The following is a 106,084-nucleotide window of genomic DNA, read 5'->3' on the forward strand; positions in this document are numbered from 1 at the left end:
CCGATCGCCGACAAGCTTCTGGTCTGTGCCCTGCTGCTGATGCTTGTCGCAGACGGCACGATCTATGGCTGGTCGCTCTGGGCGGCCATCGTCATCCTCTGCCGCGAGATCCTGGTATCGGGCTTGCGCGAGTTCCTGGCCGAGCTGCAGGTCAGCGTTCCCGTCAGCAAGGTGGCGAAATGGAAGACTACGGCGCAACTCCTGGCGCTCGGCTTCCTCGTTGCCGGCCCCGCCGGCGACAAGGTTCTGCCGTATAATACGCAGATCGGCATCGTCATGCTGTGGCTGGCGGCAATCCTGACCATCTATACCGGGTGGGATTATCTTAACTCCGGAATCCGCCATCTGGTGGATGAGGATGAGCGCGCATCATGATCGACAGTCTGGCCGAGACCCGAACCCTGAAGCTCGTCTATTTCGCCTGGGTCCGCGAACGCATCGGCGTTGCGGAAGAAACCGTGGAGGTGCCCCACGAGGCACGGACCGTGGCTGACTTGGTGGATTGGCTGAGAGGGCGCGACGAAGGCTACGAGATGGCCTTCGAGAATGCCGCGATCGTGCGCGCCGCCATCGACCATGTCCATGTCAAGCCGGAAGCCTCCCTCACAGGCGCCCGAGAGATCGCCTTCTTCCCGCCGATGACGGGCGGCTGAGGCAAGCCGGGCCCACGCCATGACTCCGGTCGTCCGCATCCAGCGCGAGGATTTCGACCTCAACGCCGAGGTCGCGGCGCTGACCCGCGACCGGACCGATATCGGCGCCGTCGTCACCTTCGCCGGGCTTTGTCGCGATGAAGGTGGCAAACTGGCAGCGCTCGAGCTCGAGCATTATCCCGGCATGGCCGAGGCCGAGATCGGGCGCGTGGCAGCGGAGGCAGTCGAGCGCTGGCCGCTCAATGGTCTGGTCGCCATCCATCGTTACGGGCTGATCAGGCCGGGCGGGCAGATCGTGTTGGTGGTCGCCGCATCACGCCATCGCCGCGCCGCCTTCGAGGCAGCCGAATTTCTGATGGACTATCTCAAGACCCGGGCTCCCTTCTGGAAGCGCGAGCACCTGAGCGACGGCACCATCGGCGGATGGGTCGAAGCCAAGGCCGACGATGATACCGCCGCAGCACGCTGGAACTGAATGAATGTCTGGCCGACCGAAGCCCCCGCTGATCTCCGCAGTCGGCATAGCCACTCTGCTCGGCCTGGGCCACGCGCAAGCCGCCGAAACCGGCACCAGGACCTTCCTTGACTGGATCGGCGCATGCGACAATCTCAAGGCTGCACGGCCCTGTCGCTGCCAGCGGAAGCAGCGAGCGATATCGGCTTCCTGAAGCTCGAGCGCTCGGCCGGACCGGCCGGCGCAGCCTCGCTCTCCCTCCGTCTCAGAGGCGAGCAACTCAAGGCGCCGCTCACCGTACAATTGCTTCTGGATGGCGCCCCCTTTCCTGCCGCAGGCAAGAGCCTGGCCGCCCGTCGCGATGGTGAGGACAGCGCAACCCTTCTGCTGTCCGACGCCGATACCGAGGCCCTCGTCGCCGCAGCGCGAAAGGCGACCCGGCTGACGGCCAAGCTTGCCGGCAAGAGCTATGACATCTCGCTCGCGGGTTCGGTCGCCGCCATGCTCTGGATCGACGAACAACAGGGCAGGCTTGGCGGTACGAGTGCACTGATCCGCAAGGGCCCGGCCACGACCGTGCCTGCGGCGCCGGCCCTGCCTGTAATCGCCGCGCGGGCGACTGCCGGGTTTCCTGCGCCCGACGCGAAGGCGACGAAGGCCATGGTGGTTGCGCTGCGCAAGTACCTCAAGCAGCGCGACCCCGACCTTTGCGACGACGGCGGCGACGCGGACTCGGATTCCGACAGCGTCTGGTCGCTTGACGCCTCTACGAAGCTGGTTGGCCTGCTCTGCTCGCGCGGCGCCTACAATGTCACGACCGGCTTCTGGAGCGTGACCGGCACTGATGTCGCGAAGGCCAGGAAGGTCGCTTTCCCTCAGCCCGGCGCCAACAGCGACAATCTCCTGATCAATGCCAGCTTCGACCCAGCGACCGGACAGGTCGGCTTCTTCGGCAAGGCCCGCGGCATCGGGGATTGCGGCAGTGCCGGCAAATATGCCTGGACCGGCTCGGGCTTCGTTCTGACCGCCTTGAGCGAGATGCCGGAATGCCGCGGCGTGGACCCGGAGGACTGGCCGACGCTTTATCGGAGCGACGTGAAGCTCGCCAAATAGCAAAAGGCCCGGTCTCTCGACCGGGCCTTTGTTCGATCGCTCAAGCTGCCTTGGAGGCTGGCCTCACCGCAGCGGAATAATCTTCCATGATCACCTTGCCCATATTGCCGGTGATGAACTTGTAGGGCCCGATTTCGGAGACCAGCGTCACCTCGGCGGCCGAGCCGGTGATGAAGCATTCCGAGAAGCCCTCGAGTTCCTCCGGGCGGATGCGCCGCTCGACCACCTCGAAACCGCGCGCCCGGCACAGATCGATCACGGACTGGCGGGTAATGCCATTCAGGAACCTGTCGGCGGTCGGGGTGTGAACCACGCCATCCCTTATGAAGAAGATATTGGCGCCGGTGCATTCGGCGACATTGCCTTCCCAGTCGAGCATCATCGCGTCGGCATAGCCGGCCCGCTCCGCCTTGTGCTTGGAGAGCGAGCAGATCATGTAGAGTCCCGCAGCCTTGGCATGGACCGGCGCGCAGGCCGGGTCGGGACGGCGGTAATCGGCGACGTCGAGGCGCACGCCCTTCAGCTTCTGGGCCATGTCGAACATGCTCGGCCACTCCCAGACCGCGATCGCGGTATGGATGCGGTTGTTCATGCCGGACACGGCCATCATCTCCGAGCCGCGCCAGGCGACCGGGCGGAGATAGGCATCCTTGAGGCCGTTCTCCTTGAGGCAGAGATATTTGGCCGCGTCGATCTCGGCGACCGAATAGGGGATCGTGAAATCCATGATCTCGGCCGACTTGTGGAAGCGCTGCGAATGCTCGGTGCACTTGTAGATGACGCCGTCATAGGAGCGTTCGCCCTCGAAGACGCAGGAGCCGTAATGCAACCCGTGGGTCAGTACGTGCACCTTGGCGTCCTTCCACGGCACGAGCTTGCCGTCGAACCAGATCACGCCGTCGCGCTGGTCGAAAGGAATGACAGACATGGGGCAACTCCTCTGCGAGTCTTCATGCGCCGAACTGGGCCACAAGGCCGTAGGGCGCGCAAGCACTGAACAATTACTGCGCTGCAGCAACCGAAAGCGACATAATCAGTCGCCCCGGATGCTTGACCGGTAATCTTCCGTCTGAGATATGTCAACATAGCTGACGTAAAATATGGAGCGCCTCGTGACTGACACGCAAGTCCGATCGACCGATGCGCCCCGGCCTGCGCCCGCCGAGGACGTACCCTACGACCTGATCGAGCTCTTCTTCTTCGCCTATCGCGATTTCGTCAGCGACCCCGATCGCATCCTGGCGGATTACGACTTCGGCCGGGCCCACCACCGCGTGCTGCATTTCGTGCAGAGGCGCCCGGGCCTGACGATCGCCGAACTGCTCGACATCCTGCAGATTACTAAGCAGAGCCTCAATCGCGTACTGAAGGAGCTTGTCGAGACCGGCTTCGTCGAGTCCCGCATGGGCACGCAGGACAAGCGCCAGCGCAACCTCTATCCGACGGAGACCGGCAAGGAGCTGGCCGTGAGGCTGGCGCGTCTCCAGGGCAAACGGATCAATGCGGCGCTCAGCGCCGTCGGCCCCGAGGCAGGCGAGCAGGTGGCGCGCTATCTCGCGGGGTTGATCGATCCCGCCGAACGCAAGAAGGTACTGGGCTTTCTCGCTGCGCCGGTGTGAGCTGCGCGGCGAAGAGCATCCAAGCCGGACATGGCACCGTCGCCAAACCGGGGGATCCTGGTCTCCCGGCGGCGGGGATCGCGCTCCGGCTACGAAGAGGACCAAGCCCGATGACCGCAGCCAAGGCCCTGAAGCCGGTCCCCGACGAGGCCCCGCATATCCTCGTGGTCGATGACGACCGCCGCCTGCGCGACCTGCTGGCGCGCTTTCTCGGCGATCACGGCTACCGTGTCACCACTGCCGCCAATGCGGCCGAGGCCGATTCGCGCCTTGCCCATCTCGTCTTCGACGCCATCGTGCTCGACATCATGATGCCCGGCGAGAACGGCTTCGACTTTGCCCGTCGTTTCCGCGGCGGTTCCAATGCCCCGATCCTGATGCTGACCGCGCGCGCCGACAGCGCCGACCGCATCAACGGGCTGGAAATCGGCGTCGATGACTATCTCACCAAGCCTTTCGAGCCGCGCGAGCTCATCCTGAGGCTTGGCAACATCCTCAAGCGAACCATCGTCGTGGATGCTCCGCAATCGGGCAGCCACCCTGATTTCGTCCGCTTCGGCCCCTTCATCTATGGTCTCGCCCGCGGCGAATTGCGCCATGGCGAGGAAACGATCCGGCTCACCGAGCGCGAGCGCGAGATCCTGACGGCCCTGGCCGAGCGCGCGGGTGAGCATGTTCCGCGCGAACAGCTCGCGGCGCAGGGCTCGGCGGCCAATGACCGCACCATCGACGTCCAGATCAACCGGCTGCGCCGCAAGATCGAGCGCGACCCGGCAGACCCGCTCTATCTCCAGACCGTTCGGGGTGTCGGCTACCGGCTGGTCACGGATCGGGGCTGAATCGATGCAAATCGGCGCGCGTGGCATGCGCTTGGCTCAGGCCGTCGGCCTCGGCCTTCGGCGGGTCGGGGCCGCGGTGGAACATGTGCGGGTCGGGCTCGCACGCATGCTCAGGCCCGTGCTCAAGCTCGGCGGTCGGCCGCTGCGGATGATCGGCCGCTACATGCCGAAGGGCCTGTATCCGCGCGCCCTCGTCATCGTCATTGCGCCGGTCGTGCTGCTGCAGTCGGTCATCGCCTATGTCTTCATGGAGCGGCACTGGCAGACGGTGACGCAACGCCTGTCCTCGGCCGTCTCGGCCGACATCGCGGCGCTGATCGACGTCTATGAGAGCTATCCGCAGGATGCGCAGGCAAGCGTGCTCAGTCGCATCGCACTGGAGCGCCTCGGCCTGGATGTCGACATCATCCCGGACGCCGATCTGCCGCCACCGGGCCCCCGCCCGTTCTTCTCGCTGCTCGACAGTGCGCTCTCGACGGAACTGAGCCAGCAGGTCGCACGCCCCTTCTGGCTCGATACGGTCGGCCGCTCCAGCCTGATCGAGATCAGGGTGAAGCTCGGGCCGAATGTGATGCGGGTACTGACGCGGCGCAGTCAGGCCTATGCCTCGAACAGCCATATCTTCCTGATCTGGATGATCGGCACATCGTTGATCCTGCTGACCATCGCCGTGCTGTTCCTGCGTAACCAGATCAGGCCGATCCTGCGCCTGGCCGACGCTGCGGAGGCATTTGGCAAGGGACGCGACTCCGATTTCCGGCCGCGCGGCGCGCGCGAGGTCCGGCGTGCCGGCAACGCCTTCATAGAAATGAAGCGCCGCGTGGAACGCTCGGTCGGCGAGCGCACGACCATGCTCAACGGCGTCAGCCACGACCTGCGCACGATCCTGACTCGCTTCAAGCTTTCACTCGCACTGCTCGAACGCTCATCGGAGATCGACGCGCTGGAGAAGGATGTCGACGAGATGAGCCGTATGCTCGAGGACTATCTCGCCTTCGCTCGCGGCGACGTCGGCGAGGCTGCGGTCGAGACCGATATCCGCGCCCTTCTGGAAGATCTGAAGGTCAATGCCGAACGGCAAGGCCATCAGACCGAGCTCGAAGTCGTCGGCGACCCGCTGGTCGTGATTCGGCCGGACGCGATCCGCCGCCTGCTGACGAATCTCGTCTCCAACGCAGCACGCTTCGGCGATCGCATCGCCATTCGTGCTACCCACGACGCCCGCTATCTGATCGTGATGATCGACGATGACGGCCCAGGCATCCCCGCCGGCTTGCGGGAGGATGTTTTTCGTCCGTTCTTCCGGCTGGATGAGGCCCGCAATGTCGACAGCGGCGGCACAGGCCTCGGTCTTGCCATTGCCCGAGACATCGCCCGGGCCCATGGCGGCGACATCATCCTGGCGGACTCACCGCTGGGCGGCCTGCGCGCCACCGTCCGACTTCCGGTCTGATCTGCGCGACATCACGCCCCGTGGACTCGCGGGGGAGCGCTGTCGTCTCGGCCATCGCGGGCTTCGCTGGACCTCACGACACGCCTTCGGGCCGGATCACGCCGAGGCGCTGGAAATACGCGGCCGCCTGATCAAGGAAGGCCCTTACCTTCGCTGCCAGAAGCTGCCCGCTCGGGACAACGAGATGCACAGGCAGCGGGGCCGGCTCGAACTCACGCAGCAGTCGCACCAATGTTCCCGCGGCAATGTCATCTGCCACCTGATAGGAAAGCGGCCGTGCCAGCCCGCGACCGGCGCGGGCCGCAATCAGGCCCGATTCAATCTCGTTGACGATGAACCGGGGCGCGACGGCAACGCTCGACCCGCGCGCCGATCCACCAAAACGCCAGAGCATGCCCTGCCCTGCTGCCACGCTGGCAATGGTGTCATGCTGCAGCAGGTCCGAGGGGCGCGACGGCATGCCACGGCTTGCGAGATAGGATGGAGCCGCGACCAGGAGGCGTCTGACCTCGCCGACTTTGCGTATGACCAGCCGCGAATCCGGCAATGGACCGATCCGGATTGCGACGTCGAGCCCTTCATCGATCATGTCGAGATTGCGGTCGGCCAGAACGAGTTCGACCTGTACCTCGGGATGCAGGTCCAGGAACTCCGTCACCAAGGGCGTGACATGGCGCCGGCCGAAGGCCAGCGGGGCAGTGACCCGCAGCAGGCCACGAACCGGGGCCGCGGCGACACCCGACATCGACGCCTCGTAGTCGGCCAGCATCCGTCTCGCGGAGGTCGCGAGCGCACGCCCGGCATCCGTCGGAGTGAGTTGGCGCGTGGTACGGGCAATCAAGCGTGCGCCGACGCGTTCCTCGAGCCCGGCAAGAGCCCGCGTCACCGCCGGGCGCGAACGGCGCAGCTGCCGGCCCGCACCCGCGAGGCTGCCGGTATCAAGGATGGCGACGAAGATCGCCAATTCGTCGAGGCGGTCCAATCAATGTTCCTATCCATGGAATTCTGACTTTCAAAGATAGTGCGTTTCGCTCAAGAACTGAAACAAACAGACTGCGACCTCACCTCTGGAGGTCACCCTATGTCACCAACCGGCATCACCCTTCACAGCACGCCGCTCTCTGGCCACGGCCATCGCGTCGAGCTGCTGCTGCTGGCTCTCGGACTCGATTATCGCTTCGCTTCCGCTCCGGCTGATGTGCGCAGGAGCGAAGCCTTTCTCGCGCTCAATCCGCTCGGCCAGATCCCGGTGCTCCAGGATGGGGCGCTGGTACTGGCCGACAGCAACGCGATCATGGTCTATCTGGTGAAGCGCTACGCTCCGGACAGCGCCTGGCTGCCAAGCGAGCCACTCGCCGCGGCCCAGGTCCAGCGCTGGCTCTCGATCGCAGCCGGAGAGGTCATGCACGGTCCCTCGACCGCGCGGTTGATCACCCAGTTTGGACTGAAGGACGATGCCGCCCGCGCCGAACGGATCTCCTCGCGGCTGCTCACCTTCATGGAAAGTCACCTGGCGGAGCGCGCCTTCCTCGCGGCGGAACAGCCAACGCTGGCCGACCTTGCCTGCTATTCATATGTGGCGCACGCTCCGGAAGGCGGCATCTCGCTCGAGCCCTACCCGGCAGTGAGAGCCTGGACCGCGCGGATCGAGGCTCTGCCCTTCTTCAAGCCGATTCCGCCCTCCCCGCTTCCCGCCAAGGGATGATGCGCCATGGACGAATCCCCCTTCCATCGAGGTGAGCTCGATGCACAGGCCCGCGCGGGCCTGTTCTCGCGGGGAGCCGGCATCCGCCCCCTCATGCCGGACCAGCACAGGACCTTCTTCCCGCTCCTGCCCTATCTTTTCGTCGGCGGGCTCGATCGCGATGGCTGGCCGATCGCAACCGTGCTGTGCGGAGAAGCCGGCTTCGTGCAAAGCCCCGCGCCAACCCGCTTGCGCATCGCCGCGCTGCCCTCGGCAGCCGATCCGGCGGCCGCAGCGCTGGAAACGGACCGTCCCGTCGGCCTGCTTGGCCTCGACTTCACGACGAGGCGACGTAACCGCGCCAACGGCATCATTGCCGCCCGCGATGCCGACAGTCTCTCGGTCGAGGTCTCACAGAGCTTCGGGAACTGTGCGAAATACATCCAGACCCGCGTCCCGACAGCGATTGCCCGCTCGCCGGAGGTGGCGGAGCCACTGACCCGTTTGGACGCGGCTGCCCGGACCGTGATCGGAGCCGTGGATACCCTGTTCATCGCCAGTTCGTCCGGGCCCCAGGGCGGATCGGCCGCGGGTGTCGACATCTCGCATCGCGGCGGCCGGCCGGGCTTTGTCCGGATCGACGGCGACGTCCTGACGATCCCGGATTTCACCGGCAACAGCTACTTCAACACACTCGGCAATCTGCTGCTGGAGCCGCGCGCCGCGCTGCTCATTCCCGACTTCGCGATGGGCGACATCATTCAGCTTCAGGGCGAAACGGAGATCGTCTGGAGCGGCCCGGAGCTCGGAACCTTAAGCGGCTCGCAGCGGCTCTGGCGCTTTCGCATCGCACGCGCCTGGCGGCGCAAGCGCGCACTGCCCTTCAACTGGTCGGCAGCCGAACCGGCGCCGACCACACTGGAAACCGGGACGTGGCAGCGAGACCGTTCCGCTGCCTGAGCCCTCGTCAGAAGAGCCGGCCACCATTAGGGACAGCGAGGCCGGGCCCGATCAGCACCACCTCGCCGTTACCATCAGGCATGCCGAGCGTCAGGACCTCTGACATGAATTTTCCGATCTGGCGCGGCGGGAAATTGACCACCGCGAGGACCTGCCGGCCCGGAAGATCCTCGCAGCGATAGTGCGTGGTGATCTGCGCCGACGATTTCTTGAGACCAATCTCGCCGCCAAAATCGATCACCAGTTTGAAGGCCGGCTTGCGTGCCTCGGGATAAGGCAGTGCCTCGACGATGGTGCCGACACGAATGTCGACCTTGAGGAAATCGTCGAAGCTGATCGTCTCCGGCGGTTCGGACGTCGTACTCAAAATTCCTCCCAGGCGCGATCATGCGCGCTCGGCTCGAGTTTGCGGGCAGGCGCCGCTCCGTGGTGAGGGGCAGGCTTGCGGCTCGGGGCCGCTGCGCGAGGAGCGGGCGGGACGACGCTCGCCATCTTGCGTGCCATATCCTGCAAGCCGGCAACGTCTCCGCCAAGCCTGAAGCGCGCGACCTGAGCCGCGAGGCGATCAGCCTCCTGCGACAGTGCATGCGCCGCGGCCGTCGACTCTTCCGCCATGGCGGCATTCTGCTGCGTCGCCTGGTCCATCTCGTTGACGGCGCTGTTGACCTCCTGGAGTCCAGCAGCCTGCTCCTGGGCTGCCGACGCAATCTCGGCAACCAGCGCGGTGACGCGGGTGATCTCGCCGGCCATCCGCTGCAGCGCATTGCCGGTCTGGCCGACCAGCGCAACCCCCTTGTCCACCTCGACTGTCGAAGCAGTGATCAATCCCTTGATCTCCTTGGCCGCTTCGGCAGAACGCTGCGCCAGCGCCCGGACCTCGGACGCGACGACCGCGAAACCCTTGCCGGCATCGCCCGCGCGCGCCGCCTCGACGCTGGCATTCAGTGCCAGCAGATTGGTCTGGAAGGCAATCTCGTCGATGACACCCACGATCTGCGAGATCTCGTCCGCAGACTTCTCGATGCCGCCCATGGCCGACACTGCGTCGCGCACGATCTGGGTCGACTGCTCGGCCTCGGTCTTGACCTGAGTGGTCGCCTGGCTTGCGAGGCGCGCACTTTCGGCGGTCTGCCGTACGGTGGCGGTGAGTTCGTCGAGCGCGGTTGCCGTCTCCTCCACCGATGAGGCCTGCTGCTCGGTCCGGCTGGCGAGGTCATCGGCCGCCTGGCTGATCTCGCCCGAGCCTGCCTTCATGCTTTCGGTGTTGGTCGCAATCTGGCGCATCGTCTCCTGCAGCCGGGCGATCGCGCCATTGAAGTCGTCCTTGAGCTTGACGTAGTCGGCGGCAAAGACATCCGCGATCCGGTAGGTCAGGTCCCCCTCGGCGAGATGTTCAAGACCCGCCCCGAGCGCACGGACAACCGTTTCCTGCTGGGCGGAACTCTGGGCCCGCTCGGTTTCGTTGCGGCGACGATCCAGGTCGGCGGCATCGCGATGCGCGCTCGCCTGCGCCTCAACGCGCTGCTTGTCGGCCTCGATCTCCTCCTTCGCCAGAGCCGCATCGCGGAAGACGACGAGAGCACGCGCCATGCTGCCGATCTCGTCGCCACGCTCCTGATGCGCGATGGGGTTTTGCAGATTGCCGGTCGCAAGTTCGTTCATCGTATCCGCGAGCGAGGTCAGCATGCTCGACGAGCGGCGGCTCAGGAACACGACCAGACCAAGCATGAGCAGGCCAAGCGGAACCAGGACCTTGGCCACATCGAGCATCATGCCACGGAAGGCCGCGTCGACATCGTCGACATGCAGCCCGGAACCGACGACCCAGTTCCATTTCGGCACGGAGACGACATAGGAAATCTTGAGAGAAGGCTCCTTGTCGCTCGTCCTCAGCCAGAAATAGTCGAGAAATCCGGTGCCCTTTGCCTTGGCGAGTTCGACCATCTCCTTGACGAAGAACTTTCCGGCCGCATCCTTCAACGGCATCATGTCCGTCGTCTCGATCTTCTTATTGGCATGCAGAACGCTGATGCCGTCGAAATTGACGACGAAATAGTAGTTTCCGTTGTCGAAGCGCGCTGCGGAAATGGCATCGAGCGCCATCTTCTTCGCCTCGGGTTCCTTCAACTCACCCTTATCAGCCCGCGCCAGAAAGCTGTTGACCGTCGATGCAGCCGCCTCGACGGCGTTCTTCATCTCGGCGCGCTTGAGGGCGATCATCTCGCTGCGGGCCTGGACGAGCGTGAAGCTCACCCCACCGATGGCGAGGACGGCCGCGAGAATGGCGATGAGACCGAACGAACGGCCGATGGACAAGGCAGCAAGCTTCTTCAGAAACGGCATCGAGTGAGCCTCGCGAGGTGTGATTCTTCACACTCCCCGGGCAACAACTAAGGCCTTGTTAATTCTGCCCCGTTCTCGCCTCATTTTGCTGGCGCGCGGCGATGCTACATGGCGGGAGCGAAATCCTCGTTATCCTCGCCCCGGCGGCCATCCTCGCCACGCTCCCGGCGGCGAACCCGCGGACGGGCTCCGCAGAAGGCACGGGCGAGTCCGCGCAACGGAGCCGTGAGCCGATGGATATCCTCGGCCCGCGACATCACCCAGCTCGCAGTCTTCAGTTCGCGATCGAGACGGGCCATCGTCCGGGAGAGTTCGGGCTCGTCATCGTCGAGCCAGACATCGGCGACACGTGCCATCAGCAGCACCGCGCCCTGCACGCGCACCCCTCCCAGCGCGTCCTCCGTCGGGATCCCCGCCGAGGCGAGCATGTAGCGCCAGGAATTGACCGCACCGCGATTGAGAGCCGCGAGTGCCAGGGGATCGCGCCGCAGCGCCGGCATCACGCGCCGCAGGCCGGCCTTGTAAGGGGCAAGAGCATCGAGGCGGCGCATGACCAGGTCGAACGTCCGCTCGCGGTAGGATTCGTCTGCGAGGTCATCGGACTGGCCGGCGAGCACCGCATCGTCGACGATACGGGTCAGCCCGCCGAGAATGGCGAGCTTGGACGGAAACAGGTTGCGCAATGTCGCAAGCGCGACGCCGGCCTCGCCAGCGATATCGCCAAGCTCGATCTCGTCCCACGGCCGCGCGGCCGCAAGATTGAAAAGCGCGTCCACCACCGCCTTCCGCGAGTCGGCGGGCGGCGCGCCTGCAGCAGGCTTTTCAGCTTTGGGGGAAGCGGGTTTGCGGGCCATCGGACCTCTCCATTCGCAAAGCGATGACGGAAAGGTAGGTCTGGATCACGGCCGAGGAAAGGCCGTTCAGCCGGAAAGCTCTTCGGCGCGACGTTTGGCGGCAGCGACGGCGCGGCGCATCAGCGGCGCAAGTCCGTTATCGGCCATCAGCACTTCGAGTGCTGCCGCCGTCGTTCCGGCAGGCGAGGTCACGTTCTGGCGCAAGGTCGCCGGCGACAGCGGCGATTGATAGAGCATCTCCCCTGCTCCTTCGATGGTGCCCCGCGCCAGGCGCTCGGCCGTCTCGGCCGGAAGTCCCGCTGCGACGCCAGCTGCCGCCAGGCACTCGACGAGATGGAAGACATAGGCGGGACCGGAGCCCGAAACGGCTGTGACCGCGTCGATCAGATCTTCGGTCGCGAGCCATTCGACCTTTCCGATGCTCCCGAGCAGCGCATCCGCCATCGCCCGTTGATCAGCACTGACGCCCCTGCCGGCGGCAGCCGCAGTGACGCCGCGCTGTACGGAAGCCGGCAGGTTCGGCATCGCGCGAATGATCGCCGTGGCATTGGGCAGACGCGCCGAGAGATCGCCGAGTGTCTTGCCGGCCAGAATGGAAATCAGCAGGGTCTGCGGCTGGATGAACGCCTGGACCGAGGGCGCTGCCGTATCGAGCATCTGCGGCTTGGTCGCGAGCACGAGAACCTCGGTCGGCGGCACCGAGCGCGGCTCAGGATTGAGCGCGATGCCCTTCTCGGCCGCCAGCGTCGCGATCTCGTCCGAGGGTTTGGGGTCGATCAGCGTGATTCCGGTCGGATCCATGCCGATGCGCAGCCAGCCCTCGAGCATGGCGCCACCCATCTTGCCCGCACCAATGAGGACAAGGGTTTGCGGCAAGGAACGGGACATGGAGGCCTCACGAGGAACGATATGTGACGTCTTGCGCAGCCCGGAACCGGGCATCGCACGACCAGAAGCGGCAACGGATGTCCGGGTCAAGCCCGGGCATGACGAAAGCAGGGTCTCAGGCTTCCCCGACTGTTTCGAGCATCGCCCCCTCGAGCCCCTCGCGCGCGCTCTTGCCGGCCCAGACCACGAAGTGGAAGGCCTGGAAATAGCGCTCGCAGGCGTCGATCGCCGATTTGATCAGGGCGGCGGCCTGCTCGTCGGTCGGCTCAGCACCGCCCGAAAGCAGGAGCGCGTGGCGGTACATCACCACGTTCTCCGAGCTCCAGAGGTCGAAATGGCCGAGCCAGAGCTGCTCGTTGACGAGGCTGACAAGTTGCAACACCTCGCCGCGCCGCCGCTCCGGCACCTTGAGATCGAAGGCACAGGCGATGTGGAGCGCCTCCACTTCGGAGAGCCAGGTGATCGCGACATGATAGTCCGACCAGCCTCCGGTGACGGAGACGGAGAGCTCGTCATCGCTGTCGCGGTCGAACGTCCAGTTATTGAGTGCGGCGAGGCGCTCGATCAGGTCGAGAGGATTGGCAGGCCGTTCGGCTTCTGCGTCCAGGTCAAGGTCCATCATGCCCAGGGTCCAACTGCCAGCTCCCCGCGCGAATGCGGGTCCAGCTCGTTCGAGAACGGGAACACGGCGACGGGGAAGCGCGGGACGCAACAAGACTGCGGAAGCCGCTACATGGCCTCCTGACCGCCAAACGCACCCCAAGCGGATACGACCGGCGAATCACCTCTCCTTCGACGATAGCGCAGGCGCGACGACGCTCCCAACACCTGATGCAGGCTCGGCGGATTCGGGGGTTGGGCTCAATCCCTACCGGCTGCTGTCCACAGCCGGAAAACGGGCCGGCTCAGCCCTTGTCGCGTCCAGCCTCGAGTGCAGCCAGCCGTGCGGCGAGTTTGTCATTCTCTTCACGGGCCAGAACCGCCATCTCGCGCACGGCTTCGAACTCCTCGCGTGTCACGACGTCCATCTCGCGCAGGAGGCGGTCGATCTGCGTGCGGGCGACCGTCTCGACCTCACGGCGCACACCCTGGGCGGCTCCCGCGGCGTCGGTGACCAGACGAGCGAGATCGTCGAGTATGCGGTTCGAGGTCGTGGCCATCATCAATCTCCAGGGCCGGATGCCGGCGCTCCATAGCACGCCTGATATGGGCGACGAAGGCCTCGCCCGCAATCGCAGCGGCACATCGTCCACGTCCTTTGAGCCCGAGCGAGCCCGGCCTAAACATGAGGACCACGTCAGCACAGGGGATTCGCGAGCCATGGCCCTGCACTTCTCACCCGCCGAATTCGCACGCCGGCGCGATGCCCTGCTCTTAGCCATGCAAGCCGATCGGCTCGATGCGCTCTTCCTGTTCCAGCAGGAATCGATGTTCTGGCTGACCGGCTATGACACCTTCGGCTTCTGCTTCTTCCAGTGCCTGGTGGTGAAGGCTGATGGCAGCATGGCGTTGCTGACCCGCTCTGCCGATCTGCGCCAGGCCGAGCACACCTCAAATCTGGCCGATATCCGCATCTGGAAGGATGGCCGCGACGCGAATCCTGCGCGTGACCTGCTCATGCTGGCACAGGATCTCGGCCTGGCCGGCAAGCGCATCGGCGTGGAGTTTGAATCCTACGGCCTTGTCGCGGCAAACGGCCGCAAGCTGGAAGCGGCCTTCGCGGATATCAGCGTTCTCGTCGAGAGCTCTACGATCGTGACACGGCTGCGCGCCGTGAAATCGGCGGCAGAGATTGCCCGTGTCCGGCGCGCGGCCACTCTCTCGGACGCCGCCGACAGGGCGGCGCTCGACCTGATCCGGGCCGGCGCCGACGAGGGCGAGATCCTGGCCGCACAGCACGATGCGATCTTCGCGGGTGGCGGCGACTATCCGGCCAACGAGTTCATCATCGGCTCCGGCCGCGACGCCCTGCTTTGCCGCTACAAGTCGGGCCGCCGGACGCTCGACGCGCAGGACCAGATCACGCTCGAATTCGCGGGCGTCGACAGGCACTACCATGCTGCGATCATGCGAACCGTCGTGGTCGGAGAGCCCCGCCCGCTGCATCTCAGCTATCATGAAGCCGCCAAGGCGGCGCTCCTCGCCTGCGAGGCTGAACTGAAGCCGGGGCGGACCGCAGGCGATGTCTTCTCCGCCCATGCCCGGGTCTTCGACGAACACGGTCTTTCCAGCCACCGACTCAATGCCTGCGGGTACTCGCTTGGCGCAAAGTTCACGCCGAGCTGGATGGACTGGCCGATGTTCTACGAGAGCAACGACTGGCCGATCGTTCCGGGCATGGTGATGTTCGCCCATATGATTCTGATGGATTCGGCGAGCGAGACCGCGATGTGCCTCGGCCGCACCTATCTCGTCGGCGATAAAGGCGCAGAAAACCTGAACTTGCCCGATCTGGACCTCGCGATCCGTTGACCCTACAAGAGTCACGCAGGGAATCCTCAGCAAACCCGTACGCAAAAAGCGGGAGGCGTCATGTTTAGTCGTTTAAGTGGCCTCGTTCTGGGGCCAGCTCTCGCGCTTGCGCTCGCAGGCTGCCAGGAAACCACCAGCACGGCCGCGCGTCCGCGCGTCGATGCGCCCGGCGTCCCGGTCTCGGTCCAGAGCATCTCCGGTGCGCCCGACCAGGTCACCACGAATTTTGCGAGCCTGCTCGGCGAGGCGGCGGCGGAACGCAAGATGGAGATCGTCGCCGGCAACGCACCCGCGCGCTTCCGGGTTCGCGGCTATTTGACCGCCCAGCCGACAGAGGACGGCCAGACTGCGCTGGCCTTCGTCTGGGACGTCTATGACGAGAGCAAGAAGCGCGCCCAGCGCGTGCAGGGCGAGAGCCTCGGCAGGCGCGGCGGCGGCGGCGATCCCTGGTCGAGCATCGACCAGACCATCGTCGCCAAGGCAGCATCGGATTCGATGGACGCGATCGCGAGTTTCCTCGTGACCGCTCCGGTGCCGGACAAACCTGCCGCGGACGGCGCCAAGGATAAGGACAAGGCGAAAACCAAGACGGCTGCTGCGACCAGCGGCAAGCGCTCCTGAGCGAGGCATCCCGCTGAACGCAGTGGGGTGAGGCGTGATTCGCGCACTGTTTTTGCAGTGCAGCGGTCGACTCATTGTCATGGCGCTGTTATGAGCGCTGCGAATTCAGCCGGTCTCACGACTCCCGCCCCCGCCAGTCCTCACGGTGCGCCACGGCATGCCCTCTTCGTTCAAAGTCGTCGCCGGAAACTCCAACCGGCCGCTCGCCGAAGCGATTTGTGCCTCCCTCGAAATCCCCCTTGCCAAGGCCCAGGTCCGGCGTTTCGCCGACATGGAGGTCTTCGTCGAGATCCAGGAAAATGTTCGCGGGCAGGACGTCTTCGTCATCCAATCGACCTCCTTCCCCACCAATGACCACCTGATGGAGCTGTTGATCATCACGGATGCCCTGCGCCGTTCCTCGGCACGGCGCATCACCGCGGTGATCCCCTATTTCGGTTATGCCCGGCAGGATCGCCGTGCCTCGGGCCGTACGCCGATCTCGGCCAAGCTCGTCGCCAATCTCATCACCCATGCCGGCGTCGACCGCGTTCTGACGCTCGATCTCCATGCCGGACAGATCCAGGGCTTCTTCGACATCCCGACCGACAACCTGTTCGGCGCGCCATTGATGGCCCGCGATATCAAGGAACGGCTCGACTACAAGAACGCCATGGTCGTTTCACCGGACGTCGGTGGCGTGGTCCGTGCCCGTGCACTGGCCAAGCGCATCGACGCTCCGCTCGCCATCGTCGACAAGCGCCGCGACCGGCCGGGCGAATCCGAGGTGATGAACATCATCGGCTCGGTCGAGGGCCGCTCCTGCATCCTGCTTGACGATATCGTCGATTCCGGCGGAACGCTCTGCAACGCCGCCGAAGCGCTGCTCGCGGAAGGCGCCAGGGAAGTCTACGCCTACATCACCCATGGCGTGCTGTCGGGCGGCGCAGTCGCACGCATCGCCAATTCCAAGCTCAAGGAGTTGGTGATCACCGATTCGATCATGCCGACCGAGGCAGTGAAGGTGGCGCGCAACATCCGCGTCATTTCCATTGCCAACCTGATGGGCGAGGCGATCGAGCGCACCGCGAGCGAATCGAGCGTCTCCAGCCTGTTCGACTGAACGGGATGGTATGATGACGGCTGCCACGACCGGCGAAGGCCGCGCACTCGTCCTGTTCTCGGGCGGGCAGGATTCGACCGTCACGCTCGCCTGGGCCCTTGCACGCTTCGGCTCGGTCGAAACCGTCGGCTTCGATTACGGCCAGCGCCACCGCGTCGAGCTGGAATGCCGGCTCGCGATTCGCGATAAGCTGCCCACCCTGTCCTCGGCCTATGCGGAGCGGCTCGGGCCGGACCACATCATCGACCTCGCTGCGCTCGGCACGATTTCCGAGACCGCGCTGACGCGAGAGAGCGAGATCGCCTTCGCCGATACCGGGTTGCCGACGACCTTCGTGCCGGGACGGAACCTGATTTTCCTGACCTTCGCCGCGGCGCTGGCCTATCGCCGGAACTGCAGGCACATCGTGCTTGGCGTCTGCGAGACCGATTATTCCGGCTATCCCGATTGCCGCGATGACACGATCAAGGCGATGCAGGTCGCCCTCAATCTCGGGCTCGACCGGCGATTGGTGCTGCACACGCCGCTGATGTGGCGCGACAAGGCGCAGACCTTCGCGCTGGCCCGCGAGCTTGGCGGCGAGACGTTGCTCGATCTGGTGGTCGAGGACAGCCATAGCTGCTATCTCGGCAACCGGACGACACGCCATTCCTGGGGCTATGGCTGCGGAACCTGCCCCGCCTGCGAGCTGCGGGCGAAGGGCTATGCTGGCTTTCTCTGTTCACCGGACGACACTGGACCATCCTATGACTCCTGATCAGCAGCGCTGGACCGAAGGGCTGGTCGCCCTCGTCCTTTTCACGCTCACCATCCCCGCCGCGAACTGGATGCTCGGCAATGTCGGCACGGTCTGCGTGCCGAACGGTCCTTGCCTCGTGCCGGTCGCGCCGGGCATCAAGGCGCCGAGCGGCGTGCTGATGATCGGCCTCGCGCTCGTGCTGCGCGACATCGTCCAGCGCCGCCTCGGTGCCAAGGTCGGACTGGGCGCGATCTTCGTCGGCGCCGCGATCTCAGGCTTTCTTGCTCCGCCGGCGATCGTCGTCGCCTCGGTCGCGGCCTTCCTTCTCTCGGAGCTCGCGGACTTCGCCGTCTACACGCCGCTGCAGCGGCGCCGCTTCGTCACGGCCGTGATCGCATCGAGCCTTGTCGGCCTCGTCATCGACAGCATCGTCTTCCTCTGGCTCGCCTTCGGCAGCCTCGACTTCCTGTCGGGCCAGATCATCGGCAAGGCCTGGATGGTACTGCTGGCGCTGCCGCTGATGCACCTGCTGCGCCGGCGTGACGAGCGGCTGGGACTGGTCGCCGCCTGAGCGGAAGCGCCCGTCCCCGGGTTGAGCTTTCCCGCTTTTTCGCCTATGAGCCTCCTCGCGCTCGACTGACACCCTTGGAGGCACGGGCGCGAGACCAAGACGGCCGCCATCGGGCGGCCGTGTCTTTATCAAGAAAACGAGGACCATCATCATGACCGCCGTGAAGCAAATCGAGGCTTCGGCGCGCACCCAGGTCGGCAAGGGGGCCGCCCGGGCAGTTCGTCGTCAAGGCCAGACTCCTGCCGTGATCTATGGTGCGGGCGAAGCCCCGCAGGCGATCGCGCTCAACGCCAACCAGACCCGCCTGATGATCTATGGCGGCCACTTCCTGACCACGATCTTCGAGATCAATGTCGGCGGCAAGAAGACGCGCGTCATTCCGCGCGACTACCAGCTCGACCCGGTCAAGGACTTCCCGATTCACGTCGACTTCCTGCGCGTCGCAGCCGGCCAGACCATCAAGGTCATGGTTCCGGTTCACGTCGTCGATCAGGAGGCCTGCCCGGGCCTGAAGTCCGGCGGCACCCTGCAGATCGTCGAGCACAACGTCGAAATCGACGTCGCGCCTGAGAACATCCCCGAGTCCCTCGACGTCTCCGTCGCTGGCCTGGGCGTTGGCACGTCCATCCATGTCAACGACATCAAGCTGCCGGCAGGCGTCAGCCTGACCACCCGCGAGAACCTGACGCTGGTCACGATCGTGGCGCCGTCGGTGATCGAGGATGCTGCTGCCGAGGGCGCAGCCGAAGGCACCGAGGCCGCCAAGGCCTGAGGATGCCGCGCTTCGGCGCTGCCTTCGCGAGACCACTTGGACGGCCGGGTTTCCCGGCCGTCTTGCTTTAGAGGGAGGCGCAGGACCGCCAGCCCCTCCCGACTGCCGGAGTGACCTGCCATGCTGATCTTTGCCGGTCTCGGCAATCCCGGCGCGCGCTATGCCCGCAACCGGCACAATATCGGCTTCATGGCGGTCGAGACGATTGCCCGCACATACCGGGCCTCCCCCTGGCGCTCACGCTTCCAGGGCGAGGCTTGCGAGGCGACGATCGGTAACGAGAAGGTCATCCTGCTCAAGCCGCAGACCTATATGAACGAATCCGGCCGCGCGGTCGGCGAGGCGGCTCGCTTCTTCAAGATCGCCCCCGCCGACGTGATCGCTTTCCATGACGAACTCGATCTCGCTCCGGCCAAGCTGCGCGTGAAGCTCGGAGGCGGCAATGCCGGCCATAACGGGCTGCGCTCGATGACGGCCGCGATCGGCAACGACTACCGCCGCGTCCGCATGGGCATCGGCCATCCCGGCGACAAGGCCCTCGTCCATGCCTATGTGCTGAACGATTTCGGCAAGGCTGAGCAGCCCTGGGTCGAGGATCTCTGCACGGCCTGCGCCGATTACGCCACTCTGCTCGCCGCGGGCGATGATGCTGGCTTCCAGAACAAGGTGCATCTCTTCATGGACGCGCGCGGCCATGCCGCGGTGAAGCGCCTCGGCGAGAAGGCCGAGGACTAAAAGGCTCGTTCATCGGACCCGATCTCGTATCGGGTCCGATGAACGAGCCTTTCCGTGTTTGCATCGGCTTTCTCGAAAACCGCAATCCACTTTTCGGGCGATGGATCAGAGCGGCAACTGGGCGCCCTGTTTCGCGATCGTGACTCGGCTGGCAAGAAGACCGCCGCCGGGCTGGCGCGTCGCCGTGAACGCGACCTGTGCCCCCGGCGACAGCTCGGACGCTTCGGCGGGTGCGGCCATGATGATATTGGCCTCGGGCGTGATCGTTACCTTTTGCTCCCCACCGGGATAGGTCAGGACGAGATTGGCGCCATCGACGCGCGAAACCGTCTCGGCCACGGTCGCATTGGTCATGGTGCTGTCTGGCAAGACTCCCCAGGCCCTGTGCCCTTCGCCCGTCCCGCGCATCGCCTCGGGAAAGATCAGGACCTGGACGGCGAGAAGCGTGCCGTCAGCCTGCGGCCGCGCACCGACGCCGACGAAGCTGCCCTTCTTGATGTCGTTTGGGCTGGCTTTGACCACCCCGCCAACCGAGTAGCCGGGGGCCAGGGCGACCGCGACGTCCTCGCCGCTCGGCGTCTTCACTGTCAGCGCCGAGCCTTCGAGCTTCTCGATCGTGCCACGCACCCGTGTCGCCGGCGCCTGAGCCTGTACGATACTGCTGGTCAGGACGAGAGCTGCGGCGAAGAGACTGGCAGAGAGCGCGCGCATGGAAGAGCTCCGTCGAATGGACCGGCGCAGACAGATCGCCGTCTCGCGAAGTCCTGCGCTCCTGCGCAGCGCCTCGCCATGCACGTTCGCGTGAGCCGTCCCTGGCCCCTGCCATCTTGTCTTTTGCCGCCCGGACCCCAATAAGGCCCTGGACATTCCAATCATCATCTCGCGACCGCCCCTTTGCGGCGGCGACGCAACGGACCAGCCATCATGGGTTTCAAATGCGGTATCGTCGGCCTGCCGAATGTCGGCAAGTCGACCCTGTTCAACGCACTGACGCAGACGGCTGCGGCACAGGCGGCGAACTATCCCTTCTGCACGATCGAGCCGAATGTCGGCGACGTCGCGGTACCCGATGACCGGCTGGAGAAGCTGGCCGCCATTGCCGGTTCGAAGGAGATCATTCCGACGCGCCTGACCTTCGTCGATATCGCCGGGCTCGTGCGCGGTGCCTCCAAGGGCGAAGGCCTCGGCAACCAGTTCCTCGCCAATATCCGCGAATGCGACGCCATCGCCCATGTGGTGCGCTGCTTCGAGGATGGTGACATCACCCATGTCGAGGGCAAGATCTCTCCGATCGACGATATCGAGACCATCGAGACCGAGTTGATGCTCGCCGATCTCGAGAGCCTCGAGAAGCGCGTGCAGCCGCTGGAGAAGAAGGCGAAGTCGGGCGACAAGGAGGCCAAGGAACTGGCCGACCTGATGAACCGCTGCCTCGTCCTGCTTCGCGACGGCAAGCCGGCACGCCTCGTCCAGGTCGCAGCCGAGGAACGCAAGGCCTTCGAGATGCTCGGCCTGCTTTCGTCCAAGCCGGTGCTCTATGTCTGCAATGTCGAGGAAGCCAGCGCCGACAAGGGCAATGGCTTCTCCGAGAAAGTGAAGGCCCGCGCTGCCGAGGAGGGCGCAGTCGCCGTCGTCGTCTCGGCCAAGATCGAGAGCGAGATCGCCGTCCTGCCGGCCGAAGAGCAGAAGGACTATCTCGACGCGGTCGGCCTCGCCGAGCCGGGTCTCAACCGCGTCATCCGCGCCGGCTATGCGCTCCTGAACCTCGTCACCTATTTCACCGTGGGCCCGAAGGAAGCCCGCGCCTGGACGATCGAGAACGGCACCAAGGGCCCCGCCGCCGCCGGCGTGATCCATACCGATTTCGAGAAGGGCTATATCCGGGCCGAAACCATCGCCTATGACGACTACATCGCCCACAAGGGCGAGAGCGGTGCGCGCGAAGCCGGCAAGTTCCGGCTCGAAGGCAAGGAATATGTCGTCGCCGATGGCGACGTGCTGCATTTCCGCTTCGCCAACTGAGCCGGACCGCGAGCGACCTATGCGCTATTTCGAGGACTTCGTCGTCGGAGAGGTGAAGCAGAGCGGCCGGGTCGCCGTTTCGCAGGACGACATCATCGCCTATGCTTCGCGCTACGATGCGCAGGATTTCCACACCGATCCGGCGGCCGCGAGGCAGAGCTTCGTCGGCCAGCTCATCGCGTCCGGCTGGCATAGCTGCTCGCTACTGATGCGGCTGCTCGCCGAGGACTTCGTCCTGGAGGCCGCCTCGATGGGGGCCCCCGGCATCGAAGAGGTCAAATGGCTCCGGCCCGTGCTGCCGGGGGATGTCCTCAGCGCACGGCGCAGCGTGATTGAAACCAAGGAATCGCGCTCACGCCCCGAGATGGGCCTGGTGCAGTTCCGGTTCGAGCTCCTGAACCTGCGCGACGAGCCGGTCCTCGAGCAGACCAACTGGATCATGTTCGGTCGCAAGGGCTCGGGCTTTGCTCAACCCAGGGGCGACTGGCTGGCCCACCCGCCCCGCTATGTGCAGCCGGCAGCGCTGAGCCTGCTCGAAATTCCCGCTGGCGAGACGCAGCCGGCGCCCTTCTTCGAGGAGATCGAGATCGGCGAGAGCCATGAACTCGGCAGCTTCGTCTTCACACCTGAGGAAATCGTCGCCTTCGCCCGTGCCTTCGATCCGCAGCCCTTCCACATGGACGATGTTGCGGCGCGCAGCAGTTCCTTCGGGCGCCTGGCCGCCTCGGGCTGGCATACGGCCTCGGTCTGGATGGCAACGATGGTCGCTCACCGCAAACGCCAGCTCGCGGCCACGCCCGGACAGGCGCCACGCCTCGGCCCCTCCCCCGGCTTCAAGAATCTGCGCTGGTCCAGACCGGTCTTTGTCGGCGACAGGATCACCTATAGCTCGACCGTCATTCAAACCCGCGCCAGCGCCAGCCGCCCGCAATGGGGCCTGTTCTTCCATCGCAATGCCGGTGTGAACCAGCATGGAGAGGAGGTCTTCAGCTTCGAGGGCTGCGTCTTCATCGAGCGCAGGCCGGCCTAATCCGCGGCGCGATCTGAAGCGTCCCAGGCGATGTGGCCGGGGCCAAGCCCGACCATGCCGGGCCGCGCCCCCAGAACGCCTCTGGTCCTCAGCCGACCTTGCCGTAGCCAGCGAACTTCGCGGAAACGCGCGACATCTCGGCCTCGTCAAGAATGACCGGCTCCAAGCCGGAGGCGAGCAGGTCGAGATATTGCCCGGCGAGATTCTCGACCTCGGCGACGATCGTGTGCGCGCCCGCGAGTGTCTGTCCAAGCGCGATGACGCCGTGATTGGCAAGCAGCACCGCCTTGCGCCCCTCAAGCGCCTTCACCGCGTTCTCGGCAAGCTCGGGTGTGCCGAAGGTCGCGTATTCCGCGCAACGCACATCGGCCCCACCGCATAGCGCAATCATGTAATGGAAGGCCGGAATCCCGCGCCTTGCCGACGACAGCGCGGTGGCACGCGGCGAATGCGTGTGCACGATCGCCTGGGCGTCCGGGCGCGCCTTGTAGATCTCGACATGGAACGGCCATTCGGACGAAGGCTTGCGTGAGCCATTCAGGATGGTGCCGTCCTGCGAGAGATGGATCAGATCCTCCGGCCTTGTCTGCGCATACGGCAGGCCGGACGGGGTGATCAGCAATCCGCCTTCGAAGCGGGCCGAGACATTGCCGGATTTCGATGGGCAGAACCCGGCCTTGTCGATCGCCTGGGCGACCGCGACGATCTCTGCGCGAAGCGCCATTTCACTCATGTCGCAGCTCCGCGCGCCAGATCAGGAAAGAGACCAGCAAGCCCCTCGGAGCTCGCAGGGGCCACACCACGTTCGGTGATGAGGCCGGTGACAAGGCGCGCCGGGGTGACGTCGAAGGCGGGATTGGCGGCGGGGCTGCCAGGCGCCACCACTCGAAACTGGCCGACCTCGCCATCCTCGCCCAGGCCTGCGAGATGGGTGACCTCGCGTGCCGAACGCTCCTCGATCGGGATCTCGCCGAGCCCGTCCGACAGCCGCCAGTCGATCGTCGGGGACGGCAAAGCGACATAGAAAGGCACGCCGTTGTCATGCGCTGCCAGCGCCTTGAGATAGGTGCCGATCTTGTTGGCGACATCTCCGGTCGCGGTCGTCCGGTCGGTACCGACGATGACCATGTCGACCTGCCCGCGCTGCATCAGATGCCCGCCGGCATTGTCGCTGACCACGGTATGCGGCACGCCATGGGCGCCGAGTTCATAGGCCGTCAGCGCCGCGCCCTGGTTGCGCGGCCGCGTCTCGTCGACCCAGACATGGATGGGCAGGCCGGCATCATGCGCCAGATAGATCGGCGCCAGCGCCGTGCCCCAGTCAACCGTGGCAAGCCAGCCGGCATTGCAATGGGTCAGGATATTGAGGCGCTCGCCCGGAGCCTTGCCCGCCGCAAGGCCGCGGATCACGCCAAGTCCGTGCTCACCGATCGCGCGGCAGAGCGCGACATCCTCGTCGCAGATCGCAGCAGCCTCGTCATAGGCCGCTGCCATGCGCGAAGCTGGATCCAGGCCTGCCAGCCTGGCGCTCACCCGCTCCAGTGCCCAGTGCAGGTTCACCGCTGTCGGGCGGGTCGCACCAAGCAGCGCGACAGCCACCTCCAGCGCCTGGTCGGACGGGTCCGCGCGCATGGCCAGGGCGACGCCATAGGCGGCTGTAGCGCCGATCAGCGGTGCTCCGCGCACCACCATGCTGCGGATCGCCTCGGCGGCCTGCTCGGCACTCCCAAGCGCGACGGTCTCGAAACGGAAGGGCAGCTTGGTCTGGTCGATCACGCTGACGCGCCAGCCATCCTGCGCGAGCCAGATCGTCCGGTAGGCCTTGCCGCCGATCTTCATGGGCTTAGTGTCCGCTGAAGGAGACGAGCGTGCGCACGGGAACGCCGAGGCGGCGGACCCGATCCGCCCCCCCGAGATCCGGCAGATCGACGATGAAGCACGCCGCCACGACCTCCGCGCCAAGCGAGGATAGCAGGTTGACCGCCCCTTCCGCAGTGCCCCCGGTCGCGATCAGATCGTCGACGAGCAGGACGCGCTCGCCCCGTGAGACCGCGTCCTTGTGGACCTCGATCTCGCCCGTGCCGTATTCCAGGGAATAGCTGATGCTGACCGTCTCGTGCGGCAGCTTGCCCTTCTTGCGCACCGGGATGAAGCCGGCCGAGAGCTGATGGGCCACCGCCCCGCCGAGGATGAAGCCGCGCGCCTCGATGCCGGCGATCTTGGCGATCTTCAGCCCGGCGAAAGGCTGGACGAGCTCGTCGACCGCACGTCGGAAGGCCCGGGCATCGCCGAGCAGGGTGGTGATGTCCCGGAAGATGATGCCCGGCTTGGGGTGATCCGGAATCGAGCGGATCGCGTTCTTCAGGTCGAGGAGGGTATCACGGTCCATGCGGAAACAGCTCGCTGTGGCGACGCGCTCTCTTAGCGCCGCGGCCGCGCGAAGGGAACCGCCAGCCCCAGCCCGGCGCCCCCTCCAATGTCAGGCAGCAGTCAGAGGACCCGGCCCGCAACCGCGTCGAGCCTAGCCACCAGGCTCGGATCTCGAAATTCGCGCGCCGTTATGATGGCGCCGTCCAGCGCGTGATGGGAGCCAGCCGGACAGGGCTCGCGCTCGGCAGGGAAATCCGCGGCCAGGCGCGCAACCAGCCGGCGCGCCTTCTCGGCATTGTCCTTCAGCACTGCCACGACTGAGGTGACATCCACCGAGGACTGCTCCGGGTGCCAACAGTCGAAATCCGTCACCATCGCGACGGTCGCGTAGGTGATCTCGGCCTCACGGGCGAGCTTGGCCTCGGGCATCGCGGTCATGCCGATCAGGTCGTAGCCGAGCGCCTTATAGGTCAGCGACTCCGCATAGGTCGAGAATTGCGGGCCTTCCATGGTGACCAGAGTACCGCCGCGCACGAAGGGCAGCTCCTCGGCCGTAGCGGCATCGGCGAGCCTTGCCTGCAGCAGCGGACCGACCGGGCGCGCCATCGGGACATGCGCGACGCAGCCCTTGCCGAAGAAGGAGCTGGCGCGACGCACGGTGCGGTCGATGAACTGGTCGACCAGCACGAACAGGCCGGGATAGAGCTCGGATTTGTAGGACCCGCAGGCTGAGAGCGAGACGAGATCGGTGACCCCCGCGCGCTTCATCACGTCGATATTGGCGCGGTAATTGATCTCGGAGGGCGGCAGGACGTGACCACGACCATGGCGCGGCAGGAAGACGATCTTGGTTTGGCCGATCCGGCCGATGCGCAGGATATCCGAGGGTTCGCCCCAGGGGCTCGTGACACGCTCTTCGCGCAGATCGGTCAGGCCCGGCAGGTCGTAGATGCCCGACCCACCGATGATTCCGAGCACAGCTTCGCTCATGATCGCTTCCTTTCAGTTTGGCCGGACAGGAGCAGGCTTCTGTGACGGCCGTACAAAGGCGCTGCACAGCCGCAGCCGCGCAAGGCCAAACGAAAAAGGCCCCGTTTCCGGGGCCTTTTCCCATTCTCAGAGGTGGTCAGTGCGCGGTTGAGCCATCCGGCATGCGCGACCAGACCTTCTTCTTGGTGTAATAGAGCAGACCGCCGAAGAAGATGAGGAACAGCATGACCTGCATGCCGATGCGCTTGCGCGCCTCGAGATGCGGCTCAGCCATCCAGACCATGAAGGCCGCGACGTCCTTGCCATACTGCGCCACGGTCTCCGGAACCGGCGACTTGCCGTCCGGCCCCTTCGGATACTCGACCTGCCCGTCCTGGAGCGGCTGCGGCATCGCGATGAGGTGGCCCGGCATATAGGTGTTGTAGTTTTGGCCCGGCAGCAGCGGCGGGAAGCCCTGCGGCGGTTCCTTGTACCCGGCCAGCAGCGCCGCGATATAGTCCGGCCCCTGCTCCTGATACTGGGAAAAGATGTCGATGATGAACTGCGGGAAACCGCGCTCATAGGTGCGGGCCTTGGCCAGGACCGACAGATCCGGCGGGTAGGCTCCGCCATTGGCGGCCCGCGCCGCCTGCTCGTTCGGGAACGGCGACGGGAAACGGTCCGCCGGACGGCCGGGACGATCGAACATCTCGCCCTGGTCGTTCGGGCCGTCCTTGATCTGATAGGTCGCCGCCAGCGCGGTGACCTGCCCGGGCGTGAACTCCGGGCCACCAGGCTGCGACAGCGTCCGCATCGGGATCAGGCTCATCGCGTGGCAGCTGGCGCAGACCTCCTTGACGACCTTGAAGCCGCGCTGGAGCTGGGCACGGTCGAACTTGCCGACCGGACCCGAGAATGACCACTTCTGCTGCGGCGGGATCACACGGTCGCCGGCGGCCTGGGCCGTCAGCGCGTTGGCAGTGAGGGCAAGGCCGAAGCTGAGCCCCGCCAGGGCAAGGCGAAACGGGGTGGTGCTCATCTTTCGTCAGCCCTTGGCGTTCGGTTCGGAGGCGGTGGCAGCCGCAAGGCTCGCGCCCGAGCCACCCTTGATATTGGCCAGCACGGAGTCCGCGATCGAGTTCGGCAGCTTCGCCGGCTTCTCGAAGATGCCGACCAGCACAAGCGAGATGAAGTAGCCGAAATACAGCGCGGTGAAGATCCGCGAGTAGGTCACGTAGGGCTCCTCGGCAGGCATGGCGCCGAGATAGCCGAGCACGATGCAGACCACGAGGAACGCCCAGAACAGGACCCGGGCGACCGGCCGGTAGCTCATCGACTTCACCTTGGAGGTGTCGAGCCAGGGCAGGAAGGCCAGCACCGCGATCGCCGCGAACATCGCCAGAACGCCGCCGAGCTTGTCGGGAATGGCGCGCAGGATCGCGTAGAACGGCAGGAAGTACCACTCAGGCACGATATGTGTCGGCGTCACCGCCGGGTTGGCCGGAATGTAGTTGTCGGCATGGCCCATGAAGTTCGGCTGATAGAACACGAAATAGGCGAACACGAAGATGAAGCAGACCATCCCGAAGATGTCTTTGATGGTCGCATAGGGCGTGAACGGCACGGTGTCCTTCTGGACGTTCTTCACCTCGACGCCGGTCGGGTTGTTCTGTCCGACGACGTGCAGCGCCCAGATGTGAAGGATCACGACGCCGAAGATCATGAACGGCAGCAGATAGTGCAGCGAGAAGAAGCGGTTCAGCGTCGGGTTGTCGACGGAATAGCCGCCCCACAGGAAGGTCACGATCGTCTCGCCAACCACCGGCAGCGCCGAGAACAGGTTGGTGATGACGGTGGCGCCCCAGAAGGACATCTGCCCCCAGGGCAGCACGTAGCCCATGAAGGCGGTGGCCATCATTAGCAGGAAGATGACGACGCCGAGGATCCAGAGCACCTCGCGCGGAGCCTTGTACGACCCGTAATAGAGGCCGCGGAAGATGTGGACATAGACGGCGACGAAGAACATCGAGGCGCCGTTGGAGTGCAGGTAACGCAGCAGCCAGCCGAAATTCACGTCGCGCATGATGTGCTCGACGGAGTTGAAGGCCATGGTCGCATGCGGCGTGTAGTGCATCGCCAGGATGACGCCCGTCACGATCTGCGCGACGAGCATGAACACCAGGATGCCGCCGAAGGTCCAAAGGTAGTTCAGGTTGCGCGGAACCGGGTAGGACACGGCCGAATCGTGCATGAGGCGAACGATCGGCAGACGGGCATCGAGCCAGCGTTCAAAGCCGGTCTTCGGAACGTAGGTGCTATGACCACTCATGACGAATGCCTCAAGGCTTTCTCGGTATCATTGGAAATCATGGAGAAGCGCATAGCTCAGCCGATTCGGATCTTCGTATCTGCGTTGAACGCATAGGGCGGGATCGGCAGGTTGAGCGGCGCAGGCCCCTTGCGGATGCGGCCCGACGAATCGTAGTGCGAACCGTGGCATGGGCAGAACCAGCCGTCGTAGTCGCCCTTCGGATCGCCGGGGGAATTGCCGAGCGGCACGCAGCCAAGATGGGTGCAATTGCCGTAAACGATGAGGAACTGCTCGTGGCCTTCCTTGACGCGGGCCTGGTCGGTCTGAGGATCGGGCAGCGTCGCGACATTGACCGCACGCGCCTCGTCGATCTCCTTCTTGGTGCGGTGACGCACGAAGATCAGCTTGCCGCGCCAGAACAGCTTGATGGCCTGGCCTTCCGCGATCGGGCCGAGATCGACATCCATCGGCGCACCAGCAGCAATGGTCTGCGCGTCCGGAGCCAACTGGCTCACGAGCGGAACAACAACAGCACCGAGACCGACGGCACCGGCAGCGCCGGTCGCCAGCATCAGAAAGTCGCGGCGGGTGGTTTGGGTCGTCTCGGTCGCGTGAGCCACGATCGATTCCTCTGCTCTTCGCCCAGCCTGGAACGGCTGTAAATTATCGTCTGACGCCCCTCATAGGTGCGCCCCTTCGCAGCCGCAATGCGGCGGCACGTCGCCGCCGCGCTCTTTGGCATGCACTTTGGACGAAGTCTACTGTTCCGGGCGGCGGCAATGTGCATCGCGGCCTGCCCTCAGCGGGACTCAGGCCGTGACCGTCTCCGGGTCGGCAACGGCCAGGAAACCACCCGACTGGCGCGCCCAGAGCCGGGCATAGAGGCCACCACGCGCGACGAGTTCGGCATGGCTGCCCTGATCGACGATGCGCCCCTTGTCGAGAACGATCAGCCGATCCAGCGCCGCAATGGTCGAGAGCCGGTGCGCGATCGCGATCACGGTCTTGCCCTGCATGAGCGCCGTGAGCTGCTCCTGGATCGTCGCCTCGACCTCTGAATCAAGTGCCGAGGTGGCCTCGTCCAGGATCAGAATCGGCGCGTCCTTGAGCAGCACGCGGGCGATGGCGATGCGCTGGCGCTGGCCGCCCGAGAGCTTGACGCCGCGCTCGCCGACACGCGATTCGAACCCCTTGCGCCCATCCTGGTCGCTGAGGGTCGCGACGAACTCATGCGCCGATGCCCTCCTGGCCGCCTCGATGATCTCGTCCTCGGTCGCATCGATCCGGCCATACCCGATATTATCGCCGATCGAGCGGTGCAGCAGCGAGTTATCCTGCGTCACCATGCCGATCTGTGCGCGCAGCGAGTCCTGCGTCACGCGGGCGATATCCTGCCCATCGATCAGGATGCGACCGGCCTCCAGCGGATAGAGTCGCAAGAGCAGGTTGACGAGCGTCGACTTCCCGGCGCCCGATGGGCCGACGAGGCCGATCTTCTCGCCCGGTCGGATATCGAGGTTGAGCCCCTCGAACAGACCGCCGGTGCGGCCATAATTGAAGCGCACCTGCTCGAAGCGGATCGCCCCCTCGCCGACCGACAAGGGCCTGGCATCCGGCACGTCGGTCAGGTCATGCGGCTTGGCGATCGTCTCCATGCTCTCCTGCACGGAGCCGATATTCTCGAACACGCCGCGCACCAGATGGATCAGCCAGCTCGACATCTGCACCAGCCGCAGCACGAGGCCGATCGCGGCCGCGACCGCTCCGGGCGACATGATGCCCTGGCTCCAGAGATGCAGCGAAATCCACGCCGTCGTCACGACCAGCAGGCTGTTCATGGTCTGCAGGATGACGCTGACACCGGTGATCAGCCGCGACAAATGCAGGAAGGAGGCGTTCCAGCGCGACAGCGAGTCGCGGACCGACGAGCGCTCGGCATCGGCGCGGGCGAAGAGCTTGACCGTCAGGATATTGGTATAGGAATCGACGATGCGCCCGGTCGTCGAGGAACGCCCCAGCGAGTTCGCCTCGGAGCGCTTCTTCGCGCGCGGCACGAAATAGATCAGCAGCACGACATAGGCTGCAAACCAGACGATGACCGGAAGTGCCAGCCAGAGGCTGGTCGAGCCGAAGAAGCCGATCGCCACCGATGCGAAGATCAGCGCGTACCAGAGATCGTCGATGACCTCGATCGTCGCGCCACGGATCGATTGCCCCGCCTGGATCACGCGCGCCGAAAGCCGTCCCGCGAAATCGTTCTGGAAATAGGAGAGCGCATGGCCAAGCGTATAGACATGGTTGCGCCAGCGGATCTGATTGGTGATCTGCGGCACCACGACCTGGTCCACGATCGCATGATTGGCGAAATAGATCAGCGGGCGGACCACGACGAGCAGGAAGGCCGCGCCGAGCAGCACCGTGCTGTGATCGCGCCAGATCGTCTCGGGCGACTGGGTCGCCAACAGATCCACGAACCAGCCGACCATCAGGTACATCGCCGCTTCGATACCGCTGAAACCGAGGCCGGTGAGCATGATCAGGGCCATCCAGCCCTTCACGCCCTTGATGTGGTGCCACATGAATGGCCACACGCCCTTGGGCGGCGTCTGGCCCTCGTCAAAGGGCGCGAAGACGTCGATGCGGCTTTCGAGAAAACGGAACAGGGAGGCGAACATGGCGTACCGCCCTCCATGGACCGGCATGACGACGAAATCTTGGCGACATATGGGGCAGCAGTCAGGTCGCGGCCAGAGGCTTGACGCATGTCATGACGTCACCGCATGACAGCAGCGCATGTTGCGCCTCGCCCTCTACCAGCCGGATATCCCGCAGAATTCGGGCACGATGATTCGCATGGCCGTCTGCCTCGGCATCGCGGTCGACATCATCGAACCCGCGGCCTTCGACGTCTCGGACCGCCATTTCCGGCGTTCCGGCATGGACTATCTCGAGCGCGCCGCGATCACCCGGCATGATTCGTTCAAGGCCTTCGATGCATGGCGGCTTGCGGGCGGCCACCGGCTGATCCTGGCGGAGACGGATGGGGCCACCGCCCATACCGATTTTGCCTTCGCTCCCGGCGACATCGTGCTCGTCGGACGCGAATCGGCGGGCGTCCCCGCCGAGCTCTACTCAACCGTCGACGGCAGCGTCCATGTGCCGATGCGCTCGGGTTTGCGTTCGCTCAATGTCGCAATTGCCGCAGCCGTGGTTATGGGAGAGGCCTTGCGGCAGCTGGACGCTTATCCGAGATAGGCGCGAAATTCCTCGTCACCGCGGATGAAGACCCTCGCGGCGAGCGGAACGGAAACGGATCGATGACCACCCGAGCGACTGACCCTGCCTCCACGACATCTCCCCTCGCCCTCGCGGAGGCCATGAAGCCGCGCGCGACAGCCTGGTTCGAGGCCCTGCGCGACCAGATTTGCTCGGCCTTCGAGGCGCTGGAGGATGAAGTCACCGGCCCCTTCCCAGCCGAGGCAAGGACTCCGGGCCGCTTCGAGCGGACGCCCTGGCAACGTCGCAACCACGATGGCGCCGAAGGCGGTGGCGGCGTCATGTCGATGATGCAGGGCCGCGTCTTCGAGAAGGTCGGCGTCCACGTCTCGACCGTCTACGGCACCTTTCAGCCCGAATTTGCAGGTCAGATTCCGGGCGCGGCCGAGGATCCGCGCTTCCATGCCACGGGCATCTCGCTGATCGCCCATCCCTGGAATCCGCATGCTCCGACAGTGCATATGAACACGCGCTTCGTGGTGACGACGAAACCGTGGTTCGGTGGCGGAGCCGATCTGACCCCCGTGCTGGACAATCGGCGCACGCAGGAGGACGCCGACGCCATCGCCTTCCACGCCGCGATGCGCGCGCCCTGCGAAAGCTTCGCCCCAGTCGCCGACTATCCCCGCTTCAAGCAATGGTGCGACGAGTATTTCTTCCTGAAGCACCGCGGTGAGCCACGCGGCATCGGCGGCATCTTCTACGACTATGTCTGGTCCGGCGAGCCTGAGGCCGATCTCGCCTTCACCCAGGCGGTCGGCAAGGCCTTCCTCGACATCTATCCGCGGATCATGCGCGCCAATATCGGCACGCCCTGGACCGAGGCCGAGCGTTACGAACAGCAGGTCAGGCGCGGTCGCTATGTCGAGTTCAACCTGCTCCATGACCGGGGCACGATCTTCGGCCTCAAGACCGGCGGCAATGTCGCCTCGATCCTCTCCTCGCTGCCGCCAACCGTACGCTGGCCCTGAGCGCTCTCAGCGCTCGCGTTGCGCGATTGCGCTTTCGACAAAGGCAAACTGCTGGGTCCGCTCGCCGGGACATCCCGCTTCGATCCAGTCGCGCCTTGCCTGATCGAGCACGCGCCCGACATCCGGACCGGCGGCGACACCGCGTTTGAGCACATCGCGACCACTGAGGAGGAAGGGCGGCGTTTGCCCGAGTTCGGCAATTGCAGCCTGCACCTTGGAGCGCCCCGGAGAACTCTCGTTGGCCGTGAGCAGAACGAGGCTGCCGGCGACCGCATCCGCGCCGACGCGATGCGCCAGGTGCCGCAGCAGGGCGATCGAACAATCCGTCGCACGCCCCGAGAGCCCCTCAAGGGCGAGCGCGATACGCTCGATCCTGTCGAATTGTTCGTTCGACAGCCGCAACCCGTCCCGCAGGCGCAGCGCATCCTCGCGCACGCCAACCGCCAGCGCTGCGAGCCGGAAAGCCGGATAGACTGTTCCCGCGGGCTCGCCTGCCGCAATCGCCGCGAAGCGCGAAAGCCGGGGCACGCCGCCGATCACCGGTACAAGAAGCCCCGCTCCCATCATCGCCGACAATGCGTCGGCCGCGCGCGGCGCAACGAGCAGCTTCAGCAACTCGGCGCGCACCCGCTCACGCGAAAGCCCGTCGAGCCCGGCCCGGCCGGCCGCGCAGGCCGCCAGTCCCGTCGCGTCCAGTGCTCCTTCGCCATAGCGCGCGTGAAACCGGAAGAAGCGCAGGATGCGCAGATAGTCCTCGCGGATGCGCAGGTTCGCATCGCCGATGAAGCGGATACGACGCGCCGCAAGGTCGACAAGTCCGTCGCAATAGTCGTGAACGGTGCCGTCGCGCCCGAGCCCAAGCGCGTTGACCGTAAAATCCCGCCTGATCGCGTCCTCTGCGAAATCGCGCCCAAAGACCACCTTCGCGCGGCGACCATCGGTCTCGACATCGCGACGCAGCGTCGTGGTCTCGAAGGGAACGCCATGGGCGACGATGGTCACCGTGCCATGCTCGATTCCCGTGGGAACCGATTTGAAACCCGCCGCCGCTGCGCGCCGGATCGTCTCCTCCGGTAATGCCGTCGTCGCCAGATCGACATCGCCGACCGGCTCTCCGAGCAGCAGGTCGCGGACAGCCCCGCCAATGACGCGCGTTTCCTCGCCCCCGCCATTGAACGCAGCCAGCACCTCCGTCACCCCCGGCCGCTGAAGAAAGCGCTCGACCCGAACTCGCTGCGCTTCGTTCATCTGAACTGGCCAGGGACGAGCTGCCCGTTCTCCATATGAGGCGGCACATAAGCGCCCTGGCTGCGCGGAGCGATCCAACCGGTATAGGCGACGAAGCCGATCGAGATCACGAGCCCCACGACCGACAGCCAGAACACGTGCCCGTCCCAGTGTTCGACGTCGAAGGGGTTCCGCCGCCTGACGATCAGATAGCTTGCGAAGATACAAAAGGGCAGGACGAAGAGCAGAACCTCTTCGGTCACCGAACGCAGCATGGGCGCGCCATCCAATCAGACTAGCCGGAGAGTCGCTCGTAAAGGTTACGGATCATGCCGGCGGTTGCACCCCAGATATAGTGATCTCCGAAGGGCATCGCATAGTAGGTACGATAGCGCCCCTTCCATTCCCGGCCTTCGCGGCGATGATTGGCGGGATCCATCAGGAAGGCGAGCGGCGTCTCAAAGGCCTCGTCGACCTCGTGCGGATTGATCGTCAGCGCGAATGGCGGCGCGATCAGCCCCACGACAGGCACGACCCTGTAGCCGGTGCCGGTGAGATAGGCGTCGAGAAAGCCGACGACGCGCACATGTTCGCGGGCGAGACCGATCTCCTCCTCCGTCTCGCGCAGCGCCGTGACCACCGGCGAGCCATCGACGGCATCGACGCGTCCGCCGGGGAAGGCGACCTGGGCGGAATGGCTGCGCAACGCCGCTGCGCGCCGGGTCAGCAATACGGTCGGCCCGTCCTCGCGCAGCACGATCGGGATCAGCACCGCGGCCTGGATCGCGGCCGCCTCGTCCGGCGGCTCGATCGCTTCCGGCTGGAGATCATGGTCGCCGCGCGGCCTGCTGATCAGGTCGCCGAGGTCCGGCGGTTCGTGGCGCAGCCGCGCCCCGGCAAGGGCGACGATCTCTGCCGCCGTCAGCTTCAGAGCCTGCATCAGAGTCCTTCGATTTCGCTGGATGGCACGGCCGGATAGAATGCACCGGCGACGGCCAGCCCGAACATGCCGACGCCATCGACCGGCCTGATCTCGCCAAGGGCCAGAAGGTCATAGGTCAGGGCCCGCGTAACCCTCGCCCAGAGATCCCGGCGAATATGGACATAGGGCTTGAGCCCGTCATGCGTGTCCCGGACGAAGCGGATCGCATGCTCCGGGCCCACGCTCACGATATCGTCAACCAGTGTCCGGAACGCGATGGCGCGCTCGTCGCCTGTCCCCTCGACCGTCATCTCGACCGCCTGGAACGGCGCGTCGTCGACCTTGATCCCGACCTTTTCGACCGGTGTCACCAGGAAATAATCGCGGCCGTCGCGACGCAGGACGGAGGAGAAGAGCTTGACCAGCGACGGCCTGCCGATGGGAGTTCCGAGATAAAACCACGTGCCATCCCCCGCAATCCGCATGTCGATATCGCCGCAATAGGGTGGATTCCAGCGTTCGACGGGCGGCAAGGCTCGCGTGCGACTGTCCTTCAGCGCGACCAGCAATCGCTCCATCGCCTGCGTTGAATGGTTCATCGAACTACCTGAAATCGCCGCCCGCGGCATATTGGTTGCATGACCCGTTTCGCCTTGAACTCTACATAATCGTGAAGCCGAGTTCTGTGCACCAGAGCCTGTAGCCCCTTGAGCCGGTTGGATAGCCCGTCCACAGTCATCGGTTCGGGAAGCTTGCGGGGCGTGAAGCAGCGCAAGGCGCGACGACGAGGGTGAAGGAGATCGACATGGTGGCGCAAGTCCGTGCGACGGATGGCAAGAGCGAGGCCGGTCAGCCCGTCAATCTCGATACCGGGATCGTCGAAGCGGCCGAAGCTGCGCTCGGCGCCATCGGCGCCGCCCGCCGCGAGATCGGCCAGGTCATTTTCGGGCAGCAGGAGGTGGTCGACCTTTCGCTGATCACCTTGCTCGCCGGTGGCCACGGTCTGCTCGTCGGCGTGCCCGGCCTTGCCAAGACCAAGCTGGTCGAGGCGATGGGTACGGTCCTCGGCCTGAGCGCGAGACGCGTGCAATTCACGCCGGACCTGATGCCCTCCGACATTCTCGGCTCCGAGGTGCTCGACGAGAGCGTCGACGGCAAGCGCCATTTCCGCTTCATCAAGGGGCCGGTCTTTGCCCAGCTGCTGATGGCCGACGAGATCAACCGCGCCAGCCCGCGTACGCAGTCGGCGCTGCTGCAGGCGATGCAGGAGCATCACGTCACCGTCGCCGGTGAACGCTACGACCTGCCTGCGCCCTTCCACGTGCTGGCAACCCAGAACCCGATCGAGCAGGAAGGCACCTATCCGCTGCCGGAAGCCCAGCTCGACCGCTTCCTGCTCGAGATCGACGTCGGCTACCCCGACCGCGAGGCCGAGCGGCGCATCTTGCTCGAGACCACCGGTGCCACCGAGCACAAGCCGGTCCAGGCAATGACGGCAGAGACGCTGATGTCGACACAGCGCCTCGTACGTCGCCTGCCGGTTGGCGAGAACGTCGTCGATGCGATTCTCGATCTGGTGCGCTCGGCTCGCCCCGGCGATGGCGATCCGGCGCTGACCAGCAAGCTTGCCTGGGGCCCCGGCCCGCGCGCCAGCCAGGCCCTGACGCTTGCCGCCCGCGCCCGCGCGCTCGTCGAAGGCCGGCTCGCACCGTCCGTGGATGACGTCGTCGCGCTCGCCACCCCCGTACTCAAGCACCGTATTGCGCTCACCTTCGCTGCACGCGCCGATGGCGAGACGGTCGAGAGCGTCATCGCGAGGCTCGTGGAACGATTGGGATAGGGACTTCAGTGATGCTGCGCACGCGCGTCCTCGGCCCATCCGAACGCCAGCCGGCCCCGCCGGTCCTGAAGGCTTCCCTCGATCTCGCGGCGCGCCTGCCGCGCCTGATCCTCGAGGCCCGGCGCGTCTCGGCCAGCGTGCATGGCATCCACGGCCGCAGGCGCGCCGGCCCCGGCGAGACATTCTGGCAGTACCGCCCTCTGGTGACCGGTGAGGCCGCGTCACGCATCGACTGGCGCCGCTCGGCGCGCGACGGCCATCTCTTCGTCCGCGAGCGCGAATGGGAGGCCTCGCATGCGATCTGGCTCTGGATCGACCGCTCGGCCTCGATGGGCTTTTCCTCGTCGCTCGCCATGGCCTCCAAGGTCGACCGCGCGCTTGTTGCCGGCTTCGCCCTGGCCGAGACCCTGGTCGAAGGCGGCGAGCGCGTCGGGCATCTCGGCCTGACGCGGGCGCTCGCCTCGCGACGTATCGTCGAGACCTTGGCACAAGCGCTCGTGATCGACCGCAAGGGCGAGACCGCCGATTTGCCGCCGGACGCGCCGCTTCCACGCCTGGCCGACGCCATCATCATCACCGACGGACTTTCGCCGGCGCAGTCCCTGGCCAAGCGCATCGCGACCATGGCGAGCAGCGGCGCGCGCGGCCATATCCTGCTGATCGCCGATCCGATCGAAGAAACTTTCCCCTTCAGCGGCCAGGCCGAGCTCTTCGACCTCGAAGACGGCCTCACTCTGCGCGTCGGCGATGCCGGGGCCTGGGGAGAGGAATATCGCCGGCGCCTCGAAGCCCATCGCGAGATCATTCGGGAGGCTTGCCGCAAGGCGGGCTGGACGCTGACCCTGCATCGGACCGACCGGCCCGCCAGCGAAGGCGTACTCCGGATTGCGAGCCTGATCGCCGCGTCGCGCGGCGGCCAGGGCCGCTAGGAGGGCGCCAACGATGCTGACGCAGCTGCCCATCGCCTTCTCCGCCCCGCTCGCGCTGACCGCGCTTGCGCTGCTGCCAGCGCTTTGGCTGATCCTGCGGGTAACGCCGCCACGCCCGCGCCGCATCGATTTCCCACCGCTCAAGATCATGGCCGACCTGATCGCCAAGCGTGAAATGCCGGCGCATACACCTTGGTGGTTGTTGGCATTGCGGATGGCCATTGCGGCACTCGCCATCATCGCCGTTGCCGGCCCGGTCTGGAACCCACCGGTCGCAACGGCGCCCACGCGCGGGCCCGTGCTGCTCCTGATCGACAACGGCTTCGGCGCGGCGACCGACTGGCCCGAGCGTGTGGCGCTGGCGGAGTCGCGGGTCAATGCTGCAGGCCGCGAGGGACGTGCGGTGGCGATCGTCGGGCTCGCGGAAACGCCGGGCGAGGTCACGCTGTCGGAGCCGCGCGCGGCGCTCGACAAGCTGCGTGCATTGGCCTTGCAGCCGCACGCGCCCGACCGCACCACCCAATTGCCCCGGATCGAGGCCTTTCTTCGCGCCACGCCTGACGCCGAAATCGTCTGGGTCTCCGACGGGCTCGGCCTGACCGACGAAGGCGCCTTCCTGGCGCGCCTGAAGCAGGAAGCCGATGCACGTCGGCTTTCCATCCACGCCATCCCCGCCGACCAGCTCGCGCTGACGGCAGCAGAGAACCTCTCCGGCGCGCTGACGGTCAAGGTGCTGCGGCCCGCCACCGGCGCCCCCGCGAGCGGCCAGGTTCGCGCACTCGATCTGAAGGGCCTGCCACTGGGGGATGCTCCATTCGGCTTTGGCCCAACGGAAACGCAGACGGTGGCCCGGCTCACCCTTCCGATCGAGGTGCGCAATGCCGTTTCGCGGCTTGAGGTCGTGGGCGAACCAAGCGCGGGTGCAGTGGCGCTGCTCGACGACCGCGCCAAACGGCGCCGCGTCGGTATCGTGTCCGGAACGACCACCGATACGGCGCAGCCCTTGCTGTCTCCAACCTATTACGTCTCGCGCGCCCTCTCGCCCTTCGCAGAGATCCGCGAACCGCGCCCCGGCTCGAACGACCCCGTCGGCGAGTTGCTCGCGCAAAACCTCTCGGTCCTCGTTCTCGCGGATATCGGCGCCCTCGACCCGGAGACGGCGACGAAGATCAGCAGTTTCGTCGAGCGAGGCGGTGTTCTCTTGCGCTTTGCCGGCGTGCGCCTCGCCACCGCCTCCGACGAGCTGACACCCGTGCGGCTGCGCCGCGGCGGGCGCACGCTCGGCGGCGGCCTCTCGTGGGACACTCCGCGCAAGCTCGCCCCCTTCACCCGGGAGAGCCCGTTCTTCGGCACGCAGATCAGCGACGACGTCCGCGTCAATCGCCAGATTCTGGCCGAGCCCGATGCGGATCTTGCGCGCAAGACCTGGGCTGCGCTCGAAGACGGCACGCCTGTGGTCACCGGCGAACGCCGCGGCGATGGCGTGATCGCCATGATGCATGTCACCGCCGACACCACCTGGTCGAACCTGCCGCTGTCGGGCCTCTTCGTCGAGATGCTGCGCAAGGTGGTGGCGCTGGCCGGAACAGGCCCGGCCGACGCCCAGGCCGAAGATGCCAAGGTCGAGACGCTCTCGCCGACCCGCGTGCTGGACGGCAAGGGCTCCTTCCGTGCACCACCGGCTACGGCTCAACCGGTACCGCGGACCTTCACCGGACGTGCCACCCAGGCCCACCCCCCCGGCATCTACGGCCCGGCCGACGGTTCGCTCGCGGTCAATGCTCTGGCTCCCGCCGACACGCTGCACGCGCTCGATCTGGCCTCGCTCGGCGCGCCGATCCTGCCGATCGACAAGCCGGTCGCGCAGGACATCCGGCCGCAGCTCCTGGTCATCGCGCTGCTGCTGCTGATCCTCGACACGCTGGCGACGCTCTGGCTCGGCGGTCGACTGCGCGTGACGCGCGCCGGCAAGGCTGCTGCCGCCACGCTCCTGCTTGGGCTGGGGCTGGCCGCCGCCCTTTCGGCCGCTCCGGCGCTGGCCCAACCTGTCCCGGCGGCACCGGAGGACACCCGCCCGCCGATCCCGCGCGAACTTTTCGCCGCAGGTGCGGTCACCCGCCTCGCCTATGTCCTGACCGGCGACAAGGCGGTCGATGACATGTCGAAGGCGGGGCTTGCAGGCCTCAATATCGTGCTCGGCGCACGCACGGCACTCGAACCCGGCGAAGCGGTCGGCCTCGACCCAGCCCGCGACGAGCTCGCCTTCTTCCCGATCCTCTACTGGCCGGTGGTCGCCGGGCGCCCGATTCCGGCGCCCGAAACCCTGCGCAAGCTCGAAGCCTATATGAAGGGCGGCGGGCTCGTGATCTTCGATACGCGCGATGCCATGAGCGCCCGCCCGGATGGGGGCAGCACGCCCGAGGGCGATCAGCTCAAGCGGATGCTGCAGACGCTGGACATTCCCGAGCTCGAACCGATCCCGCGCGACCACGTGCTGACCAAGACCTTCTACATCCTCGACGGTTTCGTCGGGCGCTATGACACCGGCACGACCTGGGTCGAGATCCTGCCGCCCGCCGGCGAAGACGGGCGTCGGCCGGCGCGGGCCGGCGACAGCGTCTCGCCGATCGTCATCACCTCGAACGATCTTGCCTCAGCCTGGGCCGTAAATCGCCGCGGCGAAGGGCTGGTACCGGTGTCCGGCTCCGATCCCCGCCAGCGCGAAATGGCGCTCCGCGCCGGCGTCAATCTCGTGATGTACGCGCTCACCGGCAACTACAAGGCCGACCAGGTCCATGTGCCGGCCCTGCTCGAGCGTCTGGGGCAATAGACCATGTGGAGCCTCTCCTTCGCCCCGCTCGTGCCTCTGCCACTGCTGATCGGGCTCGCGTTGCTGGCTGCTCTCGCTGCCGGCGCCGCGCTCGTCCTCGCCGGCCGCAGCGCCATCCTGCGCGCGCTCGCGCTGATCGTGCTGACGCTCACGCTGGCCGACCCGTCACTCGTCTTCGAGGACAGAGAACCGGTCAAGGACGTCGTCTCGGTGGTGGTCGATCGCTCCGGCTCGAACCGCCTCGCCGACCGGACCGCGCAGACCGAAGCCACCCTGGCCGATGTCGAACGGCAATTGCGCGGCGTTCCGGGCGTCGAGCCACGCATCGTCGACGTCACCGACATGCAGGGCTCGGGAGACGGGACCCGTCTCTTCGAGGCGTTGGCCGCAAGCATCGCGGATGTCCCATCGGAGCGCGTCGCCGGCGCCATCGTCATCACCGACGGCCTCGCTCATGACGCTCCTCCCAATGCCGAGGCCCTGGGTCTCAAGGCACCGCTGCACATTCTCACGACCGGCCGAAACGCCGAGATCGACCGCCGGATCGTACTTGTCGATGCGCCGCGCTTCGGCATCGTCGGCAAGGATCAGGTCATTCGCCTGCGCGTCGTCGACAAGGGCGGCCCCGGCCGCGCCGGGCTGACGATCCGCCGCGACGGCGAGATCGTCGCTCGCCGCGAGGTCACCTCGGGTCAGATCGTGCAGGTGCCGGTTCGGATCGACCGCGGCGGGCCCAATGTCGTCGAGATCGAGGCGGCGCCGCTCGATAACGAGCTCACGCTTGCCAATAATCGCGCCGTCATCACGATCGAGGGCGTGCGCGACAAGCTGCGCGTGCTGCTGGTCTCCGGAGAGCCGCATCCCGGCGAACGGACCTGGCGCAACCTGCTCAAGGCCGACGCCAATGTCGACCTCGTCCATTTCACGATCCTGCGCCCGCCGGAGAAGCAGGACGGCACGCCGATCAACGAGCTTTCGCTGATCGCCTTTCCAACGCGCGAGCTGTTCCAGGTCAAGATCAAGGAATTCGACCTGATCATCTTCGACCGCTACGCCAACCAGTCGATCCTGCCGCTGCTCTACTTCGACAACATCGTCCGCTATGTGCGCGAGGGTGGCGCCCTGCTGGTCGCAGCCGGTCCGGAGTATTCCGGCTCGCAGTCGCTGGCACGGACCCCGCTCGGACAGATCCTGCCCGCCCTGCCCGATGGCACCGTCATCGACGAGGCCTATCGCGCCCGCGTCAGCGAACCCGGCCGCCGCCACCCGGTCACCCGCGACCTCCCCGGTTCGGAGGTCGAGCCGCCGCGCTGGGGCGAGTGGCTGCGCATGGTCGGCGCCCGCGCCCGCACAGGCTCGACCATCATGACCGGGCCGGGTGACAGACCGTTGCTCATGCTCAGCCGTGAGCAGAAGGGGCGCGTTGCGCTTTTCCTCTCCGATCATGCCTGGCTCTGGGCTCGAGGCTTCCGCGATGGCGGCCCGCATCTCGACCTGCTGCGCCGCCTCGGCCACTGGCTGATGAAGGAACCCGAACTCGAGGAAGAGGCGCTCCGCGCAACCGCCCGCGGCCGCACCATCGAGATCGAGCGCCAGACGCTCGGCGACGCCCCCTCCCCGATTGTCGTCACCGACCCCAATGGCACGTCGCGCACGGTTCAGCTGGAAGCCGGACGGCCCGGCATCTTCAGCGCCCGCGTCCCGACCACCGAATTCGGCCTGCACCGCATCTCAGGGGATAATCTGACGGCCTTTGCCAGTGTCGGCCCGGAGAACCCGCGCGAACTCATGGAGGTCGTCAGCGACCCGGCGAAGCTTCAGCAGCTTGCCGAGGCGACGGGCGGCTCCTCCCGCCGGATCGGCCAGGACAGCGGCTCGAGCGTGTCCGTGCCGCGCATCGTTCCGGTCCGTTCGGGCAGTCAGTTCGCTGGTGCGGACTGGATCGGCCTGCGCATCAGCGATTCCGGCATCGTGCGCGGCGTTTCGATTTCGCCTGTGTTCATCGGGCTGATCGGCCTCGCGCTGCTGTTTGGCGCTCTGGTGGCCGGCTGGCTCGGCGAGACCAGCCGGCGCTTCAGGCGGAGCCCGGACGCAACGCCATGACCGCCCCGCTGCGCCTGGCCAGCACGCCCTCGACCAGTTCGAGAGCGAGGAAGCGGGCGGGATTGGCCGGTCCCGGCAAGGTCAGCTGGCCCGGGGGGATCGGCTTGAAACCGAAGCGGGCATAATAGGGTGCATCCCCCACCAGCATGATGAGGTCGTGTCCGGCCGCCCGCGAGGCTTCGATCGAAGCGTTCATCAGGGCAGCGCCGATACCGCGTCCCTCGAAGGCAGGATCCACGGTAAGCGGCCCCAGCATCAGCGCCGGCTGCCCACCCGCCGAGACGCGGGTCACCCGCACCGAACCGACCAGGAAGGTTCCGACATGCGAGGCGAAGGATAGCGCCGGGTCCTGCGGCACGCCCTCGCGCAGGCGAAATGCCGTGCGGGCAAAACGGCCGGGACCGAAGGCGCGCTCGTGCAGGCGCTCGATGGCAGCATGATCGGCGGGGAGTTCGTGGCGAATGGTCAGGGGAAGCGAAGTCATGGCGTCGGCAAACCTGCGAACGGGCAGCGGGGCAAGAAGCTCAGGCGCCGTGAAGCAGCCGAGCGGAAGGGCGCGCTCAGCGCGCCGGTCGTCGCAGGATGGAGAGGTCTTGCCGGTCAGCCATGAATCGCCTGTAGCAGAGGCACGGGCGGGCGTCCATGTTGGAAATGACGAGCTGTTTCGTGTCTCGCTTCGCGAGCGCTGATGGCAGGGCGAAGCGCTGGCGGATGAGAGGATCGGCGACGCCGTGGACTGTTTGCGTTGAGATCATGGTTGGCGAGAGGCGAGCCTAAGCACGCACACTCTCCCGCAGAAACCGATCTCACCAATCGGCAGTAAGCTGACGCCTGCCGAATATCTCGTCGAGCCTGCGGCGGGTTCCCGCTGTGGTGGTGTCCGGCAACGCGTCGAGCGGAAAGAAACGGGCCTCGGCAATTTCGCGATCCGGTTGCCTGATACCGTCCACAACAAACTCCCGTACCACGAAGATCGCGACATGATCGCGGCGCGACACCGTTCGGTTGAAGAAGACGCCATGAAGTTGCGGCGCGCCGGTCAGCCTGACGAGCGTCTCTTCACGCAGTTCCTTGTCGAGCGCGTCTCGCAAAGTCTCGCCGGTCTCCACCCCGCCGCCCGGCAGATGCCACCCCGGCGTGTAGGTATGGCGCACCAGCAGGACCTCGCGCTCATCCCTGAGCACTGCCGCGCGCACGCCCAGCGTCATGCCGCGTGTCAGCCAGAAATACAGATGCAGCAGCCGGCGAACGGGCCTCGAGATGGGGCGCGGCTCGCGGGCATGCCCTGTTCCGCCGCCAGTTTTGGGGTCGGGCCCATGCGACACGCCTCGCGCTCCTCTCATCTACCGCGTATTTGCCTATGCAAATAACGCATAACAGACCACCGTTTGTACTGCCGTTACGTCACAAACGCGCCGCAAAGCAGGTAGAAACCACCGCCATCACCGCTGGGGTTACCACAATGCTTCTCGCTTTCATCACCGCTCGCCTCCGGGCCAAGCGCGCTTTCGTCTGGAAGCCCGCCCTCACCCTCACCGACCCGCGCATCGTTTCGGAACTCACCGACTCGTTCAACTGAGTCCTTGGGCTCGAACCTGATCGGGTTCGGGAACGGATTGAGGCGAGCCGACGCGCGGATGCGCTTGACGGCTGCCATGCTCTGAGGGCAAGCGCAGGGCGTGTTCAAGATCGCGCACCTGTCCGACCCGCATCTCGGCCCGCTTGCCGAGTTTTCACTGCATCAGCTGCTCGGCAAGCGCGCGACCGGCTATGTCAACTGGCGCCGCAAGCGCCGGCACGCCCATGACATGGAAATCCTGGCGCTGATCGTCGCGGATATCCGCGCGCAGGCGCCGGATCATGTCGCCTGCACCGGCGATGTCGCCCATATCGGCCTTCCCAACGAATTCAAGACCGCGGTCACCTTTCTCGACACGCTGGGTGCGCGCACCGATGTCAGCTTCGTGCCGGGCAATCACGATGCCTATGCCCGTTCCTCGCTAAAGCCACTCGCGACCCTGCTGGGCCCATGGTCCAGCAGCGATGATGGCACGATCGGGTATCCCTGGTATCGCGAGCGCGGGCCGGTCGCGCTCATCGGGTTGAACACCGGCATTCCGACATTGCCTCTGATGGCGACGGGCCGCGTCGGGCGCGAGCAGATCGCCAAGGCGGAGATTCTCCTCGACCGGGCCAAGGCGGCCGGGTTGATCCGCGTCGTGCTCATCCATCATCCGCCCTATCTCGGCGGCGCGCGGCGCACCCGCGAATTGCTCGATGCTGATGCTTTCGAGTCGATGCTGAGACGCAAGGGGGCCGACCTCGTCCTGCACGGCCATAACCACCGCTTCTCACTCGCCTGGCGGCCGGGGCCGGATCACGATATCCCCATCGTCGGCGTGCCCTCGGCCTCGATCGGGCCGCTCGGTCATGGCGAAATGGCGAGCTGGCATCTCATCAAGATCGAGGGCGATGCCAAGGCTCCTTCGATCAGCGTCGAGCAACGTGGCTTCGAGCCCGACGGCACCGTCAGGATGCGTCAGGAAATTGCGCTTCACGCCAAGCCGGTTTGACGCCCCGCTCTCCATGGAGAGAGCCGCGGCGCAATGACAAAGGGCGCCGCATGGCGGCGCCCTTCAGAGGTCTGGCAGAGGAAACCGCTCAAACGCAGCGGCCACCATCCACCGCAAGCACGCTGCCCGTCACCATTTCCGACTCGTCGGAGCATAGGAAGAGCGCCGCGTTGGCAATGTCCTGCGGCGTCGAGAAACGGCCCCAGGGAATCGTGCTGGTGAAAGCCTTGCGCTTCTCGGGAGTGTCCTCCCCCATGAAGGTCGCAAGCAGGGGCGTCTCGCCGGCAACAGGCGCGATCGCATTGACACGGATGCGGTCAGGCGCGAGTTCGACGGCCATCGACTTCGAGAGCAGGTTCGCGGCCCCCTTGGAGCCGTTGTACCAGGTCAGCCCGGGGCGCGGACGCAAGCCCGCAGTCGATCCGATATTGAGGATCACCCCGCCGCCATGCTCGCGGAAATGGGGCACGACCGCCTTGGCCATCAGGTAGATCGACTTCACGTTGACGTCGAAGACGCGGTCGAACTCCGCTTCCGAGACGTCAAGCATTGGCTGGTTACGGTGGCTGATGCCGGCATTGTTGACGACGATATCCAGCCTGCCGAGCCGGGTGATCACCTTCGCGACCGCCGCATCGACGCTCTTTCCCTTGCCGACATCGCACGCGACGGCAAATGCCTTGCGGCCGATCGCCTTTGCCGCCTCCTGCGCCTTCTCGCGATTGATATCGAGTACAGCCACCCGCGCGCCCTCACGCACGAAGGTTTCGGCGATGCCGAAGCCGAACCCTTGCGCAGCGCCGGTAACCAGCGCGGTCTTGCCCTTCAGTCTCATGCTGTTTCCTCGTGATCTTCTTTGAGGTGATGACATTGGGACGATTTGCGGCCGGCCAAAAATGCGTTTTTGCGATTGCCCGGATACCGAAATCCTATGGCCGGCCCGATCGCACGACAGACAGGCCGGAGGACCCTGGGTCTAGCCGATCTCCTCACGCAGCATCTCGAGCTCCAGCCAGCGCTCTTCGGCCTGGTGGATCTCGCGTGTGACCTCGTCCAGCCGGGCCGTTGCCTTGGCAAAGAGCTTGGGATCGCGCGTGTAAAGATCGCCGGAGACAGCCGTGTTGAGCTTGGCGGCCTCCCCCTGAAGGGCCTCGATGCGCTTCGGCAGCGTCTCCAGTGCGTGCTTCTCGTTGAAGGAGAGCTTCCGCTTGCTGGATGCCACCGTCGCGGCAGCAGCCGGCTTGGCGGCTGGAGCAACGGCCTTCTCCGCCACAGCACGCGCCTTCGCGCCGACGCCGCGGCCACGCTGCGCGAGCATGTCGGAATAGCCACCCGCAAACTCGGTCCAGATTCCGTCCCCATCCGAGATCAGCGTCGCGGAAACCACACGGTCGATGAAGTCGCGGTCATGGCTGACCAGCAACACCGTCCCCTGGTAGTCCGCCAGCAACTCCTGAAGCAGGTCCAGCGTTTCGAGATCGAGATCGTTGGTCGGCTCGTCCAGGACCAGCAGGTTCGATGGCTTTGCCAGGGCCCGTGCCAGCATCAGCCGCCCGCGCTCGCCCCCCGAGAGCGCTCCAACCGGCGTGCCGCGCTGGATCGGCTGGAACAGGAAGTCCTTCATGTAGCTGATGACATGGCGCGGCTGCCCGCCGACCATGACCTGGTCGGAGCCGCCGCCAGTCAGAGCATCGCCGAGTGGCGTCGCCGGGTCGAGGCTTTCACGGCGTTGGTCGAGCGTCACCATTTCGAGTGAGACGCCGAGCTTGATCTTGCCGGAATCCGGCTGCAGCGCTCCGGTCAGCAGGTTGATCAACGTGGTCTTGCCAGCGCCATTCGGTCCGACGATGCCGATCCGGTCTCCGCGCGCCACGCGCAGCGAGAGATTCTTGACCACAACATTGTCGTCATAGGCCTTGGCGACGTCGATCGCCTCGATCACCAGCTTGCCCGACATCTGGGCCTCGCTGGCCTCGAGCCGGACCGAACCGACCGCACCGCGCGCCGTGCGGCGCTGGTCGCGCAGCGCATGGAGATCGCCGAGGCGGCGCTGGTTGCGTGTGCGACGTGCGCTGACGCCGTAGCGCAGCCAGTCCTCCTCGCGCGCGATCTTGCGGTCGAGCTTGTGCCGGTCGAGTTCCTCCTGCGCCAGCACCTCGTCACGCCAGGCCTCGAATTCGCCAAAACCACGATCCATGCGCCGCGTCTGGCCGCGATCGAGCCAGATCGTCGCGCGCGAAAGCGAGGTCAGAAAGCGCCGGTCGTGGCTGATCAGGACCATGGCGGAGCGCAGCGACTTCAACTCCTGTTCAAGCCACTCGATCACCGGCAGGTCGAGATGGTTGGTCGGTTCGTCGAGCAACAGGATGTCGGGCTCCGGCGCCAACACACGCGCCAGCGCCGCACGACGAGACTCGCCGCCCGACATGGTGGCCGGGTCCTCATCTCCGGTCAGGCCCAGCTCCTCGACGAGATAACGGGCGCGGTAGGCATCGTCGCCAGGGCCGAGGCCAGCCTCGACATAAGCAAGCGACGTCCTGTAGCCGGTGAAATCCGGCTCCTGCGGCAGGTAGCGGACAGTCGCCCCCGGCTGCAGGAAGCGCTCGGCGCTGTCGGGCTCGACCAGCCCGGCCGCGATCTTGAGCAGCGTCGACTTGCCCGAGCCGTTTCGGCCGACCAGGCAGACCCGCTCGCCCGGGGATACTGCGATCTCCGCGCTTTCGAGCAGGGGCTGGCCGCCAAAGGTCAGGGCGACGTCGCGCAGGTGGAGCAGAGGAGCCATTCGATACCCGTTGATTGTCGAGCGGTCGGGATAGACTGGCACGCCCGGCCTGTCACTCCGCCACGGCGTCACGGCCCCTTGCGCAATGCAATATCCATTATAGGATACAAAACGTATCTCTTAATGGATAGACTGCCGTGACCCGCCCTCCTTCCCGCAGAGCCCGCAATGCCAGGATCGGCGACAATGGCGGCCCGCCGCTCGAAGACACGGCCCAGCGCCAGCCGGAATGGGGCAAGGGCGAGATCGGACGCTATTTCGACTGGCGCTTTGCGTCGCGCAAGGCCTGGAAGAAGCCGCCCGCTATCGCTTTGCGACGTCAGGAGCGGGCCGAGGAGCTCGGCCTGACCTATGAGGAATACACGCTCGAAGTCATGGAGCGGGGCTATTTTCCGCAGCCGGAGGATGTCACGGCGATTGTCGCCAAGCGCGAGGAGAGGCGTAAGGCCGGCGGCATCGTCGGCCAGTCTTTGAAGGGAATGCGCCTGAAACGGCAGCGCGATTAGGCCTCAAGCCGCTTCCTGAGCCAGCGCGTCGCCGGTCGCTCGAACCAGCGATAGATCAGCACCGAAGCGATCACCGAGGCGCTGAGTGCCGTCAGGACATAGAGGCCGGGCCAGCCCGGAGCCACACGTGCAAAGATTTCGCGAAGCGCCCGGATCGCAAATGGGTGAACGAGATAGAGCGCGTAGGAAGCATCGCCGAGACCGGCAAGGCCGCGAACAAGGGCCGATGGCGCCGAATTGCCGCTGCCGGATGACGCCGCCGCGACCAGGAGCATGGCAGCCGAACCCCGCAGCAGGAAGGACATCCAGGGCGTGTCTGCCCCGGGAAGCCAGGCTGCCAGCAGCAGGATCGCGACGCCCAGGGCAGCAACGAGCCAGCGCGGCCCACCCGTGAGCCGAAAGCCCTGCCGCCTCAACAGGGCCAACCCCATCCCGGCGGCGAATTCCAGCACGATCGGCTGCCCCCAGAAGCCGAATGGCAATGGCAGGGGGCCAGACAGAGCCTCGGTCGCAACCAGCACCGCGAGCGCCAGCGTCACCACCAGGACGACTGCGGCCCGCGGCAGGAGGAGCGCTGCGCCGAACAGCACGTAGAACAGCATCTCGTAGTTCAGTGTCCAGCCGAGCGAGTAGACGGGCTGGACGAGACCGGCAGATGAGACGGCCGGCCAGAACAGATAGGATGCCAGAATCTGCCCGAGATCGGGCGCAGCCGAATTGAGCGCACCGGGGAGCAGCAATCCCGCCAGCAGGAACAGCGTCGTCGCCGCCCAGTAGAGCGGCACGATGCGGGCAAGCCGGCGCGTCAGGAACAGGCGAGGCGCATCCTTGCGACCAAAGAGCTCGCCGGACGCATGCACCATGATGAAGCCGGAGACGACGAAGAAGATATCGACGCCAGCCATCCAGTGCACGAGATGGGAGGGCGTGAAACTCGCACCCGAGCGCTGGGCCAAAGCAAGCGCGTCCGGCTGGACGTGATGCACGGCGACCATGAATGCCGCGAAGGCGCGCAGAACCTGGATGCCATAGAGCTGGGACAAGGAGCGGAAAAGCCCTGACGAGAGAATGCGGCGCTCTGCGCTGATCGCGAAGCGTAGCTGCTACCCGCCGTTCACGGAAACCACAATCGGGCTTTGTCGTCGAGACCAAAGCGGGCCGGAGATTCCGCAATGGCTGCAAGCCCCTGCTCGGCAGCGTCCGGTGCCGTGATGACGTGCAGGGCGAAGCGCGCCGCAAGTTCCTCCATCGGCGGCTTGCCATTGAACATGGCATGAAGCGCGGCATTCCCCGCGAGCGGCAGGAGGCGCGGCACGATTCCGCCGGCGATATAGACGCCACCGGTCGCCTTGAAGATAAGGGCGAGATCGCCGGCAACACGCGCCAGCAAGCGCCAGAAGCGGATGACCGCCATCAGCGCGGCAGGGTTGCCGTCGAGCGCCAGTGTCGTCACATCAGCGGCGCTGACCCGCGCCTCCTCCATGCCTGTTTCGCTGGCGATGGCGCGATGCAGGCGCACCAGGCCATCACCGCTCAAGAGCGCCTCGACCGTGACGCGCGGCAGACCGGCCGCCAGCGCCGGCCAGATCTTCTCCTCCGCCTGATCCTCGGGCCCGACGCCGATATGCCCGGCCTCGGTCGGGATCAATGCGCCCCTGCCATTCCGGCTGACCAGAGCTGCCGCACCAAAGCCGGTCCCGGGTCCGAGCACGAGGCGCACTCCCTCCGCCTCGGGCTGCCCCGGCACCAAGGTGACCATGTCCTGCGGCTTCAAGACAGCGAGCGAGGCGGCGAGCGCCTCGAAATCATTCACCAGCAGCCCCTGCACCAGCCCAAGCTCGGCGGCCATGCCAGGCCCGTCGAAATGCCAATTGGCATTGGTCAGCTGGGCAGTACGTCCATCGAGCGGCCCTGCAACCGCAAGAACCGCCGAGCGAGGGCGTGGATCGAGAGATGCCAGAACCGAGGCCAGCGCTGCATCTGGTGTCGGATAACTGCCGGTCTGGATACGCGCCAGCGGCTCAGGCCGCGCGCCGGCGTGCTGCACGAGCGAAAGGCGGGAATTGGTCCCGCCAATATCAGCAACGAGGACCGGGTAGGCAAAGGGCTCGGCGCGCATCGCTCAGGCCTGCTTTTTCCAGTCGGAGAACCAGCCTAGCCCCTCGAGCGTCCCGGCCCTTGGCCGGTACTCGCAGCCGACAAAGCCAGTATAGCCGAGACAGTCGAGTTCAGCGAACAAACGCGGATAATCCGGGCCGAGCGCGTCCGGTTCATGGCGGCCATTGGCGCTGGCGATCTGGACATGGCCGACCAGCGGATAGAGCGCCTTGAGCTTGCCCGAGACGTCGCCGTGGATCAGCTCACAGTGATACATATCGAACTGCAGCCTGACATTGGGCCGCCCGGACTCGCGGACATAAGCCGCGGCCGCATCGAAATCATTGAGAAAATAGCCCGGCATATCCTTGCCGTTGATCGGCTCGAGCAGCAGATCGATGCCATGCTCGGCGAGCTTGTCAGCGGCATAGGCGAGCGAGACACGATACGCCGCCTGGGCTGCGGGATCCCCGGGATCGGCATGTCCCGCCATCATATGCAGGCGCTTGACTCCGGTGGCATGCGCATAGGTCAACGCGGTTTCGACGGAGGCGCGGAATTCCGCCTCCCGGCCCGGAATGGCGGCCATGCCGCGCTCGCCCTTGGCCCAGTCGCCCGGCGGCAGATTGAACAGCGCCTGCTCGAGTTCAGCCCCCGCGAGCGCAAGGCTCACCTGCTCGACCGGGTGTTCATAGGGGAACAGGAACTCCACGGCCTCGAAGCCAGCTTCCGCGGCCGCCTTGAAGCGGTCGAGGAACTCCCACTCGTTGAACATCATCGACAGATTGGCGGCAAAACGCGGCATGGCATCCTCAGGCAAACGATACGCGCGCCAACTTATCGGGCCGCACGCGCTGCGTCATGTGAGAACGCAACAGAGGCGCTTTGCGTTCCGATGGGAGATCAGCCTCCTCGTCGCGAAGTCAGCCCGGATGACCAGCAAGCCCCGGCGACATCGCGAGGGAGCGCGGGAGCGCTGCTATTTCTTGGCAGGCGCCACCGGCGGGTTCGTATCCCTGGAGAAATTGCGGAAGACCATGTCCGGCGAAGAGGTATTGTGACGCGAGTGGGTCGTGCGGCCCATCCAGATATCGCTCGCCTTGCCGCCGCTGAAGGGCATCAGCAGTTCCTCGCGCCAGCCCTTGGCTCCGGGCTCGCGTATGGCGATGCGGGCGACGTCGTTGTTGAACTCGGTGACGTACATCGAGCGCAGCGCCACAAAGGCCTTGCCGCCGGTAACCGGCTTGTCGAGCACGGCATCCAGCACCATGCGGTTCTCGTCGACGCTGTCGAGCTTGAGCGTCGCAGCCGAGCCATCCTTGAAGTTCATCTTGAAGGAGGTCGTCTTCGGGTCGAACTCGATCTCCTTGATGTTCACCACCGGCCGTGCGCCATCCTGTTCGATCGGTCCGAACAGGAAGGATGAGCCGTAGGAGGAGAAGCCGAGATGTTGCGGCGGCATCGGCCGGGCGCGCCAGTAGCCGTCCTGCGGATAGACTACGAGGACTTCATAGGATTTGTCCTTGCCGAGCTTCCAGAGCTGCACGAGATGCAGGCCCTTCTCGACCCGGTCTCCAACCTTGAAAGTGGTGTCCGACGGCCGCCAGAAGGTCGGGAAGGTGTAACCGACGAGCCAATAATCGATGCTCTCGTAGAAGGTGACCCGGCGCGGCGGTGTCGGCGCGGTGAAGACGGGGTCGCCGGTCATATCGCAGGCGGTCCAGTCAGCGTCCCAGTTATCGCGGACCAGCCCGGCGATATAGGCCGGATGTGCCGCCTCGATCTGGAACCGCCGCACTTCAGGCGAGATCGCCTTGATCGTGACGTTGTCCTTCTCGGCGCAAAGCACCGGCTCCGACTCGTTCTTCACCTCGACAGCGACATCGCCCGCGGCGTGCACCGGCGCGGCGAGAAGCAGGAGAGAGAGCGAGAGAGCGATTGGGCGGGCGAGGCTGAACATGACCATCCTTCGAAAACGGCTTTCGACGCCAGCATGGCGAAGGCCTGATGAATGCAAGCTGGCTGGTTCCCTCTTAGGGCGTGCGGGCAGTCGATGAAAGCATGCGCCTGCAGAGACGGAGGCTCAGCAGGCGGTCGTTTCAACCGATGACAGGCAGTGGTTCACGGCTGACTCGCGCCATCGGGGAACGCGTGCAAATACAACTTCTGCTGGCCGGAGCCCTGATGCTCCTCATCGGGCTGGTCCACTCCGTCCTCGGCGTCCTGGCGGCGACGAAGGGCAGGCATCCGGGCCGGCTCGTCTCCTTGCGGCAGCGGTGCTGGTCCGGCGGGGGGCCGGCAGTTTGAGCAATGCGACGATGCCCGCTGCTCAGCCCTGCAGGATAGCGTAGACATCGCCAGAGTTCGCCGAATGCGGCAAATCACGCAGGTAGCCGCCCATTGCTTCGGCGCTGGCCTCCTCGGAGAGTTCAAGGAACTGGCTTTCACCGAGTGCAACGTTGAAGCGGTACGGCCCCATAGTCTCGAGCAGCGCGAGGCAGCCCTCAGCGACATCGCGCTGGATCGTGGTGAACTCGAACGAGATCACCGGCACCCGCCGCGAGAGCCCGGCAAGGACATTGGCCTCGAAACCCTCGACATCGATCTTGATGAAGGCGGGCTCGCCATAGCGCGAGATCAGAGCATCGAGCGTCGTGCAGGGCACCGTGATCTCGCGATCCCAGACCTGGTCTGCCCAGCCCTCGGCGCCGTGGGCGGCACCGACAAACTGCTCGGAGACGGTAGAGACGGTCGGATTTGCACTGTTGATCCTGAGCGTCACAGTGCCGGCCCGGTCGCCACAGGCGGCCTGTACCAGAGTGACATTCGGATCCCGACCGTGAATGAGGCGAATGGCGCGCGCCGGGCCGGGTTGCGGCTCCAGCGCAACAACCCGCGCACCGAGCCGACGGAAGGAGGAAATCCGGTCGCCGACATGGGCTCCGATATCGAAAGCGAGATCGCCGGGCTTCAGGAAACTTGCATAGAGCGCATCCATTGCCGCGTGGCGTTCACGATCACGATGATAGACCCTGAGCGAGCGCGCAATCGCCTTGGCCGTACCCTTGGGATAGGCCACCCCCGTCACGCGTGCGTCTCCGCCTGGATGGCGACAAGTTCAAGTTCGGCCGGAGCATCGAAATCCTCAGGGATACCGCAGAGACCGCGGGCGACGAACCATTCGCCCAGCGCCGGTGCGGCGGTCAGCATGGCAAAGGGAATCGCCAGCACATAGCCGGCAGTCAGCGGCAGCGACCAGAGCAGCACCGCTGGCGACAAGATGGCGAGCGTAACGAAGATATAGAGCCCGAAAAGCAGATGCGGCCACAAACCTGCGAATGCCGTCGCAAAGGACAACGCGTGTGCGTCGCGCGATTGGCCGTTCCAGCCGATCTTCGCTCGCCCGAAGGCTATGCCGATCATGAACAGCGTCGTGCGGAAGGTCGAGACCGCTCCCTGCAGGAAGGCAAAGATGATCTCGATCAGCGACGAGGCGATGAAACGGCCCGTGCCGCCGTAACGCTTCGTGCCTCCTCTGGTCAGCAGGATATCGGCAAAGCCCGCCAGCTTGGGCGAGAGATACATCGTGAAGAACATCACGTAGAGGAAAGCCGCGAGCCCCGCCGGGTATCCGGCGATATTGCCATCCTCGAGCACCTTCCAGGGCAGCAACGCGATCATCAGCGTCCAGGCAGGCAGGCCGAGGAACATCAGGATCGCCCAGACGAGCTGGAAGCGACTCATCGGCTTCAGGCCCGGCAGATCGAGCAGCTTGAGATATTGCAGGTTGCCCAGGCACCAGCGCAGATCGCGCTTGGCGAATTCGAGCATGGTCGGGGGGTTCTCCTCCCAGCTTCCCATCTCCTCCGGCAACACGCGCACCTCATAGCCGGCGCGGCGCATCAGGGTCGCCTCGACCTGGTCATGGCTCATCACCGCCCCGCCCAGCGGCGGGCCGCCAGGCAGCACGGGCAGATGGCATTCATCGCGGAAGGGCGCGATCCGCACCATGGCGTTGTGCCCCCAGAACGGCCCACACTCGCCGATCCACCAGGCCGAGCCCATCGTGTAAGGGCGCATGCCGTGACGCATGCCGAATTGGAAGATCCGAGCGAAGGCCGACCTGCTCGGCATGCCGACGACAAGGCTCTGCAGGATGCCGAGCCGCGGATGGGCCTGCATCATGCGGGTCAGCCTGACGATCGCCTCGCCCGACATCACGCTGTCGGCGTCGAGCGGCAGCATCAGCTCGTAGCGATCGCCCCAGCGCTCGCAGAATTCACGGACATTGCCGGCCTTGAAGCCGGCATTGTCGGTCCGGCGGCGATAGGTCACCCGGCCGCTCTCGCCGAGCTCGCTCGCCCACCCCTCGGCGAGCGCCTCCTCCGCAGCGGCGACACGAGGATCGTTGCTGTCGGAGAGCACGAAATAGTCGTACCAGCCGCCCTGCCCTGTCGCGTCAAGGCTTTGCTTGACCACGCGCAGGCGACGGAAGGCCCGCGCGGGGTCCTCGTTGCGAAGGGTCATCAAGACTGCAGTGCGAACCGCCAACGGTGTCGCGACATCGCCGTCAGCGGCGAACGGCGCAACCTGCTCGCGCCCGTCCTCGACCCCATGCAGCAGCCAGAGCCCGATTGCAGCATTCCAGAAGCCGAGCACGGTCCAGGGAGCGCCGAACAGGAAGGCGACGAAGATCACCATATCGGCAAGCGTCCAGCCGCCCGCTCCCAGCACCCGCGACACCCCGAAGAGAAGGCCGGCGAGCGTGACGAGATTGAGCACGAGAACCAGCAGTCGGCGGGCCCGCAGCACGCCGATCGTCTGCAGCCCGGCGGGGGTCAGCCCCGGCAGCGCATCGCCTGCCTCTTGCGCCGCCGGCTGGAACGTGGTCGGAGCGGGGCGCTGGTTCATGGCGGTTTCCGTCATGCGATGGTGCAAGGCGAGGGTCTGCTCAACATGGCGCAGGAGCTAAAGCCGGCATTCGCAGCCGGCGCAAGTTCGACGGCGATGGGCCTCTGGTATGTGGCGCCGCGTGAATGCGCCCTGAACACCGTTACGGTGCCCCCGGTGGGACCGGGTGATTGCCTTGTTCGCACGCTCTGGAGCGGCATCAGCCGTGGCACCGAGCGCCTGGTATTCGAGGGGCGCGTGCCGCCGTCCGAGCACGAGCGCATGCGCGCGCCCTTCCAGGAAGGAGCGTTCCCGTTCCCGGTCAGATATGGCTATTGTGCCGTCGGGCTGGTTGAAGACGGGCCGGCCGATATCATTGGCAAGACGGTGTTCTGCCTCCATCCGCATCAGAGCCATTTCGTGGCGCCGCGCGAACGCCTAACGGTTGTGCCCGATGCCGTTCCTGCTCGCCGCGCGGTGCTCGCCGCCAATATGGAAACAGCGCTGAACGCGCATTGGGATGCCGCATCAGGTCCCGGCGACCGCATCGTCGTCGTCGGCGGCGGCGTGCTCGGCCTGCTGGTTGCCTGGATTGCGGCGCGGATGCCCGGTGCCGATGTGACCCTGGTCGATATCGACCCCGGCCGCGCGACGCTGGCGGAACAGCTCGGCTTCGGTTTCGCCCGGCCCGGCGCCGCCCCCGAGAACGCCGATCTCGTCTTCCATGCCAGCGCCTCGGCGCCAGGGCTTGCCACGGCGATAGCAGCGGCCGGTTTCGAGGCCCGCATCGTCGAGCTGAGCTGGTATGGCGAGGGCGTTGTGCCCGCCCCGCTCGGCGGCGCCTTCCATTCCAAGCGATTGCAGATCGTCTCCTCGCAGGTTGGGCAGGTCTCACCTTCGCGCCGTTCCCGATGGGACTACGCCAGGCGCGCCCAGGCCGCGATGGCCCTCCTCGCCGACGAACGTCTGGACGGGCTGATCACGCAGGAAATCCTCTTCGCCGACGCTCCGGCGCAGCTTCCCGGCGTGCTGTCAGCAGATTGGCGCGGGCTTGCGGCAGTGCTGCGCTATTGACCTGACACAGGCGCGTTGGCCAAGACAGGAGCCTGCCGACGCGCCGGCTCAAGGGAGTTGCACATGTTTTCCGTCGAAGTCCGCGACCGCATCATGATCGGCCACTCGCTGCCCGATCCGTTCTTCGGCCCGGCGCAGAACATGCACGGCGCAACTTTCGTGGTCGATGTCGCCTTCTTCCGCGAGCGGCTTACGCGCCAGAATATCGTGGTCGATATCGGCGCCGCGCTCGACGTGCTGAACAAGACGCTGAAGCCGTTGAACTATCAGAACCTCGATACGCTGCCGCAGTTTTCCGGCGTGCTCACCACCACCGAATTCCTCTGCAAATACATCTTCGACGCGATCGCTGGAGCCGCGAAGTCGGGGGCCCTCGGCGAGGACGGCGCCGGGCTGTCCCGCATCCGCGTCACCTTACATGAGACCGACCTCGCCCGCGCCAGCTATGAGGGCGCCCTCGCGTGAGCGAGATCGTCTTCGCGATCCCCGGCGAGATCGACCTGCCTACGGGCGGCTACGGCTATGATCGTCGCCTCCTGCGGGAATGGCGCGCGAACGGCGTCGCGGCGCGGCATCTCCCCCTCCCCGGTTCCTTCCCAAACCCGACGCCGCAGGATCTCGACGAGACCCGGCGGCTGTTTCTGTCACAGCCTTCCGATCACGTCCTGCTGATCGACGGATTGGCCTATGGAGCCTTTCCGGAAAACATCGCAGCCGGCCTGGCCGGTCGCGTGGTCGCGCTGGTGCACCACCCCCTCGGCTTCGAAACCGGACTTGAAACGGAGCAGGCCCGAGCGCTGATTGCGCGCGAAACCGCCGCCCTGCGTCATGCGAGCGCCATCATCGTCACGAGTCCGGCGACCAAGCGCCTTCTGGTCTCCGATTTCGGAGTCCCCGCCGGGCGCATCGCAGTGGCGGAACCCGGCGTCGATCGGGCACCGCGTGCTGCCGGCGGGCGCCCGGACGAGCCGCTGCAACTGCTCGCGGTCGGGTCCCTCGTCCCGCGCAAAGGCTACGACATCCTGGTTGAGGCCTTGCGCCCGCTGCAGGGCCTTGCCTGGCGGCTCACGATCATCGGCGCAGCCGACCGTGCACCCGCGACAACGCTCGCGCTCAAGGCACAGATCGCGTCTTCCGGGCTTCAAGACCGGATCACGCTGGCGGGGGCCGTCGGCGAGGCCGAGCTGGCGCAGGCTTATGACAAGGCCGACACTTTCGTGATGCCCTCCCTCTTCGAGGGATATGGCATGGTGCTGACCGAAGCGATGGCGCGAGGCCTGCCGATCCTGTGCACCACCGGCGGCGCAGCAGCTGAAACAGTGCCGGATGCCGCCGCCATCAAGGTTGCTCCCGGCGATGCCGGCGCATTGACCAGGGCGTTGAGGGAGCTTCTGGCTCAACCGACTGGCAGAAAGCGCCTCGCCGATGCCTCCTGGGCCGCGGCCGAGACATTGCCTCGCTGGCAAGACACCGCGACGATCGTCGCCGAGACCTGCCGAAAGGTGTTTGCATGAGCGGCTTTTCTCCAGACTGGCTGGCCCTGCGCGAGCCGGCCGATCACTCGGCACGCAACCCGCAATTGCTTGCAGCCGTTGGCGCCCATTTCTCCAGCCGTCCATCGCTCACCATCGTCGATCTCGGCTGTGGCGCAGGCTCCAACCTACGCGGTACCTATTCCGCGCTACCCGCCCGGCAGCACTGGACGCTCGTCGATTTCGATGAGCGCCTGCTTGGCGTCGCTCGCGAGCGCCTCGCGGCCTGGGCCGATGACGTCCGCGAGCACGGCGAGGAGCTCGTTCTGAGCAAGGGCGGCAAGACGATCACCGTCGATACCCGCAAGGCGGACCTGAACAAGGATCTCGAATGGGTCCTGGGCTGGCAGCCCGATCTGGTGACCGCCGCAGCCCTGTTCGACCTCACCTCGAAGCGATGGCTCGAACGCTTCGTCGCCGCACTCGTGAGCCAGAACGTCCCGCTTTACACGGTGCTGACCTATGACGGTCGCGAGCAGTGGCAGCCGAAACATGACGCCGACGCCAGGGTCCTGGCGGCCTTCCACCATCATCAGCACAGCGACAAAGGCTTTGGTCCAGCCGCTGGACCGGATGCTACGGAGGCGATGGCCGAGGCTTTCCGCAAATCCGGCTTCGCGGTTTCCACCGGCGAAAGTCCGTGGTTGATCGACGAGAGCCAGCGCGAATTGGCGGAGGCCCTGACCAAGGGCATCGCCGAGGCGGTCACCGAAACCGGCCATGTCGACCCCGCCACGGTCGCAGACTGGCTGGAGGCCAAGCGCGCGACCGTGTCCGGGCTCGTCGGCCATCAGGACCTCTGGGCCCGGCCCGTCTGAAGCGGGTCGGCTAGCGCGATCCCGGCCACATCCGCCGCAGCACACCGTCTTTACGGATGAAACGGTGATAGATCACGGCTGCGATATGCGCTGCGATCAGCAGGGCCATGCCGAGCGCCAGCCACCCGTGGATATTGAGCACCCTCTTCGCCATATCCTCGTTCGGCGCAGCGAGTGCCGGTAGATCGAACAGATCGAAGATCGTCAGCGCTGGAAAGAGCGACACACCGATCCAGCCCAGGATCGGCACGATGAGCAGCAGGCCGTAGAGCAGCCAATGCACCAGATGCGAACCGGCCTTGTGCCACCACAGCAGGGTCGGCTCGTCGGACGGGGCGCCATGCAGCAGGCGATAAGCCAGTCGCCCGGCCATCAGCCAGAGCAGCGTGAAGCCGATCAGCTTATGCGCGCTGTAGAGAGAATTGGTCAGTGCATCCCAGATATCCAGCGTCTTGCCGCGATAGGTCATCGCCAGGCCAAGCGGGATCATCACGAGGACGAGCGCAACGATCAGCCAGTGGAACCCCCGCGCGACCGGGCTGTAGATCTCTCCCATGCCCGATTTGGCGGCCTTGGCGTCGTGACTGATCACCCTGCTCTCCCATGGCTTCCTGTGATTGGGTATGCTGCTACCTTCGCCCATTCATCTCGCGTTCAATCTCACCTTCCTATACAGCTGGCGGCAACAGATTGGATGGCTGCTAAGTTCAGCCGACGTGAGGGTTTTGGCAACGGGAACCGTCTGCCCCCGGGAACGTTTCGAAACCGGGGTCAGTCGCGCATCCCTAGCGATTTCCTGATCGTAGAATAAACATTCCTCCGCCGCTCGCCGGTGCAATCTGACGGACAGTTCGATGCCCAAGTCGCCGATGTCTAGGTCGCGTACGCTCTTCGGCCGCTCGCAAGAAACCAGCCTCGTGACGGTCGATCGTGCGATCGCCGAATTCCGCGCCGCCCGACCGGTGCTCTTGCGCGATGGCGTCAATCTGGCTCTGGCTCTGTCCGCGGAGCTCGCGGACGCTGATCTGGCTCAGCGTCTAGACGAACTTGCCCGCGGCCGAGCGCACCTCATTCTCAGCGCAGCGCGTTTGCGCAGGCTCGGAGCCAAGGGCCGGAGCGAGACCGGCATCCTGGCGATGCCGACGCTCGATCTTGCCCGGATCGAAACCCTTGCCTTGAAGATCGACGCCAAGGTCGATGCGCCCGTTGCGCCAGCCGGTTCGCTCGACGAAGCCGCGATCGAGCTCGCCAGGCTTTCGCTGGTTTTGCCAGCGACGATCCTTGTTCCGGTCGCAGCTGACGAGATCGCCGGAGAGCCGCTGGTCGAGGTCACCATTCAAGCGATCAACGCCTACCGGGGCGAACAGGTCGCATCGCTGGCGATCGTTGGGCGGGCGCCGGTGCCGCTGGAAGGTGCGCCGGAGACCGAGTTCGTCGTCTTCCGCGGCGGCGAGGGCCTGCGCGATCAGGTTGCGATCATCGTCGGCAAGCCGAATCTCGACACGGCCGTGCCCGTGCGCCTGCATTCAGCTTGCCTGACGGGTGATCTCTTCGGTTCGCTGAAATGCGACTGCGGCGACCAGCTGCGCGAGACCGTGCAGTGGATGGCAGAGAACGAGGGTGGCATTCTGCTCTATCTGGACCAGGAAGGCCGCGGCAACGGCATCTCCAACAAGATGCGCGCCTACCGCCTGCAGAGTCAGGGCTGGGATACCTATGACGCAGACGAGGTGCTCGGCTTCGACCTCGACCAGCGCCATTTCGATTTTGCCGCCACGATGCTGAAGCAGCTTGGCGTGACGAGCGTCACCGCCTTGACCAACAACCCGCTCAAGATCGGCGCGATCAAGGCTGCAGGCCTCGAGGTCGCCGCAACCCAGCGCGTGCTCGGCCGGCCGAACGTCCACAACGTCCGCTATCTCGCCTCCAAGCGGGACCGTGCCGGTCACTTCATCGACATGGACGCGTTGATGGCTCGCGCCGCCCCGACGGATTGATCGAGGCTGCAGCTTCGGGCAGAGCTCACTGATGTCCGAGCCCGGCACCGCCCCCCCTCCGGTTCCCTCGACACGCTGGCCGCTGGCCAGCGTGTTCTGCATCGTATTCTGCGCCTGGCTGGCTCTGTCCTGGCCCTGGCTTTCGGGAATCGTCACCATTCCCTGGGATGCAAAAGCGCATTTTCACCCACAGCTGCAATTCCTGGCGACGGCGCTGAACCGCGGCCTTTCTCCGTTTTGGACGCCCTATGTCTTTGCCGGATCGCCGCAGGTCGCCGACCCGCAATCCCTGATCTTTTCACCCCCCTTCGCGCTGATCGCGATCTTCAATCCGGCCCCGAGCTTTCGCTGGAGCGACGGCGCAGTGCTCGGCACCTTGCTGGCGGGCGCCCTCGCGGTTGTGCTGCTGTTTCGAGATCGCAACTGGCATCCGGCCGGTGCCGTCGTTGCAGCTCTCGCCTTCGCCTTCGGCGCCTCGGCAGCCTGGCGCATCCAACATATCGGGCAGGTGCTCAGTCTCGGCTACTTCGCCATAACGCTATTGCTGCTGTCGCGTGCGCTTGAACGCAGCTCGCTGATCTACGGCTTGGCAGCGGGCATCGTGGCCGGCTTCATGGTGCTTGGCCGCGATCAGGTCGCATTGCTCGGCGTCTATGTCCTGGCCGGGCTGGTGATCGCCGCCATTGCCATGGCCGACAGACCGCTGCGGGCCTTGCGCGCAAGCATCCTCCCGCTCCTCGCCGGGTCGCTCGGCGCCATCCTCGTCGCGACCGTTCCGATCCTGCTCACCGCCTTCCTGGCCCAGGAATCGAACCGTCCCGCCATCGATCTCATCGGTGCCGGAAAGGGTTCGTTGCACCCTGCATCCCTGCTCACCGGGCTGATCGCCAATCTTTATGGCGCGGCAGGGCCGCTCGAGAACTTCTGGGGGCCGCCGAGTCCTGCCTGGGAACAGCGGTTCGGACCGCTCGATCTCTATCTCGCCCGCAACATGGGCGAGCTCTATCTCGGCTTCCTGCCGATGCTGCTGATCCTGACCGTCGGACTGGTGCGTGGCGCGCTGCTGCGGCGTGAGATCATCGCGCTCGCCATCGCAACGCTGCTGGTGCTGGTCTACGCACTCGGTCGCTACACACCCGGTTTCCGGCTGATCTTCGAGGCGCTGCCCGGCGTGAGCTTCTACCGGCGGCCTGCCGACGCGCTCTTCATCCTGGGGGCGCTGCTTGCGATCCTCGGCGGCTATCTGACCCATCTCGTCATGACCGACACGGCGCCACGGACGCGGCTCTGGCAGGTGCTCGTCGAGGCCGCGCTCCTGGCCGGCGCCCTTGGGCTTGCCCTCTGGCTCGCCTGGACCGTCGGACGTGTCGGTGTCGCGACGATCCCGCTCGTCACGGCGCTGCTCTGCGCCCTCTTGAGCACGGGCGCGTTGGTTGCAGCACGCGGGCTCGCGCTGAGAGGGGCAACGCTGGCGGCCGCTGCCTTGCTGGCGGCGACGCTGACGGTGGATCTCTCCGTCAACAACGGTCCGAGCGAATCCACCGCCCTACCCTCGCAGAATTATGACGTCCTGCGCGCCGACAGCACGAACGAGACGATTGCTCTGCTCAAGCGTGAGACGGCCCGCACCGCCGCGCCGGACCGCCGCGACCGCATCGAGCTCGCGGGCATCGATTTCCACTGGCCCAACGCCAGTCTCGTCCATCAACTCGACAATACGCTCGGCTACAATCCCCTCAGGCTCGGTCTCTACAGCAAGGCCACGGGCGCGGGCGACCATGTCGCCTTGCCGGACCAACGCACGTTCTCGCCGCTGATGCCGGGTTACCGCTCACTGCTCGCCGACATGCTCGGCCTGCGTTTCATCGCGACCGGCGTCCCCGTCGAACAGATCGACAAGACCCTGAAGCCTGGCGACCTCGTTCAGATCGCCAGGACGCGTGATGCCTATGTCTACGAGAACCCGCGCGCCTTGCCGCGCGTGCTGCTTGTCGAGAAGGCCGAGCGGGCCGATTTCAGCGCGATCCTGGCAAGCGGCCAATGGCCGGCAGGTTTCGACCCGAGAACCACGGTCCTGCTGGAGAGGGCCCCGCCGCCCGTGCCCGCCGGGCCGGTTCAGCCCGGCTCGGTCCGCATCGTCGATTACGGCACCACCGAAGTCGCTCTCGAGGCGGATTCACCGCGCGGCGGCTATGTCGTGCTCAATGATGTCTGGCATCACTGGTGGCAGGTCGAAGTCGATGGCAAGCCAGCTCAGTTGCTTCGCACCAATGTCCTGTTCCGGGCGGTCGCTGTGCCGCCAGGCCGATCGAAGATCCGCTTCGTCTTCCGCCCCTTCGAGGGGCTCTACGCCGATATCGGAGCCTGGCTGAAGGCGCAGCGGGCGCCTCCGGTCTGAAGCGCGCTCAGGCGAGCGCGGCCATGGCCGCGACAGGCATGGCCGGTTGCCCGGCCAGGACGCGGGTGACACCGGCCGGGTCGACCTCTCCATCCAGGATCGTCTCTTCGCGATGGATGCCGCCGGCGACGAAGAGGCTGTCGAAGCCCATCATGCGAGCCCCAGCGAGATCGGTCCGCACCGCATCGCCGATCACCAGAACCTTGTCGGTTTCGATCGCTCGGCCGCCCCGAGCCTCCCGGGCCGCAGCAAGCGCCAGGTCATAGGCCGGACGATGCGGCTTGCCGGCCCAGGCGACCGAACCGCCAAGTTCCTCGTAAATCGTCGCAAGCGCTCCGGCGCAGGGCAGCAGATCCTCGCCGACATGCACGACGAGATCGGGATTGCCGCAAATGAAGGGAAGCTTGCGCGCCGCCAAGCGCGTCAGCAGCGGACGGTAATCCTCTGGTGTCTCGCGCCGATAGTCGTTCAGCTCCGTCGCAACGACGAGCTCCGCCTGCGCTTCGTCGACGAGACTGACATCGAGGCCCGCAAACACGGCCCGGTCCGCCTGCCAGCCGATATGATAGATTTGCCGCGTCGGGCTCGCTGCGATGAGCGCCTTGGTCACATCGCCGGAGGTCACCAGCCGATCCCAGGCCTCGCGCGGAACGCGCTTGTCGTCGAGAACGCCGGCAATCTGCTCCGAGGGACCGGGCGCATTCGAGAGCAGCACGACTGCCCCGCCACGCTGCCGGAACTTGATCAACGCATCGCAAGCGGGTTCGAGGGCCCAGACACCGTCATGCACGACGCCCCAGACATCGCTGATGAGCACGTCATAGCCGGCGAGCAGATCGCCGGCCTGGCTCAGGATCGGAACGTTCATCTCAATCAAGCCCTTGCCTCAACGGCCATCCGCGCCTCGACATCGGCGCGCCTTGGCAGCGGCGCGACTGCGCCATAACCCAGCGTGGAAAGTGCCGCCGCGACATTGGCGTAGGCGGCAGCGACAAAGGGATCGCCCGTGCGCACATATTCTGCGAGGAAGGCCCCGTCATAGCAGTCGCCGGCTCCGGTCGCATCGATGGCGTCGACCTTGATCGGCACGAAGCGCTGACGCCGCTCCGGCGTCGCAACCAGCGAGCCCTCGTGGCCCAGCGTGAGCGCGACAATCCTTGCGCCAAGGCCGAGATAGAAATCCGCGATCGCATCCGGCTCGCTCAGGCCGGTCAACTGGGTCGCGTCGTCAAAGCCTGGCAGCACGATATCGGCCATGGCGCAGGCCGCATGGATGATCGCTCGCGCCCGGGTCAGCGGCCAGAGCTTCAGCCTCAGGTTGGTATCGTAGGCCGTGGTGACGCCGCTCGCACGAGCCGCGGCAAAGGCCTCGAATACCGCATCGCAGGCACTTGCCGAAATCGCCTGGCTGATCCCCGATGCCTGCACCACCTTGGCCGACCGAACCAAGTCGAGCGGCAGGTCGCGCGGTCCGCAGAGGCTCGCGGCCGACCCCGCACGCAGATACGAGAACACGTGCCCGTTCGGTCCGTGATCGACGAAATAGAGCCCGGTCGGCGCGGTCGGATGGGTCGTGACATGGCTGTCATCGACGTTTTCCCTGGCCCAGAGCTCACGGAAGGAGCGGCCTGCGCTGTCATCCCCCAAAGCGCCGGCATAGGCGACGCTGGCACCCTGCCGCGCCGCGGCGATCGCGCAATTCGAGGTGTCCCCGCCATGTCCGAAGCGGAACGAACCGGCCTCGCCGCGGGTCGCATTGAACTCGCCCAGCGGCTCGCCGATGCAGAGAATATCGAGTGTCTTATCCGTCACGGCACCGTCTCAGGCCAGAGCTGTTGGACGCGGCGAAAAGCCTGCGCGCCTTCCTAAAGCATCAAGCGCCCAAGGTGGAAACGGTTTTCCGCGGGATTGCGCGCTATTCCGCCGCTTCCCGGCTCGGCGGCGGCGCCAGGAGCTGATCGGCGATCCGCACGATCTCCTGCCGCAGGGCGGCATTGTCGCTCCGCGCAGCCGGATCATCGACGGGCTTCGCCTCGCGTCGCAACTGGGACAGTTCCTGCTTGGTGCGCGCAAGCTCGGCTCGCACCTGAGCCAGTGCCCCGTGCAGGGTCTGCGCTTCCGCGTGCTCGGTTTCAAACCGGGCATCCCGAGCCCGCAACTCGTTCTGGGCCTGCGCGACCTCTTCGGCGGCCCGCTGTTTTCTGGACGCGTTCATGGATTTCTCCTGCGCCAACTCCGCTTCGAGTTCCTGCTTCATCCGCACCTGCTGGTCGCGCTCCTCCTCGACCTTGCGGGCGAGCGCCGCGAGACGACCAGCCTCCGCAGCCACCTCAACTGCTCCGGAATCCGCCGCCGCAAGGCCTGCCTCTGCTTGTACCGCGCGTGCGGCCAGGGCGTCGGCGCGCAGTCTTTCGCTATCCCGATCGGTCGTCATCGCCTTGAGCGCGGCCGTCGCCTGATCGACGGCGCGCCGGCTCGCCGCCAATTGGGCTGCGAGCTCGCCGCGCTCTCCCTCGATCACCATGATGCGCGTGCGGCCTTCGACCTGCGCAACGCGATGAGCATCGCCTTCCTGGCGGGATTGCGCGAGCTCGGCCTCACGCTCCGCAAGCAGTGCCTGGGTCTGCTCGAGCGTCGCGCGCAATTCTGCCAGCTCTCCGGTGCGTGCATCGAGATCGGAGCCAGTGCCACGTAACGCAAGCCTGGCCTCGTTCAGGCTGTGCTCCAATGCACCTAGATCATGGATCCGCTGTTCGATCGTACCACTGGCCAGCGCCGCCGCTGCGATTTCCCTGGCCAGCGCGTCGCGGGTTTCGGAGAGATCGGTGCGCGTGGCCGCCAGATCGCCCTCGAGCCCGCTGATGCGTTCTTCGCGGGCACCGAGCTCCCGTTCGAGCCGCCCGATCGCCATGTCGCGGCGGCCGAGCTCTTCCATCGCCCCAGCCCTTGCAGCGAACCCGCTTTCCGCCCGTTGCTCGAGAGCCCGCGCCTGCATCGCCAGTTCCGCCCGCAGATGGTCTCGATCGGCTGCGATCTCCGCCAGCGAGAGCGGGAACGCCGCCTCTGCCCGCTTGCGAGCCAGGCGGTCGGCCCGTCGGGCAAGCGCCGGCAATGCCGCCAGCGCCAGCAGAATGGCTGTCAGGAAGCCGAGCGTGACGAGCATGACGGCTTCGATCAATTCACCGGGCTCCGATCAGGAACGATTCCAAGAACGAAACCCTGCCATGACAACAGCGCCATGGCCAGCAAAACGAGCCCTCCCGGTCAGAACGGGTTCCAGGTCGCCTGCGGCGTGAACTTGAGATAGCCGAGATTGACGCCGAGCCGCCAGCCGACGCCGGTCCGGATCGGCACCAGCGTCACGCCCTCGGCTGCCATTGCAGTGAAGCCGAAGCCGCCGACAAAGTAGACCGAGCCGTCAATGCCGACGAAACGCTGGTAGAGCGCATCGACGACCGGCAGGTTGTAGACCAGCATCATGGTGCGAGCGCCTTCTCCGCCGAAGTCGAAGCCGACGGACGGGCCCTGCCAGAACACTTTACGATCGCCGGCATTACGCGTGAACAGCGTGCCCTCGCCGAAGCGGAGGCCACCGACGAAGGCACCGGACGCCTCCTGGCCGAGAACATAGCCATTGGGTTCGCCCCAGCGCCGGACCGCCTCCTCGATCGTCAGCGCAAGTCCGCGCGAGACATTGCCAAAGAACTGATGACCGGAGCTGACAAGCTCGGTCTGGGAAAAGGACTGCGGATTCTGGCGCTGCGCCAGGACCGGCAGGCTGCTCAGGCCAAGAGTGGCCGAGACAACCGCACCGGCCAGAAGAGAACGGCGAGTGAGATCCATTGAGGAAACTCCGGGCTAGGCGTCGCATCCCGGCCGGGTGGCCGGATGCGCGGCGGGGCACGGCATCACGCGAATGCGCGACAATTCAGTAACCAGTTTGATACGCCCCAAGAGTATCCAACCCGTGAAGATTGCGCGGAGGTGCTTCCCCGTCGTCACCCAGCAAAGGAATCTGTGATGAAGGCCGTAAAATGGCAGCGCTGGATTTCGATCGCAGTCGGCGTCCTCGCCCTTGCCATCGCGGTCCAGCCGGTGCTGCCCCAGCCGGCGGCGCTGCCCCATGGCCTTCCGGAATTGCCTGCAATTGGCGAGGAAATGCAGCGCGACAGCCGTTCCGGGCTGGCATTGGGCGGCTACGACCCCGTTGCCTATCAGGCAGAAGGTCGCGCGGTTTCCGGTCGCCCGGACTATGAGCTGATCTATGACGGCGCAGTCTGGCGCTTCAGCACGGCCAGCAACCGCGAAGCCTTTCGTGATTCGCCCGGCGTCTACGAGCCAGCCTTTGCAGGCTTCGACCCGCTCGCGGTAGCCGATGGACGTGTCGTCGAGACCGACCCGCGTCGCTTCGCGATCATTGATTCGCGGCTCTTCCTCTTTCGAAGCGAAGAGAACAGGCGCCGCTTCACCCAGGAAACCTCCCTGCGCCAACTTGCGGAATCCAACTGGCAGCGCGTCAGCCAGCAGATCGCTCGCTGAAGCGTCGGCCCGAAAAACGAATTGCGGTTTTCGGACAAGCCGATGCACCCTGGAAGGTTAGGAGACCGGATACGATTATCCGGTCCTGTGATCTAACCTACGGTACCCGTCTGGCCGACAGGCGTCAGTTCCTTCGCAAGGGCGATCGCGCGCCCGGCCAATCCCTCATTGCTGGCCGCCACGAAGGACGGGTTGCGATAGTGCCGCTCGGCGCCGCCATAGCGCAGCACATTGCCGTCGAGTTGCCGGACGACACCGCCAGCTGCGGTCAAAATCGCGTCGCCGGCGGCAATATCCCATTCCATCGTTGTTCCTCCGCGGACATGAAGATCGGCCTCGCCACTGGCGATCAGGCCGAATTTCACCGCCGAGGACATCGGCATCTGTTCACTCTTGCACATCGCGCTGAGAACGCTGCTGCTGAGCGCGTCTCCGTGAAAGCGGCTGACTAGCACGACTGGACCGGTCGCCGGAGTGGGGCGGGCGACGATGCGTTGCGCCGCACCGAGCGTTGAGCCATCCGGCGCGATGGCCTGCGCAAAAGCATCTTCCCCCGCAAACCAGAGCCGCCCGATCTCCGGCGCGGCGATCGCCCCCGCGATCGGCCGCGTGCCGCTGATGATGGCGATCGCGACACAGTAGCTGCCACCCGCCGCCAGGAATTCGCGCGTGCCATCCAGCGGGTCGAGCAGGATGAAAACGGGGGCAGGCTGAGCGGATTCGACACTCTCTTCGCTGATCACGGGGAAATCCGGCAGCAGCCGCGCGAGGGCCGCCTTCGCAGCGTGATCGGCGGCGAGGTCAGCGGAACAGACGGGCGAACCGTCCGCCTTGCTCCGCACATCCCTTGCCGCGCGCATGGCCAAAAGCACCGCGCCACTGAGGCGCGCCGCCTCGGCCAGCTTCTCAGCCAGCGCATTGCGGTCGGAAAGGAGCGGATCATCGGGCGCTATCATGCGGATTGGGCGCCCATTCGCTGTTCTGCTGGCCAAAACACAGTTAACCACATGCAAACCAAGATCGCCTCATACCTTATCCTATCGGCGCTTCATTTGCCATGAGCGCGCCCCGAAACGCTGTTCCCAGGACATCTGCCATGACCGACATCTCGCTCGAGCCGCTCGATCTGGCTGCGCTTCTTTGCAGCCGGGTCTGCCATGACGTGATCAGCCCGGTCGGCGCCATCGTCAACGCGCTCGAGGTTTTGGAGGAAGACGATCCCTCGATGCGCGATTTCGCACTCGAGCTGATCAAGAAGAGCGCGCGCAGCGCGTCCGCCCGCCTGCAATTCGCCCGGCTTGCCTTCGGCGCGGCGGGATCGGCAGGCGCGATGATCGACCTCGGCGATGCCGGCACGGTCGCGAATGGCTTCCTGAACGATGACAAGCTCTCGCTCGACTGGGAGGCCCCGCGCGCGTTGCTGCCGAAGAATCAGGTCAAGCTCGTGCTCAACCTGCTGATCCTCGCGACGCAGGCGGTGCCGCGCGGCGGACGCCTCGTCGCCCGCACCACCCTGGAGGGCGAACAGGGCAGCTTCCATATCACCGCCACCGGTTCCCATGCCCGCATTCCGGCCCATGTCGAGGAACTGCTCGCCGGCCGCTCCGAGACAGGCACGATCGACGCCCACGCCGTGCAGCCGCTTTACGCCGGCATGGTCGCCCGCGCGGCCAATATGAGGGTCGCTTTCGCCATCGACGGCGACACCGTGACGATCACGGCCGACAAGGCGGACTGAGCCATTTCGGCCGAGAGCGCAGGAACATCGCGCTTTCAGTCCTGTCTCAACCGATCATAAACCCTTCCGCTGCATAGATGGGCGCTGCATTGTTGCGTGGGTAATGGTCTTCGGCATGGACGAATTGCTCCAAGAGTTCCTTGGCGAGACTGGCGAGCATCTCGACACCGTCGACAGGGAGCTCGTGCGCTTCGAGCAGGAACCCAATAATCGCGATATCCTGCGCAACATCTTCCGGTTGGTTCATACCGTGAAGGGCACGTGCGGGTTCATTGGCCTGCCGCGCCTCGAAGCCCTGACGCATGCGGCAGAATCCGTGATGGGCCAGTTCCGCGACGGCGCAACCGTGAACGCGATCGCGGTGACCGCGATTCTGGAAACCATCGACCGCATCAAGGAGATCATGGCGGAGCTGGCCGACAAGGGCCAGGAGCCAACCGGCAGCGACGAGGTCCTGATCCGCGAATTGCAGGCGCTGGCCGACCAGGCCAAGAAGGAGCTGGCACAGTCCCCTTCGGTCAACCTATCGGATCCGGTCGCCGCCTACCTGGCCCGGCACGCTCTGTCCGCGACCGATGACGGCCTCGACCTCGTCTTCCAGAGCGCACCCGGACCGCAGCGCGGACCGGACGGGCGCATCGAAAGCGCGGCCCGCCACGATGCTGCCGCCGAAGACGCCTCCCCCCGCGAGAGCCGCTCGGCGGGTCCGGCGAGCCTTCGCGTCAATGTCGACACGATCGAGCATCTGATGACGATGGTCTCGGAGCTCGTGCTGACCCGCAACCAGTTGCTCGAAATCTCGCGTCGCCAGGATGACGCCGCGCTCAAGGCGCCGCTCCAGCGTCTGTCCCTGATCACCGCCGAACTGCAGGATGGGGTGATGAAGACCCGCATGCAGCCGATCGGCAATGCCTGGTCGAAGCTGCCGCGCATCGTGCGCGACCTCAGCGGCGAGCTCGGAAAGCGCATCGAGCTCGTCACCGAAGGCGCCGATACCGAGCTCGACCGGCAGATCCTCGACCTGATCAAGGACCCCTTGATCCATATGGTGCGCAACTGCGCCGATCACGCGATCGAGCCACCTGCCGACCGTGTCGCCGCTGGCAAACCGGCCCACGGCACCATTCGCCTCGCCGCCTATCACGAGGGCGGGTCGGTCACCATCTCCATCTCGGACGATGGGCGCGGCCTCGACTTCGAGCGCATTCGCCGCAAGGCACTGCAGCAAGGTCTTGCCCATGAGGGCGAGATCGAGCGCATGAGCGAAGCGCAGCTCAGCCGCCTGATATTTCATCCCGGTTTCTCGACCGCGGAGAATGTCACCGCGATCTCCGGGCGCGGCGTTGGCATGGACGTGGTCAAGTCTAATATCGACGCCATTGGTGGGTTGATCGACATCGCCAGCACGGTGGGTGCCGGCACCACATTGACCATCAAGATCCCGCTCACCCTCGCTATCGTCGCAGCCCTCATCGTGGCCTGCGGCGAACAGCGCTTCGCCATCCCCCAGATCGTCGTGCGCGAGCTCGTCCGCGTGAAGGCCGGGGCCGATCACCGCGTCGAGCAGATCAACGGCACACCTGTCCTGCGGCTGCGTGGCCGATTGCTGCCGATCATCGCACTTGCCGGATTACTGAACGCCGGTCCCGCGGCAGCAGAAGACGGGTTCATCGTGGTGACACAGATCGGCGAACGTCAGTTCGGCATTCTGGTCGACACCGTGTTCCACACCGAGGAAATCGTCGTCAAACCGATGTCGACGAAGCTGCGTCACATCCCGATCTTCTCCGGCAACACCATCCTAGGCGATGGCGCGGTCGTGTTGATCGTCGACCCCAATGGCGTCGCCAGCCTCGTCGGAGCGACGACCTCTGCCGATGCCCCCGAGCAGAACGCGGCCAGCGGCCCCTCCCCTGTCGGTGAGCGCACGACCATGCTGGTGTTTCGCGCCGGCGCCGACAGCCTGAAAGCCGTACCGCTCTCGCTCGTCACACGGCTGGAAGAGGTCGAGGCAGAGCGGTTCGAGATCAGCGGCGGTCGCGTGCTTTTGAACTATCGCGGCCGTCTGATGCCGATTATCCCCGTCGGCGAGACACAGGTGAAGAGCAAGGGTCTGCAGGCACTCGTCATCATCGCGGAAGGCGAGCTGACCATGGGCCTCGCCGTCGACGCGATCGTCGACATCGTTGACGAGGTTCTCGATGTCGAGTTGCAGGCCATGCTCGATCAGGGCGCCGTCGGGTCGGCGATCATCAGGGGGCGCGCCACCGAGATCCTCGATCTGGCGCACTACCTGCCCAAGGGCGATCCGAACTGGTTGCGGGCCAGCCGCCGCGAAGGCGTGTCCAGCAGCGCGCATGTCCTGATGGTCGAGCCTTCCGAATTCCTGCGCGAAATGCTGGCCCCCGTCCTGAAGGCCGCAGGACTTCGCGTCACACTCGCCGCCGATATCGCCAGCGCCCGCCAGCATGTCGCCGCCGGCGGGCTCAACGGCGTGTTGATCGACCTCGACCGCTACACCGAAGCAGCGCTCGGCTTTGCGGCCGAACTACGTGACGGCGAAGACGGCGATGCGTTCCGGATCCTCGGCATGACGACCTTCGCCACCCCGGAGCTCTACGCGCTGGCAACGCAGGCGCGCATGGACGCGATCGTCGCGAAATTCGATCGCCGTGCCTTGCTCGCCGAGCTGGCGGACAACCGCTCCAGGCTGAGGCAGGCGGCATGAGCTCTCAGCAGATCAACCCACGTCCCGCCCCTGACGCGACGGGCTTCACGGAATCCCTCGACTACGTCACCGTGACCATTGGCGAGCAATTGCTCGGGCTGCCGATCGGCCGCGTGCAGGACGTCTTCAATACCAGCCGCATCACGCCGGTGCCGCTGGCCCCGCCCGAAATCATCGGCCTGCTCAACCTGCGCGGGCGGGTGGTGACCGCACTCTGCCTGCGCAAGCGGCTCGGCCGGGAGCCCTTGCCGAGCGGAGCCAAGGAGTTGGTTGCGGTGGGGATCGATCATGGTGGAGAGGCCTACGCACTGATCGTCGACGCGGTCGGCGAGGTGATCCGTCTCGATCACTCCACGCTGGAGCCCGTGCCGGTCCATCTCGACCGCGCCTGGGCCTCCCTGGCAGCCGGCGTTCATCGCCTCGAAGACCGCCTTCTCGTCGTGCTCGACATCGACGCAGTGCTGAAGATCGACCTGCCTTTGGCTGCCTGAGCCGCGGCCCGCTCATTCTGGAGAATGACCATGAAATATTGCCTCGTCGTCGATGACTCAGCGGTGATCCGCAAGGTCGCACGCCGCATTCTCGAGGGTCTCCAGTTCCGAATCGCAGAAGCCGAGGACGGCGCCCGGGCGATCGATGCCTGCAAAGGCGAGATGCCGGACGCTGTGCTGCTGGATTGGAACATGCCGATCATGGACGGCTATGATTTCCTGCGCACCCTGCGGCAGATGCCAGGCGGCAAACGGCCCAAGGTCGTCTTCTGCACGACCGAGAACGACATTGCCCATATCGCGCGCGCCATGCACGCCGGCGCCGACGAATACATTATGAAGCCGTTCGACAAGGAGATCGTCGCCTCCAAGTTCCATCAGGTCGGCCTGCTGTGACACGTCGCGCCGCGGCCCGTGCTGTCGCGGCCTATTTCTCGGCAGGTCATTGGTGGCCCACCCAGCCAGCCCTGCACTCGACGCACAGGGGTCGTGCCGAATGATGAGCCCTCGCTCATCCAGCCATGGCAGAACAGCCATACGTCCGAAGACCGTCGTCATCGCCGACGACTCCGTCGTCGTGCGCGGGCTGTTCGCACGCTGGCTCGGCGAGAGCGGCCAGTTTCACGTCGTCGCGGTGGCAGGCGACGGTGAGATGGCCGTGGAGCATGCCACGCGCTACCGCCCGGATATCATGGTCCTCGACCTCGACATGCCCGGCCTCGACGGTCTTGCAGCACTGCCCCAGATCGTCAGGGAGAGCCCGAAGACTGCCGTCCTGCTGGCCACGACGCTGACGGAACGCAATGCCCGGCTCGCCCTGCAGGGCATGACCATGGGCGCCATGGACGTGCTGCCCAAGCCCGAAAGTCGCGCCGGCATGACGCTGTCGCTGGATTTCCGGAGCGAATTCCTGCTCAAGCTCAGCAGCATCGCACAATCCTCGCACGAGGCGTTGCTGCCTTTCAGCGAAGTCCCGCCTGAGCCGGGTCTGCCGAGCGGCATCATGGATCTCAGGCCGCTGATCTCGATGATGCCGCGCTACCTCGTCATCGGCGCCTCGACAGGCGGCCCCCGCGCCGTGGCCAAGGTCCTCACCGATATTGGCGATGGCCTCCAGGACCTGACGACGCTTGTCGTCCAGCATATGCCTCCGCTTTTTACGGCGTCCTTCGCGGAACAGCTCTCCGGACAGATCGGTGTCAGGGCACGCGAGCCTTTCGATGGCGAAAGACTGAGCAGGGGCACGGTCTATATCGCGCCGGGAGGACGCCATCTCGGCATCGATCGCAGGCTTGGCCATATCGTCGCGAGCATCGGCGACGGGCCGCCGGTACGCTTCTGCAGACCCGCCGTCGATGTGCTCTTCAGCGAAGCTGCCAATCACCTCGGTCCGGCCGCGCTCGGCCTGGTGATGACCGGGATGGGCAGTGACGGCACGGATGGCGCGGGCGCGTTGCGCCGCGCCGGCGCCGCCGTAATCGCACAGGATGAAATATCGAGCACGATCTGGGGCATGCCAGGCTCCGTCGTGCGCGCTCGCCATGCCAGCACCGTTGTCGCGCTCGACGGCATCGGCCCCGCCATTCGTGCGCTGGTGCGTGGAGGATCCTCGGCATGACGGAGGCCGATTTCGACTTCCTGCGCACGCTGCTGCACCTGCGCTCGGGTCTCTCCCTCAGCACCGAGAAGCGCTACCTCGTCGAGAGCCGGCTCGGCATCCTCTGCCGAAAGCGAAATATCGCGGGGCTCGGTCCGCTTGTGCAGCGCCTCAGGCTCGAAGGCGACCGCGGCCTGGAGAATGCCGTCGTCGAGGCGATGACCACCAACGAGACGCTGTTCTTCCGCGACCGGACCCCATTCGATCTGTTCCGCAATGTGATCCTCCCCGAGAAACTCGCTGCGAATGCGGCCCACCGCTCCCTGCGGATCTGGTGCGCCGCAGTTTCGACCGGACAGGAAGCCTATTCCCTTGCCATGATCCTGGATGAGATGGCGGCGCAGCTGGCGGGCTGGAGGATCGAGATCGTCGGAACCGACATCTCCGCCGAAGTCCTGGAGCGCGCCCGTGGCGGGCTCTACACCCAGTTCGAGATCCAGCGCGGCCTGCCGATCCAACTCCTGCTGAAGCACTTCCGGCAGGAAGGCGACAAGTGGCGCATCTCGGAGCAGATTCGCGCGATGGTCGCGCTGCGGCAGCATAACCTGCTCGATTCGAGCGGTCATTTCGGCCTCTTCGACGTGATCCTCTGCCGCAACGTGCTGATCTATTTTGACGTTCCGACCAAGGCGCGGGTGATGGCCGCACTGGCCCAGCGGCTCGCCCCGGACGGAGCCTTCCTGCTTGGCGCCGCAGAGACGGTGATCGGGATCACCACCAGCATCGTTCCGGACAAGCAGCATCGCGGCCTCTACCGCGACGGCCGCTCCGGCAAGGCTCAGTCGCTCGGTCTCGGCTACCCCTTCGACCGGCCGCGTCCGCTGCCCACGGCCGGCTCCCGCCTCTGATCATCGGACTGGATACCGTATCCGGTCGATGATCGAACCTTCTGTGTTTGCATCGGCTTGCCCGAAAACCGCAATCGACTTTCGGACCGATGCTTTAGGCCGCTGCCGCCATAAACAAAAACCCCGCCTCTCGGCGGGGTCCCGTCAACCTGTCGTGTACATCCGACGATCAGGCTGTATCTCTTGTCGCATCCGATCGTGACGACCGGATGACACCGATCATGCCGGAATGCGTTCCTCGACATCGTTCGGCTCGCGCAGCACGTAGCCGCGGCCCCAAACGGTTTCGATGTAGTTCTTTCCGTCCGACGCATTGGCGAGCTTCTTGCGGAGCTTGCAGATGAAAACGTCGATGATCTTGAGTTCCGGCTCGTCCATGCCGCCATAGAGATGGTTCAGGAACATCTCCTTGGTCAGCGTCGTGCCCTTGCGGAGCGAAAGCAGCTCCAGCATCTGGTATTCCTTGCCCGTCAGGTGCACGCGGGCGGCATCGACCTCGACGGTCTTGGTGTCGAGATTGACGACGAGATCGCCGGTGGTGATGACCGACTGCGCATGGCCCTTCGAGCGGCGCACGATGGCGTGGATGCGCGCGACAAGCTCATCCTTGTGGAAGGGCTTGGTGAGATAGTCGTCGGCGCCGAAGCCGAGGCCCTTCACCTTGTCCTCGATGCCGGCAAGACCGGAGAGGATCAGGATCGGCGTTTTCACCTTCGCGACGCGAAGGGAGCGCAGCACCTCATAGCCCGACATGTCCGGCAGGTTCAGGTCGAGGAGGATGATGTCGTAATCGTAGAGCTTGCCGAGATCGACACCCTCTTCGCCCAGATCGGTCGTATAGACGTTGAAGCTCTCTGATTTGAGCATCAGCTCAATGCTCTGGGCGGTTGCGCTATCGTCCTCGATCAGCAGAACCCGCATGTCACGTCCCCAATTTCGCCCCGAGGCAAGCTCGACCACATTCTCATCCGAACCCTCATGGCTCTGGACGACCAGGCGCTTGCCCGATGAAACGCCACGCGACACGCTACTGGGAAAATGGTTAACAAACCGTGATTCCCGAGCGCAAGCGCTTCCAGGGAGAAAGTGAACGATCCTTGTCGAGGTGAGTCGAAATTGACACGGATCGGGAGACCTTCGCCCGCGAAATCGCCTTTCGCGGAGGACTGTTCCGAGGAACAGGGACAAAAAGCCCCTGCAACACGACACAGCCTCGATGCACAGTGTTAATCACAGAGGTAAATGAAAGATTGACGGGACGGGGAATGAGCGGCGCAAAGCACGGTATAGACAGGTTATCCGACCTCGCCGCCACAATCGGTAACCTCGATGCGGTAACGACATTCGGCCGGGTGACGGGCGTGCGTGGCCTGATGGTCGAGGTCTCCGGACCGATCGGCGCCATGAGCCTTGGCGGACGCATCGAGATCGAGATCGCGCCGGGAACGCGTGTCCCCTGCGAAGTGATCGGCTTTTCCGGCGAAATGGCGCTGGTGATGCCCTATGGCGGCCTCGACGGAGTCCGCCGCGGCTGCCCCGCCTATGTGGACAAGGCAGCCCCGGGCATCCGGCCGACCAATGCCTGGCTCGGCCGGGTTGTCGATGCGCTCGGAAGACCTGTGGATGGCGGCCCGCCCCTGCCTCAGGGAGAACATCTTTGCGCCTTCCGCGCCGACCCGCCCCCCGCGCATGCACGCCGCCGCGTCGGCTCCCCGCTCGATCTCGGCGTCCGCGCCCTCAACGCCTTCCTGACCTGCTGCCTTGGCCAGCGCATGGGTATCTTCGCCGGCTCGGGCGTCGGCAAATCGGTTCTTCTTTCCATGCTGGCCCGCTACGCACGCGCCGATGTCAACATCATCGGGCTCGTCGGCGAGCGCGGCCGCGAGGTCCAGGAGTTTCTGCAGGACGACCTCGGTCCGGAAGGCCTGGCGCGCTCCGTGGTCGTGGTCGCCACCTCCGACGAGCCGGCGCTGATGCGCAAGCAGGCCGCTCTCACCACCCTCACCTTGGCCGAGTACTTCCGCGACCAGGGCGCGCAGGTGATGTGCCTGATGGACTCGGTCACGCGCTTTGCCATGGCGATGCGCGAGATCGGCCTTGCCGCCGGCGAGCCGCCAACCACCAAGGGCTATACGCCGACCGTCTTCGCCGAGTTGCCGCGCCTGCTCGAACGCGCCGGCCCTGGCATCGGCGAAGGTGCCATCACCGGTCTGTTCACCGTGCTGGTCGATGGTGGAGACCATGACGAACCTGTCGCCGACGCGGTGCGCGGCATTCTCGACGGCCATATCGTCATGGAACGCTCCATTGCCGAGCGTGGGCGCTACCCGGCAATCAACGTGCTGAAATCCGTGTCGCGCACCATGCCGCGCTCCTGCGACCCCTCCTACTATCCCGTCGTCCAGAAGGCCCGCGCGACACTCGCGACCTATTCCGACATGGAGGAGCTGATCCGGCTTGGCGCCTATCGCCAGGGCGCATCGGCAGAGGTCGACGAGGCCATCCGCCTCAACCCGCAGCTCGAAGCCTTCCTGAAACAGGCCAAGGACGAGGCGACGTCATTGGGGGAAGGCTACGCCAGGCTCGCAGCCATCATGGCGAGCTGACGCGGCGCACGAGGATCAGCATCGCCACCAGCGCGCCGGTCTGGATCACCGCCGAGATCATCAGCGTCGCGCTGCTGCCAAAGCGCTCGATCATCACCGCAAAGAGCAGCGGCGCGGCTGCGAAAGTCAGGTTCTGCGGAACCGTCAGACGCCCGAGCATGGTCGCAAAGCCGCGCCGGCCGAACAGCGAGAGCGGCAAGGTGGCGCGAGCCACAGCAATGACGCCCATGGCAGCGTTGAAGGCAGCGACGAAGACGATGGCCGAAAGCGCGGCTCCTGACGCCAGCGCCATGTAGAGGCAGGAGAGCGGCCCGAGCACGAGGCCGACCAAGGCCACACGCTCGACAGCGAAGCGTTCCCCGGCCAGGACGTCGACCAGACGGGCCACAAGCGTTGCAAGCCCGCCTAGCGAAGCGATCGTGACCGCCGTGGCGCTGGTCAGTCCGGAATTCTCCAGCAGGCCGATGAGGTGGAGCGGCAGCCCCCAGGAGACCAAGCCGCTTGCCGAGAAGGCGAACGCCAGCAGCCAGAAGATCGGGCGACGCTCGTGCGCAGGCACCCTGCCCTCATCGGCAGGCGGAGCCGCCGCTGTCGGGCCGGCAGCGGGAGCGTGAGGCGTTGTCACCGGGATGGCAAGATGAATCGGCAGCACGATCACGATCTGGATCGCGGCGAAGATCAGCAGGGCCGCGCGCCAGCCATAGGCAGCGCAAAGGGCTGCCGAAAGCGGCCAGAACACGCTGGAGGCAAGCCCGGTGACCAGCATCATCACGCCGATGACGCGACGCGTTCGCTCTCCCATCAGCTGCGCGACCGTGACATTGCCGACATTGGCGAGCGTCAACGAGTGGCCGATACCGATGACGAACCAGGTCGCGAGATAGCTGATCGGCCCCTGTGCCGCCGCGAGCAAGGCCAAGCCCAGTGCGCAGATGATGGCCCCGACACACATGGCACGCCGCGTTCCGCGACGATCGAGATGTCGCCCGACCATCGGCGCGACCACCGCACCGGTCACGAGCAGGATGGTGATGCCTCCGAAGACGATCTCCCCGCTCATCCCCAGATCTCGATCGAGATAGGCGGCAAGGACCGATGGCGCGTAATAGGTCGATCCCCAGCCGATAATGCGGGTGAGAGCGAGGCCGCAGAGCAGCGGCCAGTGCTCCGGAAGGCGTGATGAGGCGAGCAAGGGAAGGCGATCCGGGAGGGAAAGACGGGCGAGCGCCCTGGTAATTGCGCAGACTCTATAGGGGACACACAGGGCACGGCAGCAGCAGCGACGCGGGCTCAATATGCGTCGAAAGCGGGCGGCCTCGGTAAGAAACGGTCAACCTCCTTGCGCCATTGTCCTTTTCGTCTCGCGGATCAAGTTCCGGCGGCGAACCGAGGGGTCGGGGAGCCGCCATGCGTAACCAGGAGTTGGACACGACATGAAGTCGCGAGAGACCCTCTTGCGTCTCAAACGCTTCCAGGTGGACGAAAAGCGTCGCCGGGTAAGCCAGATTGAGATGATGATTGCGGATTTCCATCGCATGGCGACCGATCTGGATCGTGAGATCCAGAGCGAGGAGACACGGGCCGGTATCTCCGACCCTGCTCATTTCGCCTACCCGACCTATGCCAAGGCAGCGCTCGGGCGCCGCGACAACCTGCGGCAGTCGGCGGATAATCTGAAGGGCCAGCTCGACGAGGCCAAGGCCGAGCTTCAGGAAGCCTTCGAGGACATGAAGAAGGTCGAGATTCTCGACGATCGCGAGCGTGCTTCCGAGCGGGCCGCCGAAGCAGCGCGCGACCAGTCGATGATGGATTCGATCGGGCTGCGCTCACGCGCCTGACCGTCTGGCTTCAGGGATCTTGCACGAAAAAGGGGCGGGAGGCCGTTAGCCTCCCGCCCCCCTTTTTCATTCGATCACCGGATGATGCCGCACGGAGTCGCGCGGCATATGCCCTGCCAGCCGCGGATCATCGTCGACCTCGACGCTGCGCTTGAAGACCGTGAACCCCGAGCGCTGATAGAATTCCGGGGCGCTCTGATGATCGAGCGTGCAGGTGTGTACCCAGAAGCGCGAAATCGGCTGGGCCCAGGCCCGTTCCAGCGCCCGATTCATCAACCAGCGGCCGGCTCCGCGGCCCAGCACGGTTTCGTCCAGCCCGAAAAAGCTGAGCTCTCCCTCTTCCGCCACGCGGAAATCAAGCTCCAGCAATCCAACGTCGCGGCCATCGGCCCGAACGGCGAAGAACTCGACGGCTGGATCCGCCAGGATCGCCTCGATCTCCGCCACGGGCTTGACCAGCCGGCTGAACCACATCCAGCGCTCACCGAGCACACGGTAGATCGCGAGATAGCGCGTGACATCGTCTCTCCCGATCGGCTCGAGGGAGAAGCCCGAAAGGCCGGGCGGATCGGCCCGCTTGGCCGGCGGCGCAAACATCTCGAGAGATGTGACGATCGCCGCGATCTTGCCGGGCGGAAGGTCGGTGATGCCGGTCAGGCTGATGGGAATGCTGTCGCTCATGATCCTGTCTGCGGTACGTTGGCCGTGAGGCAGACGCTCGAAGCCTGCGCCGTCGAGGCTGCCGGATATCGCCGCGATCATGACATGATCCCGGGTGAAAGATCAGTTCGTACGGTGCATGGCCCATTCCCACCTGGAGAAGCTGTGGCGCGCCGCTTCAAACGAATGAGGATTCTTTTCGATGACCAGACGTGTAAAGCTGAAGCTCGCCGCCGCTCTCTTCGGCATCGCGGCACTGGGCGGTGTCGCCGTTGCGCAGCAGCACCAGGGTCACGGCGCCATGCAGGGCTCGGCGACCGGCGTCGCGGACACGCCGGCGACAGCCGCCTACAAGGCGGTCAATGACAAGATGCACAAGGACATGGCGACCTCCTTCACCGGCGACGCCGATGCCGATTTCGTGCGTGGCATGATTCCGCATCATCAGGGCGCCATCGACATGGCCAAGGTCGTGCTTGCTCATGGCAAGGACCCGGAAATCAAGAAGCTGGCCACTGAGGTCATCTCCGCCCAGGAGAAGGAGATCGCCTTCATGCGGGACTGGCTGAAGAAAAACGGAAAATAGGCCGTCCGTGCGGCCTGGCGCGGGCAACGCCGCTTGCCCTCGCCCTCCCTCGCTGGCACACAGGCGAAGGTTCGCTCCGGCCGGCTTCCCAGGCCTTCCCCTGCGCGCCGCGACACCGCCTTCGACGCCTCCTCGCAGCCTGCCGGTTTCATGAAACGCTATCTCGACTATCTCTGGCCGCTCATCGGTCTCGTCGCGGTCGTCTGGTCGGTCGAGTTGCTCTGGGACAAGCTCAAGGCCGAGGCCGGCACGGATGCCGCCGTCCAGGCATTGCTGGAGCAAGGAACCCTCTGGCAAAACATCAAGATCATTGCGGCCGGCATCGGCCAGAAGATCGCCTTGATCTCCCCGGACGCCTTCCTGCACGCAGCCCTCGCAACGCTCGTCGCTTACGCTGCGCTGGCCTGGTATGACCGCATTGCCTTGATCCATCTCGGCAAGGAGAAGGGCATCTCCTGGCCCTATATCGCGCTTTGTTCCTTCGTGACCTATGCGCTCTCGCACAATATCGGCGCCTCGGTCTTCTCGGGCGGCATGGTCCGGTTCCGCGCCTATACCGCGAAGGGCCTAACAACGGCCGATGTCGCGGTTCTGGTGGCGCTCTGCTCCTTCACCTTCGCCTTCGGAACCATTCTGCTGCTTGGGCTCGTCCTGATCGGGGAGCCTCAGATCCTGCGCCCGCTCGGCCGGCTTTCCCACTGGTTCACCCTCGGCGATGCGACTGCCCGGCTGATCGGCTTCGGGCTGCTCGCCTTCGTCGGGCTCTACACGGTCGGCTCCTGGCTGAAGTTCAGGCCGCTCAAGATCGGCAAGTTCGAGTTGATCTATCCCCGGCTGCCGGTCGTTGCGCGGCAATATCTCGCTGCGCCTCTGGAACTGATGGGTGCCGCCGGCATCATCTATTTCGCGCTGCCCGATCAGGGAAACCCCGGCTTCTTCATCGTGCTCGGCGCCTTCCTCCTTTCCTTCTCGGCCGGGCTGCTCAGCCAGGTACCGGGCGGGGTCGGCGTGATGGAAGCGGTCTTCCTCGCGGTCATGCCGGGCGTGCCGGCACCGGCTGTCTTTGCGGCCCTGCTGATCTGGCGGCTGTTCTACCTGATCCTGCCGCTGGTGATTTCGCTGCCGATCGTGCTGGCCTTCGAGCGCAGCCAGCTCAGGAAGAACACCCGCATCGCACCCCCTCCCTGACAAGCATGATGCCGAACGCGGGAACCGGCTTTCGGGTAGCATCAGGCGCTAGACCATGGCCTCAGCGTCTGAGCGCGATCGCAGCTGCGCCGAACATCAACACCGCGCCGATTGCCTCGGACAGGCCGAATGGCTCGTGCAGCACGACAACTCCGGCTGTGACAGCGATGGCCGGGCTGACGAAGGCATAGAGCCCGGCATGGAAGGCGCCCCAGTCGCGCAGCAGCCGCATGTAGATGGTGAAGCCGATCAGCGAGCCGCCAATCACCAGGACGGCAACGGCGGGCCAGACCGGCCACTCTCCGAGCGCGCGCATATCAGCAAGCGTGACGGGCTCGACAGCGAACGAGACGGCCGCAAGGCCGAGCGCACCAATGACCGTCTGCCAGCCGGCCAATGTCAGCGTCGGCATGGTGCCGGCGATCCGCCGCGTCAACACGGCGCCGAAGCAGTAGAGCAACGTGCCAAAGGCCACGGCCGCCAGCCCCCAGATCTCCATCGGATCGCCATGCGCCGCGCTCCAGCCGCTGGAGGCGCGCGTCGCGAACAGAAAACAAAGCCCGATGAGCCCAAGCACGATGGCCGCGATGCGCTGGCCGGTGATCCGCTGCCCCTCGATCAAGCGGCTCGCGATCAGCGTATAGATCGGGATCGTCGCGAGATTGACGATGGCGGCGAGCCCCGACGGTGCATGCGCGGTCCCCCAGAACAGGAAGGTGTAGTTGCCGGTATTCACCAGGAGTGCGGTGATCAGCAGGCGCCGCCGCGCTGCGGGTGGAACGGCGAGAAGATCGCGCCCGGCCCAGAGCAGCATCAGGACACCAGCGATCGAGAACCGTGCCGCTGCAAGGAAGATCGGCGGAACATGGGCCGAGCCGATCTTGACCGGCAGGAAGGTCAGCCCCCAGACCAGACACATCAGGGCGAAGTAAAAGGCGTTGCGCGACATGCCCCGGTCCTTAGCGATGCGGAAACGGCAGGGCCAATGCCGGATTGGCGACGGCTGCAGGGGCGCGACGCAAGCGGGCGTCCTGCGCTTCCGCGCCGTCTGTCATGGGTTGCACTCTGAACGATCTACTATAGAAGAATCAACGCTATGATAATGGACGATTTGACGTCAAGGCTTGCCGAACGCATGCGCATCGAGCGGGAAAGCCGCGGCTGGAGCCTGAGCGATCTCGCCGACAAATCCGGGGTGTCCCGCGCGATGATCAGCAAGATCGAGCGGGGAGAAGCGAGCCCGACCGCTGTCCTCCTCGGCCGGCTTTCCGGCGCCTTCGGGTTGACCTTGTCGAACCTTCTGGCGCGAGCCGAGACGCCGAGCGAGTTTCTCCGACGCTGCGCGGATCAACCATTCTGGCGCGATCCCGAAACCGGCTTCACTCGGCGCGCCATTTCGCCGGCTGGCGAAGCGGGCATCGAGCTGGTCGATGCCGAGTTGCCGCCCAGTGCACGCATCTCGTATCCCGCAAGCTCCTACGCGTTCATCAGGCAGCAGATCTGGGTGCAGTCCGGCATGCTCGACTTTCGCGAAGGCGAGACGATGAAGCGGCTGCAGGCCGGTGACTGTCTTGAACTCGGCCCGCCCAGAGATTGCAGCTTCTGCAATCCCGGACCGGAACCGGTGCGCTATCTCGTTGTCGTCGTGCGCCGCTGAAGCCGGCTCAGACGCTTCCAACCGTCTTCAGCCGGACGCGGGGATGGATTTCCCCCTGCGACAGCACGGGTGTCTCGCGGCGGAAGCGCTCGATGATCTGGCGCACGAACGGTCGTGCCATGCCGGAGGTGACCAGCGCCGGCATCTCGCCGATACGCGCCGCGTCCTCGAACTTGTCGCGGACCTGATGCACGAATTCCTGCAGGCGCGAGGGCTGCATGGCCAGATGCCGGTCCTCACCCTGGCCGACGATCGACTCGGCAAAGATGCTCTCCCAGGCCGGCGAGAGCGTGATGATCGGCAAATGCCCCTGCTGGTTCGAGAACTGGGCACAGATCTGCCGGGCCAGCCGCACCCGGACATGTTCGGCGATGTCGCGCGGGTTCTTGATACCGCCGGCGACTTCGGCGATGCCTTCGACGACGGTGGCGAGATCGCGGATCGAGATGCGCTCCGCGAGCAGCAGCTGCAGCACGCGCTGGATTCCCGTGGTCGAGATCTGGCTCGGCACGATCTCCTTGACGAGGTCGGCATGGTCCTTGGGCAATTCGCGCAGCAGTTTCTGCACCTCGCCATGCGAGAGCAGCTCCGGCATATGCGACTTCAGCACCTCGGTCAGATGCGTCGAGATCACCGTGGCGGCATCGACCACAGTGAAGCCGCGCAGCTGCGCCTCATCCTGCAGTGATGCATCGATCCAGGTGGCAGGCAGGCCGAAGGTCGGCTCCAGCACATTATGGCCGGGCAGGTTCACGCTGCCGCCCATCGGGTCCATGGCCATGAACTGGCCGGCATAGACGATGCCGTGCCCCGCATCGATCTCCTTGATCTTGATGTAGTAGTGGTTTGCCTCGAGCTGGACATTGTCGACGATGCGCACCGCGGGCATCACGAAGCCGAGCTCGGCAGCAAGCTGACGGCGCAGTGCCCGGACCTGATCGGTCAGCCGATCCTGCCCACCCGCCGCGTTGACCAGCGGCAGCAGCCCGTAGCCGATCTCGATCTTGAGCTCGTCGAGCTTGAGCAGATCGTTGAGCGTCTCCTCCTTGGGCGTACCGTCGGCGGCAAGCGGCGATGCCGCCTGCGCGGCCTGCGCCACCTCGACCTCCTTGGCCTTGGCGATCCGGCCGAAATGGCGCGCGAGCCAGGCCGAACCGCCTGCGAGCAGCAGGAAGGGCAGCATCGGGATACCGGGCAGGATTGCGATCAGCAGCATTACCGCCGCCGACATGCCGAGCGCCTTCGGGTAACCTGAGAGCTGCCTGCCGAGCGCCTTGTCGGCGGCGCCGCGCACGCCTGACTTGGAGACCAGCAGGCCGGCCGCCGTCGAGACGATCAGGGCCGGAATCTGGCTGACGAGGCCATCGCCGACGGTCAGCTGCGTATAGGCGCGCGCCGCATCGCCGAAGCCCATGCCCTGCTGCGCGACGCCGATGATGATGCCGCCGAGGACGTTGATGAAGGTGATGAGCAAGCCGGCGATGGCGTCGCCGCGCACGAATTTCGAGGCACCGTCCATCGAACCAAAGAAGTTGGCCTCGTCCTCCAGCGCCTTGCGGCGCTCCTTGGCGACGTCCTGATCGATGAGACCGGCCGAGAGATCGGCGTCGATCGCCATCTGCTTGCCGGGCATGGCATCCAGGGCGAAGCGCGCCGCAACTTCGGCGATGCGGCCCGAACCTTTGGTGATGACCACGAAATTGACGATGATCAGGATGGTGAAGACGATCACCCCGATCACGAAATTGCCGCTCATCACGAAATTGCCGAAGGCTTCGATGACGTGGCCAGCGGCGGCACTGCCTTCGTGGCCGTGAGCGAGGATCAGGCGCGTCGAGGCGAGATTGAGCGCCAGCCGCAACATCGTGACGATCAGCAGCACTGTCGGAAAAGCCGAGAACTCCAGCGGCTCCTCGATGAAGAGCGCCGTCATCAGCACCAGTACGGACAGGATGATCGACAAGGCCAGGAGCAGGTCGAGCAGCAGTGCCGGCAGCGGGAAGATGAGCACCACGAGGATGCCCATGACGCCGATGGCAAGAAACAGGTCGGGCCGGTTGAGGAAATTCCCCATGGCACCGCCGCTGGGCATCTTGAAACCGCCACCGGCGCCCGCCGTCATATCCGTCATCGACCAGTCCACTCCCCGTCGCGACGCGGCCGTCAGGCAACCATGCCCCTCCAGCTTCCGCGACGATACCCGGCAATTCTTGCCGGGTTCATGGTGAATGAATGGTTAAGCCGACCAGAAAATCGGGCCGTGGAACCCCTTCCTGAATGGATCGTTATTGAACTGCCGCGTTCTGGCCCCATTCGACCGAACAACTCGCGAGCGGGGTCGACATACTGGCTTTTCCGGCCGACTTGATTGGAGATATTCGTGGATAGACGTTCCTTTGTTTTGAGCCTTTTCGGTGGCCTCGCAGCGGCCGGCTTTGGCGGGACCGCCATTGCCCAGGCAGCGACGGGCAAGACCACCCCGACGCCGGAGATATTGCCTGCCAACGAATTGAATGCCGCAACCAAGGCCGCGCTTGACCGTGCCGATGCCGATTTCAGTCAGGTGGTGGCCCGCGAACGCACCGTCGTTCGGCGGCCTCGTCCGGCTTACCGGCGTCCGGTCGTGGTACGCGAGCGTGTAGTCGTGCGCCGCCCCGCCCCGCGCTATCGCCGCCCCGTGGTGGTGCGCCGGAATGTGATCGTGCGCTGAGACGCAGGAGTTGGGGAAGGCGGTGCCGAAGGGCGCCGCCTTCTTCGTATGAGGCGAAGCCATGAGGCACGCCAGACGATGAGGGAGGATCGCCATGTCGCCGCACGAAGCGGCTCTGCCCGCGGTCATCGCGACGGATATCCCGGCCCGGCTCGATCGCCTGCCATGGTCGCGCTTTCACACGCTGGTCGTGGTGGCTCTCGGGATCACCTGGATCCTGGATGGGCTGGAAGTGACCCTTGCCGGCTCGGTCTCGGGGGCACTGAAGGATAGTCCGGCGCTCCGCTTCACCAATACGGAAATCGGCCTCGCCGGTGCCGCCTATATCGCCGGCGCCGTATTCGGCGCCCTGTTCTTCGGCTGGTTGACCGACAGGCTCGGCCGCAAGCGCCTCTTCAGCATCACCGTTCTTGTCTACCTCGCAGCCACGGCCGCGACGGCCTTCTCTTGGAGCGTCACGAGCTTCCTGATCTTCCGGTTCTTCACCGGTATGGGGATCGGCGGTGAATACACGGCGATCAACTCGACCATTCAGGAGCTGGTACCGGCGCGCGTGCGCGGGTGGGTCGATCTCGTCATCAACGGCTCGTTCTGGGTCGGAGCAGCCTTGGGCGCAATCGGAGCGATCGTCCTGCTCGACCCCGCCACCATCAACCCCGAACTCGGCTGGCGGCTCGCCTTCTTCATCGGCGCGGCGCTCGGCCTGATCATTCTCATCTTGCGGCGCTGGATCCCTGAAAGCCCGCGCTGGCTGATCAGCCATGGCCGCGCTGAGGAAGCGGCTGCGATCGTGACACGCATCGAGGCGCAAGCCGGCGTCAGCTACAGCGCCAGTGAAGGCCTGGCGCAGATCCGCCTGCGGCCACGACCGGCGACGCCGCTTGGCGAGGTCTTTCATTCCCTCTTCGTGACGCATCGCCAGCGAGCGCTGGTCGGGCTGGCGCTGATGGTCGCGCAGGCCTTCTTCTACAATGCGATCTTCTTCACCTACGCCTTGATCCTGACCGATTTCTACCAGGTGCCTTCGCATCTGATCGGTTGGTTCATCCTGCCCTTCGCCGCCGGCAATTTCCTGGGTCCGCTCCTGATCGGGCGTCTCTTCGATACTCTGGGCCGGCGCACCATGATCGCGGCGACCTATGCTCTGTCGGCGTTGCTGCTGGCCGGTACCGGCTATCTATTCGCGCGGAATCTGGTGACGGCCTCCCAGCTCACGCTGTGCTGGAGCGTCGTGTTCTTCTTCGCGTCCGCCGCCGCAAGCTCGGCCTATCTGACGGTCAGCGAGACGTTCCCCGTCGAGATGCGCGCGCTCGCCATCGCGGTCTTCTACGCCATCGGCACCGGCGCGGGTGGCATTGCCGGTCCCTGGCTGTTCGGTGCGCTGATCGACACCGGATCGCGGGCAAGCGTCTTCGGCGGCTACCTATTTGGCGCGGCCCTCATGCTGGCTGCTGCCGTCATTGCAGCGCTCTACGCAGTCAGGGCTGAACGCCGGCCGCTGGAAAGCGTCGCCCGGCCCTTGAATGCCGCGGATTGAGCCCGCCGGACGGCATGGCCGATGCGGGAGGGAGGGCGATCGGTTGGAACAATGCGCTGTAACAAGCGTTAGCATCTGGCACCATTTCGGGGATGCCGAAAGGGTGGCCGAAACCCTGTCTGGAGGACGCCGTGGATAGACGTTCGTTCATGATAACCCTGTTCGCCGGCATGGCTATGGCCAGCCTTGGCGGGACGGCTGGCGCCGCAGCGGCCGAGCCCAAGCTCATTCCCACCCCTGAACCGGCCGAGGATGAAGGCAAGCTTGCCGCCGAAGCCAGCGAAGCGCTGGACAAGGCGGACGCCGAGTACAGTTATTATTACAGGCGGCGCTATTATGGGTATCGCCGCCCCTATTACCGCCCGAGATACTATTATCGACCGCGGTACTATCGCCCTCGGTATTATTACCGCCCGCGACCCTATTACCGCCGTCGGTACTATTACTGACCCTCTCCTCGGAATTGCCCCCGGGGTCAGGCGACGCTGACGCGCGCCTGTCCCGGCTCGGCAACCGCAATACCGGCCGAGGTATATTCGCCGAGCTTGTTGCGGAGCGTGCGGATCGAGATTCCGAGGATCTTGGCCGCATGCGTGCGGTTTCCGAGACAGTGGTCCAGCGTATCCAGGATGAGGTCGCGCTCGACATCGGCAACAGTCCGGCCCACCAGGCCGCGTGTCACGGCCTCAGCGGTCTGAACGACACGGCTCGCGACGTCGTGACCTGACGACGGGCCAAGCGACTCGCCTTCCGGGGTCACCATCGCATCAGGTCCGATCTCCGTGCCCTGGGCCAGCAGGACCGCGCGGTGAACCGTGTTCTCGAGCTCCCGCACATTGCCTCGCCAGCCATTGGCCAACAGTGCCTTGCGGGCATCGGCCGCAATCGGACGCAGGGGCATACCGTTGATCTCGGCATATTTCTTGGCGAAATGATCCGCCAGCACAAGGATATCGCCCGGCCGCTCGCGCAAGGCGGGAAGCCGCAGATGCACGACGTTCAGGCGATAGAACAGGTCTTCGCGAAAGGAGCCTTCGCGAACCGCTTCGCCGAGATTCCGGTTCGAGGTCGCGATGATCCGGAGATCGACCTTCACAGGCTGCGAGCCGCCGACGCGGTCGATCATCCGTTCCTGAAGCGCACGCAGCAGCTTCGCCTGCAGGCGGACATCCATCTCGGAAATCTCGTCGAGCAGGAGTGTGCCGCCATGAGCCTCCTCGAACTTTCCAATGCGCCGCGCGATCGCACCGGTGAAGGCGCCCTTCTCATGGCCGAACAGTTCCGATTCCAGCAGATTGTCGGGAATTGCCGCGCAATTCACGGCAACGAAGGGCTTGTCCTTGCGCAGCGACTTCTGATGCAGATGGCGGGCAATGACCTCCTTGCCGGTGCCGCTCTCGCCGGTCACCAGAACAGGCGCCTCCGAGCGCGCAATCTGGCCGGCGAGTTGCACCACGCGCTCCATGGCCGGATCACGCCAGATCAGGCTGGACTGGTCGGCTGCGACGGCTTCCAGCACCGCCGCGATCAGCTCCGGATCAGGCGGCAGCGGCACATATTCGCGCGCGCCGGCCTGGATCGCGGCAACCGCCGCACGCGCATCGGTCGAGGTACCGCAGGCAACGATCGGCGTGCGGATGCGCTCGCTCTCCAAAGCCGCGACGAACTGCGCGATCGGCTGGGCGACATCGATCATCAGCAGGTCGGCGCCCTTGGCGCGCAACACCGCCAGGGTCTGATCGAGGCCGTCAGTATGGGTCACGGCGGCGCCATGCGAGATGGCGATCTTGGCCGCAGCGATGATCTGTCCCTTGAGACCGCCGACAATGATGAGGCGCATGGCTCAGGCCTTTCCCGATGAGTGCGTAACAGGCCGGGCGAACATCACCGGTCGGCCTTGATGATTTCGGTCATCGTGACGCCCAGACGATCCTCGACGACGACGACCTCGCCGCGCGCAACCAGGCGTTCATTGACGAAGATGTCGATCGCCTCGCCGACGCGCCGGTCGAGCTCCAGCACCGCCCCCGGGCCGATCTGAAGCAGATCGCCGACCGCGATCCGCGAGGAGCCGAGCACGGCAGAGACCGTGACGGGAACGTCGAAGACTTGTTCCAGATCCTCGGCGGTCTTGATCGGAACGGGCCCGGAGCGAGCGACGGAGGCCGCGTTGTGGTCGAATGAGAGATCGGCCGGGCTCAGCGGCGGCAGGTTCAGATCGTTCTCCTGGCTCATAGCGATCCTCCCTGGGTGGCGTTGGACTGGGGCATATGGCCGAAGATGCTGCGCACGGCCTCTTCGACCTTCTGCCCGATCAAGGCGCTGTCGATGGCCATGCCACCATCGGCCCATTCGATGCGGCCATCACCCGGCCCGATATCGGATTGCCCCAAGACGACGAGGCGGCCGGCAAAGCCGGTTTCGCGGGCGAGCCCCGCGAGCATGCTCTCCATCGTCTCGACGGCGCTCTCGTGGACACGCACCACCAGATGCGGGGCGAGGCGGGCGTGGCTCAGGCATTCGCGCACCACCGCTTCGATCCTCGCGAGCGGCCGCTCGGCCAAGGCCGCGCCGGCGAGGGTCTGCGCCGTCACGATGGCGACCTGGGCAGCCTGTTCCTCGATGGCGAAGGCGCGCTTGTCCTCCTCGACGAGCAGCCGCTCGACCGATCGCACGAGATGGGCAAGCAGCCCGTTCAACTGCGCGTCGGCCTCGCGCCGGCCCTGCTCCTGCCCGGCGGCAAACCCGTCCGAGCGCGCCGCCGCCAGATCCGCTTCGCTGACGGCACGCCGGTTGCCCTCGCGAAAATCGGTTCCGAACATGAATTTCTTGGCGGTGCTCATCGTCAGTAGACCAACTCGTCTTCGGAATTGCCCTTGGACAGAACGATCTCGCCCTTGTCGGCAAGGTCCTTCGTCAGGGTCACCATCTTGGTTTGGGCCTCATCGACCTCCTTCAGCCGAAGCGGCCCGAGGCTTTGCATGTCGTCCTGCATGTTCTTGGCGGCGCGCTGCGACATGGCGCCGAAGAAAAAGGCGCGCATGTCCTCGCTGGCGCCCTTCAGGGCCCGGGCCAGCACATCCTTGTCGACCTGCCGCATCAGGGTCTGCAGCCCGGCCTGGTCAAGCTTGGCGAGATCCTCGAAGGTGAACATCAGGGCACGGATACGCGTGGCCGATTCCTGGTTGGACTCGTCAAGCGCCGACATGAAACGGATCTCGGTCTGGCGGTCGAAACCATTGAAGATCTCGGCCATCATCTCGTGCGGGTCACGCCTGCGCGTCTGCGTCAAGGTCGCAACGAATTCCGAGCGCAGCGTGTTCTCGATGTGGTCGAGCGCTTCCTTCTGCACCGACTCCATCCGCAGCATGCGGGCGACCACTTCGATCGAAAGTTCGTTCGGAAGGTTGCGCAGGACATTGGCGGAATGCTCGGGCCGGATGCGCGACAGGATCACGGCGATGGTTTGCGGGTACTCGTTCTTCAGGAAGTTCGCGAGCACGACAGCGTCGATATTGCCGAGCTTCTGCCACATGTTTCGCCCGGCCGGACCGCGGATCTCCTCCATGATCAGCGCAACCTGATCGGAGGGCAGGATCTTCTCGAGCAGCGAAATGGTGCGGTCGAAGGAGCCGGTGATCGCGCCCGCGCTCGAGAGCTTGCTGACGAAATCCAGCATCAGCCGCTCGACCATGTCGGAATCGACCGTTCCGAGCTCGGCCATCGCGCGGGTGATGATGCGGATCTCTTCGTCGTCGAACTGCTGCCAGATGGGTCGGCCGTGATCCTCGCCGAGCACCAGCAGAATGACGGCAGCCCGCTGCGGCCCGCTCATGCCCGCATAATTCATCGGCACCGGCGCGGGATCGTAGTCGGAGGCATCGCCTCCGTCGCTTCCGGAATTGCGTGTCGCGATGGATCGGGTTGCTGCCATGCCTCAGAGCCCCGTCACGCCGGCGCTTTTTCGTGAATCCAGCCGCGCAGCACCGCGACCGTATCGGCGGGATTCTGCGTGACCATTGCCCCGATCTTCTCGACCGACTGCGCCTTGAGCTGGCCCTTGATCTGCGCGATCGCCAGCATCCGCTCGGACGGCGCCTCGACCTCTACGGCCGTCACTTCTCCATTGGGGCCAATGACCCGCGGGCTCGCAGGGTCGCCTGTCCCATCGTCCTGGATCATTGCCACGCCGTTGCGCATGAAAGTCGGGATCGGGCGCACCGACTTGTCGCTTGCCAACACCTGCTTCAGCAGCGGACGCACCACCACCATCAGCACGATCAAGGTCAGCAGCGAGATGACGCCCATCTCGAAGAGCCGAATGACGTCCTCCCGGGTGAAGGACATCAGCTGTTGCATCATCGTCTGCTCGGTGAGGTCGGCAACGGCCGGAGGAGCCTCGGCAAAGCGCAGATTGACGACCTCGACCTTGTCGCCGCGGGCCTGGTCGAAGCCGACAGCGGTGCGAACCAGCTGGTTGATGCGCTCGAGCTCTTCCGGGCTGCGCGGCTGATAGCCGAGCTCGCTGCCCTGGCCACGGGTATAGCTGCCATCGACCAGCACCGCGACGGAGAGCTTCTTGACCCTCCCACCCTCGAGGACCTCGGTCCGAGTCGTGCGCGAGATCTCGTAGTTCACCACCTCTTCGTTCTTGGCGGAGACATCGCGCTGGTTCTGGGCGTTCTGCCCCTGCTGCTGCGCGCCGGGCAGTTCGTTGCCGACGGTGACGGCGCCGTTCTGCGCCTCGTTGCTGGCGGAATTCTCGGTGCGATTCTGGCTGGACCGGATGACCTTGCTCTCGGGATCGAAGGTCTCGGACCGGCTCTCGATGCGATTGCTGTCGAGCGTGGCCGAAACCTGCACGCGCGCCCGCCCCTGGCCGACGATGCTGGCGACGATGTCCTCGATCTGTGTCTTGATCCGCTTCTCGATCGCAGTCTGCCGCTCGTCGAGCCCGAGCCCGGCCAGCCCCTGCTCGCCCTGAGCGCCATCGGCCAGCAGTCGGCCGCGCTCGTCGACGATCGAGACGCGCTCCGGCTTCAGGCCGTCGACGGCGGAGGCTACGAGGTGACGAACCGCACGAACCTGGGCCGGATCGAGTTCGCCTGCGAGCTTGAGCGCGATCGAGGCGCGAGGCGGTTCGCGATCGCGTTCGAACAGGCGCTTCTCCGGGATGACGAGGTGGACGCGCGCCGCCTGCACCCGGCCGATAGAACGGATGGTCCGCGACAGCTCGCCCTCGAGCGCCCGCAGATGGTTGATGTTCTGGACGAAGCTGGTCGACGAGAAGGCATCGCCCTTGTCGAAGATCTCGTAGCCGACGCCGCCGCCGGAGGGGATGCCCTTGCCGGCAAGGTCCAGTCGCAGGCGCGGCACATCCGTCTTGGCGACCAGCACCGTCTGGCCGTCGCTGCGCAGTTCGTATTTGATGCCCCGGGTGTCGAGATCCTTCAGGATGGCGTTCACATCCTGGGTCGACAGATCCGAAAACAGCACGCTCATGGCGGGCTGAGACATCTTCAGCATGACGAAGCCGAAGAAGCCGACGAGTGCGAGCGTGACGGCCAGCATCGCCGCCAGCCGGGCCGCTCCGAATTTCGTAAACTGCTCGACGATCCCGTTCACGCCGTCATCCGTTTCACAACCCCGTCAGAGCAACGCGCGCAACGCCGCTCACTAGGCAAGTTTTTCCCAGTGCATGGTTAGCAACCCGTTAATTTCCGAGAGCGGGCTGTAAAGAATGCTGTTGATGGGCCTGTGTCTCGGCAGCCGTCGCCCGCCTCGCGGGCCGGCGATCGGGAGCCGAGACCGGGCAAATCCCGTTTCCTCCGACCCCGATTATCGTCTAGACAGCACGCAACGTCGGAGGAGAACCGAGTGGCAGGCCAAGGCGAGCATCACGAATTCCGCTCCGGACACGGGGCTGTCGAAGGATCAAGCGATCGCTCGTTCGGGCTGGTCTTCACCGGCGTGTTTGCGCTGCTGGCCCTTTATAATGGCTGGCACCATGGCCGAGCCTGGCCTTGGCTCGTCGGGATCGCGGCGGTCTTTCTGGCGATCACGCTGGTGCGCGCTTCGCTGCTCGCGCCTTTGAACAAGCTGTGGACCCGCTTCGGACTGCTGCTCGCCAGTGTCGTCAACCCAATCGTCCTCGGGCTGCTGTTCTTTGCCGTCTTCACGCCGATCGGTCTGCTGGCCCGGCTTCTCGGCAAGGATTTCCTCAGGCTCCGGCGCAAGCCTGAAGTCGCGAGCTACTGGGTCCGCCGCGATCCGCCGGGACCAGAGCCGCTCTCGATGAAAGATCAATTCTAATGGGACAGCACTGATGTCGTTTCTGAGAGAGTTCTTCCGCTTCATGAAGGCCCGGAAGAAGTTCTGGCTGATCCCGATCCTGCTGATCAGCCTGTTGTTCGGCGGCCTGCTCGTGCTGACGCATGGCAGCGCTGTGGCGCCCTTCGTCTACACCCTGTTCTGATCGGGCCCGCATGCGCGTTCTGGGGATCTCGGGCCTGTATCACGACAGCGCCGCCGCGCTCGTCGTCGATGGCACCATCGCGGCCGCCGCTCAGGAGGAGCGCTTCACCCGCAAGAAGCACGATGCCGATTTTCCGCATCGCGCGGTCGAGTACTGCCTCTCGGTTGCCGGCTGCGGATTGGACGAACTCGACGCGGTCGTCTTCTACGACAAGCCCTTCGTCAAGTTCGAGCGACTTCTAGAGACCTATCTCGCGTTCGCCCCGCGCGGCTTCAGCTCGTTCCGTATGGCGATGCCGCTCTGGCTGCGTGAAAAGCTGTTCCAGAAGCACATCATCGGCAAGGAATTGCGCAAGATCGCGCCCGGCTTCGATGCCGAGAAACTGCTCTTCACCGAGCACCACCTCTCGCACGCTGCCTCGGCCTTCTACCCCTCGCCTTTCGAGGACGCGGCCGTCCTGACCATGGATGGCGTCGGCGAATGGGCGACGATGACGCTCGCCATCGGCCAAGGCAGCGATCTCAAGATCCATAAGGAGCTGCACTTCCCGCATTCGCTCGGGCTGCTCTATTCCGCCATCACCTATTACATCGGCTTCAAGGTCAATTCCGGCGAGTACAAGGTCATGGGCCTCGCGCCCTATGGCGAGCCGCGCTACGCCGCCCTGATGCTCGAAAAACTGGTGGATCTGAAGCCGGACGGCAGCTTCCAGCTCGATCAGAGCTATTTCAACTACGCCACCGGCCTGACCATGACGAATGAACGCTTCGCCGCGTTGTTTGGTCAGCCGGTGCGTGCGCCCGAACAGTTGTTGACCCAGTTCCACATGGACATGGCTGCCTCGATCCAGGCGGTGACCGAGGAGATCGTGCTGCGCCTCGCCCGTTCGGTGCGGGCCGAAACCGGCCAGAAGAACCTGTGCCTGGCGGGTGGCGTCGCGCTGAACTGCGTCGCCAATGGCAAGCTCCTGCGTGAGGGTGTCTTCGACGGCCTCTGGATCCAGCCGGCGGCCGGCGATGCTGGCGGGGCGCTTGGCGCAGCGCTTGCCGGCTATCACCTTTTCGGTGGCCACCCGCGAAGGCTCAATCCAGGCGGCGGTGATTCAATGCTGGGCAGCTATCTCGGCCCCAGCTTCGCGCAAGCCGAGATCGAGGCCGAATTGACGACTGCCGGCGCGCGCTTCGAGGTTCTCGGTGACGACGCCCTGATCGTGGCCACCGCGCAGGCGCTGGCTGAGGGCAAGGCGGTCGGCTGGATGCAAGGCCGCATGGAATTCGGTCCGCGCGCCCTCGGCGGCCGCTCGATCCTCGGTGATCCACGTTCGCCGTCGATGCAGAAGACGCTGAATCTCAAGGTCAAGTACCGCGAGAGCTTCCGGCCCTTCGCGCCATCGGTGCTGCGTGAGGATGTCGGGACCTGGTTCGAACTCGATACCGACTCGCCCTATATGCTGCTCGTCGCCGATGTGCGCAAAGAGCGCCGCCGCGACATGAGCGAGGCCGAGAAGGCCCTTTTCGGCATCGACAAGCTCAATGTGCCGCGCTCCGACATTCCGGCCGTGACCCATGTCGATTATTCCGCACGCATCCAGACGGTGCATGAGGATACCAACCCGCGCTATCATGCGCTGCTCAGCCGCTTCAAGGACCTGACCGGCTGCCCGGTTCTGGTCAACACAAGCTTCAACGTGCGCGGCGAGCCCATCATCTGCAACGCCACCGACGCCTTCCGCTGCTTCATGGGGTCGGAGATCGAGGTCCTCGTCGCCGGCAACTGCATCCTCCGCAAGGAGGTGCAGGATCCCAGCCTCAAACTCGATTACAAGGAAGCCTTCGAGCTCGACTGAAACGCAAAAGGCGCGCCTCGCAGCGCGCCCATTGTGCCCGGACAGGACCGATCCAGCAAAGCGCGAGCGCTCCGCTCCACCGGTCTACTGACGATAATGCTGGATGCGCGTGGTGCGCAGCCCGGCGAGCCCGTGCTGGTCAATCGACATCTGCCAGCTCAGGAACTCGTCGACAGTCAGGGTATAGCGCTGGCAGGCTTCTTCAAGGCTGAGCAGGCCACCGCGCACGGCAGCAACCACCTCGGCCTTACGCCGGATGACCCAGCGGCGCGTATTCATTGGCGGAAGATCGGCAATCGTCAGCGGACTTCCGTCCGGGCCGATCACATATTTCACCCGCGGTCGCAACGGCTCGGTCATGATACACTCACACAACTCAACAGACCTAGTTGTGTTGACCTTAAGACCGCGGCTTTAAGAATTGCCTAAAGCGATAGCGCCGGATTTCGGTATCGGCACGAATGCTCACTGCCCCCGCACCACGGTCTTCACCTTGTCGATCGGAACGCTGATGGTGCCGATCTTGAGCATCGGGATCGAGCTGGTGAAGTCGACGCCGTCGACCACACCGCTGATCTGGGTCTTGGCGGTCATCGCCTGTCCGGTGGTGTCCTTGGCATCGATGCTGATGGTGTAATCGCCCTCAGGCGCATTCACGCCGGTCGAGGTCTTGCCGTCCCACTTGTAGGTCTGGTCGCCCGCATCGAGGTTTCTGGTCAAGGTCTGGACGACGCTACCGGTGGAATTCTTGATGGTGATGGTCGCGGAACCGCCCCTCGGGGCGTTGATCTTCCATGAGGCGGCGCCGTCCTTCAGCCGCGCCGTCGTGCCCTCGGCCGTAATGGTCGCGCCGATGAAGCCCACCGCATTGGTCGCCGTACTGGCGGCGCTGAGGCCGAGCAGCGAGCCCAACGTCTCGTTGGTCTTGAGTTGCTGCTCGACGCCGGCGAACTGCACGAGCTGCGCCGTGAACTGGTTGGTGTCGAGCGGGTCGAGCGGACTTTGGTTCTTGAGCTGGGTCGTCAGCAGCGTCAGGAACTGATCGAAATTATTGGCGATCGCGCTTCCGCCGCCGCTGACATTGGTAGCGGAGCCAGTGCCGGTGCTCGATGAGGTGTTGGAAACGGTCATGATCCGCCCCTTCAGATGCTGAGGTCGACGCCGCCGAGCCTGACGAGGCGGCGGATGGGCGCGGGCTGCGCCGGAATGGCTGAGGCATCGCCGAGCTCGGCGGCGCCAGGCTGGATGCGGGCACGGCGCGGCGCCTCGTCATCCTGCCGCTGCTGGCGGAAACCGGGCTGATCGTTCGGATCGCGCAATGTGATGTCGACTCCGCTATCCGAGGGTTTGAGACCGGCCTGCTCGAAGGCCCGCTCAAGCGTCCGCGCATCGCGCTGAAGCAGGTGCAGGGTCTCCACACGGTCGACGACCAGTTTTGCACTGACCTCGCCCTTCTCGGAGATCTCGAGATTAACGTCGACGCGGCCAAGTTCAGGCGGGTCAAGCCGAATATCGAAGCGTTTGCTGCCGGCAAGGGCACGCAGACCGATCTCGATCGGGACGACATGGAGCGGTGTCGGCTGGCCGTCAGCCATGCCGCGATGCATGCCGGCCGAAGGCTGCTGCGCCGCCTTGGCCGGGTCGATATCAGGCAGACCGGCAATGCCTTCCGGCTTGCCGGAATGCGACGCTACGGCCGCGGACAGCTCGATCGGCACCGGCACCTGCTGCACTTCGACAGGCTTGAACAGGTCGGCGAGCGGCTGCCCCGCAGCGACGGTGGTATTGGCCGGGCCGGTCGCAGTTTCCTTCGATGCGGCGATCGTCGGTCCCGCATGCGGTTTCTCCGCCGGCTTGCCGACTTCGTCGCCTTCGGAGGTCGACGCGGCGGCATCGGTTGCGGAAGCAGCGGCCATGACAGACGCCTCGGCAGCCGGCGCGGCTGGCACGATGGTCTGGGCCGGCATAGCTGCCTGCGCCATCCCGGTGGGAATCCCCTGAGCCGCCTTCGTCCCACCTGGGACGGCTTCATCGCCGATGCCTGCCGCAGCGATATCGCCACCGACCAACGGCAGAGCGACGACAACCGGGATAGCCGCCGGCGCGGGTATTGGCATCGCGACAGCAGTCTCGACAGGCTTGTCAGCGGAGGCCGTTTCCTTCGGCTCGGAATCCGTCGGTTTTTCTTCGCCACCAGGCTTTCCAGCGACGGCGGTCTTGCCGGCTGCGGCCTGTTCGGCGACGGCAATGGCGACGAGCGCGCCGATATCCGGCTTGGGCTGGGTCGCGGTCGGAGGTGCTTCGGCGGTCTCCGCCGCCGGCACCACCGCGGTGGCCCCCTTGAGCAGCACCGCGGGCTGCACCGTCACTAGCGCCGAGGCGGCCGCCTTCTGCTCCTGTGTCGCACTGGCCTTGCCGCTTGCCTCCGGCTTCGTCGCCGCAGCGTCGTCCTTCGCCGCGGCCGGCACCTCCTGGTCGCCGCCGCCCTCAGGCAGGCTGAATGGCGCGGCCGCACCATCGGAGCCGCGCTCTGGCGCACGGCGGCGCGACGCAGCCTGCTCGGCATTGGGCGAGGCGACTGAGGAGGAGACGGCAGACATCAGGTAAATCCGGACCGCGGGCAGGAACATGCCCAGGCCGCGAGCAGCAAGTCTCGCGCCAGGACGCCGTTCCTTTGTTTTCAAGGCGGTAGCGGCCGTGCCCCGACCGTTCGCGGCAAGATTCGCCTTGCCCTCTCCGATGAGGCGGCAGGATTTGCCGATCGCTCACTGGCCCGCCCCTGTCAAAGCCGGTATAGAACCGCCACATAGTCGCCTTCGCCAGGATGATCCCGCTCGCCATGACCTCCCCCCTCAACTCCCTCGACATCGCCAAGCCGCCCGCGGCGACGCGCGTCGTCGCGGCGATGTCCGGAGGCGTGGACTCGTCCGTGGTGGCCGCCCTGCTCAAGCGCGAAGGCTATGATGTCGTCGGCGTGACCCTGCAGCTCTACGATCACGGAGCCGCTGTCCATCGGGCCGGGGCCTGCTGCGCGGGACAGGACATTCATGATGCCCGCCGCGTCGCCGAGACGATCGGCATCCCGCATTATGTTCTCGATTATGAGAGCCGCTTCCGCGACGCCGTGATCGAGCGCTTTGCCGAGAGCTATCTCGCCGGCGAGACGCCCATTCCCTGCGTCGAGTGCAATCGCACCGTCAAGTTCCGCGACCTGCTCGGGCTCGCCCGCGAACTCGGCGCCGATGCGCTGGCGACGGGACACTATGTCGCCAGCCGGGCCCTTGGCAGCGGCCATCGCGGCCTCTTTCGCGCCGCGGACGAAGCCCGCGACCAGAGCTATTTCCTTTATGCGACGACGCAGGATCAGCTCGACCTGCTGCGTTTCCCGCTCGGCGAAATCGACAAGGCTCAGACCCGCGCCCTTGCCGCCGAGCTCGGCCTGGCCATCGCCGACAAGCCAGACAGCCAGGACATCTGCTTCGTGCCGAATGGCCGCTATGCCGACGTCATCGAACGGTTGAAGCCCGGTGCTGCGCGCCCCGGCGACATCGTCCATCTCGATGGACGCGTGCTGGGCCGCCATGAAGGCGTCCTTCGCTACACTGTCGGACAGCGCAAGGGGCTTGGGATCAGCACGACGGAACCGCTCTATGTGCTGAGGCTCGATGCCGAACAGGCGCGCGTGGTCGTCGGACCGCGCGAGGCTCTCGGCGTGCGTGAAGTCCGGCTGCGCGATCTCAACTGGATCGGCGATGTCGCACTGGACGCCCTGCCGCCTGAAGGCCTCGATGTGGCGGTGCGTGTCCGCTCGACCCGCGCCCCGCGCGAAGCCCGGCTGTTGCGTGACGATTCCGGCCTCATCATCGTGCTCGCGGGCGAGGAGGAAGGCGTCTCTCCCGGCCAGGCCTGCGTGATCTACGACCATGCCGGATCCGGTGCGCGTGTCCTGGGTGGCGGCACCATCATCTCGCCTGCAGCCCAGGCTGCGGCTGCCCGGCTCGAGCTTGCCCTCGCTGCCTCGTGACTGCGGCCCCACCTCCCCCACCCACGCCACTCCGACCCAGTCGAGCTGCCCTATGCCTGTGACCTATGACCTCGAAGGCCAGAAGCGGGTCTATGCCACCTGGGCAAAGTTCTACGACAAGGTCTATTTGCGGCTGCTCGCCCGCGCCCAGCGCGAAGCCGTTGCGGCCGCTTGTGCCTGTGGCCCCGATATTCTCGAACTCGGCGTCGGCACCGGCCTGACGCTTGCCTATTTCACGCCGGACCGCCGTGTGCTTGGCGCCGATCTCTCGCTCGACATGCTGAAAGTGGCCAACCGTAAGGTCGCCAGCCAGGGGCTGAAGCATGTGAAGGGGCTGATGGTGATGGACGCCTGCCGCCTCGGCTTCGGCGACGAGCGCTTTGATGCGGTGACGGCGCAGTTCGTCATCACGCTGGTGCCAAACCCCGAACAGGCACTCGATGAAATGGACCGCGTCCTGAAGCCAGGTGGCGAGATCATCATCTCAAGCCGGCTGGTCGACGACAGTGCGCTGACAGCGCCGCTCTGGGCCGCGCTCGCACCGATCGCCAGGGCGATCGGCTGGAGCACGGATTTCAAGGTGCGCCGGCTGACGGATTGGGCCGCGCGGACAGGCCGCTACGACACCGTCCATGTCGGCAAGGGCTACTTCAAGGTCGTCAGACTGAGAAAGCGCCCGGCAAAGGCCTGAAGCCCGGCCGAGCGCAGTTACTCAGCGAAACCTGCGCTCAGCGATACTTGCTGGAGGAGGCCGGCCCGTTCGCCGCTTGCGGCGCAAAGCCGAAGCAGCCCTTCTGCACCATATTCGGATCGTTCTGCTCAGCCATCCTCTGGCAGAAGCTCAGACGCGTGCAGTAATCGGCGGCAATCCCCATGCCCGAGCCGAGCACGCCGAACTGGGTCTTGTAGGCGCAGGATTGCTGCCAGGGTTCGGCAGCCTGCACCGCGGCGGGAGTGATCATCACGAAGGGCGCGGTCACCAAGGATAGCACAGCTGCGGCAGCGAGCAGGCTCCTTCGGGCGAGCAGCTTCAAACCCATCGAGAAGCTGAACTGTTCTTGTACGAGCGAGCTCATATGCGAGGACTCCTGGATCATGGCCTCGCGAGCGACAGCGCACTGCGGCAACGGCAGCAACATGCAGCCCAGCCAGCGATGACCAACATTTGTACCCCTTTCATGTGAGCTAGGCATGGCCTGGCCGGGATCAAGCGCCCCGTCATTGCAGAAGTGCATGGCAGACCCCGAACAATTGCCATGTCTGCCTCCGGGGAAGCCGCCCGCATCTGTGTAAAGGATGTGAAGCATGCACCAGCAGGCTTGACGGCTCCCTGCTGCGCCCCCTATATCCGCGCCATCGCAAGCCGCCGGCGCCATTGTCGCTGGTCTTGGGGCGGGGTAGCTCAGCTGGTTAGAGCAGCGGAATCATAATCCGCGTGTCGGGGGTTCGAGTCCCTCTCCCGCTACCATCCCAAAGCATACTCCATTCGGATAGGCGGCTTTGCCGATCAGATCGTTGAGCCGGCCGGTGATAGTGATCGAGATGCCGTCGCTTATCGTCTTGTCGCGGTAGACCGTGACGCTTTCCACCAGGCTGCGGGTGATCTCGATACCCTCCCCGTCGCCGGCCTTAACCCGGCCGAGAGTGCAGACTGCATCTGTCCGAGCTGCTGCTCATAGCGCTCAAGAACCTGCGGATGCAGCGCCACCGTCTTCGGCGGCTCGGCGATTGTTTCGAGTTCGGCCCGCAACGCACGCTGCTCATTGGCTGCCCGCTTCTGGTCGTCGCTCGCCTTCTGCTAATCGCCCCATTCGTTGAGCAGCATGTCCATGGTGCGCCGGACGATCTTTTCCTTCTCGGCGATTTGCCGCTCGATCGTGGCGCGACGAAGGATCGCGTCGCTTGCGAGGCGCTGTCGCTCCTGGTGATAGGTGCGGACATATTCGGCCATGACCACCGGCGCGCGCATCTCGCCCTGCAGGCCGGCGAGCGCCGCGCGCTCGACCACGTCGAGATAGAACGTCTTCGGATCCGGACAGATGCCGCTCTCTGTCGCGGCCGAGCAGCGGATCCGGGTGCGGCCCGATTTGTCGACCCCGCAACGCGCCAGTCCGGATCCGCATGAGCCGCAGCGCAACAGCCCAGAAAACAAATAGCGCGGCGCCGGTTTGCCTTGCGCATGCTCGATCGAGCGCTCGGCCTTGCGTGCCTGCACCTTGTCCCACAGTTCGCGGTCGACCAGGGCCAGATCCGGCCGATCGACGCTCTGCCATTCGCTCTCGGCATTCGGGCGCGAGACGCGCCGACCATTGGCCGGGTCCTTCACCATCCGGACCTTGTTCCAGACGATGCGGCCGGCATAGAGCTCGTTCAGCAGGATGCCCGAACCGCGGCGGCCATTGCCGTTGATCGTCGAGGCGTTCCACGCCCAGCCCCGCGGCGGTGCGATGCCCTCCCGGTTCAGCTCGTTGGCAATGCTGCGCGGCGCCTTGCCGGCGGCGTAGTGGGTGAATAGCCGCGGCTAATCCACGTAGGGATTGGCTGCGAGCCATTCCTCCAGGGCGTCGACGATCCTGGTCAGTTCGGCTCTTCCGGCGTATCCTCAAGGCATCCGGTCAGGCCCTGGACGTGCTCGATCGCGCGGGCGACGTCCGTGGCGCAGCGGCAGCGGCAGGTCGGACATGCTGGCTAGCCTCTTGTTTTGGTGTACCGACGCATGGCCACGAAAGCTCTCTCAGCGCGCGGCGTCGATCAAACTGCGGGCTATCTGCTTTGCGATCGTCTGAGCTTCCGAGCTCGTCCACTTGTGAGCGGGGCTTACCATGCGCATCCCTGCATCTTCTTCGAAGTAAACAAAGGCCAGCACGCGCTCGCGAGCGTCCATTACCCGATAGCATGACTGATTGCGCTTGATGCGGAGGGGGAGCCGGAACGGGATCATGCCGGTTTTCAGAAGGGGATTTGGAGGCGGTTCAACGGCTCTGGAACGGGACAAGGTTGGAATATGAGCGGCGGCATGTGGTCCTCCTCCCAGCAGAAGGCCACATAGTCGAGCTCCGCCCATTCGTTGGCTTCGGGGCTTCCAGGGCGCGCGTCCTCGATCTCGGCCACGCGCTGCCGAGCCGCCAACCATTCCAGGGTATCGGTGATGGCCATCGCGCCCCGCATCGTCAGTGCCGCGTCGCCTCGTTGTCATTGAACCCGACGCACCTTGCCTCGCGGAGCCAGTGCCAAGGGTCGCCGGCGGATTGCTCGACCAGCCAGAGCTGCGGCTTGCCGTCGCCCGGCAGGAAGAAGGCGTAGTCCTCGCCATTCGCCAGGCGATAGGGCGGATCGAAAACAACCAGCTTCTGCACCTCGCCGATGTTCAATTGGACCCGGCTCAACTCGAAATTCCCGCCGCGGGCGATGATCTGCTCGGCCTCGCGGCCAGACAGGGCAGTTCCTGCGGGGGTAGGCGACGGCAGCATAGCTTGACTCCTTGGGGTGCTTGGATGTTCTAATTTTGTTCTCATTCGAGCGCGAGTCAAATGTCATCTTCCGATGTCGATCAGGCCCACCATTCCGCCGACCCTGGAGACGGATCTCCGGCACGATCCGTGGATCGTGCTTCGCTTTCGCTGCGATTACTGCAAGCGCTGGGCCGACGGAGGCCTGGAGGCCTGTGCGGAGAAATCGGCTCCGCGATGATACTGGGCTGGCCCGTTCGGGACTTTGACAGCGTCCCGCATTCGGGCGTCTTGGTTCATGAAAAATCGGTTGTTAGCCAGGCCGTTAGCCGACCTTCAGGCCTTCTGCATTTGGGTACACTGTCCTCGAGTTAAAGCCGCACGTTCGAATCGTGTCGGGCGCGGAATTTCGGTTCAAACCTGCGAACCGCAAGCCCATCGACCATCCGGAAGTTGATTATCCTCCTGAGGAAAACTCGAAAGCGCCAGTGTCAATGATTCGACAGGTACAATGGCGAGCCGGCGCTTCTGAAGCGTTCGACGGCTCTCCCGATGTGGTCGCGCATTAAGCTCGCATTCTTGACCGTTGATTCGACGCCGCGCTCAGCCCAGAGCTGACGGGCAGAGCATGGCGCAACGGACAGCGATAGCACGCTGCCTACGCTCTCCAATCCGATCCAAACTATGTTCCGATCCCGAAGGAGCCGTCGGGGGGAATGTGATGTGGGAAGCGGCGCTGATACTTCGCGATCAGCTTCGGATCAAAGGTGTCTTCCCGGTCACGCGGTATCCGCAACTCCACCTTCGAGCTCCCGCCCCGACCCGTCTCCTTCGAAGCGTTGCGGCGAGGAGGCTTCCCGGCAGCAGCCTCACCGTGTCCAGCCCCGCTGACAGAACCCCGTTCGCAGCGCCTTCTTCAACTCGCCGCCCGAGGTTTGCCGATCGGCTTACTGCATGATTCGGACGTGCGGCCGGCGATAACGTTATTGTCTATTGCGTGAACCAACCGCAGGCTTGTTAAAGCATCAGATTTAACAGGATTTTGACAAGAAACATTATTGTTCTGGCGCCAATGATACGCCGCCCGAATAAATAAGTACTTGATTCAAATAATGGCTCTAGAGCCGCCTAGGCCTGCCGGGTTTGAGATTCGATTCTAGCTGAATACTAAGTTAATCGGGCGAAATCCAAGCATTAATTGGAATATTAATCTTTTATATACCAATTATATTCACTGACGATGCCGGACTGCGGCATGTACCGTGTCTGTTTATCTCTATAATTCTTCGGCCCGCAGGTAACGTAGATGTGGCTTGATAGCCACAGGGGGTCGACAATTGGCCCCGGCGCGGTGATTGAGGTTGATCGGCCACCCGGCTTTCGTATTGTGAAGGTGCGTCGGGACGTTCCCGGTCGCTGTTTTTCGTCTTCGCCTCTGAATGGTTCAGGGACGTGGGCGAAAGACCGGGATAGGCGGGTTCGCCGGTTTGGTCTCCTGGGGCCGATCGTCAAGAGCACGCTGAAGCCCGAGGGTCTCGAAACTCTTTTGGAGGTTACCAATGAAGCTCGTTAAGAGCCTCCTCCTCGGTTCTGCCGCCGGCTTCGCCGCGGTCGCCGGGGCTCAGGCCGCCGATCTTCCCTCGCGGAAGGCCGCTCCGGTCGAATACGTTCGCGTCTGCACCGCCTATGGCAGCGGCTTCTTCTACATCCCCGGCACCGATAGCTGCCTGCGCATCGGCGGCCGTCTCCGCGCTGAGTACACCTTCGGCGAGCGTTGGGGCGACCTGCAGGACTCGTACGGCACCCGCGCTCGTGGTCGTCTGAACATCGACCTGCGCACCGCCACCGCTTACGGCACCCTGCGCACCTTCATCCGTTATGACGTCACGGTTTCGACCGGCCCGTACGGCTACGGCGCGCTGAACGGCGGCGCGATCTTCGCCAACGGCGCTGCTGGCGCCAACAGCAACACGACTGGCATCAGCCTCGATAAGGGCTTCATTCAGTTCGGACCGATCACCGCTGGTCGCGCGCAGTCGTTCTTCGACTTCTACGCCAACGACCTCGGCTTCAGCTCGCTCCGCGGCTCGGACAACAGCCCGAACCTGTTGGCCTACACCGCGACCTTCGGCTCGGGCTTCTCGGCCACGATCTCGCTCGAAGACCGC

108 protein-coding genes, 1 tRNA gene and 2 pseudogenes (1 of these 111 running past the window's edge) are annotated in these 106,084 nt (G+C 65.3%); 54 read left to right on the top strand and 57 right to left on the bottom strand.

The features are described 5' to 3' along the window. The 4 genes from pgsA to AC1DIO_RS03385 form a co-directional block, all read left to right on the top strand. Positions 1-375: the 3' portion of a CDP-diacylglycerol--glycerol-3-phosphate 3-phosphatidyltransferase gene (gene pgsA / locus AC1DIO_RS03370; protein WP_043232683.1), read on the top strand. 237 nt of this gene lie to the left of the window's left edge; only the last 375 of its 612 coding nucleotides appear in the window; its start codon lies off the left edge, out of view; the stop codon is at positions 373-375. 26 nt (positions 376-401) lie between these two features. Beyond that, complete coding sequence (gene moaD, locus AC1DIO_RS03375) at positions 402-653, top strand: molybdopterin converting factor subunit 1 (RefSeq protein WP_476824173.1); 252 nt, start codon at positions 402-404, stop codon at positions 651-653. Between the two features lie 19 nt (positions 654-672). Then, on the top strand, positions 673-1,128 hold the full coding sequence (locus AC1DIO_RS03380) for a molybdenum cofactor biosynthesis protein MoaE (RefSeq protein WP_476853102.1): 456 nt from the start codon (positions 673-675) through the stop codon (positions 1,126-1,128). 123 nt (positions 1,129-1,251) lie between these two features. After that, positions 1,252-2,220 carry a DUF1176 domain-containing protein gene (locus AC1DIO_RS03385; RefSeq protein WP_476853103.1) on the top strand — a complete coding sequence of 323 codons (969 nt, stop codon included), beginning with the start codon at positions 1,252-1,254 and terminating at the stop codon, positions 2,218-2,220. Between the two features lie 40 nt (positions 2,221-2,260). Here AC1DIO_RS03385 and AC1DIO_RS03390 read toward each other — a convergent pair whose 3' ends face one another. After that, on the bottom strand, positions 2,261-3,148 hold the full coding sequence (locus AC1DIO_RS03390; RefSeq protein ID WP_476853104.1) for a branched-chain amino acid aminotransferase: 888 nt from the start codon (positions 3,146-3,148) through the stop codon (positions 2,261-2,263). A gap of 172 nt (positions 3,149-3,320) precedes the next feature. Here AC1DIO_RS03390 and AC1DIO_RS03395 point away from each other — a divergent pair, with 172 nt between their 5' ends. The 3 genes from AC1DIO_RS03395 (at position 3,321) to AC1DIO_RS03405 (ending at position 6,131) form a co-directional block, all read left to right on the top strand. Beyond that, positions 3,321-3,839 (top strand): MarR family winged helix-turn-helix transcriptional regulator, encoded by a 519-nt coding sequence (locus AC1DIO_RS03395; RefSeq protein ID WP_441505193.1) that lies wholly within the window; start codon positions 3,321-3,323, stop codon positions 3,837-3,839. Positions 3,840-3,949: 110 nt separating this feature from the next. Continuing rightward, the gene (locus AC1DIO_RS03400) at positions 3,950-4,678 is read left to right on the top strand and encodes a response regulator (protein ID WP_069879638.1); all 729 of its coding nucleotides are present in this window, start codon (positions 3,950-3,952) and stop codon (positions 4,676-4,678) included. Between the two features lie 106 nt (positions 4,679-4,784). Next, on the top strand, positions 4,785-6,131 hold the full coding sequence (locus AC1DIO_RS03405; RefSeq protein WP_441489652.1) for an ATP-binding protein: 1,347 nt from the start codon (positions 4,785-4,787) through the stop codon (positions 6,129-6,131). Positions 6,132-6,204: 73 nt separating this feature from the next. On the opposite strand, the gene AC1DIO_RS03410 is transcribed toward AC1DIO_RS03405, so the two are convergent. Beyond that, a complete protein-coding gene (locus tag AC1DIO_RS03410) occupies positions 6,205-7,113 on the bottom strand; it encodes a LysR family transcriptional regulator (RefSeq protein ID WP_476853105.1) in 909 nt (302 codons plus the stop codon). A 99-nt stretch (positions 7,114-7,212) separates the two neighbouring features. Here AC1DIO_RS03410 and AC1DIO_RS03415 point away from each other — a divergent pair, with 99 nt between their 5' ends. Further along, entirely contained in the window at positions 7,213-7,836 is a 624-nt protein-coding gene (locus tag AC1DIO_RS03415; RefSeq protein ID WP_441505190.1) for a glutathione S-transferase, read from the top strand. A gap of 6 nt (positions 7,837-7,842) precedes the next feature. Then, positions 7,843-8,775, top strand: coding sequence for a pyridoxamine 5'-phosphate oxidase family protein (locus AC1DIO_RS03420; RefSeq protein WP_441505189.1), 933 nt, complete (start codon positions 7,843-7,845; stop codon positions 8,773-8,775). Between the two features lie 7 nt (positions 8,776-8,782). On the opposite strand, the gene AC1DIO_RS03425 is transcribed toward AC1DIO_RS03420, so the two are convergent. The 6 genes from AC1DIO_RS03425 to AC1DIO_RS03450 all read right to left on the bottom strand — a co-directional run bounded on the left by AC1DIO_RS03425 (position 8,783) and on the right by AC1DIO_RS03450 (position 14,020). Beyond that, entirely contained in the window at positions 8,783-9,142 is a 360-nt protein-coding gene (locus AC1DIO_RS03425; RefSeq protein ID WP_476853106.1) for a tRNA-binding protein, read from the bottom strand. Continuing rightward, entirely contained in the window at positions 9,139-11,118 is a 1,980-nt protein-coding gene (locus tag AC1DIO_RS03430) for a methyl-accepting chemotaxis protein (protein ID WP_476853107.1), read from the bottom strand. The genes AC1DIO_RS03425 and AC1DIO_RS03430 overlap by 4 nt, the downstream gene beginning before the upstream one ends. A 104-nt stretch (positions 11,119-11,222) precedes the next feature. Further along, complete coding sequence (locus tag AC1DIO_RS03435; protein ID WP_476853108.1) at positions 11,223-11,894, bottom strand: TetR/AcrR family transcriptional regulator; 672 nt, start codon at positions 11,892-11,894, stop codon at positions 11,223-11,225. Positions 11,895-12,038: 144 nt separating this feature from the next. Further along, positions 12,039-12,860 (bottom strand): pyrroline-5-carboxylate reductase, encoded by an 822-nt coding sequence (proC, locus tag AC1DIO_RS03440; RefSeq protein WP_441489503.1) that lies wholly within the window; start codon positions 12,858-12,860, stop codon positions 12,039-12,041. Between the two features lie 115 nt (positions 12,861-12,975). Continuing rightward, positions 12,976-13,482, bottom strand: a complete 507-nt coding sequence (locus AC1DIO_RS03445; protein WP_043232643.1) for a type III secretion system chaperone family protein — start codon at positions 13,480-13,482, stop codon at positions 12,976-12,978. Positions 13,483-13,765: 283 nt separating this feature from the next. After that, the gene (locus AC1DIO_RS03450; protein ID WP_441489504.1) at positions 13,766-14,020 is read right to left on the bottom strand and encodes an accessory factor UbiK family protein; all 255 of its coding nucleotides are present in this window, start codon (positions 14,018-14,020) and stop codon (positions 13,766-13,768) included. Between the two features lie 160 nt (positions 14,021-14,180). Between AC1DIO_RS03450 and AC1DIO_RS03455 the strand changes: the two genes are divergently transcribed. The 7 genes from AC1DIO_RS03455 (at position 14,181) to pth (ending at position 19,872) form a co-directional block, all read left to right on the top strand. Then, on the top strand, positions 14,181-15,332 hold the full coding sequence (locus AC1DIO_RS03455; protein WP_476853109.1) for a M24 family metallopeptidase: 1,152 nt from the start codon (positions 14,181-14,183) through the stop codon (positions 15,330-15,332). Between the two features lie 60 nt (positions 15,333-15,392). Next, complete coding sequence (locus AC1DIO_RS03460; RefSeq protein WP_476853110.1) at positions 15,393-15,953, top strand: hypothetical protein; 561 nt, start codon at positions 15,393-15,395, stop codon at positions 15,951-15,953. 157 nt (positions 15,954-16,110) lie between these two features. Continuing rightward, the gene (locus AC1DIO_RS03465) at positions 16,111-17,055 is read left to right on the top strand and encodes a ribose-phosphate pyrophosphokinase (RefSeq protein ID WP_069882563.1); all 945 of its coding nucleotides are present in this window, start codon (positions 16,111-16,113) and stop codon (positions 17,053-17,055) included. Between the two features lie 13 nt (positions 17,056-17,068). After that, positions 17,069-17,812 carry a 7-cyano-7-deazaguanine synthase QueC gene (gene queC / locus AC1DIO_RS03470; RefSeq protein WP_476768062.1) on the top strand — a complete coding sequence of 248 codons (744 nt, stop codon included), beginning with the start codon at positions 17,069-17,071 and terminating at the stop codon, positions 17,810-17,812. Then, positions 17,802-18,365: a VUT family protein gene (locus AC1DIO_RS03475; RefSeq protein ID WP_441489508.1), complete on the top strand. Its 564-nt coding sequence runs from the start codon at positions 17,802-17,804 to the stop codon at positions 18,363-18,365. The genes queC and AC1DIO_RS03475 overlap by 11 nt, the downstream gene beginning before the upstream one ends. A gap of 151 nt (positions 18,366-18,516) precedes the next feature. Then, on the top strand, positions 18,517-19,137 hold the full coding sequence (locus AC1DIO_RS03480) for a 50S ribosomal protein L25/general stress protein Ctc (protein WP_441489509.1): 621 nt from the start codon (positions 18,517-18,519) through the stop codon (positions 19,135-19,137). A gap of 120 nt (positions 19,138-19,257) precedes the next feature. Then, positions 19,258-19,872 carry an aminoacyl-tRNA hydrolase gene (pth, locus tag AC1DIO_RS03485; protein WP_441489510.1) on the top strand — a complete coding sequence of 205 codons (615 nt, stop codon included), beginning with the start codon at positions 19,258-19,260 and terminating at the stop codon, positions 19,870-19,872. Between the two features lie 105 nt (positions 19,873-19,977). On the opposite strand, the gene AC1DIO_RS03490 is transcribed toward pth, so the two are convergent. After that, a complete protein-coding gene (locus AC1DIO_RS03490; protein ID WP_476853111.1) occupies positions 19,978-20,583 on the bottom strand; it encodes a DUF5666 domain-containing protein in 606 nt (201 codons plus the stop codon). 213 nt (positions 20,584-20,796) lie between these two features. On the opposite strand from AC1DIO_RS03490, the gene ychF reads away from it, so the two are divergent. Together ychF and AC1DIO_RS03500 are read left to right on the top strand one after the other, a co-directional pair. Continuing rightward, entirely contained in the window at positions 20,797-21,894 is a 1,098-nt protein-coding gene (gene ychF, locus AC1DIO_RS03495; protein ID WP_113510844.1) for a redox-regulated ATPase YchF, read from the top strand. Between the two features lie 19 nt (positions 21,895-21,913). After that, complete coding sequence (locus AC1DIO_RS03500; protein ID WP_476853112.1) at positions 21,914-22,924, top strand: MaoC family dehydratase; 1,011 nt, start codon at positions 21,914-21,916, stop codon at positions 22,922-22,924. A gap of 88 nt (positions 22,925-23,012) precedes the next feature. Here the strand turns inward: AC1DIO_RS03500 and AC1DIO_RS03505 are convergent, their stop codons facing one another. The 8 genes from AC1DIO_RS03505 to AC1DIO_RS03540 form a co-directional block, all read right to left on the bottom strand. Then, a complete protein-coding gene (locus AC1DIO_RS03505) occupies positions 23,013-23,657 on the bottom strand; it encodes a class II aldolase/adducin family protein (protein WP_441489513.1) in 645 nt (214 codons plus the stop codon). Then, entirely contained in the window at positions 23,654-24,763 is a 1,110-nt protein-coding gene (mtnA, locus tag AC1DIO_RS03510; protein WP_441505177.1) for an S-methyl-5-thioribose-1-phosphate isomerase, read from the bottom strand. The genes AC1DIO_RS03505 and mtnA overlap by 4 nt, the downstream gene beginning before the upstream one ends. A 4-nt stretch (positions 24,764-24,767) precedes the next feature. Beyond that, positions 24,768-25,313, bottom strand: a complete 546-nt coding sequence (locus AC1DIO_RS03515; protein ID WP_441505176.1) for an adenine phosphoribosyltransferase — start codon at positions 25,311-25,313, stop codon at positions 24,768-24,770. A 101-nt stretch (positions 25,314-25,414) separates the two neighbouring features. Then, positions 25,415-26,284 (bottom strand): S-methyl-5'-thioadenosine phosphorylase, encoded by an 870-nt coding sequence (locus AC1DIO_RS03520; RefSeq protein ID WP_441505175.1) that lies wholly within the window; start codon positions 26,282-26,284, stop codon positions 25,415-25,417. A gap of 136 nt (positions 26,285-26,420) precedes the next feature. After that, on the bottom strand, positions 26,421-27,302 hold the full coding sequence (locus AC1DIO_RS03525) for a cytochrome c1 (RefSeq protein ID WP_441489517.1): 882 nt from the start codon (positions 27,300-27,302) through the stop codon (positions 26,421-26,423). Positions 27,303-27,308: 6 nt separating this feature from the next. Beyond that, positions 27,309-28,592, bottom strand: a complete 1,284-nt coding sequence (locus AC1DIO_RS03530) for a cytochrome b (protein WP_069879615.1) — start codon at positions 28,590-28,592, stop codon at positions 27,309-27,311. Between the two features lie 56 nt (positions 28,593-28,648). Next, positions 28,649-29,194, bottom strand: a complete 546-nt coding sequence (gene petA / locus AC1DIO_RS03535) for a ubiquinol-cytochrome c reductase iron-sulfur subunit (RefSeq protein WP_441489518.1) — start codon at positions 29,192-29,194, stop codon at positions 28,649-28,651. Positions 29,195-29,383: 189 nt separating this feature from the next. Continuing rightward, entirely contained in the window at positions 29,384-31,249 is a 1,866-nt protein-coding gene (locus AC1DIO_RS03540) for an ABC transporter ATP-binding protein (RefSeq protein WP_441505173.1), read from the bottom strand. Positions 31,250-31,367: 118 nt separating this feature from the next. Here AC1DIO_RS03540 and AC1DIO_RS03545 point away from each other — a divergent pair, with 118 nt between their 5' ends. After that, positions 31,368-31,829 carry a tRNA (cytidine(34)-2'-O)-methyltransferase gene (locus AC1DIO_RS03545; RefSeq protein WP_441505172.1) on the top strand — a complete coding sequence of 154 codons (462 nt, stop codon included), beginning with the start codon at positions 31,368-31,370 and terminating at the stop codon, positions 31,827-31,829. 62 nt (positions 31,830-31,891) lie between these two features. Further along, entirely contained in the window at positions 31,892-32,821 is a 930-nt protein-coding gene (gene hemF / locus AC1DIO_RS03550; RefSeq protein WP_441505171.1) for an oxygen-dependent coproporphyrinogen oxidase, read from the top strand. Between the two features lie 6 nt (positions 32,822-32,827). Here hemF and AC1DIO_RS03555 read toward each other — a convergent pair whose 3' ends face one another. Genes AC1DIO_RS03555 through AC1DIO_RS03570 form a run of 4 tightly spaced genes read right to left on the bottom strand, consistent with a single transcriptional unit; the run spans position 32,828 to position 35,569 of the window. Then, positions 32,828-34,069, bottom strand: coding sequence for a CCA tRNA nucleotidyltransferase (locus AC1DIO_RS03555; protein ID WP_441505170.1), 1,242 nt, complete (start codon positions 34,067-34,069; stop codon positions 32,828-32,830). Next, complete coding sequence (locus AC1DIO_RS03560; protein WP_441489523.1) at positions 34,066-34,323, bottom strand: DUF6111 family protein; 258 nt, start codon at positions 34,321-34,323, stop codon at positions 34,066-34,068. Before AC1DIO_RS03560 ends, AC1DIO_RS03555 begins: the two co-directional genes overlap by 4 nt. Positions 34,324-34,343: 20 nt before the next feature. After that, on the bottom strand, positions 34,344-34,988 hold the full coding sequence (locus AC1DIO_RS03565) for a CoA pyrophosphatase (RefSeq protein WP_441505169.1): 645 nt from the start codon (positions 34,986-34,988) through the stop codon (positions 34,344-34,346). Continuing rightward, entirely contained in the window at positions 34,988-35,569 is a 582-nt protein-coding gene (locus tag AC1DIO_RS03570) for a DUF1285 domain-containing protein (protein WP_441489525.1), read from the bottom strand. Before AC1DIO_RS03570 ends, AC1DIO_RS03565 begins: the two co-directional genes overlap by 1 nt. Before the next feature lie 206 nt (positions 35,570-35,775). Here AC1DIO_RS03570 and AC1DIO_RS03575 point away from each other — a divergent pair, with 206 nt between their 5' ends. The 4 genes from AC1DIO_RS03575 to AC1DIO_RS03590 are packed head-to-tail and all read left to right on the top strand — an operon-like array spanning position 35,776 to position 42,672. Next, positions 35,776-36,810: an AAA family ATPase gene (locus tag AC1DIO_RS03575; RefSeq protein WP_441489526.1), complete on the top strand. Its 1,035-nt coding sequence runs from the start codon at positions 35,776-35,778 to the stop codon at positions 36,808-36,810. Positions 36,811-36,821: 11 nt separating this feature from the next. Then, positions 36,822-37,739: a DUF58 domain-containing protein gene (locus AC1DIO_RS03580; protein ID WP_441489527.1), complete on the top strand. Its 918-nt coding sequence runs from the start codon at positions 36,822-36,824 to the stop codon at positions 37,737-37,739. 13 nt (positions 37,740-37,752) lie between these two features. After that, positions 37,753-40,569, top strand: a complete 2,817-nt coding sequence (locus tag AC1DIO_RS03585; protein ID WP_476853113.1) for a DUF4159 domain-containing protein — start codon at positions 37,753-37,755, stop codon at positions 40,567-40,569. A 3-nt stretch (positions 40,570-40,572) separates the two neighbouring features. After that, positions 40,573-42,672 (top strand): hypothetical protein, encoded by a 2,100-nt coding sequence (locus AC1DIO_RS03590; RefSeq protein WP_476853114.1) that lies wholly within the window; start codon positions 40,573-40,575, stop codon positions 42,670-42,672. Here AC1DIO_RS03590 and AC1DIO_RS03595 read toward each other — a convergent pair. After that, positions 42,644-43,156, bottom strand: a complete 513-nt coding sequence (locus AC1DIO_RS03595) for a GNAT family N-acetyltransferase (protein ID WP_441489530.1) — start codon at positions 43,154-43,156, stop codon at positions 42,644-42,646. The genes AC1DIO_RS03590 and AC1DIO_RS03595 overlap by 29 nt on opposite strands. Positions 43,157-43,478: 322 nt before the next feature. Beyond that, positions 43,479-43,880 carry an NUDIX domain-containing protein gene (locus AC1DIO_RS03600; RefSeq protein ID WP_476853115.1) on the bottom strand — a complete coding sequence of 134 codons (402 nt, stop codon included), beginning with the start codon at positions 43,878-43,880 and terminating at the stop codon, positions 43,479-43,481. Between the two features lie 471 nt (positions 43,881-44,351). Between AC1DIO_RS03600 and AC1DIO_RS03605 the strand changes: the two genes are divergently transcribed. After that, positions 44,352-45,245 (top strand): metallophosphoesterase family protein, encoded by an 894-nt coding sequence (locus AC1DIO_RS03605; RefSeq protein WP_441505165.1) that lies wholly within the window; start codon positions 44,352-44,354, stop codon positions 45,243-45,245. A gap of 88 nt (positions 45,246-45,333) precedes the next feature. On the opposite strand, the gene AC1DIO_RS03610 is transcribed toward AC1DIO_RS03605, so the two are convergent. Both AC1DIO_RS03610 and AC1DIO_RS03615 read right to left on the bottom strand, forming a co-directional pair. Continuing rightward, positions 45,334-46,080: a glucose 1-dehydrogenase gene (locus AC1DIO_RS03610; protein WP_113510863.1), complete on the bottom strand. Its 747-nt coding sequence runs from the start codon at positions 46,078-46,080 to the stop codon at positions 45,334-45,336. Between the two features lie 141 nt (positions 46,081-46,221). Then, positions 46,222-48,027, bottom strand: a complete 1,806-nt coding sequence (locus tag AC1DIO_RS03615; protein WP_476831834.1) for an ABC-F family ATP-binding cassette domain-containing protein — start codon at positions 48,025-48,027, stop codon at positions 46,222-46,224. A gap of 137 nt (positions 48,028-48,164) precedes the next feature. Here AC1DIO_RS03615 and AC1DIO_RS03620 point away from each other — a divergent pair, with 137 nt between their 5' ends. Then, complete coding sequence (locus tag AC1DIO_RS03620; RefSeq protein ID WP_476775223.1) at positions 48,165-48,533, top strand: hypothetical protein; 369 nt, start codon at positions 48,165-48,167, stop codon at positions 48,531-48,533. On the opposite strand, the gene AC1DIO_RS03625 is transcribed toward AC1DIO_RS03620, so the two are convergent. The 6 genes from AC1DIO_RS03625 to mdoH form a co-directional block, all read right to left on the bottom strand. Beyond that, the gene (locus AC1DIO_RS03625) at positions 48,530-49,576 is read right to left on the bottom strand and encodes an acyltransferase family protein (protein WP_476853116.1); all 1,047 of its coding nucleotides are present in this window, start codon (positions 49,574-49,576) and stop codon (positions 48,530-48,532) included. The genes AC1DIO_RS03620 and AC1DIO_RS03625 overlap by 4 nt on opposite strands. Before the next feature lie 71 nt (positions 49,577-49,647). Continuing rightward, positions 49,648-50,652, bottom strand: coding sequence for a glucokinase (locus AC1DIO_RS03630; protein ID WP_441489536.1), 1,005 nt, complete (start codon positions 50,650-50,652; stop codon positions 49,648-49,650). A gap of 3 nt (positions 50,653-50,655) precedes the next feature. After that, entirely contained in the window at positions 50,656-51,435 is a 780-nt protein-coding gene (gene otnI / locus AC1DIO_RS03635) for a 2-oxo-tetronate isomerase (RefSeq protein ID WP_476853117.1), read from the bottom strand. Positions 51,436-51,609: 174 nt separating this feature from the next. Beyond that, positions 51,610-52,590 (bottom strand): hypothetical protein, encoded by a 981-nt coding sequence (locus tag AC1DIO_RS03640; RefSeq protein ID WP_476853118.1) that lies wholly within the window; start codon positions 52,588-52,590, stop codon positions 51,610-51,612. Between the two features lie 369 nt (positions 52,591-52,959). Next, on the bottom strand, positions 52,960-53,718 hold the full coding sequence (locus tag AC1DIO_RS03645) for an FkbM family methyltransferase (RefSeq protein WP_476775227.1): 759 nt from the start codon (positions 53,716-53,718) through the stop codon (positions 52,960-52,962). Continuing rightward, positions 53,715-55,541 carry a glucans biosynthesis glucosyltransferase MdoH gene (gene mdoH, locus AC1DIO_RS03650; RefSeq protein WP_476853119.1) on the bottom strand — a complete coding sequence of 609 codons (1,827 nt, stop codon included), beginning with the start codon at positions 55,539-55,541 and terminating at the stop codon, positions 53,715-53,717. The genes AC1DIO_RS03645 and mdoH overlap by 4 nt, the downstream gene beginning before the upstream one ends. A 45-nt stretch (positions 55,542-55,586) precedes the next feature. Between mdoH and AC1DIO_RS03655 the strand changes: the two genes are divergently transcribed. The 4 genes from AC1DIO_RS03655 (at position 55,587) to AC1DIO_RS03670 (ending at position 58,944) form a co-directional block, all read left to right on the top strand. Further along, on the top strand, positions 55,587-56,594 hold the full coding sequence (locus tag AC1DIO_RS03655; protein ID WP_476853120.1) for a zinc-dependent alcohol dehydrogenase: 1,008 nt from the start codon (positions 55,587-55,589) through the stop codon (positions 56,592-56,594). 63 nt (positions 56,595-56,657) lie between these two features. Continuing rightward, positions 56,658-57,059, top strand: a complete 402-nt coding sequence (locus tag AC1DIO_RS03660) for a 6-pyruvoyl trahydropterin synthase family protein (RefSeq protein ID WP_476853121.1) — start codon at positions 56,658-56,660, stop codon at positions 57,057-57,059. Beyond that, on the top strand, positions 57,056-58,108 hold the full coding sequence (locus AC1DIO_RS03665) for a glycosyltransferase family 4 protein (protein WP_441505156.1): 1,053 nt from the start codon (positions 57,056-57,058) through the stop codon (positions 58,106-58,108). Before AC1DIO_RS03660 ends, AC1DIO_RS03665 begins: the two co-directional genes overlap by 4 nt. Further along, entirely contained in the window at positions 58,105-58,944 is an 840-nt protein-coding gene (locus tag AC1DIO_RS03670) for an SAM-dependent methyltransferase (RefSeq protein ID WP_476853122.1), read from the top strand. Before AC1DIO_RS03665 ends, AC1DIO_RS03670 begins: the two co-directional genes overlap by 4 nt. 10 nt (positions 58,945-58,954) lie before the next feature. Here the strand turns inward: AC1DIO_RS03670 and AC1DIO_RS03675 are convergent, their stop codons facing one another. Further along, positions 58,955-59,536: a cytochrome b gene (locus AC1DIO_RS03675; RefSeq protein ID WP_441505154.1), complete on the bottom strand. Its 582-nt coding sequence runs from the start codon at positions 59,534-59,536 to the stop codon at positions 58,955-58,957. A 277-nt stretch (positions 59,537-59,813) separates the two neighbouring features. On the opposite strand from AC1DIO_RS03675, the gene ribA reads away from it, so the two are divergent. Both ribA and AC1DIO_RS03685 read left to right on the top strand, forming a co-directional pair. After that, a complete protein-coding gene (gene ribA / locus AC1DIO_RS03680) occupies positions 59,814-60,941 on the top strand; it encodes a GTP cyclohydrolase II RibA (RefSeq protein ID WP_441505153.1) in 1,128 nt (375 codons plus the stop codon). 31 nt (positions 60,942-60,972) lie between these two features. Further along, positions 60,973-63,339 carry a glycosyltransferase family protein gene (locus tag AC1DIO_RS03685; RefSeq protein ID WP_476853123.1) on the top strand — a complete coding sequence of 789 codons (2,367 nt, stop codon included), beginning with the start codon at positions 60,973-60,975 and terminating at the stop codon, positions 63,337-63,339. A gap of 7 nt (positions 63,340-63,346) precedes the next feature. Here the strand turns inward: AC1DIO_RS03685 and AC1DIO_RS03690 are convergent, their stop codons facing one another. The 4 genes from AC1DIO_RS03690 to AC1DIO_RS03705 form a co-directional block, all read right to left on the bottom strand. After that, positions 63,347-64,207, bottom strand: a complete 861-nt coding sequence (locus tag AC1DIO_RS03690) for a TIGR01459 family HAD-type hydrolase (protein WP_441505151.1) — start codon at positions 64,205-64,207, stop codon at positions 63,347-63,349. A gap of 5 nt (positions 64,208-64,212) precedes the next feature. Beyond that, positions 64,213-65,151 (bottom strand): sugar kinase, encoded by a 939-nt coding sequence (locus AC1DIO_RS03695; protein WP_441505150.1) that lies wholly within the window; start codon positions 65,149-65,151, stop codon positions 64,213-64,215. A gap of 103 nt (positions 65,152-65,254) precedes the next feature. Then, positions 65,255-66,517 carry a coiled-coil domain-containing protein gene (locus AC1DIO_RS03700; RefSeq protein ID WP_441505149.1) on the bottom strand — a complete coding sequence of 421 codons (1,263 nt, stop codon included), beginning with the start codon at positions 66,515-66,517 and terminating at the stop codon, positions 65,255-65,257. An 86-nt stretch (positions 66,518-66,603) separates the two neighbouring features. Next, positions 66,604-67,182 carry a DUF1134 domain-containing protein gene (locus tag AC1DIO_RS03705; protein ID WP_043237907.1) on the bottom strand — a complete coding sequence of 193 codons (579 nt, stop codon included), beginning with the start codon at positions 67,180-67,182 and terminating at the stop codon, positions 66,604-66,606. A gap of 45 nt (positions 67,183-67,227) precedes the next feature. On the opposite strand from AC1DIO_RS03705, the gene AC1DIO_RS03710 reads away from it, so the two are divergent. Next, a complete protein-coding gene (locus AC1DIO_RS03710) occupies positions 67,228-67,878 on the top strand; it encodes a YHS domain-containing (seleno)protein (protein ID WP_441505148.1) in 651 nt (216 codons plus the stop codon). Between the two features lie 92 nt (positions 67,879-67,970). On the opposite strand, the gene AC1DIO_RS03715 is transcribed toward AC1DIO_RS03710, so the two are convergent. Next, positions 67,971-68,834: a 3'(2'),5'-bisphosphate nucleotidase CysQ family protein gene (locus tag AC1DIO_RS03715; protein ID WP_441489551.1), complete on the bottom strand. Its 864-nt coding sequence runs from the start codon at positions 68,832-68,834 to the stop codon at positions 67,971-67,973. A gap of 140 nt (positions 68,835-68,974) precedes the next feature. On the opposite strand from AC1DIO_RS03715, the gene chpT reads away from it, so the two are divergent. The 6 genes from chpT to AC1DIO_RS03745 all read left to right on the top strand — a co-directional run bounded on the left by chpT (position 68,975) and on the right by AC1DIO_RS03745 (position 75,340). Further along, on the top strand, positions 68,975-69,616 hold the full coding sequence (gene chpT / locus AC1DIO_RS03720; protein WP_441489552.1) for a histidine phosphotransferase ChpT: 642 nt from the start codon (positions 68,975-68,977) through the stop codon (positions 69,614-69,616). 115 nt (positions 69,617-69,731) lie between these two features. Further along, positions 69,732-72,344 (top strand): hybrid sensor histidine kinase/response regulator, encoded by a 2,613-nt coding sequence (locus tag AC1DIO_RS03725; RefSeq protein WP_441505146.1) that lies wholly within the window; start codon positions 69,732-69,734, stop codon positions 72,342-72,344. Then, positions 72,341-72,835: a chemotaxis protein CheW gene (locus AC1DIO_RS03730; RefSeq protein WP_441505145.1), complete on the top strand. Its 495-nt coding sequence runs from the start codon at positions 72,341-72,343 to the stop codon at positions 72,833-72,835. Before AC1DIO_RS03725 ends, AC1DIO_RS03730 begins: the two co-directional genes overlap by 4 nt. A 30-nt stretch (positions 72,836-72,865) precedes the next feature. Next, on the top strand, positions 72,866-73,231 hold the full coding sequence (locus tag AC1DIO_RS03735; protein ID WP_043237911.1) for a response regulator: 366 nt from the start codon (positions 72,866-72,868) through the stop codon (positions 73,229-73,231). A 103-nt stretch (positions 73,232-73,334) separates the two neighbouring features. Continuing rightward, entirely contained in the window at positions 73,335-74,453 is a 1,119-nt protein-coding gene (gene cheB / locus AC1DIO_RS03740) for a chemotaxis-specific protein-glutamate methyltransferase CheB (RefSeq protein WP_441505144.1), read from the top strand. Beyond that, complete coding sequence (locus AC1DIO_RS03745) at positions 74,450-75,340, top strand: CheR family methyltransferase (RefSeq protein ID WP_441489556.1); 891 nt, start codon at positions 74,450-74,452, stop codon at positions 75,338-75,340. Before cheB ends, AC1DIO_RS03745 begins: the two co-directional genes overlap by 4 nt. A 219-nt stretch (positions 75,341-75,559) precedes the next feature. Here the strand turns inward: AC1DIO_RS03745 and ctrA are convergent, their stop codons facing one another. Next, positions 75,560-76,261 (bottom strand): response regulator transcription factor CtrA, encoded by a 702-nt coding sequence (gene ctrA, locus AC1DIO_RS03750; RefSeq protein ID WP_069882553.1) that lies wholly within the window; start codon positions 76,259-76,261, stop codon positions 75,560-75,562. Between the two features lie 344 nt (positions 76,262-76,605). Here ctrA and fliI point away from each other — a divergent pair, with 344 nt between their 5' ends. Continuing rightward, entirely contained in the window at positions 76,606-77,946 is a 1,341-nt protein-coding gene (fliI, locus tag AC1DIO_RS03755; protein WP_476853124.1) for a flagellar protein export ATPase FliI, read from the top strand. Here the strand turns inward: fliI and AC1DIO_RS03760 are convergent. Beyond that, positions 77,933-79,138 (bottom strand): MFS transporter, encoded by a 1,206-nt coding sequence (locus AC1DIO_RS03760; RefSeq protein WP_476824863.1) that lies wholly within the window; start codon positions 79,136-79,138, stop codon positions 77,933-77,935. The two genes, fliI and AC1DIO_RS03760, sit on opposite strands and share 14 nt — an antisense overlap. A 241-nt stretch (positions 79,139-79,379) precedes the next feature. On the opposite strand from AC1DIO_RS03760, the gene fliJ reads away from it, so the two are divergent. Beyond that, the gene (gene fliJ, locus AC1DIO_RS03765) at positions 79,380-79,784 is read left to right on the top strand and encodes a flagellar export protein FliJ (protein ID WP_043237924.1); all 405 of its coding nucleotides are present in this window, start codon (positions 79,380-79,382) and stop codon (positions 79,782-79,784) included. 66 nt (positions 79,785-79,850) lie between these two features. Here the strand turns inward: fliJ and AC1DIO_RS03770 are convergent, their stop codons facing one another. After that, positions 79,851-80,546 (bottom strand): GNAT family N-acetyltransferase, encoded by a 696-nt coding sequence (locus AC1DIO_RS03770; protein WP_476768089.1) that lies wholly within the window; start codon positions 80,544-80,546, stop codon positions 79,851-79,853. A gap of 100 nt (positions 80,547-80,646) precedes the next feature. Here AC1DIO_RS03770 and copM point away from each other — a divergent pair, with 100 nt between their 5' ends. Both copM and AC1DIO_RS03780 read left to right on the top strand, forming a co-directional pair. Then, positions 80,647-81,030, top strand: a complete 384-nt coding sequence (gene copM, locus AC1DIO_RS03775; protein ID WP_441489560.1) for a CopM family metallochaperone — start codon at positions 80,647-80,649, stop codon at positions 81,028-81,030. Positions 81,031-81,180: 150 nt separating this feature from the next. Then, positions 81,181-82,218 (top strand): lysylphosphatidylglycerol synthase transmembrane domain-containing protein, encoded by a 1,038-nt coding sequence (locus AC1DIO_RS03780; protein WP_441489561.1) that lies wholly within the window; start codon positions 81,181-81,183, stop codon positions 82,216-82,218. 61 nt (positions 82,219-82,279) lie between these two features. On the opposite strand, the gene AC1DIO_RS03785 is transcribed toward AC1DIO_RS03780, so the two are convergent. Next, positions 82,280-83,167, bottom strand: a complete 888-nt coding sequence (locus AC1DIO_RS03785) for a DMT family transporter (RefSeq protein WP_476768091.1) — start codon at positions 83,165-83,167, stop codon at positions 82,280-82,282. 153 nt (positions 83,168-83,320) lie between these two features. On the opposite strand from AC1DIO_RS03785, the gene AC1DIO_RS03790 reads away from it, so the two are divergent. Further along, positions 83,321-83,875: a helix-turn-helix domain-containing protein gene (locus tag AC1DIO_RS03790; RefSeq protein ID WP_476768092.1), complete on the top strand. Its 555-nt coding sequence runs from the start codon at positions 83,321-83,323 to the stop codon at positions 83,873-83,875. A gap of 7 nt (positions 83,876-83,882) precedes the next feature. Here the strand turns inward: AC1DIO_RS03790 and flhA are convergent, their stop codons facing one another. After that, entirely contained in the window at positions 83,883-85,967 is a 2,085-nt protein-coding gene (gene flhA / locus AC1DIO_RS03795; RefSeq protein WP_476853137.1) for a flagellar biosynthesis protein FlhA, read from the bottom strand. Positions 85,968-86,255: 288 nt separating this feature from the next. On the opposite strand from flhA, the gene AC1DIO_RS03800 reads away from it, so the two are divergent. The 3 genes from AC1DIO_RS03800 (at position 86,256) to AC1DIO_RS03810 (ending at position 88,571) form a co-directional block, all read left to right on the top strand. After that, positions 86,256-86,585, top strand: a complete 330-nt coding sequence (locus AC1DIO_RS03800) for a hypothetical protein (protein WP_476853125.1) — start codon at positions 86,256-86,258, stop codon at positions 86,583-86,585. Positions 86,586-86,679: 94 nt separating this feature from the next. Continuing rightward, a complete protein-coding gene (locus AC1DIO_RS03805) occupies positions 86,680-88,122 on the top strand; it encodes an MFS transporter (protein WP_476853126.1) in 1,443 nt (480 codons plus the stop codon). A gap of 131 nt (positions 88,123-88,253) precedes the next feature. Beyond that, entirely contained in the window at positions 88,254-88,571 is a 318-nt protein-coding gene (locus AC1DIO_RS03810) for a hypothetical protein (protein WP_476853127.1), read from the top strand. Positions 88,572-88,597: 26 nt separating this feature from the next. On the opposite strand, the gene flbD is transcribed toward AC1DIO_RS03810, so the two are convergent. From flbD to fliF, 5 genes are all read right to left on the bottom strand, one after another. After that, entirely contained in the window at positions 88,598-89,962 is a 1,365-nt protein-coding gene (gene flbD, locus AC1DIO_RS03815) for a sigma-54-dependent transcriptional regulator FlbD (protein ID WP_441489567.1), read from the bottom strand. A gap of 44 nt (positions 89,963-90,006) precedes the next feature. Then, positions 90,007-90,357: a flagellar motor switch protein FliN gene (gene fliN, locus AC1DIO_RS03820; protein ID WP_113510893.1), complete on the bottom strand. Its 351-nt coding sequence runs from the start codon at positions 90,355-90,357 to the stop codon at positions 90,007-90,009. Next, positions 90,354-90,965, bottom strand: a complete 612-nt coding sequence (locus AC1DIO_RS03825; RefSeq protein ID WP_441505133.1) for a FliH/SctL family protein — start codon at positions 90,963-90,965, stop codon at positions 90,354-90,356. The genes fliN and AC1DIO_RS03825 overlap by 4 nt, the downstream gene beginning before the upstream one ends. Before the next feature lie 2 nt (positions 90,966-90,967). After that, complete coding sequence (fliG, locus tag AC1DIO_RS03830) at positions 90,968-91,972, bottom strand: flagellar motor switch protein FliG (protein ID WP_476853138.1); 1,005 nt, start codon at positions 91,970-91,972, stop codon at positions 90,968-90,970. A gap of 98 nt (positions 91,973-92,070) precedes the next feature. Then, the gene (gene fliF, locus AC1DIO_RS03835; RefSeq protein ID WP_441489569.1) at positions 92,071-93,747 is read right to left on the bottom strand and encodes a flagellar basal-body MS-ring/collar protein FliF; all 1,677 of its coding nucleotides are present in this window, start codon (positions 93,745-93,747) and stop codon (positions 92,071-92,073) included. Between the two features lie 252 nt (positions 93,748-93,999). Here fliF and AC1DIO_RS03840 point away from each other — a divergent pair, with 252 nt between their 5' ends. The 3 genes from AC1DIO_RS03840 to AC1DIO_RS03850 are packed head-to-tail and all read left to right on the top strand — an operon-like array spanning position 94,000 to position 96,443. Further along, positions 94,000-94,434 (top strand): SxtJ family membrane protein, encoded by a 435-nt coding sequence (locus tag AC1DIO_RS03840; RefSeq protein WP_476853128.1) that lies wholly within the window; start codon positions 94,000-94,002, stop codon positions 94,432-94,434. Between the two features lie 13 nt (positions 94,435-94,447). After that, positions 94,448-94,597, top strand: a complete 150-nt coding sequence (locus AC1DIO_RS03845; protein ID WP_162835449.1) for a DUF5989 family protein — start codon at positions 94,448-94,450, stop codon at positions 94,595-94,597. A 10-nt stretch (positions 94,598-94,607) separates the two neighbouring features. Continuing rightward, positions 94,608-96,443 (top strand): carbamoyltransferase family protein, encoded by a 1,836-nt coding sequence (locus tag AC1DIO_RS03850; RefSeq protein WP_476853129.1) that lies wholly within the window; start codon positions 94,608-94,610, stop codon positions 96,441-96,443. An 84-nt stretch (positions 96,444-96,527) separates the two neighbouring features. Here AC1DIO_RS03850 and sciP read toward each other — a convergent pair whose 3' ends face one another. From sciP to AC1DIO_RS03865, 3 genes are all read right to left on the bottom strand, one after another. Further along, on the bottom strand, positions 96,528-96,803 hold the full coding sequence (gene sciP / locus AC1DIO_RS03855) for a CtrA inhibitor SciP (RefSeq protein ID WP_038359348.1): 276 nt from the start codon (positions 96,801-96,803) through the stop codon (positions 96,528-96,530). Positions 96,804-96,908: 105 nt separating this feature from the next. Then, a complete protein-coding gene (locus AC1DIO_RS03860) occupies positions 96,909-97,574 on the bottom strand; it encodes a flagellar hook assembly protein FlgD (RefSeq protein ID WP_441505129.1) in 666 nt (221 codons plus the stop codon). A gap of 11 nt (positions 97,575-97,585) precedes the next feature. Beyond that, positions 97,586-99,043 (bottom strand): flagellar hook-length control protein FliK, encoded by a 1,458-nt coding sequence (locus AC1DIO_RS03865; RefSeq protein WP_476853130.1) that lies wholly within the window; start codon positions 99,041-99,043, stop codon positions 97,586-97,588. A gap of 239 nt (positions 99,044-99,282) precedes the next feature. Between AC1DIO_RS03865 and mnmA the strand changes: the two genes are divergently transcribed. Both mnmA and AC1DIO_RS03875 read left to right on the top strand, forming a co-directional pair. Further along, positions 99,283-100,467 carry a tRNA 2-thiouridine(34) synthase MnmA gene (gene mnmA, locus AC1DIO_RS03870; protein ID WP_476853131.1) on the top strand — a complete coding sequence of 395 codons (1,185 nt, stop codon included), beginning with the start codon at positions 99,283-99,285 and terminating at the stop codon, positions 100,465-100,467. A gap of 52 nt (positions 100,468-100,519) precedes the next feature. Beyond that, the gene (locus AC1DIO_RS03875; RefSeq protein ID WP_476853132.1) at positions 100,520-101,158 is read left to right on the top strand and encodes a class I SAM-dependent methyltransferase; all 639 of its coding nucleotides are present in this window, start codon (positions 100,520-100,522) and stop codon (positions 101,156-101,158) included. Positions 101,159-101,195: 37 nt separating this feature from the next. Here AC1DIO_RS03875 and AC1DIO_RS03880 read toward each other — a convergent pair whose 3' ends face one another. Next, positions 101,196-101,543 carry a hypothetical protein gene (locus AC1DIO_RS03880; protein ID WP_476853133.1) on the bottom strand — a complete coding sequence of 116 codons (348 nt, stop codon included), beginning with the start codon at positions 101,541-101,543 and terminating at the stop codon, positions 101,196-101,198. Positions 101,544-101,858: 315 nt separating this feature from the next. On the opposite strand from AC1DIO_RS03880, the gene AC1DIO_RS03885 reads away from it, so the two are divergent. Then, positions 101,859-101,935 (top strand) — tRNA-Met (locus tag AC1DIO_RS03885). 330 nt (positions 101,936-102,265) lie between these two features. On the opposite strand, the gene AC1DIO_RS03890 is transcribed toward AC1DIO_RS03885, so the two are convergent. From AC1DIO_RS03890 to AC1DIO_RS03915, 6 genes and pseudogenes are all read right to left on the bottom strand, one after another. After that, positions 102,266-102,682, bottom strand: a complete 417-nt coding sequence (locus AC1DIO_RS03890; protein ID WP_476853139.1) for a recombinase zinc ribbon domain-containing protein — start codon at positions 102,680-102,682, stop codon at positions 102,266-102,268. Next, positions 102,671-102,973: pseudogene (locus AC1DIO_RS03895) on the bottom strand (recombinase family protein); the annotation flags it as partial. The gene AC1DIO_RS03890 and the pseudogene AC1DIO_RS03895, both read right to left, overlap by 12 nt. Positions 102,974-103,201: 228 nt before the next feature. Beyond that, positions 103,202-103,408 (bottom strand): hypothetical protein, encoded by a 207-nt coding sequence (locus AC1DIO_RS03900; RefSeq protein WP_476853134.1) that lies wholly within the window; start codon positions 103,406-103,408, stop codon positions 103,202-103,204. An 8-nt stretch (positions 103,409-103,416) separates the two neighbouring features. Beyond that, positions 103,417-103,623 carry a hypothetical protein gene (locus AC1DIO_RS03905; RefSeq protein ID WP_476853135.1) on the bottom strand — a complete coding sequence of 69 codons (207 nt, stop codon included), beginning with the start codon at positions 103,621-103,623 and terminating at the stop codon, positions 103,417-103,419. 14 nt (positions 103,624-103,637) lie between these two features. Then, positions 103,638-103,937, bottom strand: a complete 300-nt coding sequence (locus AC1DIO_RS03910; protein ID WP_476775252.1) for a hypothetical protein — start codon at positions 103,935-103,937, stop codon at positions 103,638-103,640. A 703-nt stretch (positions 103,938-104,640) separates the two neighbouring features. Further along, a pseudogene (locus tag AC1DIO_RS03915) lies at positions 104,641-104,787 on the bottom strand (transposase); the annotation flags it as partial. Between the two features lie 688 nt (positions 104,788-105,475). On the opposite strand from AC1DIO_RS03915, the gene AC1DIO_RS03920 reads away from it, so the two are divergent. Then, positions 105,476-106,084, top strand: a 609-nt coding sequence (locus tag AC1DIO_RS03920; RefSeq protein WP_476853136.1) for a porin, incomplete at its 3' end; no start/stop codon positions are given.

It is taken from the genome of Allobosea sp. 05T439 (genome assembly GCF_056396005.1).

Bases quoted from the DNA above. Each gene is read 5' to 3' on its own strand.
- AC1DIO_RS03380 (WP_476853102.1), top strand. From the start codon at position 673: ATGACTCCGGTCGTCCGCATCCAGCGCGAGGATTTCGACCTCAACGCC.
- AC1DIO_RS03385 (WP_476853103.1), top strand. From the start codon at position 1,252: ATGCGACAATCTCAAGGCTGCACGGCCCTGTCGCTGCCAGCGGAAGCA.
- AC1DIO_RS03390 (WP_476853104.1), bottom strand. From the start codon at position 3,148: ATGTCTGTCATTCCTTTCGACCAGCGCGACGGCGTGATCTGGTTCGAC.
- AC1DIO_RS03395 (WP_441505193.1), top strand. From the start codon at position 3,321: ATGGAGCGCCTCGTGACTGACACGCAAGTCCGATCGACCGATGCGCCC.
- AC1DIO_RS03400 (WP_069879638.1), top strand. From the start codon at position 3,950: ATGACCGCAGCCAAGGCCCTGAAGCCGGTCCCCGACGAGGCCCCGCAT.
- AC1DIO_RS03405 (WP_441489652.1), top strand. From the start codon at position 4,785: ATGCTCAGGCCCGTGCTCAAGCTCGGCGGTCGGCCGCTGCGGATGATC.
- AC1DIO_RS03415 (WP_441505190.1), top strand. From the start codon at position 7,213: ATGTCACCAACCGGCATCACCCTTCACAGCACGCCGCTCTCTGGCCAC.
- AC1DIO_RS03420 (WP_441505189.1), top strand. From the start codon at position 7,843: ATGGACGAATCCCCCTTCCATCGAGGTGAGCTCGATGCACAGGCCCGC.
- AC1DIO_RS03430 (WP_476853107.1), bottom strand. From the start codon at position 11,118: ATGCCGTTTCTGAAGAAGCTTGCTGCCTTGTCCATCGGCCGTTCGTTC.
- proC (WP_441489503.1), bottom strand. From the start codon at position 12,860: ATGTCCCGTTCCTTGCCGCAAACCCTTGTCCTCATTGGTGCGGGCAAG.
- AC1DIO_RS03445 (WP_043232643.1), bottom strand. From the start codon at position 13,482: ATGATGGACCTTGACCTGGACGCAGAAGCCGAACGGCCTGCCAATCCT.
- AC1DIO_RS03450 (WP_441489504.1), bottom strand. From the start codon at position 14,020: ATGGCCACGACCTCGAACCGCATACTCGACGATCTCGCTCGTCTGGTC.
- AC1DIO_RS03455 (WP_476853109.1), top strand. From the start codon at position 14,181: ATGGCCCTGCACTTCTCACCCGCCGAATTCGCACGCCGGCGCGATGCC.
- AC1DIO_RS03460 (WP_476853110.1), top strand. From the start codon at position 15,393: ATGTTTAGTCGTTTAAGTGGCCTCGTTCTGGGGCCAGCTCTCGCGCTT.
- AC1DIO_RS03465 (WP_069882563.1), top strand. From the start codon at position 16,111: ATGCCCTCTTCGTTCAAAGTCGTCGCCGGAAACTCCAACCGGCCGCTC.
- queC (WP_476768062.1), top strand. From the start codon at position 17,069: ATGACGGCTGCCACGACCGGCGAAGGCCGCGCACTCGTCCTGTTCTCG.
- AC1DIO_RS03475 (WP_441489508.1), top strand. From the start codon at position 17,802: ATGACTCCTGATCAGCAGCGCTGGACCGAAGGGCTGGTCGCCCTCGTC.
- AC1DIO_RS03480 (WP_441489509.1), top strand. From the start codon at position 18,517: ATGACCGCCGTGAAGCAAATCGAGGCTTCGGCGCGCACCCAGGTCGGC.
- pth (WP_441489510.1), top strand. From the start codon at position 19,258: ATGCTGATCTTTGCCGGTCTCGGCAATCCCGGCGCGCGCTATGCCCGC.
- AC1DIO_RS03490 (WP_476853111.1), bottom strand. From the start codon at position 20,583: ATGCGCGCGCTCTCTGCCAGTCTCTTCGCCGCAGCTCTCGTCCTGACC.
- ychF (WP_113510844.1), top strand. From the start codon at position 20,797: ATGGGTTTCAAATGCGGTATCGTCGGCCTGCCGAATGTCGGCAAGTCG.
- AC1DIO_RS03500 (WP_476853112.1), top strand. From the start codon at position 21,914: ATGCGCTATTTCGAGGACTTCGTCGTCGGAGAGGTGAAGCAGAGCGGC.
- AC1DIO_RS03505 (WP_441489513.1), bottom strand. From the start codon at position 23,657: ATGAGTGAAATGGCGCTTCGCGCAGAGATCGTCGCGGTCGCCCAGGCG.
- mtnA (WP_441505177.1), bottom strand. From the start codon at position 24,763: ATGAAGATCGGCGGCAAGGCCTACCGGACGATCTGGCTCGCGCAGGAT.
- AC1DIO_RS03515 (WP_441505176.1), bottom strand. From the start codon at position 25,313: ATGGACCGTGATACCCTCCTCGACCTGAAGAACGCGATCCGCTCGATT.
- AC1DIO_RS03520 (WP_441505175.1), bottom strand. From the start codon at position 26,284: ATGAGCGAAGCTGTGCTCGGAATCATCGGTGGGTCGGGCATCTACGAC.
- AC1DIO_RS03525 (WP_441489517.1), bottom strand. From the start codon at position 27,302: ATGAGCACCACCCCGTTTCGCCTTGCCCTGGCGGGGCTCAGCTTCGGC.
- AC1DIO_RS03530 (WP_069879615.1), bottom strand. From the start codon at position 28,592: ATGAGTGGTCATAGCACCTACGTTCCGAAGACCGGCTTTGAACGCTGG.
- AC1DIO_RS03540 (WP_441505173.1), bottom strand. From the start codon at position 31,249: ATGTTCGCCTCCCTGTTCCGTTTTCTCGAAAGCCGCATCGACGTCTTC.
- AC1DIO_RS03545 (WP_441505172.1), top strand. From the start codon at position 31,368: ATGTTGCGCCTCGCCCTCTACCAGCCGGATATCCCGCAGAATTCGGGC.
- hemF (WP_441505171.1), top strand. From the start codon at position 31,892: ATGACCACCCGAGCGACTGACCCTGCCTCCACGACATCTCCCCTCGCC.
- AC1DIO_RS03555 (WP_441505170.1), bottom strand. From the start codon at position 34,069: ATGAACGAAGCGCAGCGAGTTCGGGTCGAGCGCTTTCTTCAGCGGCCG.
- AC1DIO_RS03560 (WP_441489523.1), bottom strand. From the start codon at position 34,323: ATGCTGCGTTCGGTGACCGAAGAGGTTCTGCTCTTCGTCCTGCCCTTT.
- AC1DIO_RS03565 (WP_441505169.1), bottom strand. From the start codon at position 34,988: ATGCAGGCTCTGAAGCTGACGGCGGCAGAGATCGTCGCCCTTGCCGGG.
- AC1DIO_RS03570 (WP_441489525.1), bottom strand. From the start codon at position 35,569: ATGAACCATTCAACGCAGGCGATGGAGCGATTGCTGGTCGCGCTGAAG.
- AC1DIO_RS03575 (WP_441489526.1), top strand. From the start codon at position 35,776: ATGGTGGCGCAAGTCCGTGCGACGGATGGCAAGAGCGAGGCCGGTCAG.
- AC1DIO_RS03580 (WP_441489527.1), top strand. From the start codon at position 36,822: ATGCTGCGCACGCGCGTCCTCGGCCCATCCGAACGCCAGCCGGCCCCG.
- AC1DIO_RS03585 (WP_476853113.1), top strand. From the start codon at position 37,753: ATGCTGACGCAGCTGCCCATCGCCTTCTCCGCCCCGCTCGCGCTGACC.
- AC1DIO_RS03590 (WP_476853114.1), top strand. From the start codon at position 40,573: ATGTGGAGCCTCTCCTTCGCCCCGCTCGTGCCTCTGCCACTGCTGATC.
- AC1DIO_RS03595 (WP_441489530.1), bottom strand. From the start codon at position 43,156: ATGACTTCGCTTCCCCTGACCATTCGCCACGAACTCCCCGCCGATCAT.
- AC1DIO_RS03600 (WP_476853115.1), bottom strand. From the start codon at position 43,880: ATGACGCTGGGCGTGCGCGCGGCAGTGCTCAGGGATGAGCGCGAGGTC.
- AC1DIO_RS03610 (WP_113510863.1), bottom strand. From the start codon at position 46,080: ATGAGACTGAAGGGCAAGACCGCGCTGGTTACCGGCGCTGCGCAAGGG.
- AC1DIO_RS03615 (WP_476831834.1), bottom strand. From the start codon at position 48,027: ATGGCTCCTCTGCTCCACCTGCGCGACGTCGCCCTGACCTTTGGCGGC.
- AC1DIO_RS03630 (WP_441489536.1), bottom strand. From the start codon at position 50,652: ATGCGCGCCGAGCCCTTTGCCTACCCGGTCCTCGTTGCTGATATTGGC.
- otnI (WP_476853117.1), bottom strand. From the start codon at position 51,435: ATGCCGCGTTTTGCCGCCAATCTGTCGATGATGTTCAACGAGTGGGAG.
- AC1DIO_RS03640 (WP_476853118.1), bottom strand. From the start codon at position 52,590: ATGTTCAGCCTCGCCCGCCCAATCGCTCTCTCGCTCTCTCTCCTGCTT.
- mdoH (WP_476853119.1), bottom strand. From the start codon at position 55,541: ATGAACCAGCGCCCCGCTCCGACCACGTTCCAGCCGGCGGCGCAAGAG.
- AC1DIO_RS03655 (WP_476853120.1), top strand. From the start codon at position 55,587: ATGGCGCAGGAGCTAAAGCCGGCATTCGCAGCCGGCGCAAGTTCGACG.
- AC1DIO_RS03660 (WP_476853121.1), top strand. From the start codon at position 56,658: ATGTTTTCCGTCGAAGTCCGCGACCGCATCATGATCGGCCACTCGCTG.
- AC1DIO_RS03670 (WP_476853122.1), top strand. From the start codon at position 58,105: ATGAGCGGCTTTTCTCCAGACTGGCTGGCCCTGCGCGAGCCGGCCGAT.
- ribA (WP_441505153.1), top strand. From the start codon at position 59,814: ATGTCTAGGTCGCGTACGCTCTTCGGCCGCTCGCAAGAAACCAGCCTC.
- AC1DIO_RS03685 (WP_476853123.1), top strand. From the start codon at position 60,973: ATGTCCGAGCCCGGCACCGCCCCCCCTCCGGTTCCCTCGACACGCTGG.
- AC1DIO_RS03690 (WP_441505151.1), bottom strand. From the start codon at position 64,207: ATGAACGTTCCGATCCTGAGCCAGGCCGGCGATCTGCTCGCCGGCTAT.
- AC1DIO_RS03705 (WP_043237907.1), bottom strand. From the start codon at position 67,182: ATGGATCTCACTCGCCGTTCTCTTCTGGCCGGTGCGGTTGTCTCGGCC.
- AC1DIO_RS03710 (WP_441505148.1), top strand. From the start codon at position 67,228: ATGCGCGGCGGGGCACGGCATCACGCGAATGCGCGACAATTCAGTAAC.
- AC1DIO_RS03715 (WP_441489551.1), bottom strand. From the start codon at position 68,834: ATGATAGCGCCCGATGATCCGCTCCTTTCCGACCGCAATGCGCTGGCT.
- chpT (WP_441489552.1), top strand. From the start codon at position 68,975: ATGACCGACATCTCGCTCGAGCCGCTCGATCTGGCTGCGCTTCTTTGC.
- AC1DIO_RS03725 (WP_441505146.1), top strand. From the start codon at position 69,732: ATGGACGAATTGCTCCAAGAGTTCCTTGGCGAGACTGGCGAGCATCTC.
- AC1DIO_RS03730 (WP_441505145.1), top strand. From the start codon at position 72,341: ATGAGCTCTCAGCAGATCAACCCACGTCCCGCCCCTGACGCGACGGGC.
- AC1DIO_RS03735 (WP_043237911.1), top strand. From the start codon at position 72,866: ATGAAATATTGCCTCGTCGTCGATGACTCAGCGGTGATCCGCAAGGTC.
- cheB (WP_441505144.1), top strand. From the start codon at position 73,335: ATGAGCCCTCGCTCATCCAGCCATGGCAGAACAGCCATACGTCCGAAG.
- AC1DIO_RS03745 (WP_441489556.1), top strand. From the start codon at position 74,450: ATGACGGAGGCCGATTTCGACTTCCTGCGCACGCTGCTGCACCTGCGC.
- ctrA (WP_069882553.1), bottom strand. From the start codon at position 76,261: ATGCGGGTTCTGCTGATCGAGGACGATAGCGCAACCGCCCAGAGCATT.
- fliI (WP_476853124.1), top strand. From the start codon at position 76,606: ATGAGCGGCGCAAAGCACGGTATAGACAGGTTATCCGACCTCGCCGCC.
- fliJ (WP_043237924.1), top strand. From the start codon at position 79,380: ATGAAGTCGCGAGAGACCCTCTTGCGTCTCAAACGCTTCCAGGTGGAC.
- AC1DIO_RS03770 (WP_476768089.1), bottom strand. From the start codon at position 80,546: ATGATCGCGGCGATATCCGGCAGCCTCGACGGCGCAGGCTTCGAGCGT.
- copM (WP_441489560.1), top strand. From the start codon at position 80,647: ATGACCAGACGTGTAAAGCTGAAGCTCGCCGCCGCTCTCTTCGGCATC.
- AC1DIO_RS03780 (WP_441489561.1), top strand. From the start codon at position 81,181: ATGAAACGCTATCTCGACTATCTCTGGCCGCTCATCGGTCTCGTCGCG.
- AC1DIO_RS03785 (WP_476768091.1), bottom strand. From the start codon at position 83,167: ATGTCGCGCAACGCCTTTTACTTCGCCCTGATGTGTCTGGTCTGGGGG.
- AC1DIO_RS03790 (WP_476768092.1), top strand. From the start codon at position 83,321: ATGGACGATTTGACGTCAAGGCTTGCCGAACGCATGCGCATCGAGCGG.
- flhA (WP_476853137.1), bottom strand. From the start codon at position 85,967: ATGCCCAGCGGCGGTGCCATGGGGAATTTCCTCAACCGGCCCGACCTG.
- AC1DIO_RS03805 (WP_476853126.1), top strand. From the start codon at position 86,680: ATGTCGCCGCACGAAGCGGCTCTGCCCGCGGTCATCGCGACGGATATC.
- flbD (WP_441489567.1), bottom strand. From the start codon at position 89,962: ATGCGCCTCATCATTGTCGGCGGTCTCAAGGGACAGATCATCGCTGCG.
- fliN (WP_113510893.1), bottom strand. From the start codon at position 90,357: ATGAGCCAGGAGAACGATCTGAACCTGCCGCCGCTGAGCCCGGCCGAT.
- AC1DIO_RS03825 (WP_441505133.1), bottom strand. From the start codon at position 90,965: ATGAGCACCGCCAAGAAATTCATGTTCGGAACCGATTTTCGCGAGGGC.
- fliG (WP_476853138.1), bottom strand. From the start codon at position 91,972: ATGAATTATGCGGGCATGAGCGGGCCGCAGCGGGCTGCCGTCATTCTG.
- AC1DIO_RS03845 (WP_162835449.1), top strand. From the start codon at position 94,448: ATGTCGTTTCTGAGAGAGTTCTTCCGCTTCATGAAGGCCCGGAAGAAG.
- AC1DIO_RS03850 (WP_476853129.1), top strand. From the start codon at position 94,608: ATGCGCGTTCTGGGGATCTCGGGCCTGTATCACGACAGCGCCGCCGCG.
- sciP (WP_038359348.1), bottom strand. From the start codon at position 96,803: ATGACCGAGCCGTTGCGACCGCGGGTGAAATATGTGATCGGCCCGGAC.
- AC1DIO_RS03860 (WP_441505129.1), bottom strand. From the start codon at position 97,574: ATGACCGTTTCCAACACCTCATCGAGCACCGGCACTGGCTCCGCTACC.
- AC1DIO_RS03865 (WP_476853130.1), bottom strand. From the start codon at position 99,043: ATGTCTGCCGTCTCCTCCTCAGTCGCCTCGCCCAATGCCGAGCAGGCT.
- mnmA (WP_476853131.1), top strand. From the start codon at position 99,283: ATGACCTCCCCCCTCAACTCCCTCGACATCGCCAAGCCGCCCGCGGCG.
- AC1DIO_RS03875 (WP_476853132.1), top strand. From the start codon at position 100,520: ATGCCTGTGACCTATGACCTCGAAGGCCAGAAGCGGGTCTATGCCACC.
- AC1DIO_RS03880 (WP_476853133.1), bottom strand. From the start codon at position 101,543: ATGAGCTCGCTCGTACAAGAACAGTTCAGCTTCTCGATGGGTTTGAAG.
- AC1DIO_RS03900 (WP_476853134.1), bottom strand. From the start codon at position 103,408: ATGATCCCGTTCCGGCTCCCCCTCCGCATCAAGCGCAATCAGTCATGC.
- AC1DIO_RS03905 (WP_476853135.1), bottom strand. From the start codon at position 103,623: ATGGCCATCACCGATACCCTGGAATGGTTGGCGGCTCGGCAGCGCGTG.
- AC1DIO_RS03910 (WP_476775252.1), bottom strand. From the start codon at position 103,937: ATGCTGCCGTCGCCTACCCCCGCAGGAACTGCCCTGTCTGGCCGCGAG.